Here is a 115,343-nt window from a genome sequence, read left to right as displayed (position 1 = left end):
TCTTTGCCCAACCCATTTCACGATCTGACGTTATAAGAAGTGAATTTTTCTTCATCCTAACCTGCAGTACATGAAAAAGCACATTGGACTTACCTTTATTTTTACCAGCCTGATATTAGTGACCCTAAGCCTCACGAGTGCCCAGGCCCAACGGTACCTGATCCTACAAAAGGGTGGGAACCAAAAAACCAGGATAAAGTACAATGAAGGAGACCTGATCACCTATAAAACCAATGACATGGACTACTTCATCAGTGATCAAATCAAGGAAATCCATCGGGATTTCTTGGTTCTCCGGGAAAATATCATAAGACCTGAGAATATTGCAGTAGTCGATGTACACAATATCAGGGAACAAAACCGAACCATAAAAAGCTTCAGTACCATTTTTGCGGCGGCAGGTGTGCTGCTCCTTACGGCCGAAACAATCAACAGCCTCTACACTGAAGGCGAACTCTCCTATTCCAAGGGAGGACTGATCATTTCGGGAGCCTTGCTGGCTGGAAGCTTTGTCATTTCCAGGTTCAAGAAAAAGTACTTTAAGAACGAAGGCAGAAACAAAATCCAAATCATCTACTTGGATATCGCTCCTTTGAAAGAAGAAACCGATAAAAAGGATCTATATCAATAAAGAAGCCTCACTCCTTCCAAATAGGAAGAATGGGTCAGTTAAGACCGTCTGCCATTTTTCCAAACACTATCCGGCAGCCCTCTTCCTATACACCCAATTCCTCCTGTAAAGGTCGCTTTTATTGGTGTACCTTCTGAGGGCAACCTTGGATGCTACGGCTTCAGAAAGATCAGGGCACAGATTTAGGTAAAGCCATAAAATTTCACGAAATTCGCCTCTCTTAAAAATCAATTAAACGAAAATAATTTTATGACATCAGAACAGTTGAAAGACTTGAAGGCGCGTATCACGGCCTTAAGGAGGTATCTTTGACTACGATCGTAAGAAAGCAGAAATAGAAGATTTAGAAGCGGTATCCGCACAGCCTGACTTCTGGAACAACCCTGAGGAAGCCGAAAAGACCATGAAGCAGATTCAGGCACGTAAAGGTTGGACTGGTGCTTACGAAAGCGCCGAGGCCAAAGTTCAGGACTTAGAGGTACTGTATGAATTCTACACCGCAGGAGACGTAGAAGAAGAGGAAATCAAAACCGATTACCAAAAAGCACTGAATGAAATCGAAGAGCTGGAGCTGAAAAAGATGCTCAGCAGCGAAGAGGACCAGCTAAGTGCCCTAATGGAAATCAACCCTGGAGCAGGTGGAACGGAAAGTAACGACTGGGCCTCCATCCTCATGAGAATGTACATCATGTGGGGTGAAAAGAATGGCTATAAAGTCAAAGAAGTAGACCTTCAGGAGGGAGACGTGGCCGGGATCAAGTCTGTCACGCTTGAATTTGACGGTCCCTTGGCTTATGGCTTCCTAAAGTCAGAAATTGGCGTACACCGTTTGGTGAGGATTTCACCATTTGACAGTGGTGGAAGACGGCATACGTCTTTTGCTTCTGTGTATGTTTACCCAGTAGTGGATGATTCCATTGAGATCGAGATCAACCCATCTGACATTGAGTTACAAACTTCCCGATCTGGGGGGGCCGGTGGCCAGAACGTCAACAAAGTGGAAACAAAAGTGCAACTGACGCACAAGCCCACTGGAATCGTCGTGGTCTGCCAAGTGGAAAGATCGCAGCTTGCCAACCGTGAAAAGGCCATGCAAATGCTAAAATCACGGCTCTATCAAATGGAGATGGAAAAGCGAAATGCTGAAAGGGATAAGATCGAAGCGGGCAAAATGAAGATTGACTTCGGCTCTCAAATCAGGAACTACGTATTGCATCCTTATAAATTGGTAAAAGATGCCAGAACCAGCCATGAAACATCGGACGTTCAAACCGTTTTGGACGGTGGGCTGAACGACTTTATCAAGGCATACTTGCTGGCACAGAGTGAAGAGGAGGCAGAAAACAACTAATGTCATGTCAAGTATGATAATTCGAGTGAGTTTCCCGGATTTTGCCTTTAATAACCACGAGGCTATCTTATAAGTCAACCCAATAAATTCTTTACCAAATAATCTTTCGTAATTGAATTAGATCGAATACAACCTACGTAATGACATATGAGTATTCGCCATGTTGCATATAAAGCAATATTCTATGGGTTTTGGATCCTTTCCTACTTTTTCCATTGATGTTGATGAAAAAGTAGGCAAAAAATCTAGGCCTGTGGGATGCCCTTTAAACCCGGATTATGTAATAGGATTCGTAGTGAGGACTGAAACTGCAAGAAAATCAGGCTGTTTGGAGACTGAGGCATAGCACCGCTATGGTGAAGTCGAAAACAGAAGCGAAGCAAATGATTTTAAAGTAGTTTCAGGCCGTAATAAATTTTCTATTGCATATTTCGGGTTAAATTGGGAAGAACATTTGTCCATGCGACAACCGATAATTTCCCAATTTAATTTTAACAGCATGGTTCCTGCCTAAAAGTGAGCGGATCTCGCTGTTCCACGACGCGAGCTAGCTCCCTTTCTTAACGGCCTACACCATACTATTAAAACCGGACATACCAAGGACCATCCTTTATCCTGATATGATGTTTGCCCATAATTGAGTACGTGTAAGATTCCGGATACACATATAATTATAAGAGCTCAGGCGATGCTTTTCTTGTTTACTAGTGAAGGAGGGGAGGCTGACGTCGCAACGGACCGGCGGCTGGCTCGTGGGCGGAAGCTTTGCTACGTCTTGTTTTTTTCATCCTTTTTTATCAAAAAAAAAAAGACGATTAGTTTCTAATAGCATACAAAAAAACACTTCTCAGCAAGGTTGGAAAAGCATAAAATAATAATCTTTCGCAATAAATAAGAATAAATGACTAATGAGACAGCCTCTTTAATTGGCCACCCATGAATTTGCAAAAATTTCTTCCCCCGTTTTTTACGTTGCGCTTTCTACAGCTCTGCCTTAGCTCCTTCCTATTCTTTGCCAGCTTTAACATGATCATCCCGGAGCTGCCTGCCTACCTGACCAGTTTAGGAGGAGAGGATTACAAGGGGCTGATCATATCGCTTTTTACTTTGACGGCGGGCCTTTCCCGTCCCTTTAGCGGCAAGTTAGCTGATCGCATAGGGAGGGTTCCGGTGATGATTTTCGGAGCAGGAGTTTGCTTGGTGGTAAGTTTGCTTTATCCCTTGATTTCGGGCGTTGCAGGTTTTTTGTGTTTAAGGTTTCTCCATGGATTCAGCACAGGTTTTACCCCAACGGGCATTTCCGCTTATGTCGCAGATATTGTGCCCTTTAACCGCCGTGGAGAGGCCATGGGACTTCAATCCTTATTCAGTTCATTGGGCATGGCCGCTGGACCTGCGCTAGGAGGATACATTGCCAGTATTCATGGCATCACCCCATTGTTTTACTGCTCTTCCGGAGTGGCGCTGGTTTCTATTTTGTTACTGATCCGGCTGAAGGAAACCGTTCCGGAAACAGAAGCTTTTCATGTGGGCCATTTTAAATTGAAAAAAGATGAATTATTTGAAAAAAGCGTCCTTTCCCCCTGCTTTGTCTTATTCTTCTCCTATTTATCCTTTGGCATTATCTTAACCATCATTCCTGATTTTTCGGCTTCACTCAACATCGCCAACAAAGGAATATTCTTTGCTGTTTTCACCCTTAGCTCCCTGGCCATACGGTTACTGGCAGGCAGGGCATCAGATCGCTACGGTAGAATTCCGGTATTGAAAGCCGCCACTTTTTGCCTCGCCATGGCCATGACAGCCACTGCTTTTAGCCACACAAAGGAAATGTTGGTCTTCTCGGGAATCTTATTTGGTTTTTCCCTGGGGATGACTTCTCCCACCATTGCGGCTTGGACCATCGACTTATCATTGTCCAAGTTCAGAGGGCGAGGTTTAGCCACCATGTACATTGCTTTGGAAGCAGGCATCGGCATCGGCGCCTTGGGATCGGGATGGGTTTATGGCAATCAGCAAGAACGATTTCCGCTGGTGTTCTTACTGGGAACGGCAGGTGCCATCATTGCTTTTATTTACCTCTTCATCACCAAAACCGCATCCAAATCTCCTCAAAATGACCCGGCTTCGCCCGTCACTTAGTGCTTCCCTGCCTGGTTTATGCACCGTTGATCTTCCAACAGCTTATCGATATCTTGCTTTTCCCAGTTGGCCTTTATCTCTTTTAAATTGGTCTCATAATTTTGTTTGAACTTTCGGCGATAGATGGCTTCTACAAACCTTCTCACGTCCGTGGCATCTTCCAAAATCAATTTTGGCACCCGGCAAGGCTTATCATCCTCTCCTTTGGCCACCATCGTAAAATAGCAGGTATTGGTATGCTTGACATTCCCCACTTTCACATTCTCGGAAATCACTTTTATGCCTACCACCATGGAGCTGTTTCCTACATAATTTACGGAAGCCATCAGGGAGACCAATTCGCCCACTTCCACAGGTTGTAAAAAATCCACCGTATCCACCGAAACGGTCACACAGTAAGCCCCGCTATGCTTGCTAGCGGTCACATAAGCCACTTTATCCATCAGGGAAAGTAAAATCCCACCGTGAATCTTTCCTCCAAAATTGGCATAGGAAGGAATCATCAATTCCGTAATGGTGGTCCTGGAAAAAGCTGATGTTCTCGCGATATCTTTTTCTGTACTCATGATTGTCCTCTTTATAAACTGCAAACAATTCGTTAAAGATAAAACAATCTCTCCAAACACCCCTTAGGAAAGGTAAATTCTATGCAACTTCACCATTAACCCCACACACGTTTGGAATCAGGCCACTTTCAACCGCTGATGCTTTTGTGAAAGCAATCGTAAGCTCAGCTGCTGAAACCGGACAAGGAGCAAACCGCCCGTTATGGTCAAACCAATCAACAGGCCATACCAAACACCTTTCTCCTCAGCACCCCAATGAAATGCCAGCATATACCCTAATGGAAGTGCAATCACCCAATAGGCCACCAAGGTAATGAGGGTGGGCATTTTTACGTCCGCCATGCCCCGCAGTGCTCCAAGGCCTACTACTTGAATGCCGTCTGAAAGCTGAAAAAGGCCTGCAATGACCAGTAGCCCAGCGGTCATTTCCACGACTTCCGGATCCCCGATATACAGCAGCGGAAGGTGGTCCTTAAAGGCAATAAAAACCCCAGCAAACAGCAACATAAATCCTGCAATCATACCAAAAGCCGTAAAGCCAGCCTCACGAAGTGTTTTGATATCATTTTTTCCTAGCTGATTTCCGACCCGCACCATGGCTGCAGCCGATAATCCAGAGGCCATCATATAGCTAATAGAGGCCAAGTTAATCGCTATTTGGTGAGCTGCCAGAGCATTGACCCCTATCCAGCCCATCATGATGGCGGCAGTACTAAAGGCTCCTACTTCAAAAATAAACTGAAAACCAGTGGGCACCCCTATTTTCAAGAGCTTACTGAACATCGGAAAGTACAGTTTTCTAAAATCCAGCTTCAACTGGTATTTCCTGAACAAAGGGCTCTTCCAAATAAAGTACCCCATGATGATCGCCATCAGGACCCGTGAAATCAATGTGGCCCAACCTGCTCCATTTAGCCCCATTGGGGCAAATCCAAGATGGCCGTAAATCAACACCCAATTGAGAAATACATTGACCAGATTACAGAAAATGGTGATCAGCATGGCTTCCTTGGTATGGCTCAGTCCTTCTGCAAACTGCCGAAAAGTCTGAAAAAACATCAAAGGGATCAACGAGAGGGTAATCACCCCCAAAAAGGGAATGGCTTGCTCGACTACACCTGCCGGCTGTTTCATATGCCCCAGTAAAGGCGAAGCCAAAACGATCACCAGAAACAGGATGACTCCCGTAAAACCATTTATGGCAAAACCATGGTTAAAAACCCGAGTGATCTTCCGGGGCTTTCCTTCGCCATCTGCCGCCGCTACTAGTGGGGTGATGGCCATCGAAACCCCTGTTCCAAACATCATCACTACAAAGAAAATACTATTGGCCAATGAAGCCGCCGCTAGCGGTTCGGCGCCCAGTCTTCCGACCATCATACTATCAGCCACCCCCACCAAAACCTGTCCCAGCTGGCTCAGCATTACGGGATAGGCCAAGTGGAAGGTTTTTGAAAAATGTTCCTTAAAGTTCAGTCGCTTTAAATCCATGCCCTAGTGGCTCCTAGCCGTGTTGAATCTCCTTATCTTTAAAATAAACAATGCTAAAACATCATATCCCAAGCATCCTGGCTGCTTTCAAGATAACGGCCACACTGATCACATCGGTAATTTCACCATCCATCACCATCTGCACAACCGCTTTCAGTGGCAGCTTTTTCACCTCAATCTTCTCGGTATCTTCAAATGCCGTCTCGCCTTCCGTCAGGCCCTCGGCCAAATAGGCAAAGCCTTCCTCATCGGTTACGGAATTGGAAGTATGGAAGCGCATGATGGGCGTCCACTTATCTGCGGCCAATCCCGTCTCTTCTTTCAACTCTCTTTTGGCTCCTTCAAGGATATCCTCTCCTATCGGGCTTCCTCCCTCGGGGATTTCCCAACTGTATTCGTCGATGGCATACCGAAACTGCCCCACCAGCCACGTATTGAGTTCCTCGTCTACAGGCAAGATCGCCATGGCCTTATTTTTAAACGACACTTTCCCATACACCCCATCCGTTCCTGCCGGAGTAACCACCTCATGTTCCTCTAGCGCTATCCATGGGTTAGAATACATCAGTTTCCTAGTCTTGGTCTTCCAAGGATTTTCTTCCATAATATTCGTGTTTTCAAAAAAAAAGGGCGACTGAACAGCCACCCTTACATGATAAAATTTGTTTTTGCTTAAGCAGGGATGGGCAGTACTTTGCTGTCTTTAAAGGTAGACAGGATGACCATTGACTGCATGGAATCCACCTCTTTAATCTCACTTACCTTCTCCAACATCAATTTCTGGTATGAAGTAATGTCTTTGGAAATGATTTTCAAAATAAAATCTCCTGTTCCAGTGATGTGGTGACATTCGATTACTTCCGGAATCGCTTCGATTTCTTTCATGAAAGCATCAATATTGGCTTTGTTATGGCCGATAAGGCTCACCAATACGAACGTACTCACCCCAAGACCGATTCTTTCCGGATCCAATTTTGCATGATAGCTCTTGATAATACCAGACTGCTCAAGCTTCTTTACTCGCTCCAACGTAGGGGCAGGAGAAAGACCAATATCTTTGGAAAGTTGTGCATTGGTAATTTTCGCGTTTGCCTGAAGAATCTCAAGGATTTTGCGATCAATTTTGTCGAATTTTACTCTTATGTGATTATCCATGATTTATAGTATTTGCAAAATTTTATGTCGTGCAAAGGTAATATATTCTTAAATTATTTTAAAGCTATTCAAGTCAAAAAACGACCACAAATACAAAATATTGTTAATTTTACCCCTGAATATTTAAAACTTTTCACACCATAAAACTTTATTATTTATAAAATTTCAAATTTTCTCCTGATTCATTTTAGTATACACGTGCTAAACTAGATTAAAGTTTATTCTTTTTTAAAAAATCTCTAGCTTCTTGATGGGCGGGATGTTTACGCTTGGCATATTTCTTTACCATCTTCAAATATGCTTTTGCCTCCTTATCCTTTCCTTCACTGGCTGCGATCTTGCCCAAATGCAGTAAGGCATAGAGGTAATAGCCACTTTCTTGGCTTTCTGATTCCTCTCCAAAAGACACGGTCTTCTGGTAATATTTTTTGGCATTTACCACATCGTTTATCCGATCATAATACTGGGCTGCAAAAAAAGAAGCATATCGGCCACTGTTTGCTTCATAGCCGAGCTGTTGGTCCTCGATGCGCTGAAGGATGTCAAGGGAAGTATCCTTCGCCTGCGCTCCTCTTCCCACTGCATACAACTGACGGGCATAAAAACGATGGAAATAGGGATTATTGGGGTATTTCTCATGCAGGTATTCAGTGATCTGCAGCGCATCATAGGGACGCTTTTCCTCTGAGGCATAGAGTCTAAAAAGAAAATATTGGGCTTCCACCCTTGCATAAAATGCATTTTTAGCCACTTCTTCCAGCTGCATTAACCCCAAGGCTTTGTCTCCTTTGGGAAAAAGTGCCATGACCGGTTTCATCAAAGGATAATTTTCAGGTATCCATACTGAGAAATAATTAAACAGCGCATCTCCCAACAAAAGTTCTGGGCTCAGCTCTTCCTCTCCCTTGCTTAACTCCATGTATTTCAAGGCATTCTTCCCTGCAATGGCCGTGGCCGTCCAGCTGTCCCGCTCACTGAGCAACCTTCCCTTAAACCCATAAGCTGCTGCCAAAAAGAACGCAGCTTCTTTATTCTCGGGATCTTCCTCCAGCATCACCTCTGCTTTGGCAATGGTTTCTTCCATGAACCTTAAAAAGATTTTGTCATTCTTCTTATTTTCCATGTCGGGAACAATCTTCCACCATTGGGCAAGCCCCATCAGGAAATAAGGCAATGGATGCTCCGGGTAAGAATACCGCATTACCGCAAAACCTCTTTCTGCAGTTTCAAAATCAAAATCATACATACTGTTGATGGCCTCGGTTATCCTGAACTGCAGGCTTTTATCCAAGAGCAGATATTCCGGCTTCTCTGAAGAAACTTCTGCAGAATCACCCGGAAGCTGTCGGCCATCTGCCTCTTGAAAAACAAGCAGCAAAATAATGAAAAGGTATGTTGCGATTTTCATTTCGTTATTTTTTGACAAAACTACGACCTTATTCATTTTCCTTCATGAAAATTCTGGAATTTATTATGAGATCGGCTGAACATAGACAACGAAGAGCCTCTTGCATAATTTCATCATTTTTGAAATTATTCTTGTTTTTATTGATTGGCTATGGAAACCATTCATGCCCAATATTAGTTTCCGCATCCATGAAAAAAAATGCAATTATCAATATGTAAAATCAAAAAAACCACTTTTAACAAAATTGAATACGGCACCAAATAAAGCATGACTTTCCTTAAAAACGAGCAAATAAGAGCCATTTTTGGTCGAAAAGGGCTATTAATAGGGCTTTTCCTTTCAAAAGTGCAATAAAACCTGTATTCTCGTGTTACAATAACGAAACCAACTAGAATTTCTAAACACTAATTTAAAATGAAAAGAAGTATTATCATAGCACTTTTCGTGTGTATCGCTGTATGCAATACCTCTTTAGCACAGGACACCCCTGAGCCAGAAAAACCACAGAATTCATTGAACGGCGGCACCATTGAAAGCCAGTTTGACTACCTTAATGATGCCTCCAACAATTACCAGGAGTACAAGGTGGTAAAGAAGACCAACTTGAGTAAGATCAAGTCAAATATCCTGGATTCACTGAAGGTATTCAAAGATCAAATTGTAGAAAAAAACAGTCAGATCAACGAACAAAATGCCAAGATCGACCAGCTGAACTCAGGCATTGAAAATGCCGAAAACGAGCTCAAAGAGACATTGGCTGCCAAAGACAGTTTTTCTTTCTTGGGAATCCAAGTTTATAAGACGACCTACAGTACCATGATGTGGAGCATCATCATTGGTTTAGGTATTGCGCTTGCCTACTTCATTTACAAATACTCTAACAGTCATAAGGTAATCTCCGAAACACGAAAAGATCTTATCGAGACCAAAGAGGAATTTGAGACACATCGCAAAAACACACTGGACAGGGAACGAAAACTGAAACGCCAGTTGGTAGATGAAATGAACAAAAAACAAGGAATCACATCCTGAAAATATCTCACAAAGGGGGAAAGCTAAACTTTCCCCCTTTTTTTATACCATTTTTCTGAAAACCTTTTAAAAATGGTTAAATCCCCCTGTTTTCGTGAATATTTTTTTATTTTCGCCTTTCACATTAGTGTAACACAAACATGATCAACTATAGAAAAGTCAACAACCTCACGGGCTGGATTTTATTTTTAATTGCCACCTTGGTTTACCTTCTGACCATAGAAGAAACCGCCAGCTTTTGGGATCCGGGAGAATTCATTGCGGTAGCTTATAAACTCCAAGTTCCCCACCCTCCAGGAGCACCATTCTTCCTGCTTATTTACAGGATGTTTTCTTTCTTTGCCCTTGGAGACCCGCTTGAAATTGCATATTGGATGAATGCAGGAAGTGCCCTGTTCAGTGGATTCACCATCCTCTTTTTGTTTTGGTCAATCACCCTTCTGGGCAGAAAGCTATTCCGACTCGAAAAAGGAAAGGAAAGCAAAGGCCACACCATCGCCATTATGGGTGCCGGTATCATTGGCGCGCTGGTCTACACGTTCTCAGACAGCTTTTGGTTTTCAGCCGTAGAATCGGAAGTGTATGCCATGTCTTCTTTCTTCACGGCTATCGTCATCTGGGCGTTCTTAAAATGGGATGTCATCGAAAACCCAAAAGACGAAAACCGGTATATGATCTTTATCGCCTATTTGGTGGGACTTTCCATTGGTGTCCATTTGCTCAACTTAGTGACGTTGCCTGCGCTGGCCTTGGTCGTTTATTTCAAGAAATACCAAAACCCCAACCTCAAAGGAGCCATTGTCGCATTCCTTTTGGGCGGGGTAGCCTTGGTTGCCATCAATAACATTATCATTCCGGGACTGCCAAGTCTGGCCGGATCCATGGAAATTTTCTTCGTTAACAGTATTGGACTTCCATTCGGTTCAGGGATTATTGTCTTTGTCGGATTATTTCTGGGTGGACTTATCGCTGCCATCATCTATTCCATCAAACAGGAAAAGGTCATCCTGAACACCGTACTGCTATCCTTGACCTTTATCTTGATCGGCTATGGTTCTTATGCACTCATTGTCGTCCGCTCTAATGCCAACCCTCCCATCAATGAAAATGCGCCAAAGGACATTATCAGTTTTGTGAGTTACCTCAAGAGGGAACAGTATGGCTATCGTCCGCTAATGCACGGCCAATATTTCACTGCGGAAGTAACTGAGCAAAAAGAAGGAGATCCTGTTTATGCCAAAGGAGATGACAAATATGAAATAGTCGATTACGAGATCGTGACGGAATATGATTCAGAAAAAACCACTATTCTGCCCAGGATCTATTCTACCCAACCTCAGCACAAACGCCTATATCGACAGAAATTAGGCCTTAGGGAAGGCGAAGAACCCACTTTTGGGGATAATATCGCATTTATGCTGGACCATCAGCTGGGCCATATGTACTGGCGTTATTTCTTATGGAACTTCTCCGGGCGGGAAAGTGACATTACCGATGCCCCCTGGATGGGCATTACGAATGCCTTTGAAGATTACCCGGACTACATAGAAAACAACAAAGCCCACAATAATTACTTAATGCTTCCCTTGATCCTGGGACTCATCGGCTTTTTATTCCAAGCGAAGTACGACACCAAGTCATTCTGGCTTACGACAATGCTCTTCCTTATGATGGGAGTCGTCTTGGTGCTTTACCTTAACTCCCCTCCTGTAGAGCCTCGTGAACGGGACTATATTTATGTCGGGTCTTTTTATGCATTTGCGATATGGATAGGCATGGGGGTTCTGGCCATTGCTCATGGATTGGCCAAGCTCAATAAAAACTTTGCTGTCGCGGCCATTTTGGCGACATTGATAGCCTTTCCTGTCCCCGTCATCATGGCTTCTCAAAACTATGATGACCATGACCGCTCGGATCGTTATTTCTCGGTAGATTCGGCCCGTAATTTCCTGGCTTCTTGTGAAGAAAATGCCATTTTGTTTACAGGAGGTGACAATGACACCTTCCCTCTTTGGTATGTGCAAGAAGTAGAAGGCTTCAGAACAGATGTCCGTGTCATTGTATTGAGTTATTTTGACACAGATTGGTATGTGGAACAAATGACCAGGCCGATCAATAAATCAGCTGCATTACCTTTCTCCTTGGAGAAAAAGAACTTCAAACGCGGCACCAATGACATTCTTTTTGTCAATGATCGTCAGGGACTGGAAATGATTTCGGCAAAAGAATACCTACGACTCCTGAAAAACGAGAGCGATCTCCTGAAGGTAAAATCCGGCTATACCAACACCATTTACCAAGTACCTTCCAGAAACCTCATTCTCGAAGTAGACTCTGCTGAAGTGATTAATAAAGGCGTGGTCCCTAAAGGAATGGAAGACTTGACCGTTAACCATATGAACCTTCGGGTAAAAGGCAACTACCTCACCAAAGGAAACCTGATGCTGATCGACCTGATCACTACCAACAATTGGGAAAGGCCAATTTACTTTAACAACACTTCTCTTTCTACCATTAGCCTGGACCTCAGCAATCACGTAGTCATGGAAGGACTTACTTACCGACTGCTGCCGGTTCAGAAGCCGGAAAATGTAGATGAGTTCGTAAACACTGATCTCGCTTACAAAAACGTCACGGAAAACTTCGCCTATCGTGGCATGAGCAATCCTGACAATTACTTCGATGAGGAATACAGGAGGTTTACATCCAACCACCGTAGCATGTTCAACAGCCTTACGAACGCGCTCATCATGGAAGATAAACTGGACAAAGCTGCCGACATCCAAAAGCTGAGTATGGAGAAATTCCCTAACGAAGCGATCCCATACGACTTGTCCAGCGGACAGTCCGTACCTTCTTTGTTCGAACTGGGAGAAGATGACATGGCTTTGGACATCATTGAGGTACTTTCAAACAGGGCCTTCGAAATGCTCCAATTCTACCAAGAAAAAGGCCGAGCGATGGACCGTGAAGCCATGTATTCATTGGAGATGATGCGGTTCTTTGTTCCGCTGCTTCAGGAACGAGGATATGACGAATTGGCCACTGAAATCCAGAACAACCTGGACAAGGTAATAGGGCCGGCTGCTTCCCCGAGAGGTGTTTTGCAGAACAGAAAGTAGAAAAACAACAAGGAGAAGGCCTCCTTAAATGTATACCGATATGGTCCTGATTACATCAGGGCCATATTTTTTTTACACCTGCTTTAAAAGCACATCACAACACCTTCTTTTCAGGATGTATATAGGAATTTCATCAAGAAACATTACACCCTTTCCGAATTCAAGAACCGTAGCGTAAGTGTAAAATGGGATAAGGATTACCTTGAGCGTCAAAAGATGATCTATCTTCTACCTTAAAGCCAATACGCCTATAAAATACTACGCTTGGTTATTGGCTTCATTTACATCCACTTTTTTTATCTTAAAATGCTTTATAGCATGGTTCATTAAGGTTCTCCCCACACCTTCCCCCATCATTGCAGGGTGGACAAACAGCATTTCTACCTTATCTTCCTTAACGCCAACGAATCCTATAATTTCGCCGGAGTCTTTACGTGCGCAGGCTAAACTAACAGCATCTAAATATTGGTTTAGGATCAATGGCTTAAATCGCTCCACATCTCCTGGTGCTAAAAAATCATGGGTAGCCCTAACGGATGCTTCCCAAACATCCACCAAGACTGGATACTCTTCCTTTACGACCTTATCGATTACAAAGCCCATTGCAAATCATTCCTTCTCCAGCACATAAAACAAGTCAAGCCCTTTGTCCGGATGGTCCACGACCAGGTAGTCATCATGCGTAATATCCGTCACGGCATCACCTCCTTGCTTGTGGAGTTTATTTCTGTTCATCCTGTTCAGTAGTTCATAGGGCATCCGCAAGATGGATGCAGGAAGACGGTGTTGCAGGTCAAAAATATCAAAACGCATGATTTTATTGACAGACTTTCTATTGGCTTCATGATAGTTCCAGACCTTATCGTTCCCGCCGATACCTTTTGCGACTACCTTGTCAAACACCTGCTCGCAAAGCCGGATCAATTCAGTACCGGTATATTCCCGAATGTGCCAAGGGTTCCTACTGAGTGTATGACGAATATTGGGTGTAGAAATTATGGCTTTGCCACCGGGCTTGAGTACACGGTATATTTCTTCCAAAAACAACTTGTCCTCTTGGATGTGTTCGATCACTTGAAAACTCACCACTGTATCATAATGATCACTCGGAACCGTTTCCAACGGCGGAATGGTCGCTTGTTCAAATGTTGCTTTTGGAAAGCGCTGCTGCAGAGTATTGATGACTTCGCCGATCTTGTCTAGCCCATGGTAAGTAGTTACGTGCTCACTAAGCACTTCTACTCCCCGGCCTTCTCCACAGCCAATTTCCAATAAATCACCACTTACCAGGGGCTTTGCCGCAATGTAAGCCTTCAACAATCGTTGATGTATAGGGTTATCACTAACCAACTTATCGGAAGCAATTTCCGTTGTATAGGTAGCCATTTAAAATTTTATTATTTTGAGCAAAAATAAGGTTAATTTTTAAAACCGTATGATGACGACGACAAAGACTACAAAATTAACGTTTATTAGCAGCATACTAATCTTTTGCCTTGCTGCCTGGGATGTCCATGGACAGAGCAATCTTAAAAACATCAATCAAAGCCTTCGCTATTCGCGGTACTCGCGAATATCTCCAAAAATCATCCCTCTTAAAACTGGAGAGCGGGAATTTTTATTGCAGATGCCGGTGGAAAAAATTGAGGAAGCCCCCAATTTTGACGATTATACTTTCAGCTATGTCGTGGTGGAAGACTTTGAAGAAGAAATCACTGAAAAAAACATCGTCCCCCTTACCGCATCTGATTTAGCCAAAGATACAGATCGGCATTTCTATTTTGAAAAATCCGTCACCATCCCAGCCGATCAAAATGAAGCCTACGCCGTAATCATTTGCAAGGACACCAGACAAGGAGACCAGTACGTCTATCACACCGACCTGATCAGTCCGTTTATTGCAGACATCCCCAATTTTGGTGCTTATTACGATAACGACATTCCCTTTGACCAAACATACATCAATAAAGGAGAAGCGTTGCTCTTCAAGAGCGACCAAAGCATGAACCTCTATCATTATTTTTATCCACGTGCATTTGAAATCCCGCTTCCTCCCATGGAGACGCGACCAGCTCCTGTGGCCAAGGACATTCAGGTCATCGATAAAGGAGAATTTTTGGTCAATGTCCCTCAGCCATTTGAAGATGAAGGGTATTACTTTGTCCAGACCGACACGGCCGAACAAACGGGATTCATGGTCAAAACTACCAACGCCGCCTATCCTCGGGTATCTACTTATGATGAGATGATCGACAAATTGGTATACATCTCTACCAGAAATGAGCATGAAGCGCTACGCGCTGCCGAAGACAAGAAAAAAGCCTTGGATCAATATTGGCTAGAACTGACGCATGACACCGAAAAAGCCCAAGGCATCATTCGTGAGTATTTCCGTCAAATTGAATTTGCCAATATTCTCTTTACCGATTTTAAAGAAGGCTGGAAAACAGATCGCGGGATGATCTACACGGTCATGGGACCACCGACCGGTGTGTTTTTTGATGCGGATAAAGAAATCTGGATTTATGACAAAATAGGTTCCAAGTCAAAAATAAGCTTTACCTTTGCTCGAATCAGGAATATATTCACACCAAATTACTATAAGTTGAACCGCTCGAGGTCATACCAGCCTGAATGGTTCCAAAGCATTACATTATGGAGAAGCGGAAAGATGGCTTTCTAATCGAAAAGGGAGCACACGAAAAGGATTTTATATTTGGCACCAGAGCTGTGATGGAAGCACTCCATGCACAAAAGGATATCGATAAAATCCTGGTGAACAAAGAGCTGAACAATGACCTGATCAAAGAACTTCTCAGCCAAGCCAAACAAGAACGTGTACCAGTGGTGAGGGTCCCAGAAGCAAAACTGAACCGCATCACCCGTAAAAACCACCAAGGTGTCGTGGCCCATATGTCCGCCATTCAATACGCCTCCATAGACAATGTCATCACCGAGTGTTTTTCCAAAGGGGTGGATCCCTTGGTATTGGTATTGGACAGAATTACCGATGTGCGAAACTTTGGGGCCATCGCCAGGACAGCTGAATGTGCAGGGGTGCATGCCATCGTTATTCCCGAAAAGGGGGCCGCACAAATCAATTCTGATGCAGTAAAAACCTCTGCGGGGGCACTTAATTTTTTACCAGTCTGTCGTGCCAAAAACCTGCACTTTATGGTAAAAGACCTCAAAAAAATGGGGTTAAACATCGTCAGTTGTACAGAAAAAACTGAGCGAAAAATGTATGACGCGGATTTCACCGTACCCACTGCCATCATCATGGGCTCTGAAGAAGACGGCATTTCCGAGGACTTGATGGCCTTGAGTGATGAATTTGTCAGCATTCCCATGGCCGGCAATATTGAAAGCCTAAACGTATCCGTGGCCAGCGGCGTATTAATTTATGAAATCATCCGACAACGCACCAAGTAAAACCGACTCTCAGGAATTGGATTTCGCCATAAGATTTTAATATGGCGCCACTTCATATCACGGATCAAACAATATTTCTGAGGGGCCACAGATGGACATGGATACACACAGATCGGGGTTTTAGCCAAAGCAATTATAAATTCCTTTCTATGTAGATTACAACATCCGATCGGTGCCTTTGTGGCATTTTTTTGATGCTTTAATGGATCAAGCAATATTTCTGGGGGAATGATTTTCGATATGGTCTTATAAAAGAAAATTTCACACCGCTAAAACGATGCTTTTCCTCCATCCGCTCGAATGGGTTTCAGCGGGAAGTGGTGGGGAATAGGGCGGTCAATACGGCTAAAGCGGAAAACGTTGAATGGGTTAATTTACCATGGGCTTCACCCATGGCTATGAATGTACCGCCCCTTTGGGGCTAGCTTTCTAGGTTACATCACACACAACACCACGGAATTGCAATGCCTTAATCTTCCTATCTGTGTTTATCAGCGTTCATCCGTGGCCAAATAGCAACCAAACGTGGTGAAGAACATATTTACCCATCGAAATAGGTTACCCCCATCTTTTCTTCTTGATCCGCTTTAATCCCAAAAAATTTGGCTATAAAATAAGAAAGCACCGATTCAAAGAATCAGTGCTTTAGTCATGAATAAAAAGAAACTACTACTCCTCTACTAGTATTTTTCCCTCGGCATCGTATTTTCTTTCGATGCTTTGGCTACCCACTCCGAACTTTACCTTATAAATGACATTTCCTTCTTTGTCAGTTACCTGATAGGCTTTCGAAATGGTTAAATCTTTTGTGTCAGACTTTTCGTCTATCGTATCTTTAATTGCTTGAGGCAAATCCTCAGGAGCAATTTCAATGCTGTCTTGTAAATGGACTATCGGCCCTTCTGGCGATAATGGTTCAGAGGCTTTCACTCCGAAGGACACCATAGCACCCATTGCAATGATGAAAGCTACTCTTTTCATGTATATTTTGGGTTGGTTTAGTTCGCTAACACTTCTCCGTCTGCACTTATCAACACCATCATCGTCTCCTTCTCATCCGTTTCGAAGGCAATGTCATAGAATGTTTCCCCATCCTCCAACACTTTATAAACCTTCTTAAGCTGAAGCGTGGAAAGCAATGAATCATCGTCTAGTAAATTAATCACTTCTTCTGGAAGTTCCGCCTTAGATATTTCATCCCTTTGAGGAGAATCGCCTGAAGGCGTTCTTAATTCACTCACCCCATCTATATCGGGCATTGCTTCTTCTGAATGAGCTTTATCGTCATTGGACTGCCCTTCCTCGCTATTTTTGGAACATGATGCAAGCAGCAACATTCCAAATAAACTCAAACACGTTAACAACTTCATGGGTCAATCTAAGTCTAGGGTTGATACATTATACTATTGTTAGACTTAACAGAAGCAAGCTTTTGATGCTGCTCCCCTATCGCTTTTTTCAATTGTACTCCGGTTACCCCAATTAAGGCCACCAAAATAAAACCACTCAAAACGGCTAACAACAGTACCTTTCTCCTCAGTTCATTCATTTACTGTTTCATTTGACAATTAGGTGTTCATAACCCGTGCCATTTCTGAAATCAGCCCTAGAAGGCACATTCTTCCAATAAAAGTGTGGAATGTGTGTAGAAAAACTCTACACTTTGTAGAATATCCACAATAGCAAATATAATAGTTTTAACTTGCCAAACTATTATTTATTAACAAAAAAATTCAAAAAAAGCATGAATCGTTAAATTCATGCTTAAATTTTTCGCTAAATAAACTTATTCAGTACTACAAATCCATAAGTCGGATTTCACTAGATACGATGGTTATAATTTCAGTTATTTTCAAAAATCATCAGGTCTTAGCCTTTTCATACCCTTTCGTTTCTCCTTTTGAATGATCGTACTTGATCACAATCACCTTGGGCTCAGCCAGTTCTTCATCCCCTAACTGGATAATATATTCGTCCTGAGAAATTTCCTCTGGATCATATATTTTTGTGGCATCATTGAGATCATAAATCTTTTGCAGCGAAATTTTTGAAGAGGTCTTGATGCGCAGCACACTATTGATCGGTTTGTTAAACACCACCATGTTCACCTCACCTGTCACGCGGTTTTGAGTATAATACCCCCAGTCCTGCTTTTCCCAGTCAATATGACCACAATTGTATATGGCACTCTTATTTTTGCTCATCCATTGACCAATTTCTGTTGCCAGCTTCTTTTCTTCCATCCGGATATCTCCCTTGGCATCTGGCCCAAAGTTCAAGACAAAATTCCCATCCAACGATACCGACTTCACCAACATTTCGATCAATTCATAACTGGTTTTTACATGCCCCCGCCAATCGGAATGATATCCCCATTGGTTTTCCGGAATGGTCATGACACAATCCCAATCATTGCCATTGGTGTCTTCGTAAGTTTCGGGAAGCTTTCGTTCCCAACCTTGTTCATAGTCTCCCATCAAGTCTCCATTGCTATCAAAATGACGATTGCCATAATCATCCGGACGAAAACGGCTGCCTATGATTAAGCCCGGGATCTTCTTACGCATTTCAGTCGCCAAATTATCGGCAAATTCTGCCTGTTCCTTCCAGGCCTCATCCCAGGTACCATCAAACCATAATCCTTTGGTGGTAGGGTACCGCTCCAATAATTCCAACAACTGGTTTCTTGTAAACTCCTTGAAGCTTTCGTAAGCAGACCGATCCTCCTCAGTAGCCAACACACTCCTATATCCGGGATGATTCCAGTCCATCACAGAAAAATACAAATACACATCAATGCCTTCCGCATCATACGCCTCCACCAGCGGACCAATGATATCCTTACCATATGGCGTGTTGGTTACGTCATAATCTGTATATTCACTCGGCCAAAGGCAAAAACCATCGTGATGTTTCGTCGTAATAATCATGTATTTGGCTCCCATTTCCTTCGCCTGCTTTGCTAAAGCACTGGGATCATAATTTTCCGGATCAAACTCTTTGTAAAGGTTATCATATGCTTCTTTTGGCATCCCTTTCCAAGAGCGGATCCACTCTGCAGCGCCTCCATAACTCGCTCCATTCCATTGTCCTCCCGGGATAGCATAGACACCCCAATGGATAAATTGCCCTAACCCATAATTCCGCCATCGCTCCATCATCGGGTCAGTTCTTTTCCCCAGTCGGTGAGCTCCATGTGCTAACGCCAGGGAAGTTCGAGGCGTATTATTGGGAATATCCTGAGCAGTAGAAGAGGCTATTCTTCCTAGAAACAAAGCCGATACTACTAGAATGCCTGATAAAATTTTTCTCATCATTATTAGTTAATTTATTGTGTTAATTCTCTGTTAATACCCACTCCATCTTGTCCTCAAGCTGAACACCTTCTTTACTGGTTCCAGTTACCTGAATAAAGTTTTTTCCCACTTTCAGTTGTACATCAAATACCCGATGGTGATCGTTTACCCCTTCCCGACCGGAAGCTACCACTTCTCCATTCACCATTAACTTTACGGCTGTAAGGTTCGTAAATAACTGGACTGTCGTTTTACTCACGGTTCTTCTATAATCTCTCCGATTCGCCAAGTAGACCATTGGTTCTGGGTTCCAATTGGCTTTATACCAGTAGAAGCTGTCTTTTTTCCGTTTTCTATCAAAGGTCACTAGTCCTTTTAAGTTTCGCGCATTCACTCCACCCCGGTTCCACATGGGTACGGCAAATTCAAACATATTCCACAGGTAAGAGGCGACGATATAAGGGTGGTCTTCTATGATTGCCCACTGCTGGATATGGGTTTCTGTTTGGTAATTTTCTGGAAAAAACTCCCCACTTACAGGGTTTCGTTTCGTCGGAAGGTGTTCTGCACTTTGATCCATATTCCCATCTGCGCCATATTCTGTCAACATTACCTTGTAATGAGGATAGTTTTCCTCCAAACCCTTCACCCATTGCTCCAGATCACCAATCTTCCCTTCATACCAGCCGTAATATCTATTCATTCCCTGGACGTCACCTGAAAGGTTGGCAGGACGCTCCATCTCTCCATAGCCGCTCACTGAACCGGTCAATCGCTCTGGGTCATTGGTCTTGGCGATATCATTTAATTGACGGGACAATACCGCCACGTGACCATCGGGAGTGTTCGAATAAACTTCATTATGAATACCCCATATGTATATTGACGGATGGTTGAAATTTTGACGAACAAGCTCAGTCATTTGCTGTTTTGCATTATCCCCTTCCTCTCCTGAGCTCCTGTTTACAAATGGAATTTCTGCCCATACCAAAAAACCTAAGCTATCGGCCAAATCATAAATATCCTCTGCTTGTTGATAATGAGCTAAACGGATAGTCGTAGCACCAATCTCTTTGATCAACATCATATCCTCTAAGTGCTGCTCATGGCTTAACGCATTACCATACCCCCATCGATCTTGATATCGTGTCACGCCATACATCGGATAGGCCTTATTGTTTAAAAACACTCCTTCTCCTGCCCTTACCTCTACTTTTCTCAGACCGAGGGGCTGTTTGACTTCATCAAGCGTTTTGCCATCTTTCAATAATTTAGTAGATAAGGTATAGAGGTATGGATCTTTCACCCCCTGCCATAGACGTGGATTTTTCATTACGACTTCCTGCTCTACTAGCGTTTCCCCTTGTGGACTAATGGAGACTTGCTTGGAAATCGTCTCGATTGGCACTCCCTCTGCATCTTTAACTTCCGCCACCATATCTACCGTAACGAGTTCCTTTCCTCTGTTTTCCAATTTGGCCTTTACTTTTACGGTAGCTTTCTGGGCTGACACATCTTCTTGGTGAATATAAATACCGGGTGAAGCATAATCTGTGACCTTGATATTTACCTTATTGGTAACAATTAGCGACACTGGCCGGTATATACCTCCGTAAAGTGGAAATAAAAAATGGTTGACAGGGATTATATCAGGTCGTGCCTCGTTGTTGGCTTTGACCATTATAATATTTTCTTCGCCATAGTTTACCGAATGAGTTAATTCGTATGCAAAGGCTGCAAAACTTCCTCTATGCTCCCCCAAAAAGCGCCCATTGACATACACTTCCGCTACTGAACCGACCCCCTCAAACCGGATAAAGAGGCGGTTATCCCGAAGGGAATCCGGTACAAAAAAATGCTTTTTATAAAATCCGTCTCCCGTATAAAAATCCTTTCCCAACTGCATATCTTCCTTATTAAAAGTATGGGGCACAGAAATATCCAGCCACTCCTCTCCCACAAAACCAACATCCTTTGCATAATTATTGGCTCCTTTTTTGAAATGCCATGCTTGGTTAAAATCAATCTCTTTTCTGCTTTGGGCAGTTGCCATCAATAGGGATGCCAAATAACAACCCAAAAAAATCAATCCCTTTAGGATCGATACTAAGCTATCGCGCCGTGTAAAATAGGCGAATTCTGTACTTTTAATCATTTGTGCTGGTAGTTAACAAAAGTTATTGGAGAGGCTAAGCTCCCCAATAACTTTCTTTTATTCTCAATTACTAATATGGAAGTTATTGCTTAGTGACCACTATCGATGACACTACATCGTTAAACCCAGATAGAAAGCTGATATTTCCTGGCCCCACTTCATAATCGTTACCGGTAAAATTATCTCCATCATATAAGGTGACGTTGTATCCTAAAGGCACCTTTATTGAACTAATATCATTATCTACACCGCCGAGAGCTACCAAGTCTGAAGCTGTATATGAACCCTCCGCAAGTGTCACTCCCCATCCATTGTAGCTGCTGTGTTGATAGATCCCGACCCCTTCCGGTAATGTGAATTCTCCATTTACAAAACTAAAACTGTATCCGTGGGTTTTAATCGTTCCATTCTCCATCAAAAGCTTGATTTTCAACTCATAGGACCAATCTCCGTGATCTTGAATTTCATCCATCTCCACATCTACATCAAAGCTGTTTCCATTCCTATTGGCAACCCAAGAAACTGAGTTATAATCCCTATTGGCACCGGATCCTTCTCCATTCACATTAGGGTCTAACCAGACAAGAACATCGCTTACTGCTTTATCACTACTAAATGTGCCCGACAATTCGATCACATCATTTACCTCGTCATAATCAATCACAGGATTCAATGTAGTAGAGGCAGCCCCATAGATATCTGCTACCGGAGTTGTTTGGAATATTTGATTTCTATTTAATATAGCTGCATCCGCTGCCGGAATGAAAGTCGCAGACCTTCCCCATGTATAGTTACCGGACCCCATCAGGGAAGTTCCCAACGTTTGTTGATCACTATCCATAGCCTTATTATGTGCGAGGTTTAATCCATGCCCAAGCTCATGTAGCATTCCAGCGATTAAGTTTGAAGAAGTACTTGGTATCTCTAAAACACTGATATTTGGATTATCTACAGCAAAACAATATTTACCATAACCATAAAAGGGCTGACTGCCATTATCTGTCCTCTGTGGCAAAATGACCAAGGTATGTTGACTTGTGAAATCGCTGGGATGAATCGCTTTGTAAGCATTAATCTCACTGATGATTGTACTTGCGCTTCCATAACCATAGTCAGCCTGGTTTCCAGTCCCAAAGATCGTGATCAATTTCACACGGCTATTAGCAGTATCTAATGGCAACCCCAATGTTTTTTGGCCGTATCCATTTCGGTTCATTTCATCTCCAATATACTCCTGAAAATTAATCAAGAGATCACTTAGCCGATCTTCATAACCTGACACCTCAGGATTATCCACAGGGACAAAATATACAATATTCAGATTCTCTTGGTGACTGACAAACCCAGCACCATTTAAATTTTGAATAACTGGGGTCTCAGGGACTTCGTTACAAGAAATAATTGATGCTGTTATAAAAATCCCTAACAGTCCTAATAAGGATATCTTTACTCGGTTTTTCATAAATAAAGTAGTTATTAGTGGTTAAAATTAATGTTCAAAAAAAGCCAATAAGAGATCAGGAAGAGGCCACACGGCCCCTTCTTAATCTATTTTCCAACACAAAACTATTTAATTCGATACTAGGCAGATGCTAGTTGGATTCCCATCCCGGGTTCTGTTCTAAATTGGTATTTAACACCAGGTCTTCAATGGGAATGGGGAAAAGATATTGCTTCTCTTCATCAAATGTCCTACCGTCAGGGAGGGTTTGGTAATAAGGCAAAATGTATCCATCCTCACTTAGAAAAACATCTTTATCTACTACCACTGTGGGGAATTGTTCCTGCACAAACTTGATCCCCTCCACAGGGATCTCGAGAAACTTGCCGGCCTTCCACCTCATTAGATCATCCCATCTAAAGCTCTCAAAAGCCAACTCCACCCTTCTTTCTCTCCTTATCTCCCTCAGCACAGGTTCTGGTACATAATCACAGTACATGGCATAATTACCATCCAAGGCAGGATCAGCAGGGATATTCCCCAGTGTTAAAGGCGGCATATCCACACGAGCCCTGATAAGGTTAATGGTATTATCCAGCACTCCTTGGTCAAGCTCTCCTAGCTCATACTTCGCTTCGGCATAATTGACCAGTACCTCTGCATACCGAAAGATCACGGCTGCCTGCATACCATTGGTCACCCTATCCCAATCGGCCGGGTCATTTAAGAACCATTTGGCTACACGATAGCCGGTAGGGCACTTGTTTCCGTTAAGACCAGGAATATTGGGTAGTGGCGCATTATTGGCACCCTGAACACCTGCTTGGAGATTATAGGTACCAAAATTGGCCACCGTCTGAGGAAGCCGGGGATCCCTGTTCATCATTTCAGATTGGATAGAATCCTTTCCCATAAACAGCGGACTTTGGGAAATCGGAAGGCCATCTTCACATAGATATTCATCCACCAGGTTTCGGGTAGCCCCATGTTTATGCCGGAGGTTTTGGGCATAATAACGGCTAAAAGCAACTCCATAGGTTAAATCCGCCGAATATTCACGCCACAAAATCACTTCCGGATTATCCTCATAGCTATAAGTAGCAAACAGGTCGTTATAGTCTGTTGTAGGATTACCTGTCGTATACAGGCTGTATCCACCTGCCATCAGCTGTTCGGAAGCTTCGGCGGAAGCCCTCAAAAATGCCGCACCATCAAGACCTAGCTCTGGATGGTACTTGCGATAAGTTCCTTCATATAATCCTATTCTCGATTTCAAGTGCAAGGCCACATCCTTATGCAGTCGGTCAGTTTTTTCTTCTCCTTTTGCAGGCAAAAATGCGATAGATTGGTCCAAGATATGCATAATGGAATCCATAACCACCTCACGAGGATCTCTGGGGGCATAAAGTTCCTGAGAATTGGTTTCCAGCGCATGGGTAATCCAAGGCACGTCCCCAAACGTTTTTACTTTTTTGAAATAATCCCATGCTTTAAAAAAAAGTACCTCTCCCAAATAAACATTCCTGACATCCTCTGCCACATTTCCCCGCTTGTAGTTGTCCAAGAAATAATTCAGCTGACGAATATTTCCCCAGCTCCAACCGCTGCTTCCACTGCCACCACCTACATAGGCATTATATTGGTTGGCAGCCACTTTGGAGTAGGATTCTGGTGCAGCATTGTCCGTGATGACATCTCCATAGGCTATGGCTTCATTATATCCATAAGGCGCTACTGTACTAGTTCCCCAGCCCGTACCAAAGCCAGTTATATAATCGGGATAGAAGCTATTGCAGTAAAGCTCTAGATCCTGGGCTGTTTTCCAGAAATTCTCGTCGGTAATCTGATCCAAGGGGTACCTGTCCATAAACTCGTCGTTACAGCTCCAAAACAGCCCCGCAAGACACGCAATTGTGATATATATTTTTTTCATGATAAATCAATTTTAATATTAGAAAGTGATTTGCAATCCAGCAGCAATGGATCTTAGCATGGGGTAATTGCCACTCAGCACTTCCGGATCGAAGGTATCAGGTACACTGGTCGCTTCCCAAATATTATAAGCCGACGTGTACACACGAACCTTATCCAACCGGATCCGCTCTGTCCACGGCGCCGGAAGGGTATAGCCCAACGTGATATTTTTCAGACGGAGGTAGGATGCATTTTGGAGATATCTTGTTTGGGTTTGACGATTGGCTGAACTGGATCGGTAGCCTGGAAAATAAGCATCGGTCCTCTCCGGAGTCCACGAATCCTCATATACCTCATAGGTTCCTGAACCGCCAGCGATACCGCCCCAAAACAGATTACTTCCAATCCATACATCCCTTTTGCCCACACCTTGGATGAAGACATTCAGATCAAAACCTTTCCAGAAAACATTCATATTCAATCCAAACTGGTATCGCGGAGTGCTGTTACCGATAATTTTGCGGTCACCTGAATTTTCAACTGTACTTTCTCCAGGCCCCACTTGCCCATCGCCGTCCAGGTCACGATATTGGACGTCACCCGGGAACCACAAGCCTGAATTAATCAGCTCCTGACTTGGGGCATTGTCGATCTGCTCTTGGCTTTGGAACAATCCGACCGTTTCATAGCCCCAGATCTCACCCATCACCTGACCTGTATACAAAGAACTCAGAAGCTTATTGGGGTTGCCATTAAATTCAGTAATTTCTGAACGGTAATCGGAAAGGTTAAACGACATATCATAGCGGATACCATTGTCCAATACATCTCTCCATTTGGCAGTAAGTTCCCAACCGGTCGTCTTCATCTCTCCGGAATTTTTAGTGGGAGATGAAGTCCCGAGTACTGCTGGATACTTATCTCCGGCCACTAAAATGTCACTAGTGGTCCGTTCATACCAGTCAAAACTCACATCCAACTTATCAAAAAGGGCCACGTCAAACCCAACATCCACCGTCGTCGCGGTTTCCCAGGTCAAGTCAGCATTTACCAAGCCCGGAGGGGTAATCCCAACAGGTCTAATCCCGTCAAAAAGATAACTTACTTGGGCGGTAGTGCCATATGATGGGATATAGATATAATTGCTTACATTTTGGTTGCCCAAACTACCATAAGAAGCCCTCAACTTCAATTCATTAACGAAAGGTCGCAATCCTGCTGCCCACTCTTCTTCACTAATTCTCCATGCCCCTGAAAGAGAAGGAAAAAACTTGAACCTCCTATCTGATGGAAACCGAGATGTACCATCATAACGACCATTGGATTCCAGTAGATAACGATTATCGTAGTTATATGTAAACCTATAAAAAGCACCTCTTAGGGCCCATTCGGATTCACTATCATAGGCGTATTCATTACCCAAGGTCTGCCCAATTACGGGTACATAAGGAGTCAAGATTTGCTCTCCCCTTCCACCTAAATAAGAATATTTATACGACTCTTGGTTGAATCCTCCCAACACATAAAATTCATGCTTGTCCACTGACAGGGAATAATCCGTAAAAAGGTTAATGGTAAATTGATCGGAATGTTGGCTCCACCGTTGTACCGAGCTGGGATTAGTGTGTACGGTGGTAGGAGAATCCCACCTGTTTTCTATTCGTTCAAGCTCTGGAATCACTTGCTTTCTTCGGAAATTATAGGATTTATAGGAAATATTGGCTTTGACATCCCATCCTTTTAACACATGGATAGTAGGGGCAATCCCCAAAAGGATATGTTCTTTGGTCTCATCATTACGCGAACCATAATCCATAAATGACAGAATATTGTCCGTATACATTTGCCCTACCGGTGAGGAAGCGGGGGTCATTATAGGCATGTTTATATTCCTACTAGGCTCTTGTGACATGGCTGTCCACCACCCACCTTTACCTGCTGGGCTGACGGGTTCAGTATAATTTGACTGACTATAGGAAGAGCGAAATTCCACTTCAAACCAATCCGTAACTTCATTATTGACGTTCAACATCAAATTGTAACGCTTGAACTTGTCCGTATTGATCTTGTAAAGCCCGTCTTGCCCCTGATAACCCAAAGAAGCATAATAGCTGCTCTTTTTCGTCCCACCACTTAGATTCAAGTTGTGTTTTTGCATGGGACTGTAATTTCGGAGGGCTTCTTCATAAGGCCGTGTATTTCCTACCCAAATGATATTGTCCCCAGCATCCATGTAATACGGTAATTCAGCATCTGGATTGCTCATATACCGCTGGATATTCTCAAGTTTTAGTTGCATATCCGAGCTAGGAGTCCTATTCTGCAATTCTTCAGCTTTGATGGCTGCCTCCTGAATGGTATAAGCATCCAATAAATCAGGTACTGCTGACGGCTTGTTCCATTGAAAAGAATTGGAATAGGAAATTTTAGTCCCCTCTTGCTTTGCTCCTTTCTTGGTGGTGACCAGCATGACACCATAGGCTGCCCTAGAGCCGTAAATGGCCGCAGAAGCAGCATCTTTCAAGACGGACACGCTTTCGATATCTTCAGGGTTTAGCTGGTTTATGTCCATCTCTACACCATCCACCAAGATCAAAGGACTCCCAGTCTGGAAATCACCTCCCGAAAATGAAGTACCGCCTCGGACATTAAATGATGGATTGGTATTGGGTGCTCCGTTGGAAATTCCCACATTGAGGTTAGCTATGGTTCCTTGCAGAGCTTGTCCTATATTCGCTACTGGCCTGTTTTCAAGCATGTCGGAGGAAACCTGACTCACCGCTCCGGTGAGATTGACTTTTTTCTGTGTACCATACCCTACGACCACTACCTCATCCAGCGCTTTGGTATCTTCATCCAACTGAACGTTGAGAACAGTTTGGTTACCTACTGCTAGTTCTTGAGTTTTATAGCCAATAGAGCTGATGACCAGTATCGCATCCTCGTCGGATACTTCTATGCTGAATTTTCCATCAATATCCGTTACCGTTCCGGTATTGCCACCTTTGACACGGATGGTCACTCCAGGGATACCCATGGGTTCATTCTCTGAGGTCACCTGTCCCGTCACCACACGTTTGATCCTTACCACTCCTTCCGTATCAGAAGATAAGCGGTTATTGACATTGATCACATGATTGATCTGTTGAAATTTCAGGTTTGCCGCAACTGACAGTTCTTCAAGAACCGATGTCAGCGACACATTCCTCTTGGTAAGCGTGAGTTTTCTTTCTACCGCAATAAGGTCTTCATCATAAAAGAACTGAAAAGCAGTTTTGGTTTCTATAGAAGAAAACACTTCTTTTAAGGTACTGTTTTGCTCGTCCAAGGAAATAAACACCTTGTCCATATCCAGGTCACCTTGGTCTCTTTCTGTTGCACTGGAAACCTTGAAGGTTAAGCAGAGCATTAGAGAAAAAAACAAGGCACCACCACATTTGATCAGACCAAAGGTCTTGGGTACATTTTTTTTCATAGTGTTCAGTGATTAAAGTGTAAAATGCTACTAATTAGGGTGCTGTATTGATTGTGATGTGATCTCCATTGATTTCATAGGAAATGTTTCTTGCGTACTTTATTCCTTCCAGTACATTCTGAAGGCTTTCCTGTTTGAAAACGCCGCTGACTTTCCACTGCGATGACGGACTATCCAAAACCGTTACGTCTACTCCGTACCATCGCTCAAGTGCTTTTATCACAGTGGGTATATTGGCACTTTTAAAAACCAACTTGCCGTCTTTCCATCCGAACTGCTGATCATGATCAAAAGTGGATTTAACGGAACGGTCAAAATCCTCATGTACTGTCAGCATCTCCCCGGGCTTTAAGTATAATGGTATGACTGGCTTTTCTTGCTCCGAAGGGTAAACCGAAACAAGCCCCCTTTCCAATGCCACACTGACTTCCTCTCCCTTGAAAGCTTGGACAGTAAAAGCTGTTCCATGCACCTGGGTTACTACTCCCTCAGCATGCACCCTAAAGGTCCTTGATTCGTCATGGGTCACATCAAAATAGGCCTCTCCCTCCAAAAACACCTCCCGTTTACTACCTTCAAATGTTTCTGGATAGCTGATTTTACTACCCGCATTAAGGATCACCCGGCTTTTGTCGGGAAGAAAAAATGCAGACTTTTGTCCATAAGGATTTTCTTTGGTCAAAAAAGCCACGGAAGCAGTAGCTTCATTATCGCTCACGGGGTAGGCTGAAAAAATATACGTTGCCGCCAGTATGACCAGTAGACATGCGGCTATGGCCCTAATGATAAAGGGGCTCAGCTGAAGTATCCTGATCGGAGTCTCCGCTGCATCCTCAAAATGAATGCTTGGCTCATCCCTCAATATTCTATCCAGAATGACATCCTTTTGCTGTGCAGCATGTGGATATTCCTCGAAATAGATTTTCTCTACCAGTCCCTTGGCCTGATAAAACGCTTCATGGCACTGTGGATGATTCTGGAGCCATTTTTGCCAGAATTCATCACTTTCCTCAGCGGGATTTCTTACCCAGCTTACAAAGTACCTGTTGGAAAGAAAATAGTCGATATCAAATTTGCGATCTTCCAATATTGCTTGCTCTTTTCCCTGTAGACAAGCAAACTTTCAAAATGACATCAAAAACAATTGAAAATTTTTAAAATTATTTATCCTTACGAAAAAAACAGCATGACTAGTTCTATTAAAAACACCTCCTTTAGCTTTCCAATAATCCGATACACCATATTACGTGCAGACTTGACATGATCGTAGCCCATTAATTGCTGAATGTCTTCATAGCTCATTCCCTTGTAAAAATAATAATAAACGACCTCTCGCTGCTTTTCGTTCAAACCAGCCAGGGCTTTGTTTAGCTTTTCAAGCTGCTCCTTTTGTTGCAGATTAAGCATCAACAGCGTTTCATGAGAAGGAACTATGTTAAACTGTTCAGTCACGGGATATCTTTCCAGCTTATAGGAATTCTTTTTCAAAGCATTAAAAATCCTCCGCTTAAGGGATTGATACAAAAACAACCTTATGGATGATGTAATAAGGGGCAGTTTCTCTCTTTTTCTCCTGAGATAAATAAACAGGTCCTGAACACAGTCTTCTACCAACGTCACTTCTGCAAACTGCAATCCAAATTGGCACAATTCTTCAAAGTAGCAGTTATATATATGTATAAAAGCACTTTCATTTCCTTCCTTGAATTGCTGCCAAATAGCGCCGTCGTCACTACTGGGAAATTGACGTTGCCCGAAAGATGAGCTCTTCTCTTTCCATTCATCACGAGAATAATTTATTTTTTTTTCTTCAGACATTGATTGGCTTTCGGTTAAGGGATCAGAGATAAATCTTGTTCTTTAATCCTAAACACTACTTTTTATACCTTTCAATATACAAATCGAAGAAATAAGTAAAACTATTTGAAAATATAAAATTAACGAAATGGTAACTTTTACATTAAATACGATAAAATATTACGCATTTCTATTAAAAACTTTCGATAACTATGCAAATGCCCTAAAAATCCATTTCTAACATGGATCACCAATGCAATAAAAATCACTCGACCCTACCCGTTTTATAGTGATGGGATAAGCGGTGGTTCACTACTAGCGCTGATATAGTTTATTCTTGCAAAGATTTACGCTTTTTTGGCAAGCAGTTCAGTATATAAAACCGCCTTAGGATTGGGCGTCACTAACTTAGGCTAAATTTTAAACTGTAATCGACATGAAACACTTCAAACACCTGATTTTAGCCACCTTATTATTTTCCCCCATCATCGTTCATGCCCAAATGACGGCAGACGAAGAAATTCAGCTTATCCAAGCAGAATTTGGCATGGAAAAGAAAACGTTGATCGAAAATTATATGGATTTATCCGAATCGGATCAGCCCGCTTTTTGGCATGTGTATCAAGCGTATGAAGAAGAGCGAAAAACCATTGCTAGAGAGCGAATCATGATCGCTAACGAATATCTGGACAACTACGCCACCCTGGACGATGAAGAGGCAGACAACCTGGCCAAAAGAACCTTAAGCAATTCCTTAAAGCTAACCAAGCTCCATGCTAAATTCTACAAAAAGTTTAAAAAGGCCACCAACGCTATGGATGCCGCCAAATTCATGCAAGTTGATGACTATATCCATTCCACCATCCGTAATGCACTGCAGGAAGAACTGCCATTTATTGGCGAAATGGATTAAAACCAAAAATTCCCCGGTCGATAAACTCTCCGGGGAATCTCACCTTTTCACTTTTTAAAAAGCCTATTTGGCACACATACGTCCATAAAAAGTCCTTGGCACCAAATAAGGATTTCCCTCATACTGCACCCAAATTCACCAAGGTCACAATATTTCCCTAAGTTTCCTTATGCCCAATTCCAACTGGTATAAAAACGTTTATCCCAACCTTCACATCACGCCTTGCCAACCGTTCTCTTACGGCTTCATCCACCATAGTTGCTCCCAAATTTCCTTGCCCTCATTGGCTTGGCGGGAACCTGGAGTGCTTCTACCATCAGTGACATATTGCGTCAGCAACTCCTTCAGCTCTTTTACTTTACCTGGGTAATCCGCTTGTAGGTTTTTCTTTTCTCCCGGATCATTTTCAAGATCAAAAAGCTGTACAGGAGGAAGGCTGTCTATTCTTTTGACATCTTCTGGCGTCGGATAGCTCCAGCCACCAGACCCCGCTGTCATGGCCAACTTCCACTTACCTTGGCGAATGGCAAATGCTCCCTTCTCAGAATGATGCACAGTGGCCTCACGGAAAGGCTGGTCAAATGTTCCTCCTGAAAACAACGGCATAAGGTTATAACTATCCACTCCCTCATGATCCTTTAACGAATACCCTACCAAGGCTGCACAGGTCGCCATCAGGTCAGTCGTACAGATGGTCTGTGCATTTACACTCCCCGGAGCAATCACATGGGGCCACTTGGCAATAAACGGCACGCGGTGGCCACCTTCGTAAATATCTGCTTTGTGGCCACGGTAAACCCCGCTCGAATAATGGCCTTTTGCGATCAGCTCATCTATTTTAGCAGCTGGTGCCACCCCATTGTCACTAACAAACACAATCAATGTATGCTCTTCTATCCCTGCCTCCTTTACCGTAGCCACCAACTTTCCTACATAATCATCCAGCATCATCACAAAATCGCCATATGGCCCCACATCACTCTTCCCCTGCCATTCTTTGGAAGGCAAAATCGGTGAATGAGGTGAAGGCAAAGCCAAATAAAGGAAAAATGGCGAAGCTGTTTTGCTGCGGGCCCTGACATATTCCATACTTCTTCTGAAAAAGTTTGGCGTGACCTCTTCATGCACAAAATCCGGTGCAGTCATCCCCTTTCTCCACCAACCGTACTTATCCTTACTCACGGTCGAATCAACAGGGATTTCGGTAACTTTCCCATTTTCCACATAGACATAAGGGGGAATATCCAAAGAAGCCACGTGGCCATACGCATAATCAAACCCCACATCATTGGGATTATGGGTCACGGGTTTGGAAAAATCAATATTGCCGTCTTCATCATGGCCCCAGTTCCACCCCAGATGCCACTTACCGATAAAGGCCGTGTGGTAACCATGCTGCCGTAACATCGACGGCACCGTACTTCTATCCTTTTCGATCAAAGGAGCCGAATCACTCCAGAGCACACCGTTCTTTAGCGATGACCGCCAGTTGTACCGCCCTGTCAAGATACTGTAGCGCGTAGGCGTACACACTGCAGATGAGGTATGTGCATCTGTAAAGCGCATGCCTTCGGCCGCCAACTGATCCAAATGCGGTGTCTTTATTTTCCCTTCCGGAAAGAAGGACTGAACATCACCAACCCCCATATCGTCTGCCAAAATATATATGATATTAGGAGGCTTTGGGGTAGTGCTTTCCTCGGCACGCTGGCAAGCCATTGCTGAAAGCAGCAAAAAAGAACTGAAAAAGGTTATTCTAATGGACACCATTTATCAAATTTAAAACTCAATATCGCTACACTGTATGTACTATTTTCTCTTCTTGAGACAGGAATATGAGCATGCACTTTGGCAAAATGCCTCTCCATTTTACCAAAGCACTCCATGCCTCCGACTATTTTTCCTTGATCGATTGTAAGGTAGATTTCATCTCTTTGACCAATTCAGGAAATTCCGCCGCCAGATCCTTGGTCTCCCCAGGATCATCTGTAATGTTGAAGAGTTGATCTACTGAAGAAAACCCCGTCTCAATGATCGGCCCCCAAGGCACCATATCGGGACCGTTATTGGCAGGAATAAGCTTATGCCCATCACGTCGGATGTAGGTCAAATTGCTAAACAAAGCTTCCTGTACCAAACCTTCTCTTCCCACGCTGTCCTCCCCAATCAGGGCAGACCAAGCATTTTGGGTGTCTACAGCTTGCTCGGCATTATACTCCTGCCCCAGAAATTCAGCGAACGAACCTACCAAATCCACTTGACTGACCATTGCATTTGAGATTTTCCCTCCTTTTATACTTGCTGGCCATTTCACAATGAACGGAACCCTTGTCCCTGCTTCAAAAGCACTGTATTTCCCACCTCTAAGCGCTCCCCATGGCTTATGGCTACCGATCAATTCACGGGCCTGATCTTCATACCCATCGTCCAACACCGGACCATTATCACTGGAAAAGATAATCATGGTGTTTTCTTCAAGTCCCTTTCCTTTAAGCAACTTCACCAGCTCTCCTACTGTCCAATCCAACTGGGCAATCACATCACCCCTTGGGCCAAAGCCAGTAGTACCTTGAAATTTTTCATTTGCAATTCGTGGCACATGGATGTCATGGGTAGCAAAATAAAGGAAGAATGGCTCATCTGATTCCTGGGTGATAAATTGGCTGGCCCTATCCACAAATGTCTGGGCAAAGTCCTCATCTCTCCATAAGGCCGATTCACCGCCAGCCATATATCCTATTCGGCTGACACCATTGACTATGGTGTGGTTATGACCATGGGACCACATCATCTTGAGCAACTCGGGATGCTCCTTACCTGTTGGTCGGTCTCCTACTTTTTTCCGGTAACTTACCTCGATAGGATCTGAAGGATCCAGCCCTACCACATGGTGATCCTCCACAAAGACGGTAGGCACCCTATCTCCAGTGGCAGGAATGATAAAGGAATAATCAAAGCCTATTTCCAATGGACCAGGTTTCAATTCGCCATTCCAATCAGGCCCTTCATCTCCGCCAAGTCCCAAATGCCACTTCCCGATGACACCTGTCCGGTAACCTGCTCGCTGCATGACTGCGGGCAATGTTTCACGACCCGGCCGAATCAGCGCGGATGCATCTCCAGGAGCCACTCCTCTGCCCTTTGCCCTCCAGGCATATTCACCGGTGAGCATGGCGTATCTTGAGGGGGTACACGTGGCGGCAGTAGCATAAGCATTGGTAAACAGCATTCCATCTTCAGCCAATTGATCAATATGAGGCGTCGGGATTTGGCCTCCATATTTGGCCACATCCCCATAGCCTAAGTCGTCCGTATAAATAACCAGGACATTGGGTTTCGGCTGGATTTCTTCTGCCTGCTGATTGGATGCTTCTTTTTTGCTGCAGGATACCCCTAATACCAACAAAAAAACAGTTAGGTAATATGTCTTGTTCATCGTTATCATTTAATCTTAATCTCAAATATAGTCCATTAGCACTAATTCAGGTGCTTCAAAGTCAAAAAGACCGGTTGTGGACCGGTCTTTTTTTCTTGGACGCTTACCTCATTAATACCCTGGATTTTGAACCCATTTAGGATTGTCAGCAATGATTCCCTGGTCAATGGGAAAATAAAATCGCTCTGGACCAAATTCCCTTGTGACGGGCTCAGCATTTTTTAACGTAATGATGTATTTATCTTCATCCAAGTCATATTTAAAGACTAAGCCTTTCATCCTTACATCATCGAGATATTGCGGCGCTATCCTCCACCGTACCAAATCCCAATAGCGTTGATTTTCAAAACACAACTCCACTTGCCTTTCCTTTCTTAGATTGTACTCCGTTATCTGATCATAAAAAGGCATGCCGGCTCTTTCTCTCAGCATGTTGATCGCATTTAGGGATTCATCCATATTGTTTAGGTAGAAAGCGGCTTCCGCAAGATTTAAATAGGTTTCACCCAACCGGAAAATGGCAAAATCCTGCCCTGACTCCCCGGTATTCGGCAGATCCAGGTTTTCATTTACATTTTTCCTCCTTAATAATGCCGTATTCCTTACATTCCTAGGGTGAGCCGCAGCTGGCCAAGATTCACCTTGACGGTCAAGGTTCCCTGAAGTGGCTTCCACTTTTTCTCCTGCCTCATTGGTATAGAGGGTACTGCTGTGGAAATAAATCAATCCCCCTTTAAACGTCGTCTCGGGATAAAATACTGAAGCCCGAAAACGGGGATCCCTATTTCCAAAAAAGGCATCCATGTCCCACATATTGTCAGCCACTAGCTGATCTCTCGTAATGGAAGTCCCCAAAGTACCATCCTGAAAATCGAATAATTCTACCAAGTCATACAGCACGGGGAAATTACAGCCCCAGCCACCGCGGAATTCTGCCGGAAAAGCCAACCGGTCAAAACCAGTTCCTTTTACGATAGGTTCAAAAACCTGTGCAAAAACCACTTCACTGTTACCATCATCCAAAAACAAATTGATGTAATTCTCTACCTTGTCTTCGTATTCATTGTAAAGGGTAAAATTTCCTGAATCGATAATCTCCTTGGAAGCATCATAGCTCATCTGGTAGTAGCTTTCCGCTTGGGCATTGGGGATCCCCACGACCCCATCCAGCTGTACCTCTCCGAAATTGGCAATACTTGCTGCATAAAGCGCTGCCCGGCTTTTTAGGGATAAGGCCGTCCACCTGTCTACACGACCTAGTCCACCTGTTGGTTCAGTGCTCAAAAAGGGAATGGCTGCATCCAGCTCCGAAAGGATAAAATCATAAATCTCCTTTTCGGTCTTTCTACTTGGGTACAGTTCTTCCTCCGGGTCATCTACTGCTTGCACGTTTGTAATCAAGGGTACACCGCCATAGCGCTTAACCATCTCAAAATACATGTGTGCTCGGAGATATTTTGCCTCAGCCGTCTTCGAATCAATATAATCCTGCTCAAAGGAAGTACTCTTTGCGATATTCTCAATCACATAGTTGGCGTCCCGGATATTACCCCAAGGATAGTAACCGATAGGACCATCACCTGCTGCTGCAGAATAGGTCCGCTGGTAGGTAGTATTGGGGCTTTGCCAATCCGCAAAGCAGATGTGCTCACCACCAACGGCAGGGATCATGGCAACATTATACCCATTATCGCCTCCAAAATTAATAAACCTTAAATCCTGATAGATCTTGGCTATGTAAGCTTCTGTCAATGGCTTTGATTCAAAAATATTATCCTCCGAAATGAAATTCGGAACCTTGGTCAACTGATCCTCACATGAAAACAGCAGGAACATGCAAAGTGGAATAAATATATTTCTTATGTTTTTCATTAGTATCTGCTTTAAATTACAACGTTACTTGAACACCAAAAGACATTGTTCTCAACAGCGGAAGGTTAAAAGCATTTGGCCTGGAAGCCTCTTCTGGATCGATATTACCCTTGAAAATTCCCAGTTTATTGAATGTCACCAAATTATCTCCTGACACATATACCGACAACCTGTCCAAGCCAATGCGGGACAATATCCGCTGATCGAAGGTATAGGAAAGTGTTGCTGTCTTTAACCTCATATAGGTACCGTCTTTCATCCAAAAATCCGACTGGGCATCATTCCACGTTCTTGCGCCATCCCTATTGAAAGCTGGCAGTTGGGCCTCAGGATTAGCTCCTACACCGGGATTGGCAGGATCCTGCGTCCAAGAGTATTGCTCATGCAGCTTTAGGGGAACCTGTTCATTACCAAATGGCGCCCTGAAGGTTCCTACGATGAAGACATTAAACTGGGAACCTCCTTGCCAAAGCATCGATAAGTTAAAATTCTTATAGGTCAAACTTGGCTGAAGGCTATAGGTCAATTGTGGATCATTTCCATAACCGATCTCATACCGGTCTTCCCTATTGATCACCCCGTCTCCCGTGATGTCCACATACCGGATATCACCCGGTTTTGGGCTGCCATTGAGGTCCTCAAACGTATAGGTATCCAAGTACTCATCCACTTCTGCCTGGCTATTGAATAGACCATCAGACTTATAGCCAAAAACAATGTTTACCCAACGTCCCGTCCTTTTATTAAACTTCACCTGAACCGGATCAGATTCGTCGATATCTTCTTGATATTTCTCGTATTTCTCTCTAGTGTAGCCTACACCCGCCACAATATTGTACCGGAAATCACCTGCCGTACCTCGAACCCCTAAAGACGCATCAAACCCGCGATTACTTCTCGCATCTAAATTTACCGCTGGAAGCGGGGCGCCAAATGTACCAGGTAAATCCTCCAATGGTGTCCTGAGCAGGCCATCTCGGTAGCGATAGAACCCATCCAAGCTACCAAATACGCGTCCATCGAAGAGCGTATAATCAAGGCCCGCATTGTACAAAGTCGTTTCTTCCCAAGTAACAAGTTCATTTGGTAGACCGCTGGATTGGATTTGGGCCACTTGATCCCCATTTAGGATATAGATATTTCCCACTCTTTCTTCGAATCCGGAGAGGTACTCAAACGAGGTGTTGCTGAGATTTTTATCCACGCCCGTTTGGCTATAGGAAAGCCTCAGTTTCAACTGATCAAGCACCGATGATTCTTTCAAAAATTCTTCCCGGGCAATGTTCCAGCCTGCCGATATTGATGGAAAATATCCCCATCTTACTTTTGGACCAAACTTAGAACTCGCATCCGCCCTCAGCGTCGCCTCAAACAAATACTTTTCATCATAGGAATAATTAAACCGTCCCGCTACACTGATCCTTGTGTATTCTATATCACGGCCTGTACCACCCGTAATTGTAAGCTCATTGGCTCCACTCACCTGTGGAATATCAGGAGACAGCAAATCCCTTCGGGTCACGTTAAGGCTGTTATAGACATTGTCCTCTCTTTCTATAAATGCCAAAGCCGAAAAATTATGCTTGGAAACATCTTTGTTATATCGCGCATAGCCTCTGTACAGAAACCTACTTCGAGGATCGCTGGGGCCATAAATGGATTTGTAATAAGCATTGATCCCTTGGGAACCTTCCAATTTATAGCCATCAAAATCATCCGTAACCTGATCTGGATTATAGGAATAAACTTCGTAAAACTTGGTCAGTCGCTCCCTCACGGCAGTTCTAAACCGGAAATTCATTCTTGCCCCTACGGTCAGGTCTTTAAAAAAAGGAAGGTTATAGCTCAGCTCTGCAGCACCGGCCGTGGTCTTCTTGTTTGTATTCTCATACCCAACCACATCTTTTTTGATCCGGGTCACTGGAGACCTCGCATTGAAACCAGAGTAAGGGTTCTTGGTGGGATCCGGTAAAGAAGTTGGATATATGGGCTGTGCGGTTCTTAAATCATTCCATACATCCCCAATACTCGACGAAGCATAATCCTGTTGCTCATTAATATGGCTAATGTTTAATTTAAGGTCCAATCCTTCGGAAAGGTTTATATCTGTATTACTGGTCACAGAGAGCTTTTGATAGTCGTAGTCCCCTTTAAAGATCCCGGACTGATCCTGCATGCCTACACTGAGATAATACCTGACATTTTCGCTACCACCCCTAAAGCTTAGGTTGTGATTTTGCAAAGGGGAGCCACCTTCTTTGACCGTGGCATTGGCCCAGTCATAGCTTGGTGCACCCGGCGCATTATATTTTTCCAGGTTTTCTTCGGTAAAAGTGGTCCCGTAAGGGATCTCCGCATCTGGATTCGCGGGATCATATTGGGTATTAAAAATACCGTCTCTCCCCAATTGGATAAAACTTCCAGCATCCACCTGTTCTGGGAAAGTCAACCTTTTTTGGGTAGCAAAATAGCCATGGTAGGACACCTTTGGTTTTCCTGCTTCACCCCTTTTGGTCGTAACCAAAATTACGCCGTTTCCGGCACGGGCACCGTAAATGGCTGCAGAAGCATCCTTTAGTACAGAAATGCTTTCAATATCATTCGGGTCCAGTCGGTCCAAGTGAGATTCTACCCCGTCCACAATAACTAACGGAGATCCAAACCCACGAATACTGATATCCACATTGTCAGCGCCCGGAAGGCCAGGGTTCTGATTGGTCACCAACCCGGGAACTTGTCCCACCAAAAGCCCTTTCACGTTGGTAGTTGGGTTCTTGGCCAATTTATCCGCTTTCAAGTCAGTCACTGACCCCGTCAGGGTACTTTTCTTTTGGGTACCGTAGCCGACCACTACCACTTCTTCCAAGTCTCCCAAATCTTCTTCCAATATCACATCCAACTGAGTACTGCTCCCCACCTGAACGGTTTGGGACTTATAACCCACGTAGGATATTACCAGCGCACTTCCTTCTTGCACATTAATGCTATAGTTACCATCCAAATCTGTCACAGTGCCGTTGGTCGTCCCCTTCTCCACAATGGCCACTCCCGGGAGAGGGTTTCCTGTTTCATCCGTAACAACACCCTTTAACTCAATTTCCGAAATAGCAATTTCCACTGCATCAGTCCTATTTTGAATATTTTTACCGACGTAGACAGAATTATTGACTTGTTTGAATTTCAAATTGGTTGCCTTGCCAATTTCAATCAATACCTCTTCTACTGACTTCTTTCCCCTTTCCAAGGTCACAGAAGGCGTATCTTGAAGCAAATCGTCCGGATAGACGAAAACATAAGCTGTCTTGGACTCCATTTCATCAAACAGCGACCGAACAGTCCTCGGCTGATGTGACATTTTCACAAAGGCCTTGTCCAAGGGCTTTATTTGTGCATTGCTTTCTTCAGCCATCAAAGAAGAAAGCAGCAGACACTGAATTATAATACCATATAACAGGTTCTTAGACACCATCTTAATTAGGCTCAGTAATTTTCTTTTCATAGTTTTGTTAAATGTTTTAAGGTTTATCTCTTGAAACTTTTCAGGGCAGTTGATTCATTTGGCGATGGAAGGCTGTCCTGATTTTTTTTTCATAGGCAATCTTATTTTTTAAGTACTACTTCTTTACCATTTATCTCATATTGGAAGCCAAGGGAAAAAGTTAATCCCTTCAGCACATTTTCAAGGCTTTCATTGTTAAAAGTTCCCGAAATCTTACGCGCTGTATTGACGCCCTTTTCTTGCTTGATTTCCACTCCATACCATTTCTGCAGTTCACTTAGGATATCCCCAAGCGCTTTGCCCTTAAAGTGTATTTTTCCTGCTTTCCAAGCAGTAACGCCGCTTACATCAAAAGCTGCCACCGCAAACGGCCCTAAACGCTGATCCACGGAAGTGGCCATTTGACCAGGATCCAAGAGGACACGGACCGCTTTCCCCTCCACTTCTTTTTCCACACTTACCTTTCCCTCCGTGAGCGCCACAGATACTTCTCCAGCACGGTTCTCTGCATTAAATGCAGTGCCCAATGCTGTCACCACCACCTCGTCGACCTTTACCTTGAATGGACGTTCCTTATCTGGAGTAATTTCAAAAAACGCCTCCCCCTCCAGCACTACCTCACGTACACTTTTTCCGTACTCGGAAGTAAAACGCAACGTAGCGTTTGAATTTAAAATCACGATTGTCTTATCCGGTAATCGCAACCTTAATTTCTCCCCAATCTCCGCATGCTTGCTATAGGTCTTAATTTCCTCACTTGGAACGGGCTTAAAGTTGAGTTGCTTATAAAGTAAAACGGTCAGTAATGAGACCAGCCCTAAAGAAGCCGCGATCCTTATGGATTTTCCCCAGTTGTACTTTTTCCTTTCAGGAAGTTTCTTGTGTGGTGTGGACACTTGGATTTGTTCATGGATTCCTTTCAGCATCCTATCCAATTCTCCCTTTTCGGCGTCTTCTGGCGCATGATCCCATTGCTCTTGCATTAAGGAGTCCAATTGCGCCTTCCCCTCATCTGTCTGGAGCCATTCGATTACTGCTGTTTGCTCTTCGAGGGAAGCAGTACCAGATAAATATTTCTTTAAAATCTCTTTTTCCAATTTTCCTTAGGATTTAATAGCATTACACACGAGAGAGAGAAACTACTTAATTTAATTTCAAAAAAATCTATGTTTTTCACTTAACCCCCTCATCTATTGAGCAATATCGAATCAAAAAATATTTTTAGAGGCGATAAATTTCTCTATTTAGGATCAAGCAGAATAGCTGGGGGCATTTTACACCCTGATGAAAATTGGTGTCCCCCAGGGCAAACACTTTTAAACTATTAGTAAAGAGATGTCAGCCTGAATGAAAGAACTTCAAGGGACTAAAAGCGATTTCCCTGATGGTTTTCAAGTGTGGCAAATGCATTTTAATTTTGTGTATAGGAGCTATCATCCGTGCCGCTGGCACTCCTTCGGGAGGTTGAGGAGCGCTTAAGTTCCTGCGGATGAATCCGCAGGTTACAAAATTTATCGTGCCGCAGGCACTTTGCCCCGATTTGTACATTGAAAACCACAGTAGCCTATCTTACCGAATGGCGGAGGGGCATATAGAAGTTGCAGGTGACAGCATGCACCAAAAATGATTACACACAAAAGGGTAAGTTCCATCGAAAGTCATCCTAAGCGCTTGCCTCAGTAGGAGGGCGTTCGGCCTGATATCTATTGCTTGATCCTTTATTTATCGGCACTATGATTCACCACCGACGCGTCAAACTACAAAGCAATAATGAACCCCTTTCTGTGCAGGTTACAGCATGCAATCAGTGCCTTTTGAACGTTGTGGCAGCTGAGATAAATAAATTAACGCTAAGTTTTTTGGGAAAGGGTTGATTAAAAAAAAAGAATGCTATTGCAGTAAATTCAAAAAACAAAAAATCAACGTGGCGACAGAAGCCTGTTTGAGCAGCTGCCCTTTTAAAAATTTGGTCGCTAGGTAACAATGGTGCTCAACAGTCCGCACGGAAAGCCCAAGCTTCTCCGCTATCTCTTTATGGCTCACACCTTCTAACCGACTCAACTTAAACACCTTCTGCTGGACATTTGGCAGACGCTCGATCAACCCCAAGGCTGACTCCTCAAATTCCTTGTATTCGAGGACTTCCAACCCCGAAACACCTTGATAAGTGTGATCCGTCACCATTTCTTCCAAATCCACCGTGTTTTTCACTTCCCTTAACCTATTGTACACTTGATGCTTCACGGCCGTAAACAAGTAACTCTTAAAATTCAGCTGTTCATTCAGCCCTTTCCTCTTTTCCCATAACTTCACAAACACTACTTGAACAGCTTCTTCTGCCACATCTTTATCATGGAAAACACGCTTTGCAAAACCATATACGCGCGGTGCATATCGATGATACAGTTCATCAAATGCATTTAAATCCCCTTCCCTCACTAGGGCTACTAACCGCTTTTCCGTATATTTGATTAGCTTTCTCATAAAAAGATATTTCTTAAACATAAAAAATATAAATTAAAAAAAACAATAAAATAAAACCTTTTATGTTTTGAAAACCATTAAAATACATAAAACAAAGCTTAATAAAGGTGAAAATTAGCCATACAATTATACACCTAAACCAAATGAAAGTTTATAAAACTACAAAACGATCATCATTTTTCACCAACTCAACCTTGTCACCCATAATAACCTTTCAAAAATATTTTTCACCGATTAAAGATCAATAAACACTCTTCCATCCGCCCATCCCTACCATAAAAACATTCAATTCCTTATTTTTATTAAAAATATTTTTCATTTCAAAAGTATTAATAATACTTTAAAAGTTCTGTTCCAACTTTAAACAACACTCCATGAAAAGATATTTCACGCTCCTACTCTTTATTTGGCTACCTCTCGCCTTAGTTGTTGCCCAAGAAAGACCGAATATCATCGTCATCGTCAGTGATGATGCAGGTTATGCAGATTTCAGCTTCCAATCTACCAAACTCACCACCACGCCAAATATCGACCGTATTGCCCAAGAAGGCGCAAAATTCACCAATGCTTATGTCACGGCAAGCGTGTGCTCTCCTTCGCGGGCAGGGCTTCTTTCCGGAACGAACCAACCTGAATTTGGTCATATTTACAACTACATCAAAGGGGTAGAATACTCCATCCAGCAACATGAATATGGCATCCCACATAACATCAAAACCATAGGGGAATACTTGCAACCTCTGGGGTACGCCACTGCAGCATTTGGCAAATGGCACGAAGGCTTTGCCGAAGAGTTTCAGCCTGAGCAAAAGGGCTTTGACCATTTCTGGGGATTTTTATGGGGCGCAAATCATTACCATACCGGAAAAGCCATCGATGTCATCGATGATGGAAAACCCGTCGATCCCACCACCATCCCTTACATGACCGATGCCATAACGGATGAGGCGTTAAGCTTCGCCTCGGCGCATGAAGAAGATCCCTTCTTCCTGTATATCGCTTACAATGCCGTCCATAGCCCATTGGAAGCAAAACCTGAACACATCGCCCTGTACGAAGGCAAATTCCCCGATGATCCAAAAAGGGAAATTTTGGCCGCCATGACCCATTCCCTGGATGAAAATGTCGGCAAAATCTTTAATCGGCTCGAAGCCATGGGCGAACTGGACAATACCATTATCTTTTTCATTAATGACAATGGCGGATCAAAACACATCAGCGCCGACAACAGCCCCCTAAAAGGCTATAAAGGCCAACTCTATGAAGGAGGAATTCGCGTACCCTTTGCGGTACGATGGCCAGGAAAAATCAAAGGCAAAACGGTTTGCCATTCCATTACTTCAAGCCTTGACATCCTGCCCAGCATCCTGGACGCAGTAGGCTATACCGCAAGAAACCTGGAAGGTCAATCAGTTCTAGAGCTGATTCATAATCCGCAAAATTTTGAACATCGCGAACTGTTTTGGCACACTAGCCAATATGGTGGAGCCATCAGGGCTGGGCAATGGAAGCTGATCATCGACCAAAACGGCCATGAACTCTACCATTTGGGAAATGATATTGGAGAAAGCAACAACTTAAAGGAAACCCAACCTGCGGAATACCAAAAATTAAAAGGGAAGTATGAGCAGTGGCTTGCCCAACTTCCCCATCCGTATTTTGTGCCAATCACCGGCAAAAATGCCTGGAAAGAGGACAACTAAGCCACTCTCCTTCACTCCATAAACCCACTGGCTAATATTTTCCAGCATCGGGTTTATGGAGTATGTACCTGAAATGTCCATTTATCCTTCAACAGCTCACCCAATTGGACAAAGACCAACCGGTAGACTTTTTCCTTTTCCCAAACACTTTGGAGCCGAGGATCTTCCATCGGCCATTCTTCCACTGTAAGGACCAACTTATCAGCGGGATAGTGCAGCAGTATCTCCTGACCACTTGGCAAGGCAATGACGACTTCTCCCGCTGCTGACTTTGTCGGCGGGTAAAGGCTCATTAAATGGCTTTCGGAAGGGACCTTCCATTGCCTCAGTGAAAACTGATCCTCCATTACAAATGTTCCTTCTTGCCGATCTAGCTCATAACTTCGCTTCCATGAATCCACATCGGCCGTCTCAGGATAAGCCTTGCTAATGTCCAAGCTAAAACGAGCATTTCGTTTTCCTTCCTCAAAAGCCACTGATAACGCCTTAAAGTCGTTACCATTTTTTTGGGACACGCCATTGATCTGGGGAAGGTTATGAAAGTCGGACTGCATCGTCCAAATGTCATAGCGATCCTTACTGAAAGTCTTTGCCGAATACGTCTCCACGCCCACATCAATCAACACAGGCTCTCCCCTATAAAAAAGCACAAACGAGCCGACATCGTTATGATTGTGGCTTTCATTATTATGACCGCCTTTGGCTGCAAAGAAAAGACCATTGGCTGTCCGAGCACCGGCTACTTCAGTCTCTGGATACCAAAAGAAGGGGGCTTTATCCTGGTAAATCTTTTGAGACTCAAGTTCCTTATACAAAAGGAGGTTGTGGATCTCCCGGTCCAGACTTCCCTTCACCAACCATTGGCTCAAAGGTTCTTTTTGCGCTAAGCCGGCCGCAAATCCTTTTAACTTTTCATCTGATATGTAGCGCCCATATCTAAAAATTATACCCGGATGAGCCTTGAGCCTAGCTGAGGCATCTGCAAAATTCACATAGTAATCGTCTGAAATATGTACCTTTCGTATATAGTTACCCATATGCTGGATTAGCGCATGCTGTCCGATGTCCACTTTTCCATTGGACAGTCTCTTTAACAACTCGAGGTATTCCAGCATTTTTCCCGCAGCATGGTCCCAATAGGCCGGTCCCTCTTCACAAGCACCATCAGCCTTATAATAGTTGATAAACTGGTCCACTGAACGGGCTGTTTTTAACACGACTTGCTGCAATTGCTCAGGGTCTTGTGCTACCAGTGAAGTGGTAAGCAGCACGTTGTAATTACACCAAGGGTTCCAATTGTTCACAAAGGAGGAACGAAACCCCATCCACCAAAAATCATCCCTGGCCAGGTAGGGGCTGATAATCCGCTCATCCAGTTCTTTTTCTATCCTTCGCGCCAACAGGGGAGAAATGGATTCAAAATCATTGCGAAAATAAAAATGAATCCACGACAGTAAATTGGCAACTTCGCCCGCTCCTAAATCGATCACGGGTTCCTCCACATCTGGCAAGCCGGATTTGTCTTTTTGGGCACTTAAGTGGGCGGAAAGCACCCAAGTGGACTGTTCGCACATGGCCCAAGCCCCATCCATAATGGCATCTACATATGTACCTTCCTGGGTTGCCAGTTCTGCCAATACCAAACGCTTTAAAGTACTCGTCCGCTGGTTTTGGTAAGATTGCATTCTTGTGCGGTCCCCATTGCGGACAAAATCCAAGTAAGCCGATGCCGGTATGACCGGCCATTCGTACGCCAAGGCTTTGTTTCCTTCTTCTATCAATTGCCCGCGGATTTCTTCCGGAAGCTGTATCAGCTGATCATGAACAGCCTCCTCGGATGGAAAAGCCTTGAGGGGGTCAATATCCCAATCGGATAGCGGTATGGTTTCGGAAATTCCCTGGGTCAACAGGTCCCGTTTCTCTTGGGCCATGCCACTTACTACCGCACAAAAGAACAAACAACAGCCTAGAATACCTTTTGTAGTAAAAATTACACAACATTTCATCATCAATTCGTTTATGCTGGGAGAAAGGAGTTATGAAATATCACAAGCCCTTTCTCCCATTAGTTTAATTTCTTTTAATTGCCTTTCGTACTTCGGTGTAGTCATCTCCGATAATGAGGACATAGTAAAGACCATTCTTCATCCCACTTAAATCCAACTCGTACGTGTGGCCGTCAACAGCATTATGCTCCATGAGCACCTCACCTGACCGCTTTCGGATCACCACCTGACGAATGATTCGCTCGGAGGTGATGGTCCCCATCCCTTCCAATGGATTGGGAAATAACAGCACGTTGTTTTTAGGAGCAGGCTTCCGCAAAACGGTATCGGGTTCAGGCTCCAATACATATTGGATACTGGGATACCGACTGGCATCACTTCCATCCCGGGAGGCAAATGACGTATATACTCCTGGAACAGATGAAGTCACCCTAAAGGCAATGGTATCCTGCTGAGTAACCACCTGCTGTAAATACCCCGTGATGTCAATCACCACTGGACCTCCCTGTGTCGTTCCTTGAAGGGAATGGAGCAATGTACCTCCAGTAGGTTTAGTATTCCAAGTTAACCCTTCTTCACTATTTCCCTGCCAATTTCCAATGCCTTCTTCCCAGGAAACATCTTCCAGGCTATACAATTCCCAAGAACTGCTCCCTGCAGCGCCCAAGCTATACAGGTGTAGCGTGGCTTCTTGTACAGGACTGGTAAGGTCGCTTACGGAAAATTTCAGGTAAACCTCCCGGTCATAGCCTCCATTTTGGGCTGCAAGAAAACCTGCCGCCCCAAAATTCTTGTTACCGGCATCCCCATTGGCGTCAATCTTTTGCACAAAAGTGTCTGCAATTGCTGGCAAACTCCCCGACTCCCCACCCGGAGCAATGGTTTTATATACCACTAAAACGGGCCGATGAGCGGGATTAGCATCCTCCCTGGAGGCAAACTGCGCATCGGTTTTGCTGCCTTGGAAAGTCCCCTTGACCGTCACCGAAAACACCCCATCGCCCGATAAGCTCTCCAAAACGGCCTCTGTCACATCCAAGGTTACATACTGCCCTGCCGGAACACCCGGAATATGTCCCAAAAGACTATCCTGAACGGGCTTGGTATTCCACGTAATAGCCGTCTCTTGCCAGCTGTCATCAGCTACATGGTAAATTTCCCAATTGGTATCGGTCACGGTGGTATTCGCATTGTTTACCCACAGCCTTAGCTTCACACTGTCCAGTTGATTGCTTAAGATTGCTGAATTAAATTTAAGAAAACTTTCCCGACTGTACCCGGGACCGTCTTTCTTTACCACCAAGTTACCTGTGGGATAATTGGTGTCGGCATAGCTTCCGTCCCGCACAAAAGCATCCGCCACGGCCTCCAGTGTTTGCGGCAATGTTAATTCCTCAAATGCAGGAGACTGCTGGTCGATCGTACCTCCCACACTACTTCCCGACAAATCACCTGCTGGCCATTCCAAATCCACCATCTTCATGTCACTAAAGCTTTCATTTTTTAACCCTACCCTTAGCTTTCCTGCATTTCCCTGCGAGGGATCTGCAGCAGTCACCTTCACCTCTGCCGTACCGGCATCCCTTAAGATCAAGACACAGGGTTGATTGACATTCAATTGTAGCCCGTTCAGGTCATATTCACCTGGCTCATAAAGCACGACCTGAACCATATCCAGTGCAGGATGCCCGACTGCCTGTACCGTATCAGCATTGGCCAAAATTGTAAAACGTTGGACATCAAAATCAGCCGTTTCCTGCGTGGTAGCCCCCGGAAGTAAGACATAGGCGTAGCCATCATCTACAGGGGTTTCCCCATGCTCAAACCATAGCTTAAACACCTCTTCGGATACTTCCGCAGTAGACTGGGTTTGGTTAATGCTGTTCCAGGTACCGGTTTGGCTTTGAGTGCTTAATTTCAGGTGGCCACCATCCGGAAACACATACCCCACATCACGATGCCACACCCACTTGAGGTCATCCTGGTACGCATGCTCACCAGCCCCAAGGGAAACACCCCCGGCACCCACATCCGCTACGACATTTCCTTTCAGCAATGTCTGGTTGACGGTGGTATTGATGGCTTCCGCTGAGGAAGAGTAGATCCCTGCCCCAAGGCAGACCACCTCATCGTCAAAGAAAAACCAAGCCTTTTTGGCTCTGGTGCTATAATCATTCATATCATAAACGGATGCCCCATATTCTCCATCCGACACGCCTCCCACGAAAGAAGATTTCCCGGGATTGGTACCCCAAGAGGACCGGGCCGGAAAAGAAGTCCAAGCGGGAGTGGTGGTACCGGGTACCTTGTTCCAATCCCACACGGGGTAGATACCAAAATACTCATCGCCGTCTACGGCAATATACGTCGCTCCATCAGTCAAAAAATGGCCTTTGATGTTTTCACCGTTGCCCATTTCGGATTTCACCGTCCTTACCGACACAGTCCGAAGTCCTACCATATAGCCCGGCCGGTGATGGATCGTGTAATCGGTCTGCCAATAATGTCGATGCTCCGGCGTGACACCATAATCGGGAGCTTCTTGGCCCCGCATTCTGGCAATGACCGTATCGTAACTCGCTTGATACGCGGGCAAGTCAAAATTCCGAACTTGCTCAATCAAATTGACATCCGCACGCCCTACCCCTGACCGGGTGATGCTCCTGCCAAAGGCATTGAAATCGGCAAAACCACCTCGGGAAGTCTTGATGAATCCTTTACGGACAAAATCAGAAAAAATAGCTATTTTTTCGGGAGGATACGCATAGGAAGTTCCGGTAATGTTTACTGCGATATTTCGGATGCCCGACACGTATTCCCTGCCATAGCCATAGATGTAAAGTTGCGCACCATGGGCCATATAGGAATGATCCCGCTTGATGCCTTCTCCTGAGCTGACCTTAATCGAATTCCCGGTTTCGGTCACGGCATGTTGCATCAATGCACTGTCCTCGGTAAGACATGCCCGCATGATATAATGCTGGCCAATATCCGTGAGGTTAGAACCGTCTTTTCCCGGTGAGACCGTCATGGACACCCCTTTGGTCATCCAGGTGATCATACTGTTTTCCAACGCTTGATCTATGCCCACCGGAGCATTTCTCAGTGCAATGAGGATATTGCCAATATCTTTGGGCACTTTAATGCTTAAAAACCACCAGTTGGTGCTATAGGGAACCGGGGTCAGCCCGAGCCAATAATTCATGGCATCGGTAATGTCTGCCAGCACCGAGGCATCCCCGTAATAAGAACTTCCTTGTCGCGAATAGGCCTTGGCCAATACACTGACCCGCTCGTAATGCTTCACAGGCTGCCAGTTGGTCTGGGACTGATCGGTGTAATCGATATCCGGCCAACTCCCATCCACATCCATGCTTGCACGTAGAGAAGCTACTTGGCTGTCCAAGCTGCTCGTCGAAGGTATTCGCTGGAAATCAGCAAATATCCTGTCCATTATAATATCAAAGTCATTTTGGGCCAATAGTGGCACTTGTATGCTCAAACCCAACCATACAAGCACCAAAAGTTTTTTCCATCTCATTGTCAACTGATTTAGTGTAAACCAAAAGAGGACTTGACTACCGTCAATGTCCTCTTTAAAACTTGTATTACCAATTTGGGTTTTGCTCTAATGCTGGATTTAACCCCAGCTCATTGATAGGCAAAGGCCACAAATAATCCCTATCAGGATCAAAGCTCCTATTTTCTGCTGCTTGCAAAAGGATGATATTATCCTCGGTAAGGTTTGGCGTCACATCTGTACCATACTCATCGTAATAATAGTTACCCAGGACGGACTGTGGCAGAATATCCTCAGCAGTTTTCCAACGCATAAGGTCCCAATACCGGAACCCTTCCAGTGCCAACTCAACCCGTCTTTCCCTTCTTATCTCTGCTAACATATCCAAGCCATTGGCACTGGCAAAGGCATTACTAAGCTGCGCAACTCCTGCCCGTTGCCGAAGCAAGTTTATACTGCCATCCAACTCATCATCTGTAATGCTTCCGTTCAGCTCATAAGTAGCCTCGGCAAAATTCAGCAACACCTCTGCATAACGGATTATCGTGTAATCAATATAAGACCGGGAATTCTGCCAATCGGTCAAATTAGCATAACGCCTATTGGCAAAACCCGTACGCTGAAACGAAAGGTTGGGCACATTAAATACCGGTTGTGTGCCGATATACTCATCGCCTTGTTTGAAGAAAGTATCCAGCATCCTCGGGTCTCTATTTTGAAATACCTCCATGATACTTTCTGGATTGGTGTATAGTGGCGATTTATCCATCGGTAATCCATCCACCATCAGGTAAGCGTCCGCCAAAGCCTTGGTGGGATTGGCCGCTCCTGTTTCCAGGGTCCTTTGGCTGGTATGGCTTACAATCGATTCGGAAACACTTACCCCATACTGCTTCACTAGAATATTTTCTTTGTTTCCGGGCCCTTCGCCCACATACTGAAAGAGGTCAAAATATTCACCATACAACGTGTGTTCTCCCGAATTTATACATGCCTCGGCCGCCTCTTTTGCAAGCCTGAGGTGCATTGCTGGATCGCCATAGCCATGGTATTTGGCCCTTGTCCCTTCAAAAAGTGCCACGCGGGATTTAAAAGCCAATGCAGCAGTATTGGTGACGCGGCCATAATCCCCTCCGGACAGCTCAGACGGAGCCGGGAGGTATTGGGCGCCTTCATCCAGGTCATTGTACACGACATCCAAAACATCCGCTCGAGGGGCTGCAGGTGCATATAGCTCCTCAGCATTTTCAGAAAGGGTCGTCAATATCAACGGCACATCTCCATAGCGCTTGACCAACCTAAAATATGCCCAAGCCCTGAAAAACTTGGCCTCTGCCGTATAACGGTCCACCACCTGCGGATCCACGCCATTTTCCAATGCCCTTGGGGACTTTTCTATGATATTGTTGGCGGCCCTGATTAAGGAATAGGCGCTATTGTAATCGTTGTCTGTTGCGGGCGCAATTCGGGTTCCATCACTGATACTGTTTGCTGAAGTACCAAAAGCATCGTCCGACCACACATCCGACGTCACGGGAATGGAAGGCAAATAGGTATAGAGGTAATTTGTCGCCAACTCCAGATCATTTTCATTTCTCCAAAATGCCGGATCACTCAACTGGGTCTCCGGAAGCCGGTTGACATCACAACTGGTCATGCCCATGATCATCACCAGTAAGGTTGCCGCTGTATTTTTTATATTATACTTCATTTTCTTAAGGTTTAATTTCAAGTTCAAGGTTAAAAGGAAAGGTTCAGACCAATGGCAAGCGTACCAAAGAATGGATAGTCTGCCCGGACATTATTAGAGTTTTCCGGATCAAACACGCCATTGAAGACGCCCATTTTCGTAAAGGTCAACACATCTTGGCCGGTAATGAATACCCTTGCCCTGTTCACTTTCACCCTGCTCACCAATGTAGCTGGCAGGGAATACCCTACTTGGAAATTCTTTAATCGGATATAACTTCCGTCCAACACCCATCGGTCAGAAGGCAGGTAATTATGATGTCCGTTCAAAAAAGGCCGTGGGAATTCAGCATCTGGATTTTCGGGTGTCCAATAGTCCTGATGGTGCTTCATCGGCATAAACCAACTTTGGCTGAGCGGCATGATCATATCTCGCGTAGGCATAAAACTCCTTTTTCCTACTCCTTGGAAGAAGACAGAAAAGTCAAAGTTTTTCCACTGGGCAGAAGCGGTCATCCCAAACAAGTATCGCTGCTGGTTCGCCCCCAAGAGTACCAAATCTCCTGAGTCATCGGTCGTTCCTCTTCCCACCGTAATTCGGTCATCCCCATCTTGGTTGACATACTGGATATCGCCAGGCCCTGTTCTGTTGTCCTGGAATGGCGCTCCATCTACCTGATCCGCTGAAGAAAAATATCCCGGCACGGTTTCGTATCCCCAAATCGTATTCAATGGAAATCCTTCAATGATATTGTTATTTCCCGCACCTACGACATTTCTTCCGGAATACTCAATCAGCTCATTCTGATTGTCACTGATATTAAATCCAATGTTATAATTGAAATTTTCATTCACGCGATCCCGGTAATTGACCGCCAGCTCCCATCCCCAGGACTTCAACACCCCGTTGTTGATTTTGGGAGTGCCTACACCAAACGTTCCAGGGAGTTGGAGCGGCGTAAGCATATTCCTATTGTGCTTCACATAATAGTCAAAGCTCATTTGAAGTTTATTCTCCAGCAATCCCAAGTCTACCCCACCGTTCCACGTTTCGATGGTCTCCCAGGAAAGTTCTGAAGAAGGCACCGAAGACTGGTAAAAATACGTCGAACGTGTCTCATCACTGCCCATCACTAATCCTGATCCTCGAGAAAGCACATTCAAATAGTCATAATAACCGATGATATCACCACCTAATGCACTACCTAACTGCCCCCAAGAACCTCTCAGCTTAAACTCACTGAAGAATGGCAATGCCTCCGCAAAAAAGTCTTCCCGGTGCATATTCCAACCCACTGAAGCAGCAGGAAACACCTTGGTCCGTAATCCTGGAGCCAAACGAGAGCTTTCGTCCATCCTGATAGTTCCTTCAAACAGGAAGCGATCATCGAAGCTGTAATTTATCCGCCCAAAAACAGACTGATTTGCGTAAGTATTAATGGATTGGTTGGTGACTTTGGTATTATCATCGCCGAGATTGAGCGTGGGAAGGTCGTTGTTGATCAGATTGTTAGCCCTGGAATACAGCCTTGTCCACCGGTAATCCTCCCATTGGTAGCCCGCCAACACATGGAAGGCATGTTTCTCCGCAATGGTCAGGTCATAATCCACCAACATCTGAAAGCTTGTGTTAATGGTATTGTCCTGGGTCAACTCATAGGCATTTGGGTTATTGAGAATATAAGCAGGCGAATCTCCTCCACGATCCCATAGCTCCACCGTCCTAGCAAAGCGCTCCCGGTCTGCCCTTCGGTATTGCCTTCCAAAGATCGAACGGATGGTCAAGCCCTTGACCACATCCTTCAACGTCCCTGTAAACACCCCATCAAAGTCGTTCCTTTGGGTGTTGTTATACCCGCCTTGGGAAAGGTAACCGTAGGTATTGTTTCCAGATGTACCGGCCCCTCCAAATAGGCGGCCGTCAGGCATAAAAATAGGGAACCGCTGACGTGCTTGGTACACCTGCTGGAGCAATCCGTATCCACTGGCGCCAATGGATGGAGCCTTTGTAAAATGATTGGCATATGAAATCCTGGAATCAAGGGAAAGATGCTTGGTCAGTTTTGCGCCCAAGTTAAACCGGGCATTGTACCTTTCGAAGCTATCTGGCCCGATTTTAAACACCCCTTTTTTATCATAATATCCCAAAGAGACGAGGTAATTGACACTTTCGGTACCACCTCGGGCACTAAGGTTATGGGTTTGCATGGGAGAAGTTTTACGCAATACCTGCTCCCTGATGCTCTGCTGATTGTAGGTTACCCATCGGTTTTCATTGGTTTCGCTAGGGACAAACTCCACGCCGTCACGGATGTACTGAAGTGCCTGTTCATTATATTCCGGTCCCAAGCCCGCATTGGCACGTGCCAAATTGGAGTAAAGTGCTTCATCCAGCAGGGATAGCCTTTCGGGAACATTTAAAGCCCATTCTGTACCAAACTGGTTTGAATATTCAAACGTGGTCTTCCCGGTTTTCCCGGCTTTTGTCTTCACCAATATCACCCCACCGGCAGCCTGTGCACCATAAATGGCGGCAGCGGCGGCATCTTTAAGCACCGTTACAGATTCAATATCATTGGGGTTTATGGTCTGCAGCGTAAACAATGGAGAAGGCACGCCATCCACCATCAATAGCGGGTCTACGGCACCGTTTGCGGAGGTCACTCCCCTTACTTGAATGCCTACATTCTCATTACCGGGCTGTCCTCCCGTCCTGGTGATATTCAGGCCTGGTGTAGTTCCTTGAAGAGCGTTGGCCACATTGGTAACCGGCCGGTTTTCCAAGGCCTTTGCCTCTACCGTAGAAACAGCACCTGTAAGATTGGCTTTTTTCTGGGTGCCATATCCTACCACCACCACTTCTTCGAGATCGCCAATATCCTCCAATAACGTCACCGATATCGTTTCTTTATTGGTCACGGATATTTCCTGTGATTCAAAACCGATAAACGTAAATACCAATACCGCATCTTCCGCAATATTGTCAAACGCAAAGACGCCATCCAGATCTGTCACAGTCACTTTTTTGGTTCCTTTCACAATCACATTTACTCCGGGAATGGGAATGCCCTCTTCGTCCAGCACTTTACCCGAAATGCTTCTTTCTTCCAATGATCCCACTGGTATCATTTCTTCCTTAGGCCTGGCATGGATCGTATTGTTCACCTGGGTAAAGTGCACATTATAATCACGTGAAAGTGTCTCCAGTAGGTGAAGCAGAGACTGCTGCTTTACATCCAAGGTAATGTTTTGCGCAGTGGACAAGTCTCCCTCCATAAAGGCCACATGAAAGCCTGTGACGGACTCAATTTTCTTCAGCACTTGAATCATGTTGGCATTTTTCATTTTCAAGGACACATTTACATCCTCAAGCCTTTGGTTCCGTTTCCAGGAGGAATTGGCCAAAGCGTATTGATGGGCAGAAATATCGCCAAGACCTATTAGCAGTGTCAAGACCAATATCCCCACAAATTTCATTTTTGAAAGTAGGTGTATTTTCATTTTTTTTGGGTTATGATGAACATTAAATCTGTTTTTGGGTTTTATGCTATGTTTTTTATCGATATATCGTTACTGCTTTCCCTTGGATCTCATATCTAAAATCCAAGACGGTTGACATTCCTCTCAGAACATTCTCAAGGGACTGGTTATCGTATTTTCCGGTGTAGGATTTTTCAAGTGCAATGTCACTGGACACCGAAATGGTCACCCCAAACCAATCCTCCAGACGCCTAAAGACCCTACCAAAATCCTCCCCCTCAAATGCCAGAATTCCATCTTTCCAGCCCAATTTGTAATCAGGGTCAAAATGCTCTTTGATCAACTGGCCACTTCTCATGTCCAAATGTGTCATTTCTGTTTTGCCAAGGATTTCTTGATTTCCGGAGTAGGTATTCACTTTCACTTTTCCAGAGGCTACTGCCACCTCAAATAGCTCATCTTTGATATTGCTGAGCACATCAAACGAGGTCCCGAGCACTTGGATCTCCATCCGCTCCGTTTCCACGATAAAAGGCACTTCCTCATTTCTGGTCACTTCGAAAAATGCCTGACCAGTCAACTTCACTTTCCTTAGGGTATCCGAAAAAACAGCAGGAAACTCCAGTGAGCTAGCGGAATTCAATTTCACAAGCGTACCGTCGGGTAAATAAAAGCTCGATTTGGTTCCCTTGTTGGTTTGTTTTAAGACCAATCGCTCCTCCATCAGCACGGGAACATCATCGAATCGGTGAAACAGTCCAAAATAATTGGCGGTCAGAATGGCTAGGATGATAAAACTAGCCGCCATCAAGCCTACATTGGTCATCTTCCGGCGCTTTTTGCTCCCACTACGACTTACAATTTTCCCCTGTCGCTTAGCTGCATATTGCTGAATATGCCCCAATAGCACATCCTTCTCTTCCTCTTCCAGCTGATAAGCCCGCTTGGGCTCGATGGCGTTGACCACCGCCTTAATGTCCTTTAGTACAGCCGCCTTATCCGGGTTGTTGCGCATCCATGCATGCCAATACCGATCAGATTCCTTATCCGGAGCCGTTAACCACTGGATAAAATATTCATCCTCCAGTAATTCCTTGAAAACAAAACTTTTGAAATCCATTTATAACAATTTCTTATGTGGTCTTTTATGAGTAGAGAAAAAAAGACACTAAACGACCACTTCTATTTTTGATTTATTTTGAAAAAAGTATTTTAAACAAAATTGTATCGCTCATTAGCTACCGGATAGGCTATATTTTTTCTCCTCATTAATCATGGACAGGAGCATCCGTGGCATCCCCTATAATTGGAAGAGATCAAAGGGGCAGATGAAGGTTAATAATCCAAAAAAGTCAACGATTCATCCAACCGGTTTTAGCGTATTGGATCAAGGGCATCCAACCATGCCTCTGGCCATAGCCCCATAAGTGCTCAATGTATGAGGTACTGCCAAAACAGGTCAAAACATTATGAATCAAGTGGAAAAGCTGGGGCTAACCTATTCCTATGGCTTATCATTTTCCTTTCCATCGTTGGTTTCCATTCGTGCACAGATGAACGCTGATAAAAACAGATAGGATGCTTGCACCATTGGAGATCTGTGTTCATCCATTTTATCTGGGGCTAATATAGTTTTAATGTTTGTCAAGGGGGTTGCTCTTAGCAGTGATGATAGGGTCCGGCCAAGGCTTTGAGTATGCTGCTTGGTGATCATGCTATCACCTTACACCTCATCTTCGAGAACCACTTATCACCATGTCCCTCGGCGTCACCTTCTCCGCATTTAACTAGTCCATAGTCGAAATGCCCTCCTTTTAAGTGAGCTTCCCGGAAATATTACTTTATCCAAAATCATTCAAGCATCTCCATCATGATCAGCAGCTGCAATAGCTGCGACTTATATGGGGTCAAAGAATCCGATAGTTTGTTGAGTCCTCGGTACATCATGGTCCTCACGGTTTTGGCATTGGCAAGCCCCATTACTTCGGCAATTTCCTCATACGGCATATTTTCAAAAAATCGCATCATGATAATCTCCCGCTGGCGTACAGGAAGCTCATTGCAATACTTCTCTAAAACCTTCTTTTGATCCAAGGACAGGTTGGAATCGATAAAATAGGAATTGGCATCCACGGCGATAAAAAACGCTTCATCATTCACCTCATAGTCCCGATTCCTCCGTTCATTTTTCAAAGCTTCCAGCAACCTCCTGCGCAAACAGGCCATCAGATACGCTCTTACCGAGCGTGCCTTTCCCAATTTTTTACGATCATCGATCAATTGGCAGAAGACATCCTGAATGGTATCTTTTACCAAAGACTTTTGGGGAGTAAACTGCCTTCCATAATTATAAAGCCTGTCTATATTTTCAGCATAGATATAGCCCAATGCTTCATCTTCACCGTCCAAAAATGCCGTCCAAACTTCTTCTAAACTACGGGGCTTTGCTATCATGATTTCATTTGCTTTACTTAATTCACTTGGTTTAGACCTCCACTCCTTTTTACCTTCGACACCGCCACCTGTCAAAACCTTTGGGCATGCACTCGTTACGAAAAAACAATATCATTTCACCCATTAACCTGATATTATATTTTCAATATCTTACTATTTACTAACAATAATGAAACAAATCAAAACTTTTAACCAATATTTTCATTTAAATTTTAATATATTGGCTTCCATAAGACAGCACTTACAGTAAGGGATTCCACAAAAAAACCAACTGTAAGCGTGGTCATTTACCAAAAAATCACTCTATATACTTATAGAAAATAAAATACAACCTTATTAAAATCATCATCCCCACATGAAACGAAATCACAAATTTATCTACGCTCTGTTGGCTGCAGGTCTATTGGTTACTGGCTGCGGCCAATCCACCCAAAAAACAGAGGAACCGGATGCTTCTTCACCTGATATTACGGAAGCTTTCATCCAAGAGAACATTGCCTTTTCCGTGAAACAATATGAGCACCTAAGCACCTTGGTTCCAGAAGACAAGCTTCCGAGGACATTTATTCAAGAAGAAGCTAAATCGGTTAGTTCGGGCACCAGCTGGTGGACCTCTGGCTTTTATCCCGGGACGTTGCTATACCTCTATGAAATGTCTGGTGATTCCTCCATGCTTCAGCTGGCCGAGCAAAAATTGGAAATCCTGGAAAAAGAAAAAGACAATAAAGGTACCCATGACCTTGGCTTCATGCTGTTTTGTAGCTTTGGGAATGCTTATCGGATTACCGGGAATGAACATTACAAAGAAGTCATGCTACAAGGTGCTGAATCCTTAGCCACCCGTTTTCATCCAGAGACTGGCCTGATCAAATCATGGGACCATGGTTCGTGGAAATACCCGGTGATCATTGACAATATGATGAACCTGGAGTTTCTCTTTTGGGCATCTGACGTTTCAGGAGACGACAAATACCGCAACATTAACATTTCCCATGCAGATAGTACCCTTAAAAATCACTTCCGTGATGATTTCAGCTCCTATCATGTCGTGGACTATGATCCTGCAACGGGCCAGGTGGTGGACAAGAAAACACACCAAGGAAAAGCGGATGACTCCGCATGGTCACGCGGACAATCTTGGGGGCTGTATGGATATACTGTCATGTACCGCGACACCAAAGACCCAGCGTATTTGGCCCAGGCTGAAAATATTGCGGCCTTTATCCTTGACCATCCTAACATGCCTGCAGACATGGTCCCTTATTGGGATTATGACGCCCCGGCCACGGACACCACTTACCGCGATGCATCCGCGGCGGCGCTGAATGCTTCGGCACTTCTGGAATTGAGCAAATACACTGCAGATAAAACGAAAGCAGAAAAATATGTATCTGCCGCAGAAAAGACCCTCATCAGTCTTTCATCGGATAAGTATCGTGCTAAGCTTGGCGAAAATGGTGGATTTATCTTAATGCACAGTGTGGGATCTTTACCGCATAACTCTGAAGTCGATGTACCGCTTACCTATGCTGATTATTACTACATTGAAGCGCTCAAAAGGTACCAAGAATGGTTTCTAGACTAATAAAAAATCTAAATGCTGGCTACTTCACCACTGGTGATGGCCGGCATTTATGTTAAAACAAGCTTAGCAAAGCGGATGATTAAAGTTTATATTTGATTTAATTCCCCCGGTATTATGGCTTGCCCCGAGCTATTCACTTCGGCATGTTATTGAGCCAAAAACCCACAATTTCCTCCAACATGAAAACGTACAGTTTTTTTCTACTATCCATTTTGATCTGCCTCCCTTCCTTTGGACAAAACCGTCCTGAAATCATTCCTTTGCCCACAAGCTATGATAAAGGAGAGGTACCTTTCCCCATCACGGCCACTACCAAGATCCAGTATTCCAATAAACTGCTGCAAGAGGAGGCATATTTTTTACAAAAAATGTTTCTTTCGCAAAAGGCATTTCCTCTGGGAATCGAAACCTCAGAAGGATCGGCCAGCGACATCCACCTGGTGCTTTCCGAGTCAGTATCTGATGATTATCAATTATCCATCCATCCATCCCGTGGAATCACCATCTCTTCTGCCACAGAGACGGGTATTTTCCATGGCATCATTTCTTTATTACAGCTGGCTGATCAAGCTCCCCTTTCAGAAGGCAGGATCAACATCCCTTCGTGGCAAATTTCAGACCGCCCTGCTTACCGCTGGCGAGGTTTTATGCTGGACGAATCAAGACATTTTTTCGGAATGGAGAAGGTCAAATCACTCTTGGACTGGATGGCATATTATAAACTAAACAAGTTTCATTGGCACCTGACGGATGCACAAGGCTGGAGAATAGCCATCAACGGCTATCCTAAATTGGCCCTGATAGGAGGCATTGGAGACAACAGCGACCCCAACGCTCCTGCCCGCTATTACACCCAAGCAGAGATCAAAGAAATTGTCCGCTATGCCGCGGAGCGAAAAATCGACATCATTCCGGAAATCGACATGCCCGGACATGCCACAGCTGCCAATAGGGCCTATCCGGAATTCAGCGGCGGAGGGTCGGAAAAATATCCGGCGTTTACCTTTCACCCTGCAAAGGAAGAAACCTATGCCTATCTGAGCACCATTCTACGTGAAGCCGATGCGCTTTTTCCTGAACAAATGATTCACTTAGGGGGAGATGAAGTAAGTTTTGGGAATCAGCAGTGGAAAACGGATCCCCACGTACAACAACTCATGGACTCCCAAGGGCTGGAAGACTTAAAAGCCGTAGAAGATTACTTCATGAAGCGCATGGCAGACTCGCTTTTTGCTCTTAACAATACTATTTTGGCCTGGGACGAAATGGCAGATGCTGGGCTTCCTACGGACAGAAGTGTTTTATTTTGGTGGCGACATGACCAGCCGCAGCAACTCCAAAAGCTATTGGAAAACAATATTCAGACGGTTATTTGTCCGAGGATTCCGTTGTACTTTGATTTTGTACAGCAGGATAACGACCGTTATGGAAGAAAATGGGGCGGCAACTTCAACCCACTCCAACGCGTCTACGAATTTAGTTTGTCCCAGCTGGAAGTCCCTGCTTCAAAAAGGTCTTTGATATTGGGTTTTCAAGCCAATCTATGGACTGAGACGGTCACTCATGAAGCACGACTGGACTATTTGACGTTCCCTCGCCTCGCCGCCCTAGCAGAAGTAGCCTGGACCCCAACGAGCCAAAAAGATTTCGGAGATTTTTCAAACAGGTTAAAAAAACATCTTCCACTTTACCAACAGGCAGGGATTTACTTTTTCGACCCATTTGACGCTGATAAGCACCCTGAACCGATCATAATGAAATAATGGTCAATTCCTAAAAGCCACCTTGAATGTTAGTGCAAATAGACTAATTTTAAAAATCCACAAAATCGAAATTCTATGAATAGACGATCTTTCGTAAAATACATTCCGGCTGTGGGAGCTGTCGGCATTTTGCCAAGCACCCTCTCCGCAAAAACTACTCCCCCGGCCCCTTCAAACCCAAATGAAAGAAGCTATTGGGCCAATACCCTGTATAAGATTGCCTCTCCAGTGCTCAGCCAAATGAGCCAAGGGAAACTCCGTGCTAGCATGCCGGTAGAAACCCCTCCGAAAGCTTACCAGGGTAGGGAAAATGTCACCCATCTGGAAGCCCTGGGAAGAACCCTTGCCGGGGTGGCTCCTTGGCTAGCCCTCCCAGACAGTGCAGACCATGAGGGACAGATGCGAAAGGATCTTCGGGAAAAAGCATTGAAAAGCATCGCGCACAGTGTCGACCCTAATTCCCCTGACTACCTCAACTGGACCAAAGGCTCCCAACCCCTTGTGGATGGGGCTTTTTTGGTTCATGGGATCATGCGTGCTCCGGAGGCCCTTTGGGAGCCACTGGATGAGAAAGTCAAAAAGCGTTTTGTGCAAGAGATCAAAAATCAAAAGGAAGCTATTCCTCCCTATTATAACAACTGGCTATTGTTTGGAGCCATGCTCGACGCCTTCTTGCTGTTTGTCGGGGAAGGTGGTGACTTCATGCGGATAGATTTTGCCGTCAAGAAACATGACGAATGGTACGTAGGAGATGGTTGGTATGGCGACGGCCAAAATTTCCACATGGACTATTACAATGGCTATGTCATCCAGCCAATGATGCTTCAAGTCCTAAAAGTAGCCGCATCCAAACGGAAAAGCTATCAAGACCTCTATGAACGTGTGGGCAAAAGAATGACGCGATTTGCCGAGCAGCAAGAACGCCTAATTTCGCCGGAGGGCACCTATCCACCTGTGGGGAGGTCCATCACTTACCGCGTCGGCGCCTTCCAGCCATTGGCAGAAACGGCCCTATTGGGGACATTACCGGAAGCCATTACCGGAGCTCAGGTTCGCAGTGCCCTAAGCGCCATTATCCAGCGACAATTTGAAGCACCCGGCACTTTCGATCAGGACGGATGGCTGACCATTGGCTTCTGTGGTCATCAGCCAGAGATGGGCGACGCTTATATTTCCACAGGAAGCCTATACCTATGTACATTAGGCTTTTTGCCGTTGGGTTTGCCGACTGACCATGATTTCTGGACGGCAGCAGATGCCGATTGGTCTGCCAAGAAAGCTTGGGCAGGACAAAGCATCCCTGCAGACCATGCTATTTCATTTTAACCTCTCCATCCGGTGAACTTGACATTCACCGGATACTTTCCTTTATAAAATACATTCAAGGAAACATCATCTGATTTCCATCAAATACCTCCCTTATCACTTAATCCCCAAGGCACAGAATAGTTATTTTTAATCTTCAATCACTTACATTTCCCCCATCTATTCCATAACTTTAAGCAAAACCAAACAACTATGGAGCAGATGATAAGAAAAACAAGCTTTAACGTGATTCTTTTGGCCGCATTGATTGCTATGACCTGTCAACATGCTCTTGGCCAAATCCCGACAGGTACACCCAGAACGGATGAGCCCGTCCGATTAAACACGACAGCAGATATCATCATTTATTTGGTTTTACCGCTTACGGTAATTGTGCTGGGGATATTTTGGTGGTTTTTCTACAAAAAGCCCAAAAATGAGCGCGAAAAAGAAAAGGCCGACAAAAATTAATTTGTCATGCCTTGAAACTACCCACCTGCTTTTCATCCGCCACATATCAGGTAGCAATCACTCATTTGATGTTTTGGCCTGCGGGGATGATGATTTCTTCTATCGGTTTCTCAATTTCTTCAAAACAGCTTTTAACGATTCAGGATCATCCATATAGGGTGCTAAATCAAACAATTCCACTTTTCGAAAATCGATGGGATGACTTTCACTTTGTAAGGAAATATAGCCTTCTGTCAGTAATTTACCATCCTGCTTTACCGCTGGATCTACTGGATCTACGTTCCCCCCTCCAATCTGGGGAGCATAATAGGTCATGACCGTATCACCCTCCACGATATGCTGGACGACTGAGTCCGCCAAAACCAAAAAATCAGCCGATACCCATTGTTCACCATGGTAGGTTTTAGAGCTGGAGCTCACACAATGAGGCGTAAAGAGCTCTCCATCCATAACCACATTAGTACCTGGTGTACAAAGGTTACTGGTGGTACGGTCATGCTCTCCGTCTCCGCCGAGTAGCTGGCCCTCAATGGAAATGGGGAAATCCTGGTCTTTCAGCATACTTTCGGGAGACTGTCCATGAAGCATTGCACCGCTATTTCGCAACGCCCAACCTTCCCCTCCCGGGGCTTGTTCTCCTACAAAACGATACTCGAGATGAAGTAAATAGGCAGAAAATGGTTCATCATAAAAAATATGGCCATACTGCTGATCAAAATCCTCATATCCATCATAACGTACCTTCATCATTCCATCCTCTACCCTGAAAGTATTGGCATAATTATCCTCCAGTTCGTGTTTAGATATTTTCACCTTCCAATGAGCCAAATCCTCCCCATTAAACAGTGATTTCCACCCCCCCTCAAGGTCATCCGTAGCAATGGAAACCTCCTTTACTTCCGAGTCTTGCTGCTTTTTAGTGGATGGGGAACATGCTGTAATACCACAAATAGCCAAAATGGGTAATAGTACTTTTTTCATATTTTCTAAACCAGCTTTAATTTCAAAACCCCTTAAATTAACTTATTTAAAGGACATTTTAAGGCTAATTTCAAAAAAACAGTAAATCAACCAATCGAATTAGGTTAAGGGAAAAGTAAGGAAAAAACATGTTCCCACTCCTTCTTCGGATTCAAAATGGACGGTTCCATTTTGGAGCTCAATAAACTTTTTGGTGATCATCAATCCCAGCCCAGAGCCTTTGTCATACTTGCTGGAATTCGATGCCCTGAAAAACGGCTTAAATAGATGCTCTTGTTCTTTTTCGGGTATTCCATCGCCAAAGTCTCTTACGGAAACCACCAATTCCCGATCCGTGTGATGGGCTTTGACGATTACTTTTTCATCCCTATTGCCATATTTCAGTGCATTCTCCACCAAATTGGTAATGACTTGGTTCATCAAGCTAACATCGATGGAGTGGATAAAGTCTTCCGGCAAAGTGGTTTCAAAGTGCACCGAATCCTGATCCACCCAATCCTCCAATACCGATCGAAGGTAACTGTTGATTTTTTTTCCTTTTGAACTCACTTGGATCACCCCTTGATTGATCTTCTCGAGGTTTAGAAGGTTTACTAGAAGAGAATTCATCCGATCCACTTCATTGTTTACTCGATTAAAGTGCTTTTTAAATTTTTGCTCAGAGGGATGTTCTTGAAGCTGGCGCTGCAACTCAATATTACAAATTTCGATGCTTGACTTGATGGTGGACAAGGGGGTCTTAAACTCATGGGAAGTAATGGAAATAAACTGAGATTTCATTTTATTTAAGGCAATTTCCTTTTCCAGCGCCTCGCTCATCTTTTGCTCACCAATTACCTCCTCAGAAATATTCCGCATGATGGCCATATGCCCTTGAATCTCTCCATCTTCATCATACAAGGTGTCAAAAATACTTTCCAACCATATCCTTTCCCCGGCTGAATTAAGATTGGTAAAACGGTACCTTTTCACACCATCTACCACCACCTTTTCCATATCTTTCACCTTACTTCTAAACCCTTCGAAAAAAGAAGGATCCATTAACTGGTTTCTAGTAAATCCAAACGCCTGCTCAAATGAAGGGGAAAGATATTTCGGCATCCAATTGACATCAAACACCCCTATCATATCGGATGAATGTTTCACCAGCATATCCAATAGTTCGTTTTTGCTTTTGCCATTCACCGTAGCCCCTGAACCCGCCATTCGCAATTCGAACAAATAAATAAGCGCAAAAGCTACGGTCAATTCCCGCAATGGCCCTTCGCATTTCTCAAGATGCACTTCCTCCACATTCACCAACGCCAAAAAGCCCAGGCTTTCGTTGTCCATGAGAGTAGGGATCATCAAATACTTCTTTGCCTCCGCTACGTCTTCAGTCATTTTTCCAAAAGTACTTTTCCCTGAAACCATCAAACCACTATTGAGTGCGTCCACGTTCTTGCATAAAAGTTTATTCGTGGCATTCTTCACGTCGTTCCAATACTCCAGATCTGACCTATCATTCGTACCCGAACAAAAATAAATGAACCTATCTACTTTATCTGCATGCAGCCTTCCAAATAGGATCGCCTCAAACGAAACTAAATCCGAAACAATCGAGTTCACCCGGTCAAACGCTTTATTGGCTGTAAGTTCGCCAGTGTGGTAAAGCCGCTGAATCTTGAAAAGCTCGGTAGAAACTTTTTCCATACTTCCTCCTTTTTCCTTACAACACAAATTTTGAAGTCCATCAGTAGCAGGAAAGACTACTTGGCTTGGTGTTTTTTGGTTATTATTGTCTATTGAATATGACGCTCTCAACATTTGCCTACCTCTTTTAAATAAAAGATTTTTTCTCTATCATCAATACCTAAAGCCAGCATTCTTTTTTTTCCAATCATCGCTAAAACCTTATAGTTTTTTTTATGATTGCATCTCAAAAATTCATTACCTTCTCTGTTACGAGTATCTAAAAATCACACACATGATATGTAAGGTTTAACTGGTATTAGATAAATCTGGAGAACAATTTTTCAACCTTTTTTTCTTATGAATTGAACTTACTGAATTAAACAGCTCGATTTCAACTTATTGGTTAAGATAACATAATTACACCTTTTATTAACTTATTATTGTCGTTTTTTTCATTTTTTATAAATTAACAACAAGAAAACAGGTGTTTTTACCTAGTTCTATACTGGTAATTTTAACCTTGTTTAGTTTTTAAGAAAAGCGATATCATTTTAGAAATTTTCTCCGTATTATTGACATCACTTGGAGGAAGTCAAGTTTGACTAAATATGAAAACACAGATACTAATTGTAGAGGACAATCCTGAACTGGCAGATAATACAAAAGACCTTTTAGAAGCTGAAGGGTACGAAGTGTGTGACATTCTGGATTCAGACGAAAAAATCGAAGATACCTTATTTGAAAAGTTCCCAGCAGCAGTTTTGTTGGATATTCATCTAAAAGGTAACAGTAACGGTATTGACATAGCCCACAATATCCGAGAGAAGTTCAATATCCCGGTCATTTTCTTCACCAGCTCCACGGATAAAGAAACACTAAACAAAGTGAAGGAAGTCTCTCCTGACGGATATATCGTCAAACCCTTTTCAAAAGACACCTTGATCACTACCCTTACCTTGGCCATTAGTAATTATGAAACAAAAAATGCGGACAAGGTATCTGAATTAATCGTGCATGATAAAATCATCAAAGGATCTATCTTTATTAGAGACAAAGGTTATTTAAAAAAAATAGCGATTAAAGACATCGATTGGATCAAAGCCGATGGCTCCTACACCCACATCAGCACAGGAGACAATACCGTCTACACCTTAAGAAATGTCTTGAAAGATGTCCTTCAAAAACTTCCGTCATTGCTTTTCTGTAAAGTCAACAAAGCATTTATCGTTAACCTCGATAAAATAGACGCCCTTAATTCCAAAGAAATCCTTATCAAGGATCAATCCATCCCTGTGGGCAGGAATTATTACCAGAACATTCTGTCCAGGTTAAATCAAGTGACCCGTTAAATGCTGCTTTATCCCTATTTACCAAATCACCTTTATCCGCTGGACATGTCCTTGGGTATAAAAGGTGTAGATGTACACACCGGGATGCAGCGGCTTGGCCTGGTCGAGCTTTACAGCCTCGCCTGAAAGCAATTGGTCAAGGCTAAAACGATCCACCAACCCACCGTGCTGATCGTATACCTGAACAGTTGTTTGGCCTAAATCTTTTGTGGTTTGATTTCGGAGTACAGGGATGCCGACAACTGGATTTGGGTATACGTCAAACACTTCATCAACTTGACGCTCCAAGTCCAGGCGAATGACCTTGCTATAGGCTTTGCTCCCATCCATTTTTTCGGCTTTGATCCTGTAATAATTGGCACCTAAATACGGGGACTCGTCCACAAAAGAAAACGCACCGCCATACATGACGTCAGGAGACAGCTCCATTTCTCCGATATCGTACCATTTCAAGCTTTCATTGGCTCGCTGGATGCTTAACCGCCATAACGGCTGAGGTGTAAAAAATTCCCACTCCAACCGGTTTTCCTTATTCTGGGCCATCCCATCAAACCTCTTCCAGCTGACCGGCAGAATCACATAAACTTGGTCCACGGCCTGAATGGCTTTGCATCCTGTGACTCCATTTTGCAAAGCCAAGTAAACCTCTTCAATCTCATCCTCAGGCATCAATCCTTCAATTTCCAAGGCTCCATCCGGCCGCAAACGATAGGTTACGGTATGATCGCCTTTATCCACTTCCACCTCATCGGCGATCACCGGGGCTCCAGTTGGTGACAATGACCAGCTAAACTGTGGATCTTCAATGCCTGTACCGGCTTCCAGTACAGGTTCGAGTATCACTGCTTCGCCAACGCCATATTCCGCCTGACTGGGAAGTCCTCCATAGTCCTCCACTTGGGGGACAGCCAGCGCCTCCACCCCTACGGCCACTCGTGCGGATTCTATTTCTTCGCCATTGCAATGGTCAATGCTGGACACATAATAGGTCTGATCCTCTGTCACTTCAGCAATATCCAAGCTTTCCGTGGCGCCAATAGAAGTTCCTCCTACTGGCGTGTCATACCACCGGAGCGCCGCTCCTCCATAGTGCTGAGGGGATACACTGAGTGACTGCCCTTCACATACGGAATACTGATTTCCCGTGGCCCCGCCAAATTCAGGCATTCCTACTGTTCGCGCCACTTCATGGACGTTTAAGGCTTCTCCTACATCCACACCCACCACAGCACCCACCGTGATTTCAAACCGATCGAATGACACGTCTGGTGAAACAGGAAAGGTGACAGGTGTCCCATCCCCCAGCAGTCCCAAAATATCCAGATCAATCAATCCCAAAAGTTCATCCGAAAGTGCGCCCAAATCCTGCTCAAACACCAAATCATCACCGTCATAGGCCTGAAAGGACACACTGTTAAGCACATCCACATTCAGCAAAGATGGATCACCGCTTAAGGTTACCATGACTTCATCGGTAGGAGAAGAGCCCTGAGTAAAGTGGAATTGGGAAGAATAGCTCCCTACCAAATTGATTAACCCCGGCCCAATGGATGCTGAAGTAGAAAGATCATCATCCATCGCATATTCAGGATGTTCGACAATCCCTCCCCCTAAATCGAGGACATCCAGGTTTATACCATCCCCGCTGTAGGATACAAATTCGGGAGAATAATTACATTGCTCTTCGAAATAAAAAGCATGGTAAACATCTAAATGAAAAGTGGTCAACACTGCAAGCAATCCATCTACAATATTTTTAACTTCTATGCTTTTATAGGCGTGATCTGGAATAATTCTTAAGTAATAATCACCATCCTTACCTTGGAGCAATCTCAAATTATTTGCATCAAAACCTCCTCTAGAATCGCCACTAAATACTGTCGTGCCAACTTCGTCATATGCCCGCACTTCAATGACCTGGTTTCCCAACACCCCGCCTAAAACAGCTATCAAAGCATCTCCCAGCGTTCCACCTAAAAGTGCTTCCAATAAATCTGGATCGCCACCGATCCGGATATATGAAGGAGTATTGGCAGGAACTGCTTCTGTATACCCCAATTCCAAATAGCTATTATATCCTCCTACTAGACCAAGGACTTCACCTCGTGCCTTAAGCCTGGCATAAAGACCATTATCAGCGGTAGCATTTGTAGGATCTAAAACCCTTATAATTGGAGGAATAACACCGAAATTAGGACTATATGAAATCACATCTGATGTGTACACTTTTTGCGCAGTTACCGCTTTGGGAATTAAAAAAAATAGGCATAAAAAGGCCAAAACCGTCCAATAGACGGTCTTGACACTTAAAAAATTAACGTGAAGGGTATTATTGACTACTACCGAACGCATCCCTCCTAGTTGAAAGTTGTATGTAGAAAAAACGTCTCTTCTTAATAATCCACGATCGTGAATTCGGTACGACGGTTTTGCTGATGTTGCTCATCAGTACATTCCACCCCATCGTCACATGCATTCAGCAACCTGGATTCACCATAGCCACGGGCTTCTATCCTTACCCTGGAAACCCCTCTGGAGATGATATAATCCACAGCCGATTGGGCACGTTTCTCAGAAAGGGTTTGATTATAGGAATCCGAACCGCGACTGTCCGTATGGGAATTCAACTCAATCTTCATCGTAGGATTATCCTCGAGTATTTTCACCAGCTTATCAAGCTCCAGTGCTGCATCGGGGCGGATTTCCCATTTGTCAAAATCGTAATAAATATTCTCCAGCTCAATGGTCTTACCGATCTCGATTTTGTCAAGAAAGAGGTCTCGGACAATGGTGCTATCCGCAAACAACCTGATACCCTTAGTGCTCAACCCTTTAATCTCTGCGGTAATATAATCGGTTTTTTTCCCCTCGATATCGTAAACAGTTTCCTCATTTAGCTGAAAGTCATACTCCCCTTTTTCATCCGTAACATAGGTAAATTCTGTCCCCGTACTTTTATCTGCCAACACCACCACGGCATTGGGAAGTGGTTCGAAAGTCTCTTTATCCTTGACCGTTCCTTTCAGAAAAATTTTGGAATTAATGTCCAGTACAAATGCATACACATCATCCCAACCTTCACCACCTTGGCGGTCAGAAGAGATCACCCCTCTGTCTGGAATATCAGGATTGATGAAATAAGCAAAATCATCCCGAGTGGAATTGATGGGAGCGCCTTGATTTTCTGGCTTTTGCCAGTTGTTCCCTTTGGGTTCACTCCTAAAAATATCCAACCCTCCAAGGCCTTGTCTACCATCCGATGAAAAATATAACCACCCTTTTTTGTCTACAAATGGCGTACGTTCATCTCCGAAAGTATTTATTTCATCACCAAGGTTAATCGGTTCGGACCATTTACCCTCTCCCATGTACTTGCTGTAGTATAGATCTGCTTTCCCATATCCCCCCGGCTTATCGGATGAAAAATATAGCCGCTCTTCCTTCTCGTCCCAAAAAGGATCACTGACGGCATATTCGTAAGGGTTGTTAAAAGGCACTCCGGTAAACGCTCCCCATGCCGTGTCTGTTTTGATGTTATAAAACACTTGCGGGTAGAGCGTATAGTTTTTCTTGCTTACATTCTCGCCCCTCTTCTTATCTCCAGGCTTCCCGGATTTCACCCAAAACTTCATATTTTCGGCTTCATAAATAGGGCCACTGTGGTGATCACTCTTATAATCCTCCAATTTCAGAACCGTATCTACTTCATACTGGTCCCAATCACCTGTCGCCTCGTATACTTTTAGGTAACCGTTTCCGGTCCAGCCATAAATATCACTTCTGAGGGCATTGTATTCATCCACTTTCATTTTACCGGGGTCTTTATCCATCCGGTCACTGGCAAAAACCAAGGTGCTATCCTTTACATAGGCTCCAAAATCAGCAAAAGGAGAATTGACCTCTCGAAGGTTCGTAATCCGTACATCCTTGGATGCATTGAGCAGGATTTTGGCTTCTTTCACGGTTTCGAGCAGGTTGTTAATCTCTTCTTGGCTCACTTCCGTAGCATCAGCGCGATTATACTTGATCAATTGCATTCTTGCTTCGTCAAACTTGGAATTGGCAATCAAGGTCTTTGCAAAATCAAGCCTGTCTTGGTTGGACAACTGATCTTCCCGATCCAGTCTGGCATACCAAGATTCTGCCAGGTCAAACTCCCGCATCTCAAAGTAGGACTTTGCCAATCCTCTGGCCACTTCCGGTAGTTCTGTCCTTTCCCAAGCTATCTTATAATGGTTTACGGCTACGGCATAATTAAGCATTTCATACTGCTGGTTGCCTTTGATCAAATCCCTGTTCTTCAAACTGGAACATGAAAAAGCCCCTGCCAATAGCACTATCGAAAGCATGTAGTAGGTAGTTCTTTTCATCATATATCTGCATTAAAAATATCTTGGGGAAACTAATTTCACGCGTTTTGGCGGAAACAAATAGCCTACGGAGAAGTCGTGTGTAGAAAATGCCTTGGTGCTGAATCCGGAAACATTATGGTCATAAGCATAACCTATCCGCAGCCGGTCGTTTACATAAAACTCGACCAAGCCCACCACGGACACAGGCCTTTTGGTCTCTCCTTGAAATTCCTCGCCCTGAAGGTTGACAGAAGTCCGGTAGGAAGCTCCCACCCATAGTTTTTCTCCCAACAATACAAAGGCGTTCAAATCCAATCGTGAAGGGCCGTTAAAATCTTCCACATAGAGGACAGAAGGCTTGATGGCCACGTTATAGGATACATCAATGATGGTTCCTGCGGTCAGGTACATGTTAGAGGAAGGCTGCACCAATACTGCTCCATTGTCAAAATTAAAACTGGAGGAAAACAAATTATCGGCTGAAAGGCCCGCATAGAATTTAGGGTTATAATAAAACAGCCCCGCCCTCAAGTCAGGGTAAAGCACCCGCTCATTACCACTGGAAACCGATGGATCTGAGGGATCCATCGGATTTAGCCTAGAACCATCCAAGCTGGTGTTTACCAGTCCGGCACCAAGCCCAAAACTCAAATAACCTTCGTTGGAGACCCGCAAGTGGTAGGCAGTATTGGCATATCCTCCGGTGGTTTTTTGTGCACCCAACCGGTCTACCATGATATGTCCACCCACCCCGATATTGGTGTCCGTAATCAGTCCATCACCCGAAATGGCAAACGTCTCTGGGCTGCCAGGAACACTGGTCCATTGCTTTCTGTAATAGCTTTGCAAGTAAATCTGTTGCTTGTACCCAGCATACGCCGGGTTCAAGAACAAAGGGTTAAACATATATTGACTGAAAACGGGAGCCTGCTGGGCCTTTGCGTCCATGCAAGTAAAAATGATCCCCGCTACGATCAAGATGTATTTCAAACTTTTCATCGATTCTCTATCTTAAAATGGTTACGTATCCTGTAAACTCGGTTTCTCTACCTGTATCTCCATCCCGAATGATCACCCTGTAGTAGTAGGTACCCTCATTCAGCGAACCTCCATCCCAATCGTTTTTATAATTGGAAGTCTTAAACACTTCACCTCCCCAACGATTGACGACTATGATTTCATTCTCAGGATAAAGTGCTGCCAATCCTTCGATTTCCCAAGTATCGTTGATGCCATCACCATTCGGGCTGAACACATTAGGGATGGTAATCTCTAATTGATCGTGCGAGATGGTAGCGGTATTATCCTCTTCCAGCATGTCCACTTGATCAGCCGTTTCTACAGCTGCCGAATTGGTCACCAATCCACGCGTTTGTGCTTGAACACGAAGGATGATCTCTACCACTGCATTTCCAGGAATTTCTGGAATCATGAAAGTCAATTCACCAGAAGATGCATCATACTCTTCTGTGATGGTAGGACTGGCATTGGAACCGAGATACCTCACTTGTGATGGCAGATAATCAGTTAAAGTGACATTTAACGCTGGTGTAGCCGTCTTATTGGTTACTATAAGGGTATAGGTAAATTCCTCCCCTAGCTCGATCACCGGTGCGGATACTGTTATGTCCATAGCCAAATCCACATCATCGCTAAGGATTGGCGTCGGATCAGATTCATCTTCATCCGGATCGGAATTGTCACTGTCTGCGGTCACGCTGTTAACCACCCCTGGGCTCTCCATCAAGGCCATCACACCAAGGGTTAACTCCAAGGTTTGTCCGGCCCCGATCTCAGCGATCTCCCATGTCACAGTGTTACCAGAAACGGCTCCACCATTAGAAGCTTCCAACACTTGAAGCGCATCAGGCACATTATCGATCACCACTACATTTTGGGCAGGCACGATTCCCGAATTGGTAATCGCAATGGTATAATTAAACATCTGCCCCACCACTGCAGTGGTCAATTCGGCTGTTTTAGTCACCTCCAAGTGGGCACAATCTGCTACCATAACCGCCAATCGATCCACGCTTTCACAGCCGGTGTTGGCATCTATTTGAGCGGCATAATACGTCATGCCTTCAATGATGGCTTCATTACCATCCAGCCTATTTCCACCTGTGGCCGCATCGTACCACACCACATTGGTTTCATTGACTTGAAGGTCTGCAATGGTACCACCACCGGTTCCACAGAAGGTTTGGGTAGGGGCATTGGTGGTCGGAGCAGGAACCGAATTGACGGTTACCGTCACAGCTAACGCATCACCGGGGTTGTTTTCACAAACACCATCTCCCTGTACCGTTACATAATAAGTTGTGGTAGCAGTAGGTGTTACTTCCATAGATGAAAGTGCAGTGGTAAGCCCCGCATCAGCATACCAAGTAAATACTGAATTGGCTACATCACTATTGGCCGTCAGGGTAAAGCTATCTCCCGGGCATATCGCACCGCCACTGGCATCAATATCATTGGCGGTGGCATTTCTATTCACCATGATCGTCACGGCCTTGGCTGTTCCAGGCTTATTCTCACAGACCCCATCTCCACTCACGGTCACGTAATAGGTGGTGGTCGTGGAAGGGCTCACCTGATCACTGGTGATTTCAGTAGTCAAGGTTTCATCGGTATACCACCTGAATGTGGCGTTTCCAATGCTACTTGTGGCTTCGAGCATATAGCTATCTCCTTCACAAATCGTAGCTCCCACAGCTTGTATATCAGAAGCCGTTCCGTTTCTATTAACGGTTACCGTCACCGCTTTGGCCTCCCCTGAAGCATTTTCACACACATCATCGCCCGTTACGGTCACATAATAGGTGGTGGTGCTGGCTGGCGAAACTTCCAGTTCAGTAATCGGATTGGTCAGGGCAGCGTCGGTATACCAGGTGAAAGAAGCGTTGCTGATAGCGCTAGAAGCGGATAGCATAAAGCGCTCTCCAGCACAGATCGTGGCCCCATCGGCTTCAATATCATCCGCAGAAGCACCTCTACTGACCATGACCGTTACGGCTTTCCCTTGTCCTGATTTATTGGCACATACGCCGTCCCCACTGACCGCTACATAATAGGTGGTCGTCACCTCGGGACTTACCGTGGCATCGGTCAGCTGATTGGTAAGGGCTGCATCGGTGTACCAAGTGAATACGGGGTTGTTGACCGTCGTACTGGAAGCATTCAAGGTGAAGGTGCCCCCTTCGCAGATCGTGCCGCCATCAGCTTGAACATCGGATGCTGTAGCATTTCTGTTTACGGTAACCGTTACTGCCACGGCATCTCCTGCTTTATTGGCGCATACCCCATCTCCACTAACGGTCACATAGTATGTTTTGGTAGCAGCTGGGGCTACTTCAGGATTAGCCACTTCAGTGGTCAAAGCAGCATCGGTATACCACGTAAAGACAGGGTTCGCTACCGTACTGCTGGTGGCCGTAAGGGTGAACGTGTCTCCTGCGCAAATGGTCCCTCCTGTAGCCGTTATATCCGCTTGAGTAGCATTTCGGTTTACGGTAATGGTGACAGCCTGAGCATCTCCAGAATTATTTTCACAAACCCCATTTCCCCTAACGGTCACATAATAGGTCGTCGTCGAGGCTGGTGTAACGGTTGTGGTACCAAGCGGTGTAGTCAAATCCTCATCACTGTACCAAGTAAAGATTGGATCATCCACTGTAGTACTGGAAGCACTTAAAGTGAAGCTATCTCCAGCACAAATAGTGGCTCCCCCCGCATCAATATCTTCGGCAGTAGCATTTCGGTTTACGGTTACGGTTAATGCTTTGGCAGTTCCAGGCTTATTTTCACATACACCATCACCTCTGACGGTTACATAGTAGGTTGTCGTCGTGGCTGGAGTGACTGTCGATGCATCAACTGGCATCGTCAACTCCTCATCACTGTACCAGGTAAACACTGGATTACCCACCGTGGTGGTAGCCTGAAGCGTAAACTGCTCTCCTTCACAAATGGTCCCGCCATCCGCTTCAATATCATCAGCTGTTGCATTTCGATTTACCGTCACGGTAAGTGTCGCAGCTTCACTTGGCTTACTTGCACAAACACCCTCTCCGGAAATCGCCACATAATAAGTCGTCGTCGCTGTCGGTGTTACGGTAGTACTGGATAACGGTATCGTCAGGGCAGCATCGGCATACCAAGAGAACACTGGATCGACCACTGTCAAACTACTGGCTGACAAGGCAAAGGAATCTCCAGCACAAATGGTCGCATTGTTCGTTTCGATATCTGCCCGAACCGCGTTTCTATTAACGGTAACCGTAACTGCCTTGGCATCTCCTGGAGGATTCTCACATACGCCATCTCCGCTCACGGTTACATAGTACATTCTAGTGCTGGACGGAGAAACGGTCAAGTCTGTCATTTCTTGGGTCAGGGCGGCATCAGTATACCATGTGAATACAGGGTTTGCCACGGTACTGGAACTTGCTGTCAAAGCATAGCTGTCTCCGGCACAAATGGTGGTTCCCGGAGCCGTTATGTCCGAAGCAGTCCCTACTTCATTCACGGTCACACTAATCCGGGTTCTTTCCGCCCCTTCACAGCCGGTGGTTCCACTTACCCCTACCCAGTAGGTGACATCCGCTGACACATTTTCCAAGGTGATGATATTATTGTCGATGGTAATGTTATCCGTCATTACATTCCCCCCGGTCTCTGCATCATATAGCGTATAAGTCATCCCTCCGGAGAAATTAATGACTTCAAAAACCACATCGCTACCGGCCCCACATAGAACCATATCCATCTGGTTCAGCTCAGGCTTATCCAAGGTATTCGTGGTTTTTACGCTCACGCCTTTCGGTTCGACATTTTCGCAGACATTCCTTCCACTTACGGTCACATAAAACATTTCGCTGCTGTTTTCAGCCATCCCGTCGATGACCAAAGCTCCCGCATTATTGATGGAATAGGTGATGCTGCCGTTGGTATCCCCATCATTGATCGGCATGGTCATGGCTTCATCCAGATACCAGGTGAACACAGGGGCTTCAATCCCGGTAGATGGAGCCAAGGTTACGGCCGTGCCCACACATTGGGTGATCTCATCTGCCAACCCAATATCCGCATCAGTAGCATTTCTATTAATCCTCACAGGCACTTCTCGCAAACTGCCTGGCATGTTTTCACAACCATTATCGCCCAAAACACTTACATAAAATGCATAAGGGCTGTTGGTGGCGTTGAGTCCGGTAATGGTGAGGACACCATTGGCGTCTATGGCATAACTGACATCACCATTTACATCACCATCGTTAATTGGCATGGAACGGTCAGCATCCAAGTACCAACTGAATGTCCCTGAAGTGGTCACCAAGGTGCTGCCTGTCGCCACCGTAGGTGTTAACACCACGGGTGCATTCGCACAAATGGGGTTTTCGTTTCCTGACACTGAAATATCAGCGGCGGTAGGCCCAGGGTTTACCATGACATCGACCGGAATCCGATTAGGATCTTCACAGGTTCCTTTTACAATGGCCAAATAATAGGTTCTGGTACCAGGTGTGGTCAAGACATCTGTCGTATACGTATTTCCCTCGGCGAGTAATGTGCCGCCAGTGGCAGCATCATACCATCTCAAGGCAGTCCCTTCGCCTGGTGTAGCGGACAAGGTGGCTGCATCTCCTGCACAAACTTCCACATCCTCGCTAATTCCGGTAGGTGCAGCATAATTGATCTGTGCCTGATAAACTCTCCAGCCGCTATTAAGCACGCCGGCAAGCGGCATATAACTGATGCGCACACGGTCAAAATTACCACCTGCGACAAAAATGATCTCCGCTTTATCGTCTTGGCCTTCCAGTAGACGTAAATCAATGGTACTGCCATCCACTACTCCGCCATCACTATTGGATGTGGCCCCGTTATATGTTTCAAATTGTAACCCACTTAGCAAATCCAGGTCAATCAAGGATCCGCCACTGCCAATGGTCACGGTAATCGTATCACCGGCCGCTCCATTGGATGGGAATATAAGTTCTTGCCAAACACCACCGGAGACGGAGGCAGGCGCGATGAATCTGGCGTAGGTGTTGAGATTTCCATCCACCGCATTATTGGGGTCTTCCACCGAACAAAGGACACAAATCGGATCGGTTCCATTGGTCTGTGCATTGGCGATGGTACAATCTTCAATTGGACTCGGTGGGCCAACCGACACGGTCACCTCAGCCCTTCCAACGGAAGTACAGCCAGAAACCGTATTTCTTGCCCCGGCATAATACGTGTAAACTCCTTGGCTCAATGGGCCGGTGTTATAAGTAGCGCCGGTGGCCAATTCATTTCCTCCTCCATCATACCAAACAATCTCCACATCAGCTGGCGTGGCATCCCCTACGGATGCACTGAGCACCGTACCAAAGCCTTCCGAAATCCGCACATCTCCCGATACACCTGGCACTGCTGGTACTTCGTTCACGGTCAATGTCGCCGCTTCCGCTGTTCCAGGGATATTTTCACAGATACCGTCTCCCTGAACAGTCACATAATATGTGGTCGTGGAAGAAGGTGAAACTTCATATTCAAATCCTTCAAATAGCAAGTTGGTTAAATCAGCATCGCTGTACCATCTAAAAATAGGGTTGGTCACCGATGAACTGGATGCCGACAAGGTAGCCGTCTCTCCCTCACAAATCGTACTTCCGATAATCTCCAAGTCCGCTTCATCCGCTACTGGAAGTACGGTTGCGCTAATCTCGCTCCTTACTGATCCAACACATCCTCCAGTACCGCTAACACCTACCCAATAGGATGCATCAGCCGTCACGTTGCTTAGGGTGATGATATTGTCGGTAATTGTGACACCTGAAGTTACTTCCGACCCTCCAGTCTCGGCATCATACACGGTATAGGTAAATCCGCCGGCAGCATTGGTCACCTCGAACACCGCATCTTGACCGGTGCCGCAAAGACTCACATCTGCAGCGGCAAAAGTAGGTGCTGGCAGGTCATTGGAGACGGTCACGGTCACTTCTTTTCCTTCCACATTTTCACACACCTCATCACCGGACACGGTCACATAAACGACTTCATTGGTTCCATCTGCCATACCGGTAATGGTCAGCTCTCCATCCGCATTAATGGCGTAGGTGATACTTCCATCCGTATCACCATCAGCAATAGGAGATGTCTTGGCAGCATCATAATACCAGGTAAACACTGGGTTGGCTATACCACTGGACGGAGACAGCATTGCTGGCACTCCCACACATTGGGTGAGGTCATCTAGATTGATATCATCATCTGTGGCGTTCCTGTTGAGGGTAAAGTTCACGGGGAGTGGTGCCGCGGTGCAGAAATTGTCTGCCATCAACTCCACATAGTAAGTATGGTCCCCTGCAGCCAATCCTGAAAGTTCTACCAAAGCATTGGTCTCTCCAGAAATAAGTTCTGGGGTGCCTGCATTGTCACGATACCACTGGAAGGTAACCCCAGAGGGTGCCCCTGAAACTAAGCTAGCCTCCAATGTTACCGGGCCTGAAGGAGGACAGAAAGCTCCTGCATCAATCCCATTCACCAAAATATTTTCAAGCAAGTCTCCAGAGGATGCTTTCACCCGGATTTCTATTGGCCTCCTGTCTATTCCTTCTTCACAGCCAAATCGCACTACTTTCAGGTAAACGGTCTGTACAGTTCCTGGAGCCCAGTTTGCAATTTCATCAGTGGTGATTTCGGTATCACCACTCTCATCTGTGTAGAATTTCACTTGGTCGCAAGTCGCCTCCGGCAATTCGATGATATCTCCCGGACAGATCTCAATATAATCGACTCCAGAATCCTCATCAGTCTGCTCCCGGTCTATCTCACTCAATGGAATGAGTTTAATCTCAAAAACACGGAGGTTATCAATGGCTTCTACCACTCCTCCCGTCAATATTTCTATCCTGTCAAAAGGGAGGTCATTGATAAATGTCAAAGCCTGTTCGGTTCCTCCTTCCAACAAACGAAGCTCAAGCAGACTTGAACCTACATCTAAAGGCTCACCTACTTCCTGATCTCCAAGGTACCGCTGAATGGTATACCCTTCCAGCAAGGTCAAATCCAATAATCCTGTAGATCCTCCTACTTTTATAAAAACAGAGTCCCCTGCAATCGCCGGAGCAGCAAAAGTCACATCCAGCTTGGTACTGACATTGGCTCCGACGGCATTGTTCATGACAGCATAGGTGCTTTCATCATCGTCAAATGCCAACGCTGGATCAGTCACGGAAGTCAATCCACTGGCCACGTCCAACCCACCTATAATGGACTCAAATCCAGTCAAGTAGTCCAAGGCACCGAAGGTGCAATTCTCTAAAGTAGTGCTGGTTTCGTGGTAATAAGCACCGTACACCCGTACTTGCTGCACGGCATTCACCAAGGATGCCAACGATATTTTCACTGCATTATACGGAACCGGTACGCCATTGGCATCCACCGGAATAAAGGTGTAGACAAATTCATTAATGCCGTTTACGGCCGACACGAGATTGGCATCTGCTACTTGGCGAACTCCCAACAGCTCATCCCCATTTACAGGATCTCCATCGATGGCCTGAACATATATTCCACTGGATACTCCTGCCGCACCATATTCCCTTCCCAGCTTGATCGAAACGGGTGTACCTGCCGGGATCATCGTGTTCCAACGAACCGTTTGGGAAGTTTCTCCCGTAAGCCCTAGCAGACTGGTACCTACTGTCTCCAATAGCTCGGAATAATCTTGCATATTGCTTCCTGCTGCCAATCCGGGATCGCTTACCGAACCAAGCTGTAGGCCGAGCAGGCTACTGGTGGTAAAGTCTTCGGCACTGGTGGCATATCTTCTATTGTAGACAGGAGGACACCCTTCTGGGTCGAATACGTTCACCACCACATCCACAAAATTGGTACATTCAGCTCCTGTGGCAGACACCCGATAGACGTATCTGCCGCCTTGGGTAAACTGACCCGCGACGTTTGGTGCAGTAAAAGGGGCACCATCCAAGGCTGTCCAAGTAACCGGCACATCAGAACCATCCTCGTTTACCGCTGTGGCCGGGGGAAGGAAAAATGACTCTCCAATAGCCATCGTATAAACAGCGGAGCCGTTCAATGAAATCAATGGGTTTTTATTGATATCCACGGTAGCAGGTACCCGAATGGATTCTTCTGCACAACCTGGACGTACGGTAGCGGCATAATAGGTAGACTTGCCCCCTACCTGACCGATGTTAAAAGTGGCTCCGGTATGCAGCAAATTTCCGCCAATGGGCGCATCATACCATCTTACCTGATCTCCACTGGATACGGTAGCATTTAACGTCACCTCTTCTCCTGCACACACCAACATGTTTTGCTCATCATCCACACCATCAATTACTGGACGGCCTGGTGTACGGCTCACCTCATGCACCCTCAGGCTCTCGGAAGTCCCCAGATCCAACAAGGTGCTTACTTCAATTTCAAATCGGTCAAAAGCAGCGCCCGGAGTCATGGTGAATGTCACCGTTTCTCCATCTGCCAGTAAACCTAAAAGGTCCAGTTGGGCGATGCCGAGAAGATCACTGCCCAAGTTCTCCAAATCCTGACGCCCCACCTCAGTAGTACCATTATAGGCGACCAGCTCAATATTCCCCAACAAATTGACGTCTAACACGTCAGGATCGGCACTCAATGTCACCATGACCTCATCCGTGTCTTTTCCGAGGCCATCGAAGTAAAAATGCTGTTCCAAAACACCCGCTAAACTCAACACTCCCGGGCTAAGCGAAGCATAAGTGCTTTCGTCACCATCAATGGCAAAATGCAAATTCTCTGCTGCCGAACCTCCTAAATTCAACAGGTCGAGGTTAACGCCACTCACATCAAAGGAAGTCCCTACTGGATTACCGCAGATGCTTGCAGACTCGTAATTAAAAGCATTAAAAACATCCAAGTTCACTTCATCACCCAATCCAAGCAAAGACAATGAACCATTCTCTATATATACCCTATCATACGCTCCATCAGGGGTGATTGCGATGTAAAAGTTTCCGTCCGCCCCAGTGATGACCCGGGCCCTGTCAATGTCAAACCCTTGGGTCGTACTTCTGGAATACACATCGGTGCTTCCATTCCGTGCGATAATGGTAAATTCCTGCTCTCCCAAGGCCACCAGGCTCAGCACATCACCCAACAGCTCTCCAAGGCTTCCCCCTAGCAGTAATTCAAACAGTCCGTCACTACCATCTACCCGAATATAGGTAGTGGTATTGGCCGGTAAAACAGTCGGATACTTCAGCTCCAATTCCCCATGATAGGAACCTAAGCCTGCAAGGATCCCGGGACTAGCCAATAATCGTGCAAAATTCTCATCGTCTACGGTAGCATTTTCTGGGCTTTCCACAGTTTCCTTATCATACGGAGGAAAATCAAAAAGCCCAGCCGGTACATTTGGGCTGGAATAGGTCAATTCATCGGCCAATTCCTTGGTGCCTTGTCCATATGATGGTTTGAAGGCCAGTAAAAGCAGTAGAAATAAAACCAAGACGTCCCTAAACGTTATTGGTTTGGTAAAAGTCGATGCCATAAATTAAAATCATTTAATAATTGTAAAGGTCCTATGTTTCTTTTCTCATGACTGAACGTATATTCTTCTCCTCCACCCGCACCTATAAAATGAGAAAATATAACTTTTCTCATTTTATATTTTACCATAAAGCAATACCCTTCAGTAATTAATTGGATGCTATTCACGTTATAACATTAGGCTTTAACCGCCTTTTCAAATTAAAAAACACCCAAAAGGCTGTATTTATAGCAGATTCCCTTTATTACAAGGCAGTCTACCACCACTTACTCTTACCAAAATTAGCTACAAAAAAATCAATTATTATTAAAAATATTTATATGATACATCAAGGCAATAATCTGCCATAATTCACCTATTTCTTGTCATTTTAACTTAAAATCCCAACCCTCCTATTCCTATACAAAAGCCCTAAAAACCCCTCCAAATGCACATAATCGAGTAGGAAGCAAAGATAGGGAGCTACCCTAACTTTGCTGTCCTCTCACACCACCCAGCGTACGTGGGTCGTACTGGGCGGTTTCTTTAAATGTTTAACGTAGTTTTCCTTGAGGCTGTATAGGCCTATTGTACCGAACCATTTCAGGTTCATTGCCTCATGGGCGGCAGGGGTCACTGATAACCTGTACCATCCCTTCGAACTTCCCGCAGTCGCCCAACTCCTGTTCCATGGTACGCCAAGGCGGTGTAGGAGCTTTGCCATCGTAAATGCCCGCTTACATTGCTTAAGACGAAAACACCTTATCCTGCGGTTAAGCCAACCTTCTATTGCCTTTAATCTTCCGATCATTTGGGCATTTTTGAAGTAGTTGAGCCACCCCCTCAGGATGGGATTGAGCTCCTTCACCAACTGTTCAAGGCTTATCCCCCGATTTCGTTGGGTAAGTTGCTTGAGCTTTGCTTTCAGCCGTTGCTCGCTGGTCTTGCTAAGCCCCAACCTGCCTTCGATCAGGATGCTGTGGCCAAGAAAATTCAGCTCGTATGGCCTGCTTATCTTGCTCTTTGACTTGTTCACTTTCAGCAGCATACGCTGCTCTATGAACGCTGTGAGACTCGATAACACTCGCTTTGCAGAGGGTTCACTTTTGACCATAACGATCAGGTCGTCTGCGTAGCGTACAAAGCGGTGGCCACGTACTTCCAGTTCTTTGTCCAGTTCATCCAGTATGATATTGGAAAGAAGTGGGGATAGTGGACTGCCCTGGGGCATGCCTTTTACCCCTTGGCTCACCAGTCCGTCTTTGAGCATACCTGCCCGAAGGAACTTGCCAATGAGCTTCAGCAGGGTTTTGTCTCCAATCCGTGTCCCCAACAACCACATAAGCCTGTCGTGGTTCACTGTATCGAAGAACTTCTCCAAGTCTATATCTACTATCCAGTCCCGGCCTTCTGACACTTCTTGACCGGCCTGTCTGAGGGCATCATGTGCCCCTCGGTCTGGCCTAAAGCCGTAGCTCCTGTCCGAGAACGTGGGATCGTAGTGTAAACTTAGTACCTGACTGATGGCCTGCTGTACCAGCCTGTCTTTTACCGTGGGAATCCCAAGGATTCGTACTCCCCCATTGGGTTTGGGTATCTGTACCTCACGTACGGATTCTACCCGATACTTACCCGTGATGATTTGCGATTGGAATTCATGGTAATGACTTGAAAACCACTGCCGTAACTCCTCCACACTCATCCCGTCAATTCCTGCACTGCCCTTGTTGGACACTACTTGCCGCAGGGCGGCAACAAGGTTTGAGGGGGACACTATCTTCCCCATCAATTCCTTGGTCAAGGCTCGTTCTTCCGTGCACCTTGACAACCACTCTCGCCTAACCTTGCCGCCTTGATTGCAGAATACGTCTGCTCCCTTGACTGCACGGACGCTCGACCATTCGTCCAGTCCTGCTAGACTCATCTGACCCATTATACGTTTTCCTGCTTTCATTGTGGTTGTTGCAATTTGTCCGGTAACTGCTCCTTGTTTAAAGATTTGGCCCTTCGCTCCACTCCCATTACAGGAGCTTCCTCACTACTATGGCCGCTGCTGACTTCTGATAGCCTCTCGGATATACAGACCTCCCGTGTTAAGCTAAACATCACCTACTTTATACTACTGGATTTACCTCCTTGAATTACGTTTGGACTTCGGACTTCGGTGTCTATTGCCACCTCATCCTCCAAGTAGGCCTTATATCCAGTTCTTATTCATTAGGACAAAGCTTTGTTTTAGGCTTCTTTCAGATTTTGGGTCACCCCAAACACCCTTGCCCTCAACTAATGGTTCGTGCCAACCCGCCCATAAGGGACTTAAACCCTCCTGATGTTTAGCATGCACGGCAAACAAAAAAAGCCATCCGCTTTGGCGGATGGCTTTAAGTCTTGTTAACAAGTGGCTGCTACATCATGGATTCTGGGTTAGCCCATCATGAATCAATAATTGCCCTTCTGGCAAATATTCTACCACCGCATTATCATTGGCAGGGACAGTATAGATAGGATTGTTTCCGGACAAGTGAGTACCTGGATACTCACGGTTCATGGTCCTGTCGTTTCTAAATACATCTATTTTCCTATGGCCTTCATAAGCCAGCTCCAGTTGACGCTCTTCCAGCACCACATCCAGCACCGATTTCTCGCCAAGGTTTGCAGTCGTATACAACCCGACATCTGGAATACCTGCCCTGGACCTGATCATGTTTACATCATCCAGCGCCGCGGCATCATTGCCCATTTTGGCATTGGCTTCAGCCCTATTCAGGTACATCTCGGCTAGCCTCGAAATCACGGGAGACCATAAGTGTACTTGATCCTCCTGGCCGGAACACTTCAAGACATAATACTTAGGAAAGCCATTTCGCACATCCAATTTATGATCAATCAAAACCCTTTTGGATCCTTGTGGCGTCTGAATGAAATAATGGTAACCACCATGTCCATCACTTTCCTTCTCCAGCATCTTCTGCTGACCATCCTCGGTATACACATAATCATCCCCTGAGGCAGTTACTTCTTTCCATTTGTATGCAAAGCTGTCGTCCACATACAAGGCCCAAGTAATCGACTCGTCCACTACTACCGGCTCGATAAAATTGTAGCGCTGATCTTCGGGATATTCCCTAACCATTTCAAGGTACCTTCTGGAAGCATACATCTCGCCCCAGCCAGTGCCTTGGATATTGGCATATAATGAGCCCACGGTATACCAGCCATTACTGGAATAATCGGCATCTGGGATAAACTTGATCGCAAAAATCGTTTCCGAATTAGATTCTGGTGCCAGCTTGGTATAATCCGCCAATTTCTCGGTAGCCACCAAATTAAACTTGCCTGAATTGATCACCATATCGGCATATTCAATGGCCTTGGCATTGTTTTCCATGTACAAGTATAGCCTTGACAGCAAAGCCCAAGCTGCTTCCTGTGTGGCATAAACATTGGACTTCTCTGCTGTGAAAAGGGAAGCGGCTCTCAACAAGTCAGATTCTACTTGATCGTACACCTCCCCGACAGTAGACCTTACCGGAATACTTTCGGGATCACCATCCAGTTTTAACGGCACTCCTTCATTTTCCCTACCTTGGACATAAGGCCTGCCAAAGATATTTATCAGCTGATAATGCATCAAAGCACGGATATAGTAGTTTTCTGCCAACAACTGGTCATCGGCATCAGACTTTCCTTCCTCTACGGCTTCGATCACCTTATTGGTCCCGACAATGATCTGGTAGGAACTCCTCCAAAATCCAGCTACTCGGGATCCATTGGGAATGCGCTGATAATTATACGTGAAAAACAAAGGGTCTGTCGTGGTACCACTCAGGGCCACATTATCCGAAGGATATTCAAAAAGACGATGCCAATTATCACTCCAGCCCTTCATCCTACTGTAGTTCCCCAAGGTAACCGACTGGGCACTAGTTTCGGAATTGGCCAAGTCATCTGAGGTAATGGAATCGTATGGACTTCTATCTATATTACAAGCGGAAAGGGTAAGCACAGCCAGCCCAATCCAATATTTTTTATTTAAGTATTTCATAATGTGGTAACGTTTTAGATCAGAAAGAAAGGTTTACACCGAAAGTAAGTCGCTTAGGAAGTGGGTAAGGAGAAGAAGTATCTCCATTAACGGCCGCTTCAGGATCCAAGCCAGAGTAGTCGGTGATCGTGATCAAGTTATCCGCTGAGAAATAAGCACTCAAGCTTCCAATCTTCCAAGCCTCCGTAATATGAGCAGGGATGGTATACCCCAAGGTCACATTACGCATTCTCAAATAACTGGCATCCTCCAGGTAACGGGAAGAGGTTTTGTGTGCATTATTGTTTCCTCCATAAACAGGCTGTGGATGGGTTGCATTTGTATTGTCCGGTGACCATCTGGACCAACCGTCCTGCAGCCTCATAAAATTATAGGTAGGGTATGCTCCGTCACTGTCAAAAAGCTCCCGGGCACTTTGGTACACCATCGCTCCATCAGAATAGGCGAATGTAGCGTTCAGATACACCCCTTTGAACTCCATGCTAGAGCTAAGTCCTCCGAAGAAATCCGGGGTGGATGTTCCCACTTTCTGAAGGGTCGCTGCAGAATATGATCCGGTAACGGAGGCCTCTCCAGTGGAAGGGTCCACTTGCTCCCATTGAGGAGTTCCGTCCTCAGGATTTACACCGGCCCATTTTCTCATGTACCATGTGTCGATGTTTTCACCTTCTTCGATGATGGTGTTGCCGGATATTTGGCTTTTGCCTCCATAAAGCTCGGTGATTTCATTGTCATTTTTACCAATATTAAAGTCCAATCGCCAGTTAAAGCCGGAAGCGGTATTCAGCACATCTGCCCCCAAGGTAAACTCAATCCCCCTGTTTCGAACACCACCGATATTGTCAAAATACCCGGTATATCCTGAAACATCAGGAAGTGGCACAAAGTGCAGCAGGCCACTGGTACTTTTGTTATAGACTTCCAACACACCGGTCAGTCGATTCCAAAGGCCAAATTCCACACCAAGGTTGGTGTCATAGGTCTTTTCCCATGTCAAATCATCATTGCCCAGCGTGGAGGCAACCGCCGCAGGATCACCATTATACTGTGCATTCAAAGAATACAGTTCATACTGCGGATAAAGTGAAGCCGGGGTATTCCCTACGCCACCGTAAGAAGCCTTTAAACGCAAATAATCAAATGCCTGACTGTTGAAGAATGCTTCCCTGTGGATGTTCCATGAACCACTGATCGCAAAGAAATTTCCGTATTTCTTATTGGCTCCAAATCGAGAGGCGCCATCCCGTCTGAAGGACACCTGCGCATTGTACTTTCCTTTGTAGCCATAATTCGCATTGAAAAGGTAAGATTGGAATGCGTAGTCGTTTTTGGTTCCACCGATGGTCGTCGGCTCAGAGGTGCTTCCGATAATAGAAGCCCCTGGCACAATGCCCTTTCCGGTGGCACTTAAACTGTTGTATACGTAATCATTATACTCGTAAGCAAGCAATGCGCTGATCGTATGGTCATTGATGGCCTTATTATAGGACAGCATCTGATTGGTAAAACGCGTGGTTCTTTTCCCTATTCCGTTGTAAAGGCGTCCATTATCTGCCAAGCCACTATTGGACCGTGGATCGGTATAGGAAAAGGTCTCCGCCTCATAATAAGTAATGTTGTTGGTGGAAATGAAAGACAAGTTTTCCGTGATGTCATACTGAAAATCTACATTGGCCATGACATTGACCGTATCACCAGTAGAATAATTCCATTGAAGGTCATAAAGATAATTGCTATTATCCCTTCCATACCATGTCACATCACCATCTTGTGGGTTTACGGGCTTCCCATCCTCTCCGTATGGATTATCCCACGGAAGGTTTCGGTACATGTCATAAATGCTATGCTGCCTGTTTTCTGTGTTGATATAAGTAGCGGCCAACTTTGGCTTAATGGTGAATCTCGGAGAAATATCATATTCAAAGTTCACCCTTCCTGTCATTCGCTCATAGTTATATCCTTTTACAGACCCTTCTTCCTTGTAATAGTTTCCTGTGGCAAAGATCCTGGTCTTATCGGCTGTCCCTGTATAGCTAAGGTTATAATCTTGGACGGTTCCCGCCTGGGTACCGATATCCAACCAATCCGTATCTGTATTCAGGAGCGCTTCATTATAGTAATCAGGAATCGCATTTTGATTGGGAAACTGCCCCCAAAGGTCATACATTTCCTGACTGTTGCTGATTTCAAAGCCGCCGGTATTGAACAGCGACACCCCTGTCTTGGCGCTGACGTTAATATTGCTTGTGTTGGCTCCTTGGGCGGTTTTGGTGGTAACGACCACGACACCATTTGCGCCCCTGGATCCGTACAATGCTGCCGATGCGGCATCCTTCAAAACAGAGATGCTTTGGATATCAGCAGGGTTGATATTTGGCGTACCATGCCAAATCACACCATCCACGACCCAAATAGGGTTTACGGAAGACCGAATGGAGTTTTTACCCCGGATCCTGATCTTTGGAAGGGCTCCCGGTGCTCCCGATGAAGCACTCACATCCACCCCAGCCAATTTTCCTTGAAGCATATTACCGACATTTGGGGAAGTAATATCCTGCAGCTTATCACCATCTACAATGGCCACGGAGCCCGTAAGATTTTCACGCTTCTGGGTGGTATAACCGGTAACCACCACTTCCTCTAGCCCTTGCGTATCCTCTTCTAACACGATTTCCAATTGACTTTTTCCACCAATCGCCACCTCTTGACTCTTAAAACCAATAAATGATACCTGAAGTACGGCATCTTCTGAAATGTCGTTCAGGGTGAAATGACCGTCCATATCAGTAATGGTACCTTTAGTGGTCCCTTTCACCAAGATGCTTACGCCCAAAAGGGCTTGTCCTGATGCATCCTTAACGGTTCCTTGAATATCAATTTCTGCTTGTTCAGCAACATTGCTGCCCTCATAGCTGTCGATTTTCAGCACCTCTCCCTTCAAGGGATTGGCACTTACCGGGAAAGCGGTCAGCGCCAGGGAAAAGCTCCCTAGGGCTACCCACCCTATGCTGGTAAGTAGTTTTTTCATCATAGTTTTTGATTTGTGTTGGTAAACAGTTTGAGGATCCCCAGACTCCAAGCCCTCTGGAGCATCCGTTCATTTATCTCAGTTATTACTTGGGTTTATGATCAGAACCTTGGAGTACTTTCCTTGCCGATGAACACTCCTTAAGCTTTCGAATGATTGTTTTAGCAAATCTTTTGGTCCATGATAAGCCAAACAAACATTACCTAAAACACTAAACATGCTTCAATTCCTTTCAATTATATTTCATTATCACCCTAAATGTAATCAAATAAATTTTCGAATCAATATTTTTCAAGACTAATAAGCAATGAAAATCAAAAAACAAAAGAAAATAACTTACGGAACCATTTTCAAAAAATTAAATTTACCTAACATTAAAGGCCGACAACGCAAAAAAACTCTTTTTAACATTTCACATCAACTCGACTTTCCCTACTGATCATTTGCAGCTTGGCTAAACCCAAAACCAAACGCTCTGAAAGGAAAGGCTGTACCACCTGCCCAAATACTTCAGCATCAATCGAAAACTCAAAAACAGCCACCACCCATATCCTGCCTCGAATGGACTCGGTCTTACCAGGACAGACGAAAAAAGCGCCTGCACATCTTAACTGTGCAGGCGCTGTCAAACCTCATTCTTTTACTCCCTAAGGTAAAGCATCCACATCAACCGCTGGTTCCTGATTGGTTGCGGACCGCTGATGCATACTGTTCAGCTCCTCGAAGTCGTTGAAAAAACCTCCGTTTTGTAAAAAGAACTGACCATTCTCCACTCCACCGGCATAATCCATCCGGTATCCTCGCCGCGCAATATCGTCCCCGGTAAATTTTGCCGTTGTGAGCGCTGTCCAATGGCCTTCGGTATCCATGGCCCACTGATCATGATAAAATGCCTTTCTACCCAAGTAACCGTTTTTATCATTAAAGTTCTCCAAAAAGGAGTGGGGCCGCTTATACCATGTATCGCTTTGTGGCCTCAAAAAACTTGCGATCAACTTCCACTCTCCGAGCTCTGGAGCATAGAAATAAGCTGTATAAATGGTATTGCCCTGGCCATCTGGCTCTACTGAATTCAGAAAACGATAGGTATTACCCGTGATCCATTGATATTTCCAATAACTCTGACCTCCAGAACCTTCATTTCCAAACTCTCCTGTATAGACTCCCTCTCCCTTTTTCAGCAGTTTGATTTGCTGATCTTCGGGGATTTCCTCGGGATTATCCGTGTGGAAAGGGCTCCATACGGAAAACAACACCCTACGCTCATCATCAGCATTGGCCTGAATGCCAAAATACCCTTCCCCAAAGCCATTTGCCATGTAATAGGACCCGTTCGGATCTTCCCCTTCAGGGACCGTGATTTCACTGTAAAACCACTTAAAGTTCTTATTTTCGGGCACCTCATAGCTTAAATGAACCGAAGGACCACGTCTCCCCCAATAATACCGATTACTTTCATTGTCTTTCACATAGACGATAGGCGCATTATCCTTCGTTTTCACCAAGAGGGACTTGATCGCTGAAAAAGCCTCCCCTTCCTTGGACACTCCCTGAATATCCACTTTCACATAACCTTCATCCAGGTCAAACTTTCCTACATGAACGGTATCGCTCCCTTGGGCTGTTACGGAAACCTCTTTTCGTTGTCCTCCGGCGGTCACCATAAAGTCGCAAGGAGCATTACGTGCTCCCAACACCAACTGCAGAAAAACCTGCTGTGGCTTTTGAGTTTTAAAATAAGTACTCAAAACAGCTTCCGATGAAATCCAGTGTTGAACACCTTGTCGGGTTACTTCCACCCCTGTTCCGGTGGTCACATACGCATTCCCTCCCAAGGGAATCTCTGTGGTCTCCTGGAATGCATTCGCTTCCTCTTGAACCCCAGAGGACTCACATGCCAATAGGACCACCATGGCTGCCATGGGCAATAATCTTTTAATACTCATCATATTGGGTTTTATTTGGTTGTTCTGCATTATAAATAAGGTTAAAACGGAGCAATAACATAGCTGAAAGCATAATCTTTAAAGCTCACCCTATAGGCTTCAAGGGCTATCGATCCCCAGCTATTGATCCCCGCTACTCCAGTCTGCTCAAGATCCACATGGAGATTGGTATATCCATTCGGTTCCAGTTCTCCGCTGTGGATATTTTGTTTTTCTTTGCCCGGGTAAAGCTGATCAATTCCATATGGAAGCGCACTTACATTCAACAAGTCCTCCAAGGCGTAGATCATCAGCCCTTCGTTTTGGGATTTACTGACAGAAGCCCATCGAACATCCGTCTTATTCCCGGACTCCTGTGGCCGGACATACGGGTGGTATTGCTCCATGACACTACCTTCATAAAGCCCCACCTGAGCACTGTATTTCCGGTCAGCGTAGCTTTCCCAAGGCCCTCTTCCGTACCACTTGAATTGATCCAACGCTCCGGGCAACTTTAAGTCAGTGCCTATTTTCAGTAAATAATCATGATCACCTTTAATGGCTTTAAAGGTGTTGTCCACCCTGATTTTACCACCATCATCAAAACGATACACTTGTTCAAAAGACGCGTCCCCGCCTAACACCTCATAAATGGCCTTCACCTGGTAAGTTCCGTCGGCAGCTGCTTGGTGCTCTAGTTTTTGTAGTGATGTCACCTTTCCATGCTGATAATCCAGCTTACTTCCGCGCCCCCCGCCAAAATCATTATCGACAAGCGGCCTAAAAAGCGACAAGGAAGGCCCATCCACGATCAACGTATTTTTCCCCACTTTATAATCATGGAATTGACCTGTGGCCACATTAAAGAAAACGCTGAACTTCTTATTGCTGATCCATAGCTTCCCTGCTTCCTCACGGACTTCCACGTCGGCCGCCTGCGGATCAAACTTCTTCAAGACAGGGTCTGTCAAGGCAAATTCCGCCTCTGCCAGCAAGGTCTTCGGTGCCATCCTCCCTTCTTCCTGAACGATCCTTCCCTCCACTTGCAGGCGGTATTCGGCACTTTCGTCCCGCACCAACCCAAAAGGCAAATCCACAACCGTATGCTGCCTTGGCGCCAATGCAAACGTCCCGATGCTCGCCCGCTTTATCACTTCCCCATTCTTTAGCAAAATGGCCTCGAAGGTGTAATTGGAAAGATCCCTGAAAAAATACTCGTTAAAGATCTCCAACCGATCATCCTCGGTCAGTTCAAAAGACACTTCTTGATGCACCCTTCGCACTTCATAGGCATGCGGATTCCATCTTCTGTCCGCCATGATGACCCCATTGATAAGGAAATTATCGTCACTTGGCGTGCCTTCAGGCCCCCAGTCTCCACCATAGCCAAAAACCCTCTTTCCATCTATTTCCTTATAAATCCCTTGGTCTACCCAATCCCAGATATAACCTCCTTGAAGCATTGGGTAAGCCTTGATCACCTCCCAATACTCCCTGAAATTCCCCATGCTATTCCCCATGGCGTGGGCATATTCGCTCATGATATAGGGTCTTTTGGGGTTGCTCTCGGCATATCGGATCATGGAATTTGGATGCGGATACTGTGGCACTATGATGTCCGTATTCCACTCGTATGTGGAACGTTCATACTGAACCGGACGCGAGGGATCGTACGCTTTGATCCATTCGTAGGCTTTATAAAAGTTATACCCGTTTCCGGCTTCATTCCCCATGCTCCAAGCCACTACGGACGGGTGATTCTTATCCCGGAAAACCATCCTCTTGATTCTCAACATATGGGCATGCAGCCATTCTGGGGCATTGCCCAGCGTCCTTTCTGGACTGTAGTACATCCCATGGGATTCGATATTCGCTTCATCGATTACATAAAATCCGTACTTATCGCATAACTCATACCAGTAGGGATCATTGGGATAGTGCGAAAGCCTGACGGCATTCATATTCAATTCCTTCATGATCCGAACATCCGTCTCCATCTGCTCCTTTGTGATCACATGATGGGTCTCTGGATGGGATTCGTGACGGTTTACCCCCTTAAAGAGCACCGCTTTGCCATTCACCAGAAACTGATTGCCGACCACCTCATAAGTTCTAAAACCAACATTTTGGCGAACCACCTCAAGGGGCTCTCCTGCCGCATTGGCCAAGACCAGTTCCAGCTGATATAGCGTCGGGGTCTCTGCAGACCAAGCCTTGACGCTCGGGATTTCAGTGGCAAAATTCAATACCGTCTTCCCTTGCTTTCTCTTCAAGCCAATGGTTGCTTGCGTTTGTTCAAACACCACATTCCCGTTCGGGTCCAGCAATTTGGCCATGACTGTATTTTCACCTTGCTGCTCATCGGTACGGTTCCACAAATCCACCGTCACATCCAGCTTACCATCCCGGTAGCTATTTGTCAAAGGGCTTTTCACAAATAGATCGTAGAAATGCACTTTTGGTCTGCTGTAAAGGTACACGTCTCGTTCAATGCCCGAAATTCGCCAAAAATCCTGCGCCTCCAAATACGAACCGTCATGCCATCTCCTCACCTCTATGGTGATTAGGTTTTCGCCAGGCTGCACATAATCCGTTAATTCAAACTCAGACTCCAGCTTGCTGTCTTCTCCCAAGCCCACATACACTCCATTCACATATAACCTGAAGGCCGATTTTACCGCTCCCAGATGGATAAAGACCTGCTGATCTTCCCAACCATCTGGCAAGGAAATCTTGCGACGGTAAACACCTGCTGGATTTTTTTCATTTTCTATAAAGGGGGGATTCGGGTTATCCACCGCAAATTCAAAGGGATGATTGACATAAATCGGTGTCCCATAGCCATTGAATTCCCAGTTGGCAGGAACCTGAAAGTCATCCCAAGCAGCATCATCAAATCCCGTTGCATAAAAATCCTTTGGCAGCTTCGTGTAATGGTCTGTCCAGAAAAACTTCCAAGTCCCATTCAAGTCAAAAAAGCGATCAGACGCAGCTTTTTCACCCTTTTCCGCTAAGGCTTCATTTTCGTAAGGAAAATAGGATGCCCGCATGGGAAGCCTGTTTTCCTCTTGCACATGTGGATTTTCAAATATCGGATCAGCTTTTCTATCTTGGCCAGACACCTTTATCACACAGATAAACGCACAAAATAGCGAGGTAATAATTGATTTCATGAAATTAATTTTAGTTTAAAAGCTCAGTACCTTACAAAAAAAAGAAATAAAACGAATAATATACAATTCAATATGAAATAATTTGAAAATAAAACTATCATAATAATCATTATTCGAAACAGAAAACCAGCAATCCTATTAATCCCCTATTCAACCAGATTCATTCATTTGGAATCTTCTTGAGCACTGAAGGCCCCCGGGAATCAGGTAGTTTTAGGGGCGGGGCGAGCATTACCTGAATGGTCACACTAAAACTATAGCGAGTGACTGATTTTTTATCCCGCAGATCTCATAATCATTTTCGACCATGAGGCAAACTGCGCTAATATATCGTTTAGGTGAAATTTGTTTATTTCTCTCAGACCAGGGAAAGAAATATAAATCCCCGAAACACATCTTATAATTAAGAAGTGATCGGGGACTAACTCACTGTTTACCAAACAGATTTTCTATTCCCAACCAGGATTCTGCTCTAGGTTAGGGTTAAGTGCAATCTCTTGCGATGGCACTGGATACAGGTATTGGTAGTCTTCCCAAGCGGGGGGTGTACCCGGAAAAAACTGAATATACCCTTCTTCTGCACCTCCTTGGATCGGAATACGATTATTCACTTCCGCTCCAACGATCCACCTACCCAATTTGGGTTCATCAGTATAATCCATTTTCTTCCACCTTCGCAGGTCATTGAAGCGAAAACCTTCCGCCATTAGCTCTACCCCTCTTTCTCTTCTGATTTCCCAAAGGACGGGATCGATTTCCGGATCCCGTGTGGGATCAAAATCCGACCCTACATTCAACACGGTCATCGCAGCGACTTCCCCACGCTCTCTAAGCTTGTTTATAGTCATATCCGCGACAGATTGATCAAATTCTCCCAGCTCCCATTTGGCTTCAGCAAAGTTCACCAAAACTTCCCCCATCCTGAATACTGGAGCATCATTGAAATCATTATTTTGGATATCATGAAGGCGATTGTAATATTTAAAGAGCTTATAGCCGGTCCTTGAAACATTATAGGGATCACCTTCATTAAAATCCCTAAAGTGAGGACTTACCCGTAGAATATATCCTGCGTGATTCCTACTCGGAAGCTGTTTTTGGCTGGGATCCATTCTCTCCTCCATAAAGTCGATATACTCCTTATCTTTTGGATCATCGGAATATTCCCAAGACAATCGGTCTCCGGAAACTGGTTTTACTCGGAAGGGAGGTGTAATGGTAAATAACATTCTCAAATCCCTATTTCTAAACTCCGCATATGGGTCTCGATCTGTTTCGAACAATTCACTGTTCCAACGTGTCTCACCATCTTTCATCAAATAGCTGTCTGCACCTCTCTTGGTGATATCCCAGTTCCCAGCAGAATTCCTATGCCGGGAGGTAAGCACATGGGTAAACACACCATTTTCATAGCTTTTGTACAGCAATATCCCCGGAACTCCTCCAAGATCTGCACTGTTAAATAGCTCATTGTAATTTGAATGAAGGGATGGATTATTTTCAATCAACGTTTCGCCAGCTGTTGCACTCGCCCTTAAGAAGGGCTCGCCACCTTCTAGACCATGATACTTCCTCCAAGTCCCTTCAAACAAACCAAATCTTGATATTAAAGCCCTTACTACATCACTACTAATGGTATTTGCAGGAATTCCATTCGTTCCTGGCTCCATAATGTTTGCCTCTGCAAACAAAAGGTCATCCAAGATATTCTGTGCCACCTCTGCCCTGGGGGTTCGCCCTGCTTGCAACAGTTCATCATCGTCGGTGAGCACTCGATCTATCCAAGGAACGTCACCGTAGGCAGCTATTTTTTCATAATAATCATATGCTCTAAAGAAATAACCAATCGCCCTCCAGTGATTTTTCTCTGCTTCAGTCATATTAGATGCATCAAGATTTTGCAACATGATATTTACCCTTCTTACAAAAGAGAAATCCCATATCCCTGATGTGGTCGGAATAGTCTGTCTTCCCCATATCCAAGCAGAACCTTGATTAGTATTATTATGCATCATCAAGTCACCATCCCAGTCACTGTTCGGAACGCTCAAATTATAACCTGGAAATATGGAGTAAAACCCAAAGGCATACGTCTGGGTAACTTGGAAATTGGCAAAGGCATTTTCCTCAGAAAAAGCCAACTCTGGAGTTTTGTCCAAGGTGCTTTCTACACAGCTGGTCCCTAAAACCATAAGGCAAACACCTAATATTATATTGTTCATTTTTTTCATCTTCTAGTTGGTTTTTAGAGTGTAACATTTAGGCCAATGGACACCTTCTTAATAAATGGATAGTTACCTCCTTGACTTACATTGGTCAAGTCAGCATTTAACCCATCAGGAAGATCATCAAAGTTGAACAGGTTCTCCCCTGACATGTATACTCGCAGACGATTGATTTTCAATTTATCCAGCAGTGACTCATTGAAGGAGTACCCAAGAGTAATGTTCTGTACCCTCAAATAGGCACCGCTGTAAAGGTACTTCGTCTGAGTCCTTAAACTCCCTCCGTAATTCCCTCCTCCATTGGGATAATTTCTAGGATAAAAAGCATCAGTATTTTCCGGTGTCCAGTAATCCAGTTGGTGCTTATAAATGGTCGTAAATTCAAAAGTGTAAGGAAAGACCACTGGGTTACTGATCCAGACATCCCGCTTACCAATTCCCCGTAAAAACAGTGAAAAGTCAAAGTTCTTATAGGAAGCTGAACCATTGAGTCCAAACTCAAAGCGTCGTGTAGAATTACCTATTATCGATCGATCACCCGGGTCTGAAAGGGTACCGTTTCCTGTAAAGATCTCTCCATCACCATTCAAATCTGCGTATTTTACATCACCGGGATTTTGATTCACTCCCCGGTAAGAAGGCACCCCCTCGATAAGCTGGCCATTCATAAGGTTATCATCCAATGATCCGTCCACAAAATCATCGACTGTATAATACCCAGCAGTGGTAAAGCCCCATATTTCATTCATTTTCTGCCCTACATAAAATTGATTGATAAGGCCTGCTTCATTTTGAAAAGAAGTGATTTCGGTGGAGTTATCATATAAATTAAACCCTAAGCTATAGTCAAAATCCCCAAGGTCTTCTCTCCACTTCACATCCAGCTCCCATCCTACTGTTTTCAGGTCAGCAACATTTTGCAATGGCGCAGAAGCCCCTAAAACACTTGGCAACTGAGAGCCTGGAGCGAGCATATCCAGTGTCTGTCTATTGTACCAGTCAAAAGCGGTATAAAGCTTGTTGTCAAATAATCCAAAATCAACGCCCAAGTTTAGGGTCCTAACCCGCTCCCAAGTATAACTAGCACTCACGAGGTCTGGAGAAGAAAGACTGACAGCCCTAACACCCGAACTCACATCAATCCATGGTGCATTGTAGGTAGACATGGTAGGCAAATATGGGTAATTCCCCCAAGCCCTTTCAATGGCCTGATTGCCGATCTCTCCCCAGGAAGCTCTTAATTTCAAGTTTGTTATCGCTTGAGCAATACCTGCCATAAACGGCTCACTGCTCACTTTCCATGCTGCTGCCACGGAAGGGAAAAAGCCAAATCTATCGCCTTTCGGAAAGCGAGAAGAACCATCATATCGTCCATTCAACTCCAACAGGTACCGATCCTTAAGCGAGTAATCAACTCTGCCAAAGAATCCAATTATCCCATAATCTGTGTAACCATCGTTTACGTTGATCACTCCAGTGGCAGTGGAAAGGCCTGGAGTATCTGGAGAAATGAGCATCTGGCGAGAAGCACTAAAGCTCTCCGCTACCGAAACCTGCTGGTTCATTCCAGCCATAAAATGAAGGTCGTGTGAACCTATTTCCTTATCATATTTTCCATAAAGGTTTACCGCATGGTAATTCCGCTTCCAAGTATTCGTAAAGTACGAAGACTGGCTTGGCTGGTAAGGAGCAATGGCCAACGTAGCAGGATTGATCAAAGTAGGGGTATAGGATGGATCCTGCACCTCTTCACGCTTCTTTTCGAAGGTATATTCACCGTTGATTTCCAATCCTTCTATCGGTTTAAAAGAAGCCCTACCAAAAAATCTGATCAGTTCATCATAGTTCTCCCTCATCGGAGAGTATTTTATTAAGTTCGCTGGGGTTTCAAAAGGCAATCTTTCGCCATCTATCTCTCCCATACCGATAGGAGTAGCAGAATGATAATTTATCGCACTGTAATACATACTACTCCAACTGCCGCTTACGGGACCAGTACGCAGTCCATTTTTATAAAATGAATTAAACGTAGTGGTCAGCTTAGGAGATATCTCTGTAGTAAGGTTTAAGTTGACATTATAGCGCGTATAACTGTCTTTATCTGTCACCATGATACCATCCTCGTCATTATAGCCTAATGATACCCGGTAGCTGGTCTTATCTCCACCGCCTGTCACGGACAGGTTATGGATCTGTTCAAAGCCACTTGCTCCCAAAAACTCCCCATAGAGGTCATTTTCCCGGACATAATACCTTAGGCCACTATCATCTGTTATGTAACCATCGGGGTATGCGCTGGGATTGGCATTATACTCATTAATGTAACCTATCCAAGAGTCCACATCTTGCCCTGTCCAATAGGTCTGCTGCCCCCAACTTTTCAGTGCTGACGTAAATTCCAAAGGAGAGGCTTTCTCAGGCAAGGTACTGGGGCGGGTGAAACCAAAATTATTAGAGTACTCCAATTTCATTGGTTGATTTTTCCCTCCTGATTTAGTGGTAATGAGGATTACGCCAAAAGCTGCTTCAGCACCATAGATGGAAGCCGCAGAAGCATCCTTCAAAACATTTACGCTTTCTATGTCGCGAGGATTGACATCGTCTAGGCTCATCGGTACGTTATCTACCAACACCAGCGGAGATCCTCCATTAATAGATTCAAAACCTCTGATCTGTAATGAGGTACCTGAGCCCGGCTGACCGCTACCATAGGTAATCTGAAGTCCAGGTACAGAACCCTGAAGTGCCTTCGCCGCATCAGTCACCGGACGATCTCCTAACACCTTATCCATTTTCACCGTAGTCACAGCTCCTGTTATATCCTCTCGCTCTTTGGAGCCAAATCCCACCACAACCACTTCGTTTAGTGCTGACACCTCCTCTTCCATGGATACATTTAACACTAATCGTGTGCCCACAGAGACTTCTTGTGAGACATAACCTATCGAAGAAAACACCAATACGGCTCCTTCATCAGGAACGGACAGTGTAAATTTACCATCTATATCAGTCACTGTACCTCTGGTAGTTCCCTTCAACACCACATTGATCCCAGGAATCCCTGCTGGTTCATTTTCAGAAGTAACTCTTCCTGTAACGGTTTTATCAATCACCTCTTCCCGTCCATCTTTTCTTTTGGAGTACGCTGCACGATTTACACTAATGGTCTCATTGACTTGTTTAAACTTAAGCTGTGATTTTTCTGCAATATCACGCAAAATTTCGGCTACTGTACCTTCTGATACGGCCAACTTAACCTGCTCCTCCGTATCCACACTTTTATCTGTAAAAAAGAAATGGAAAGCGGATTTAGCTTCTATTTCAGAAAGCACCTTGCTCAGGGAGCCTTCACTCATTTCAAGCTTGACCATTACTTTCTCTATATCTTTTGCCTGCGCATTAACGGAAGTAGCAGCCAAAGTACACATGAAAAGCACCATGATCAAGCAGCTATATAAAGCATACTTTGTTGCCATGATTATAATTCGTAAGTAATTCTTCATATTTTAACAGTTAGATTAAACATTGGATGATTGACATGAAAAACAGCGACTTCCAATCTTAAATGTTTTCCATGCATAATTTGATGTTTGGGGAGGCATTCGCAGTGCCTCCTGTTTTTTTTCTAGTCAGTTTGTCTACATAGGCTTTTTATTTAAATATCACGGTCACTTTATCCTTATTGATCTTATAATCAAACAATTCCGAATAACTGAGTACTTCAAGGACGTTATCAAGCGATTCTCCATCCCTAAACTTCCCCGAGCCCTTTGCATTGGTCATTTGACCCTTGACTTGAATATCCACACCATACCACCGCTCCAATTGCCTGAATATGCTTTTAAAATCTGTCTTTCGAAATTCTAAAACTCCTTCCATCCACTGAGTCACAAAAGCTACATCAGACTTATATTTCAAGAGTTCCTTGCCTCCTTTACGGAGGCTAGCAGCCTCTCCCGGGAATAAACGGATCGATTGAGACGCTTCCGAGGTACTTACTTCCACCTTTCCAGAGACCAAAGTCACCTCCACTGCCTCTTCATCAAATGCTTTGACATTAAAGGCTGTACCCAAAGCTACAGTGGTGAACTGACGGCTTTTTACCGAAAAAGGGTGAAGGCTGTCTTCCTTTACTTTAAAATAACCCTCACCCTTTAAAGTGATCGTCCTATCCGATTTAAAGTCCTTAGGATAGCGTACTTCACTTTCCGAATTCAAATAAACTACCGACCCATCCGGCAAGGAAAGCTTTGTTTTTATTCCCGCCGCGTTGCTACGACTAACGATTTGAGGAGCGGCATTTACATCAAAAGACTTTTCCTCCTCTGTATTAACCATCAACAGATAACCAAGTCCAAGAATAAGCACCAAGCCTATGGCTACCCTTAACATTCTAGAACCCAAAACTCCCACACCATGATTAACAGATCCACTAAGAGGAATTTTGCGCTTTGAGGATGTCCTTACAACTTTAAAAACCTCTCCTTTTCTAGCTTTTTTGGTTTGCTCTAAAAGCCTTTCCGTATCCCATTCTGGATAAACGTCTTCCTTTGTCTTCTTTAACCATTGCTCATCGATAGCCGCAGAGAGTTCTTCTTTTCCTTCTTCAGAGGAAAGCCATCTAACAAAATCTTTCGCCTCCTCCACAGATAAGCTGCCTTCAAAAAATTCGTCTATATTTCTGTTTTTATTCATTTATATATTGTTTCAATATTATATATACATAGAGACTCCAAAAGACCCACGGCCTGCGAAGTTTTTTTATTGACGATATGAAAATTCAGTATGGTTACTAGCCCGGTTATGGGCAAAGAGAGATTAAAAAGAATCTTTTCACATGTAAGACTTATAAAAAAATATCCCCTAGCACAACGGCCACCCCTCCTACCAAGGATATGATATTTTGCTCGAGCAGGGACAAGCGCATGGCTTTATTAGCTCTAAAAACCTGATTTTTAACCGTTTTCTTTGAAACCTGTAACTTCTCCGCTATCTCATCCAAAGACATATCTTCTAAATTCCTCATTAAAAATACCCGCTTTTGACCTGGCGGGAGTGTATCCATAACCTTGGAAGAAACATTCATCATTTCTGAAAAAATTACTTGATCTTCAGTCTGGTTATCCCAATCCTCCATCCTTTGCAAGGAATATTTTTTATAGGCAGTAAGATTGGCCTTGCGCTGTAATTGCCGAATGACAATGGAACGAACAATCGCAATCAGATAAGCATTGAATGAAAGCGTACTATCAAGCTGCTGTCGGTTTTTCCAAATTTTTATAAAAACTTCTTGGACGATTCCTTCCGCATCTTCATGTCCCAAACTCATTTTGCGGGAAATATGATAAATTTTTTTGGAATACTTACGAAACAAAACATTGAAAGCTTCCTCAGAACCACCTCTTAGAGCATTTACAGCAACTTTATCGCTATTTTTACCTAGATCTAGCATTTCAGGAAGCACTTAAAATCTTTGAATTCTTTCTTTTATAAAGTATTTTAATTAATCAAGAAATTAAATGTAACAAAATAAAAATCGAAACAAAATATATATCAGTAAAAAAACAACAATACATAAAATAATAGAAGGCATTATATACTTTAAAAAATCAGAATACACCAAAGTCCCTCCCTTCCATCTGCCTTAATCAGGTGTTTCAGTTTAGCAATCCATATCACAATAAGTTTTATTATATTTGGCTCTATTCGAAAAAAAATCCCAAACATAAAGCACCTTATCTAAAATAAAACTGAAACAACTGGAACTTCCATTCTTTATATAGATTCAAAAATCATATTTCATGCGCACATCGATTGATCGTATCGTTCAATAGCCATCATTATTATGAAATACAACAACTTACTTTCATTTGCCCTTTGCTTATTTATTTTGACCTCTTGTCAGAAAGAACCCCGAGATCAAAATACTGAAAATAATGCTACGCAAATCCGCACTGCCAAAAACAAACCCAACATCCTTGTCATCTTCGCTGACGACCAAGGAACTTTCGACACGAATGCCTATGGCTCAAAAGACCTTGAAACCCCAAACCTGGACCGGATTGCCCACGAAGGGACACGCTTCACCCAATTTTATGCAGCAGCTCCGGTTTGTTCCCCTTCCAGGGCAAGCTTGATGACAGGAAAATTCAACCACCATGCCCGATTGTTTGGAAATGTAGCCCCGCCACATGCTGATCCTGAATTCAAATCGGGATTGCCTACTGATGAAATCACCATGGCCGAGATCTTTAAAGCTGATGGTTATAAAACCGGATTGATCGGCAAATGGCACTTGGGACACAGTCCCGAAAAGCTCCCTAACGGGCAAGGTTTTGACTACTTCTTTGGCCACCAAAGAGGATGTATCGACAATTTCTCCCACTTCTTCTTTTGGGCAGGCCCAAACATGCATGACCTTTATAGAAATGAAGAAGAGGTTTATTACCCCGGTCAATTCTTTGGAGACTTGATGGTGGACGAAGTGAAAAAATTCACGGCTCCTGAGACGGAAGATCCTTTCTTTGTCTACTGGGCCATTAACATGCCCCACTACCCTTACCAAGGCCGTCCAAAATGGCTGGAGCACTACAAAGACCTTCCATCCCCCCGCCGGGAATACGCCGCCTTTGTCAGCACCTATGACGAAATGATCGGAGAGGTTTTGGATCACTTGAAAGCTACTGGACAGCTTGACAACACCATCATCGTGTACCAATCGGACCACGGCCACAGCACGGAAGAGCGGGCCTTCTTTGGTGGCGGCAATAATGGCGTCTACCATGGCGCCAAGTTCTGCATGCTGGAAGGAGGCATCAGGGTGCCGGCCATGATTCGGTATCCAAAAGCAGTTCCTGCCAACCAAGTCCGCAATCAAATGGCCAACAGCATCGATTGGCTACCCACCTTGGCCGAGATCACCGAAACCGCTATCCCAAACAAGGAAGATATCGATGGAAAGAGCCTGATCCCAATCATTAAGGACAAAAATGCCCCCAGCCAACATGAAGTGCTCCATTGGGCCACGGGTGATCCGGAAAGCACCACCAACTCATGGGCAGTCAGAAAAGGGAACTGGAAGCTTTTGGGCAATCCTTGGGATTCTGAAAAAGAACTGGAATTTGACGAAGACGACCAGCTTTACTTGGTCGATATGGCCGTGGACTCAACCGAAACCACCAATGTCGCCAAAGAGCATCCCGAAGTCCTACAAGAACTCCTCAAGCTCCATACAGACTGGAACGAGGAAATGATCGAATTAAAACACCGGGGAGAATAAACGGCCCTATATTTATATTTGAAGCCTTTCGTATCCTCCGGAAGGCTTCCGTTATTTTCACAAGACGTTCAAAAAATCGATGAAAAAAATCTTTTACCTCTTGCTGCTTACCTTTGGCAGCCTCCATGTCTTTGCCTACTCACAGGACACGGTTCATGTCATCAGCCATGACGAAACCACTGTGGTAACCAACCCGAAAAAAGGAGAAAACAGCTATACCAACTGGGCTGTCTTTCCGGATAAGGACGAAGCCATTCGTCAGATCATCCTGAACATTACGTTTGCCTGCCCTGACGGCATGCGCTGTGCCGACTGGGACTATGTGGATCACATTACCCTCAAACGGGCCGGTGGCAAAAACGGTGAATCCTTGGATTATGAAATTGCACGAATGCTTACCCCTTATGGCGGCGCCTTCGGCAAAGATTGGGCATTCGAATGGGAAGTGGATGTCACTGACTTTAGCCTTTTACTGAGAGACAGTGTAGAAATCGAATACAAGCACACCGGCTACGAACCCAATGAGGACAGAGGCTGGAAAGTGACGGTAGATTTTGAAGTGATCAAGGGGCCACCGGTCATGGAGCCCGTCAGCATTACGAAAGTATACCAAGGCGCTTATCGCTATGGAGACCCTGAAAATCCAATCGGGGAAGCACTAAAAGCCACCACCATCTCTACGGATAAAGGAGCCGTCATGGGCCGCTTCCGGGTCATCCAAACAGGTCACGGGATGGACAGCCCGGATGGCTGTGGGGAGTTTTGTAACAAATACAGGGACTTTTACCTGGATGGAAAACTCGTGTCCAGCCGACAAATGTGGAAGCAATGCGGCAACAATCCCCTTTATCCCCAAGCCGGCACTTGGATTTTTGACCGTGCCAATTGGTGCCCGGGTGATTTGATCCAACCGGACATTTATGACTTTCCACTGGCTGCCCCGACGCACACAGTCCAGCTGCAAATGGAGGATTACGTTTCTCCCAAGCCCAGTGCCAATGAGCTGATCGCCGCCTATGTCATTCAATACAAACCGTATCAGGAAAAACGAGACGTAAGCCTTCAGGACATCATTATCCCTTCAAAAAAAGCTGTTTACAGCAGGGTAAACCCAGCAGCTTTTGGTCCTACCATCGTGATCAAAAACAATGGAAGTGCCCCTTTGGAAAGCCTCGATATCGAACATGGCTCCAAGGGAAATAAACCACAAACATTCACTTGGTCAGGAAAATTGCTTCCCGGTGAAACGGATACGGTCACCATGGATGGCACAATCCCCCAAGCAGGGCCTTTAACGTATCAGATCAACCTCACGAAGCCCAACGGAAAAAAAGATGGCTATCAAGCGGACAACCTGCTCAGTTCCTCCTACGAGGCAGTACCTGTCCACAACCAGCAACTAGTGCTGTACACCAAAACCAATCATGCCGCGGAAGAAAACGGGTACACGATCACCAATGCGGCAGGAGAAGTAGTGTTCGAAAGGGTGGCAGGGGCATTCGCAGCAGACTCCATTTACAAAGATAGTCTCCACCTGCCCAATGGCGCTTATCGCCTCCACTTTACCGATCGCGGGAACGATGGACTGGAGTTTTGGTTTAAGACAAAGGCAGGAAGAGGAAAAGTCATTTTATTAAACGATAAAGCCCAAATCGTCAAAAGCTTTGAAGCTGATTTTGGCAGTGAAATCTCTTATGATTTTCGAGTAGGGGAATCCCCCTCTCCGATTGATGACAGTGAAATTTCGCTGGGTGTTTTCCCTACCCGGGCCGAAAACTTCACCACTTTTGACTATTTATCCAACTCCCCCGAAAAGGTAACCATCAAACTGGTAAAGGACCCCAGCGGTGAGGTGGTGGAAGAACACACTTACCGGGATCTTAAGGAAGGAACATTTACCTTAGACCTCACCCGATACCCCAAGAGTCGTTACTTTTTCCAAGTGTTTGTCCAAGGCGAGATGATTTACAACAAACGATTGAGGGTGAAGGAATAAAAATAAAGCCCCTAAAACTTTCAATAGCTTTAGGGGCTTCTTTCTTTTCAGGGAAAAGATGAATTACTGCATGGTCACATATTGCATGAACTCCTTTCGAGTGCTGTCATCCTTGTCAAATTTCCCACTGTAAAAAGACGTTACGGTCTTACTATTGACATCTTTTACACCTCTGGAAGACACACACATGTGGTGGGCATCAATGACCACTGCCACATCATCCGTTCCCAGGATTTCCTTCAGTTCATTGCCTATCTGCATGGTAAGCCTCTCCTGAACTTGGGGCCGTTTAGCGAAATACTGAACGATTCGATTGATCTTGGAAAGACCAATGACATTGCCATTGGAAATATAAGCTACATGGGCCTTACCATAAATGGGCACAAAATGATGCTCACAATGGGAGAAGAATGTAATATCCTTCTCGACAAGCATCTCACTGTATTTATATTTATTTTCAAAAAGTTTTATCTCTGGCTTGTTCTTTGGATCCAAGCCGCTAAAAACTTCTTGTACAAACATTTTCGCCACACGACGCGGAGTGCCTTTAAGGCTATCATCTGTCAGGTCCAGCCCCAGTACATGCATGATGTCCTTAAAATGTTTCTCGATCAACTCCATCTTGAGCTCATCGTCCATTTCAAAAGCATCTTCTCGCAAAGGAGTTTCATGGGAAGTGCCGATATGCTCGTCCCCGATTTCATCTATTGACCTGTCTATATCAATGCCCGTCGTATTCAACATAATTCCTTTCTGTTTCATATAATCGAACCGTTAGATCGTATTTTTCTTCAATTTCTTTCCTTAAAATATTCCAAATAACCACAGCAATGTTTTCTGCAGTTGGGTTGAGTTGTTTGAATTCATCTGTATCCAAATTTAAATTTTTGTGGTCAAACTTATTTATTACCTTTTCCCTGATCATATCACTCAGGACTTTCATATCGTAAACATATCCGGTAGCAGGATCTATTGGCCCTACCAATTTCACATGAAGGTCATAATTATGACCATGATAGCTCGGGTTATTGCATTTACCAAATACTTGGCTGTTCTTTTCATCCGACCATTCCGGATTAAATAATCGATGTGCCGCATTAAAATGCTCCTTGCGATAAACCGCTACTCTCATGCTATTCCTTTCATTTACGATGACTTCTTATGGGTGGATGACTTGCGCACACACACGCCATTAAGAACAATTATTTCCATCAATTTGTTTTTCGAAAGCATTCCAAAAAACAAGACAGCCCCACAACTACCTCCTAACCAAAAGGTTGAAAGCAATCGGGTCGGCAAAATTAACCAAATATTATTTCAAATACATCCCGATTTATGATTAAGATCATGAATCTATCAACTTTTAGGTACTTTAACGGGTTTATTTCCAGCTTTCTCAACAAAATAAAACAACCTTTGAGTTCATAATTACAATGAATACTTTATTTTTGCGTTATTAAAGGAAACAGTAATCTACTAGTGATCAAATAATTAACACGCTTATCACCAGATTTATATTAATACCAATCATATGCTAAGAAAAACAGGACTTATGCTGGCATTGCTGCTAAGCACAGCCCTCTTTGCGTACACACCCCAACGCAATCTCCGCCTAAAGGCAATGCCCACTGCATCCAGCAATACCGCAGCAATGCTCATTCAAAAAATCACCGATCACCTCAATAGCCAAAATAGCGAGTACTCCCTATCGGCCAAAGCCTTGGAAATGGGCATTGATGGTTTTTTGAAGTTGGCCGCTACTGGCGAAGTCTCTGCTGACAAACCGCTCACCATTATTGACTTCAGCCTCCCATCTTCCAAAAAAAGGCTATGGACCATTGACCCTACATCTGGTAAAATCCTCCATCACACTTGGGTCGCACACGGGAGAAACAGCGGTGGATTGATGGCCGAGAAATTTTCAAACACTTCCTCAAGCTATATGAGCAGCCTTGGCTTCTACCGCACCGCAGAAACCTATTCCGGCAAACACGGCTATTCGCTGCGATTGGACGGCATCGAAAAAGGCGTCAATGACCGTGCCCGGGAAAGGGCCATCGTCATTCATGGTGCCGAATATGCTAATCCTGAATTTATCAAGAAATATGGTCGCTTGGGAAGAAGCCTTGGCTGTCCAGCCTTGCCCATGAGCCAATACGAAGCGATCATTGACAGCATCAAGGAAGATGGTTGCCTCTTTATTTATGCGCCAAACACGGATTACCTTCAGGCCAGCATATTGCATAACAATGACAGGACCACTTAAGTATCTCGTGCTAAACGTTAAAAGTAAGCCTTACTGACCTTTTCTTCCATCTTTTGGGCCAACTGCAGGTCACTGCCATATACATCTTCTCTTAGCTGTAGTCCTTCTGCAGATTTCCAAGCGGTAAGGTACAGGATCCAGACGGATGGCTTAACCGCTAAGTTCACCTGCTTTTCCTCCTCCAGCTTCATGGCATTGGCAATCGAGTCCTTACCCCATTCCTGATCATCCTTAAGCAACACCGCAGCAAACCCATCCGGATCAGCGATTCGGATACAACCGTGGCTAAAAGCACGCTCATCCCTATCAAACAGTGCTTTTGCAGGAGAATCATGAATGTAGATGTTATAGGTATTGGGAAACATGAACTTCACCCTGCCCAGTGCATTTTCATCTCCTGGCCGCTGCCGGATCAAGTAAGGGAACCCTTCTTCTTTTTTAAGTTTTTTCCAAGAAATATTGCTTGGATCAATGCGTTGGCCTTCCTTGTCCACCACCTCCATGTGATGTGCCGAAAGGTAGTTTTTATCCTTGAGGATTGCCGGTATGGTTTCGGCCCATAATATCCCCTCGGGAAGGTTCCAATAGGGACTGAAAACCAGATAATTCATCTTCGCGGCAAACACTGGCGTTTGATAATACTCCTTTCCCACCACTGCTCTGGTCGAAAACACAGTATCCTGATCCACCACATAATCCATGTAATAGTTGGGAATGTTTACCAGCACTTTTGGTCCTTCTTGGCTCAAAAAATCGGGAAGCCACCTCAACCGCTCCAAATTCACCTTCAACTTCACCATCAAATCTTCTTTACTATAATTGATGGCTCGCCAAAAATCCTCCCCCAACACACCGTCTTCCTTGAGCCCGTGTCGTTTTTGAAATCGCTTTACGGCATTCGCCAAATCCTCATCATATACCTGCGGCTGCTCGGCCTGGCTTAGCCCCTGCTCTCCCATAGCTTCTAGCACCCTACGAACCTGCAGGATCACTTCAGCACGGTCGCTGACCTCTAACGCACCATCGTAATGAATCGGAGTGTCACCAAAATCGGACTTCTCATTTAGAAGGCTTTCAAGCGCTGAGCGAAGTCCATCGTATAAAGTGTTTTGAGGCCGCAAATCCTCCAGCAACTCCCTTATCGAAGAAGCCTTTCCTTTTCCCACAGAGGCCAGAGCCTCCTCCTCATTCACATCGGAAGATTTAGGCTCCATTTTCCATTTTGAAGACCGGTCACTCGGATCCACCCGGCCATAATGTAGGTCATGTGCCAAACGGACAAATGCTTCTGACATGATCAATTCCAATTCCACCAAAGCACTTGCACCTCCGTCTTGCTCCAGCTTATCCAACTGTTGTTGGAGTGGGGCATAGTGATAATTATCCTTGTCCAAACCATCAGCGGCAATATCCCGCTGCAGGATTTCCATAAATTCTTCTCCATCGGCGCTTAACCCGCTCCCATTAATCCAGATGGGTTGGTATTCGAACGCTTCGTACACCTCTTCCAGCGCTTTTCCTTGAAGTTCTTCTTTGAGGGTTTGTAGGGTATTCTCATCTACCTCTGGGCTACAGGCGGCAAAAAACAAAAAGCCCAATACGATCCACTTCTGGCATCTATTCATAAAATTCTAATTGGTTTAGTAGCATTTATGAAATATCAATGACTGTGCCAGCATGTATTTCTGACCAAAACCACACGAATATTACCAGCCTCAATCAAGCATCAGAGCCCTGATTAACGCTTCATCACGTTCATAGATATCTTTTCTCAGGTATGCCTTACCGGCTGGATCTGCCCAAAAAGTCAAATATATCAATACTACAGGCACTTTCTTTTTAAGCATTACGGTCTTTTCTTGCCCGCTATTCATTCCCTCTCGGATACGTTCCATATCCCATTTGGGATCATCCTCCAATAGCACTGCTGCAAATTCAGCAGGTTTTTGGATCCGAATACATCCGTGGCTAAAAGCCCTTACGTCCCTACTGAACAGCGATTTGGTAGGGGTGTCATGGATATACACATTGTGTTTGTTTGGAAAAATAAATTTGGCCTGCCCCAAGGAATTAAAGGCGCCTGAACTTTGCCTGATCATATAAGGGAAATTCCCCCCGGAAGCCTTTGACCAATCGATGGAGGAAGGACTCACTTCTTTTCCTGCATAAGTGAGAATTTTCAGGTGATTCCTACTGAGGTAACTCACATCCTTCTTGATTTTGGGAATCATCTCCCTTCGGATAATCGAACTGGGTACTGTCCAAGTCGGGCTTAAGACGATGTACGCCATCTCTCCATTAAAAACAGGCGTGGTATGGTACTCCCTACCGACAATAACCCTGGAGGTAAACACGGTATCAAGCCCATTATCCTGTAAATAGTCCAACTGAAAATTAGCAATATTGACCATGACAAACCGTCCTTCAAGGACCGTGTCCGGTAGCCAGCGCAACCGCTCCATATTGACGGCCACCTTTTGGATCAGCGATGCAGGGTCCTCGTTGAGGGCGGTGTAAGTATCTTTCCCGATGACTCCATCAGCATCCAGTCCATTTCGTTTTTGAAAACGCTTCACGCCTTCAAAAAGCGCGGAATCATAATGGTTTCCTTCACTTCCCTCCTCACGATCCAAGTCTCCCCAATACTGAAGGCGCTCCCTTACCTCCGGAATCAATTTATTTTCCTCATTTACCTTGATCGTTTTCCCCCGCATTTTGTCCCACGGTTCTTCCATGGTTTCTGCCATACTGAAATACTGCTTCATGTTCTTTCGCATGCTCCTGTACACCTGGTACCGCGGCCACAGCGAAACCAACCTTTCCTTGAGCTTTCCACTGGAGATTGCCTCCTCCAATAGGGTGCTAAAGCTTCTTTTCATGCGTTTCGGCACAATTTCCCAAGAATTTTGAAGACCTTCTTGGGATACTTTGCCCAAATACAAATCATGCGCCAAGCTAAGAAAGGCATCTGAAAGCACGAGATCAATATAGGCGCGGTGGACGGGGTTTTGGATATCCTTCCCCGCATCAAATGACGTGATGATTTCCTTTACTATGTACAAATGGTAGGAAGAAGGGGTCAATCCATCGTACTTGGAATCTTCTATTTGCTCCAACAAATCCTTAACGGCTCTATGGCCGTGTCGACCATCTGGCCAAACGGGTGCAAAGGCACGATTGGTATAAAATTCAATCAATTCATGGTATTGCTGCAATTTTTCTTCCCCCACACTCACACTACTTTCGGGCGTAGAAGACTCCAAAATGTTTCGAATTTCCAAGGACACTGGATCAATTGAACCTATCGATTGGGAAAAAACGCTTCCTCCAAACCACAAAAACCAACCAAGAAATACACATATCTTCATAAAAAGTAATTTAAGAGCAAAATGGATGAATCAACCTCGCGGAATCTTTTTTGAGTATAAAATTAATATCTTATTTAAGAGGCTGTTCCCGCAAAACAGCCTCTTGAAAGTTATCCTATTGCAAAGCCAGCATGCTTCCTGCCCAATTCCCAAGATTCCTTCAGCATTTCCAGGAAACCAGCCATTCGGTCCAAAGGAACCATATTCGGCCCATCACTTAGGGCTTTGGCAGGCTCAGGGTGGGTCTCGATGAAGAAGCCATCTACACCAGTGGCCGCTGCTGCCCGTGCCAAAAACGGTGCAAACTGCCGCTGGCCACCACTGCTGCCTCCTTGTCCTCCAGGCTGCTGCACCGAATGGGTAATGTCAAAAACCACCGGAGCAAACTGTCGCATCGTCGGCAAGGACCGCATATCCACCACTAGGTTATGATACCCCAAAGAAAAGCCCCGCTCGGTCAGGCAAACATTCTGATTGCCCGTGGACCTTACTTTATTTACCGCGTATTGCATATCCTCGGGCGCCATAAACTGGCCTCTTTTGATTTTTATTGCCTTTCCTGTATTACCAGCGGCCAATAACAGGTCCGTCTGCCTGCATAAAAAAGCGGGGATCTGCAGCACATCCGCCACTTCTGCGACCTCCGCAGCCTGATAGCTCTCATGGATATCGGTGACCAAGGGCACGCCGAGCTCTTTCCCTACGCGCTGAAGGACTTCCAGTGACTTGTCCATCCCAATTCCCCTAAAGGAGCCGGAAGAAGTCCTGTTCGCCTTATCAAAGGACGCTTTAAAGACGTATGAAAATCCATTTTTCGCGGCTTGTTCCTTTACCGTGCTTCCGATCTCCATACATATATCAAAACTCTCCACTGCACATGGACCGGAAAACAAAACAGGTTTCTCTTTCCCTAGCACCACCTGATCCGTGACATGCATGGGCTGTGTAAATACAGGCATCATTTATTTATCCTTCAATTGGTTAATAATCATTTTCAACTTTCCCTGAGCATTCAAAATCAGGTCAGCCACTTCTCTAAAAACCCCTCTACCGCCATTGAGAGAGGACACCATGTCCACCTCTTCCTTCACGTAGGGAAGTGCATCCTTAGGAGCCACAGACAGCCCTACCATGACCAGCAAGGGCAAATCTATCAAGTCGTCACCGATATAGGCACACTCATCCAAGTCAATGTTCATCCCCTCGAGGACTCCTTCCAGCTTTTCGCGCTTGTCTTTTATTCCATGGTAATGAAAATCGAAACCTAACTCTTCACACCTGCTTCTCACCACTGGCGAATTTCTCCCCGTGATGGCTCCCACCTTAATGCCATGCTTTTGCAGGACTTTTACGATAAGTCCATCCTTTACATTAAACTTTTTGTACTCTAAGTAATTGTCATCATAAATGACCCCTCCATCCGTCAACACTCCGTCTACATCGGTAATGAGAAGCTTTATTTTGGCGGCCTTTTTGACCACTTTTTCATCTATCCCTTTAAGGTAGTTTTCCATTATATGCTATTTGGATCTCTAATAATTGTATCAATCAGGTAAATCATGGCGCACTCAAATTCAAGATACCAGTATTAACCTCTCCACTGACCATTGCTCACTTCCGCTTCCACTGGATGGAATACACATCCAATCTCCTTTGGGCAAGGTTTCGTACACTTCCCATCTTTCGCAGTTTGGTCAGTAAATCCAAGTCCACATCGGCGACAATCGTCGTTTCAGTATTTAAGGAAGCTTCTGCGATCACGGCATCATGGGGAAAGGAAAAGTCAGAGGGAGAATAAATGGCCGCTTGGGAATGCTGGATATCCATGTTTTCTACCCGAGGAAGATTTCCTACCGAGCCGGTAATGGCCACATAACATTCGTTTTCCACCGCCCTGGCCTTGGCACAAGTGCTGACACGAAGGTAGGCATTTTTGGTATCCGTCCAGAAGGGGACGAATAAAATATCCATCTCCTGCTCCGCCAATATTCGGCCCAGCTCGGGAAACTCCACATCATAGCAGATCAAGATGCCTATTCTTCCCGCATCCGTATCGAAAACGCTGATGCCATTCCCGCCTTGCAATCCCCAGTAAGCTTGCTCATCGGGCGTAATATGCAGCTTGTACTGCTTATCGGTGGTACCATCCCTCCTGCAGAGGTAGCTCACATTTCGCAGCTTTTTACCATCGTACTCAGGCATACTGCCCGCGATGATATTCACGTTATAAGAAAGAGCCAAATCCCTCATTCTGGACAACACTTCTTCGGTGTAATCGGCCAAATTACGAATGGCCTCGGAAGCATCCATATCGTTAAAATCAGCCAAAAGAGGCGCATTGAAAAACTCCGGCAACAGGCAAAAATCTGACTTATAACCTGAAACGGTATCTACAAAGAACTCCACCTGCTGCATCAAATCGTCCACATCCTTGAACCGTCGCATTTTCCACTGCACCAGCCCTAAACGGACGATGGACTTACTATTCCCGATGAGCTTTTCATCTTTTTCGTAGTAGATATTGTTCCACTCCAGAAGGGTGGCAAAGGCCTTGGAGTCCTTGTCCTCCGGCAAATATTTGGTAATGACCTTTCGAACGTGAAACTCGTTTGCTAACTGGAAGGAAAGCACCGGGTCATAAATTTCTTTGTTTTTCACCAGCTCGATGTACTTTCGAGGAGTCATCTGATCAGCATACTTGCTATAGCCGGGAATCCGTCCTCCAGCTATAATAGAGCGCAGGTTAAGGTTTTCGCAAAGCTCCTTTCTGGCATCATACAACCTTCTTCCTAATCGCAGCCCCCTGTACTCAGGATGGACAAATACATCAGTACCGTATAAGGTATCGCCATTTTCAAGGTCATGCGTGTCAAATTTGCCAAAACCGGTAATTTCATCATAGGTATGGCTGTCCCCAAACTTGGAATACTCCACCACCACACTCAAGGCCACGGCCACGACCTTCCCATTATCCTCAATGCAGATTTGTCCTTCCGGAAAAGCCTTGATTTGATTCTTAAGCTCCTGCCGAGTATAGGCCATCCCCTTCTGCTCGTATATCAAAGTCATCAACTCACGGATGTCATTGTAATCGGACAATTGAATATTCCTGAGCTTGAGCCTATGCTCCAGCTCTTCTTTATGCTTACTCATATAGCTTCATGTTTACCGGTACAAATATCTTAAACAATCTGTAACTTCTCCATGCCAATAATAATTAAATCAGGCAGTTTTCAACTGGTTTCACAATATAAATATTATTAATTTGTATGTGATTTATAGTTTGACTTTTACTTTATGACAACGATATGGAAGATCTTCTACAGGACGTTAAAGAAGACGGGATTGGCGCTTTTTTAGAGCGGCTGAATAACTTCTTGGAATATACGCTGGTCACCCTAGGAAGCTCAAAGCTGACCGTAGGGCTTTTGATTGCCTTGGTTTTTTCGGTTTTTATCCTGGTGATCGTCACCGAATGGATCAAAAAGATAATTGTTCACAAAGTCCTGACGCGGTACCAAATGGACATCGGCACTCGCCAATCCGTGGGGACCATCATCCGCTATGTGCTACTAATCGGTGGATTCGTGATTATCATCCAAAATTCCGGGATTGACCTCAGTGCATTGGGCATTCTTGCCGGGGCCTTGGGCGTCGGCATCGGTTTTGGCCTCCAAAACATCACCAATAACTTTATCAGTGGCCTGATCATCCTTTTTGAGCGTCCCATCAAAGTAGGAGACCGTATCGAAGTAGGTGATGTAAACGGCGACGTGATCAAAATATCCTCGCGGTCCACCATGATTGTCACCAATGACAATATCTCCATCATTGTCCCGAACAGCCAATTTATCGATAGCCCGGTCATCAACTGGTCGCACAACGACCGCAATATAAGGTTTAATTTTCCTGTAGGGGTCTCTTACAAAGAAGATCCCCAAAAGATCAAATCGGTACTCATGGAAGTGGCCACCAATAACGATGGGGTACTCAAAACCCCTCCGCCTGATGTTCTTTTTGTGGAATACGGCGATAACAGCATTAATTTTATCCTTCGCGTATGGACCTCCCAATACATCAACAAACCTAAGGTGCTCAAGAGCCAACTTTACTACGAAATCTTTAGAAGATTCAATGAAGAAGGCATTGAAATCCCATTCCCACAAAGAGATTTGCATTTGAAATCAGGATTTGAAAAGATTGGAAAATAATCGTTTATTTACAGCAAATACACGTTTAAAACCAACATCAAGTTATTCAAATCTGTCTCACCAACAGGTGGATTTCACGCAATCATTACATGAAATACATACTCTGTATAGTATTATTGGTAATCACTGTGTTTGAAGCGAAGGCCCAAAGCTTTAACCGCTTCAAATTTGAAGAGCCATGGTCCTTTGGGGTTAGTGGAGGGGTTACCCAGTATTTCGGAGAGCTATATTCGCTCTGGAAATACTATGAAGGGGTGCAGCCTGACTACAATATCTCGATCAATGCCCGCAGGACCATTGGGACCAACATACGCCTTCGTCTGGATGCCTCCTACATACAGATGTCAGGACAAGA

At 44.7% G+C, this 115,343-nt stretch carries 69 protein-coding genes (1 of these 69 only partly in view); 19 read left to right on the top strand and 50 right to left on the bottom strand.

All coding sequences use genetic code 11. The features are described 5' to 3' along the window. Positions 1–70 precede the first annotated feature (70 nt). The 3 genes from ECHVI_RS10750 to ECHVI_RS10740 all read left to right on the top strand — a co-directional run bounded on the left by ECHVI_RS10750 (position 71) and on the right by ECHVI_RS10740 (position 4,124). Entirely contained in the window at positions 71–631 is a 561-nt protein-coding gene (locus ECHVI_RS10750) for a hypothetical protein (protein WP_015266009.1), read from the top strand. 249 nt (positions 632–880) lie between these two features. Beyond that, a protein-coding gene (gene prfB, locus ECHVI_RS10745; protein ID WP_015266008.1) for a peptide chain release factor 2 occupies positions 881–1,982 on the top strand; the annotation gives its coding sequence in 2 pieces (ribosomal slippage) (positions 881–940 and positions 942–1,982; 1,101 coding nt in all). Between the two features lie 936 nt (positions 1,983–2,918). Next, complete coding sequence (locus ECHVI_RS10740) at positions 2,919–4,124, top strand: MFS transporter (protein ID WP_015266005.1); 1,206 nt, start codon at positions 2,919–2,921, stop codon at positions 4,122–4,124. On the opposite strand, the gene ECHVI_RS10735 is transcribed toward ECHVI_RS10740, so the two are convergent. The 5 genes from ECHVI_RS10735 to ECHVI_RS10715 form a co-directional block, all read right to left on the bottom strand. Further along, a complete protein-coding gene (locus ECHVI_RS10735) occupies positions 4,121–4,690 on the bottom strand; it encodes an acyl-CoA thioesterase (RefSeq protein ID WP_015266004.1) in 570 nt (189 codons plus the stop codon). The two genes, ECHVI_RS10740 and ECHVI_RS10735, sit on opposite strands and share 4 nt — an antisense overlap. Before the next feature lie 117 nt (positions 4,691–4,807). Next, entirely contained in the window at positions 4,808–6,181 is a 1,374-nt protein-coding gene (locus tag ECHVI_RS10730; protein ID WP_015266003.1) for an MATE family efflux transporter, read from the bottom strand. A 61-nt stretch (positions 6,182–6,242) separates the two neighbouring features. Continuing rightward, positions 6,243–6,785 carry an NUDIX domain-containing protein gene (locus tag ECHVI_RS10725; protein WP_015266002.1) on the bottom strand — a complete coding sequence of 181 codons (543 nt, stop codon included), beginning with the start codon at positions 6,783–6,785 and terminating at the stop codon, positions 6,243–6,245. A gap of 68 nt (positions 6,786–6,853) precedes the next feature. After that, positions 6,854–7,336 (bottom strand): Lrp/AsnC family transcriptional regulator, encoded by a 483-nt coding sequence (locus tag ECHVI_RS10720; protein WP_015266001.1) that lies wholly within the window; start codon positions 7,334–7,336, stop codon positions 6,854–6,856. 211 nt (positions 7,337–7,547) lie between these two features. Further along, on the bottom strand, positions 7,548–8,744 hold the full coding sequence (locus ECHVI_RS10715; protein ID WP_015266000.1) for a tetratricopeptide repeat protein: 1,197 nt from the start codon (positions 8,742–8,744) through the stop codon (positions 7,548–7,550). A 414-nt stretch (positions 8,745–9,158) separates the two neighbouring features. On the opposite strand from ECHVI_RS10715, the gene ECHVI_RS10710 reads away from it, so the two are divergent. Together ECHVI_RS10710 and ECHVI_RS10705 are read left to right on the top strand one after the other, a co-directional pair. Continuing rightward, on the top strand, positions 9,159–9,776 hold the full coding sequence (locus ECHVI_RS10710; protein WP_015265999.1) for a hypothetical protein: 618 nt from the start codon (positions 9,159–9,161) through the stop codon (positions 9,774–9,776). A 140-nt stretch (positions 9,777–9,916) separates the two neighbouring features. Further along, positions 9,917–12,898, top strand: a complete 2,982-nt coding sequence (locus tag ECHVI_RS10705; protein ID WP_015265998.1) for a glycosyltransferase family 117 protein — start codon at positions 9,917–9,919, stop codon at positions 12,896–12,898. Between the two features lie 258 nt (positions 12,899–13,156). Here ECHVI_RS10705 and ECHVI_RS10700 read toward each other — a convergent pair whose 3' ends face one another. Next, positions 13,157–13,501: a GNAT family N-acetyltransferase gene (locus ECHVI_RS10700; RefSeq protein ID WP_245553478.1), complete on the bottom strand. Its 345-nt coding sequence runs from the start codon at positions 13,499–13,501 to the stop codon at positions 13,157–13,159. 6 nt (positions 13,502–13,507) lie between these two features. Then, the gene (locus ECHVI_RS10695) at positions 13,508–14,284 is read right to left on the bottom strand and encodes a class I SAM-dependent methyltransferase (RefSeq protein ID WP_015265997.1); all 777 of its coding nucleotides are present in this window, start codon (positions 14,282–14,284) and stop codon (positions 13,508–13,510) included. Positions 14,285–14,333: 49 nt separating this feature from the next. Here ECHVI_RS10695 and ECHVI_RS10690 point away from each other — a divergent pair, with 49 nt between their 5' ends. Together ECHVI_RS10690 and rlmB are read left to right on the top strand one after the other, a co-directional pair. Then, positions 14,334–15,581 (top strand): GWxTD domain-containing protein, encoded by a 1,248-nt coding sequence (locus ECHVI_RS10690; RefSeq protein ID WP_015265996.1) that lies wholly within the window; start codon positions 14,334–14,336, stop codon positions 15,579–15,581. Beyond that, the gene (rlmB, locus tag ECHVI_RS10685) at positions 15,554–16,330 is read left to right on the top strand and encodes a 23S rRNA (guanosine(2251)-2'-O)-methyltransferase RlmB (protein ID WP_015265995.1); all 777 of its coding nucleotides are present in this window, start codon (positions 15,554–15,556) and stop codon (positions 16,328–16,330) included. The genes ECHVI_RS10690 and rlmB overlap by 28 nt, the downstream gene beginning before the upstream one ends. Positions 16,331–16,999: 669 nt before the next feature. On the opposite strand, the gene ECHVI_RS10680 is transcribed toward rlmB, so the two are convergent. The 9 genes from ECHVI_RS10680 to ECHVI_RS10640 all read right to left on the bottom strand — a co-directional run bounded on the left by ECHVI_RS10680 (position 17,000) and on the right by ECHVI_RS10640 (position 30,429). Next, a complete protein-coding gene (locus ECHVI_RS10680; RefSeq protein WP_015265994.1) occupies positions 17,000–17,311 on the bottom strand; it encodes a hypothetical protein in 312 nt (103 codons plus the stop codon). Positions 17,312–17,328: 17 nt separating this feature from the next. After that, positions 17,329–17,667 (bottom strand): hypothetical protein, encoded by a 339-nt coding sequence (locus ECHVI_RS10675; RefSeq protein WP_041738550.1) that lies wholly within the window; start codon positions 17,665–17,667, stop codon positions 17,329–17,331. 525 nt (positions 17,668–18,192) lie between these two features. Next, positions 18,193–19,647: an alpha-L-fucosidase gene (locus ECHVI_RS10670; RefSeq protein ID WP_015265991.1), complete on the bottom strand. Its 1,455-nt coding sequence runs from the start codon at positions 19,645–19,647 to the stop codon at positions 18,193–18,195. 19 nt (positions 19,648–19,666) lie between these two features. After that, complete coding sequence (locus ECHVI_RS10665) at positions 19,667–21,781, bottom strand: glycoside hydrolase family 2 protein (RefSeq protein ID WP_015265990.1); 2,115 nt, start codon at positions 21,779–21,781, stop codon at positions 19,667–19,669. A gap of 82 nt (positions 21,782–21,863) precedes the next feature. Then, positions 21,864–23,243: a beta/gamma crystallin family protein gene (locus ECHVI_RS10660; RefSeq protein ID WP_015265989.1), complete on the bottom strand. Its 1,380-nt coding sequence runs from the start codon at positions 23,241–23,243 to the stop codon at positions 21,864–21,866. A 130-nt stretch (positions 23,244–23,373) separates the two neighbouring features. After that, entirely contained in the window at positions 23,374–25,155 is a 1,782-nt protein-coding gene (locus ECHVI_RS10655) for a RagB/SusD family nutrient uptake outer membrane protein (protein WP_015265988.1), read from the bottom strand. An 18-nt stretch (positions 25,156–25,173) separates the two neighbouring features. Further along, on the bottom strand, positions 25,174–28,611 hold the full coding sequence (locus tag ECHVI_RS10650) for a TonB-dependent receptor (RefSeq protein ID WP_015265987.1): 3,438 nt from the start codon (positions 28,609–28,611) through the stop codon (positions 25,174–25,176). A 34-nt stretch (positions 28,612–28,645) separates the two neighbouring features. Then, the gene (locus ECHVI_RS10645; RefSeq protein WP_015265986.1) at positions 28,646–29,698 is read right to left on the bottom strand and encodes a FecR family protein; all 1,053 of its coding nucleotides are present in this window, start codon (positions 29,696–29,698) and stop codon (positions 28,646–28,648) included. Between the two features lie 83 nt (positions 29,699–29,781). Continuing rightward, a complete protein-coding gene (locus ECHVI_RS10640; protein WP_015265985.1) occupies positions 29,782–30,429 on the bottom strand; it encodes an RNA polymerase sigma factor in 648 nt (215 codons plus the stop codon). A 415-nt stretch (positions 30,430–30,844) separates the two neighbouring features. On the opposite strand from ECHVI_RS10640, the gene ECHVI_RS10635 reads away from it, so the two are divergent. Next, a complete protein-coding gene (locus tag ECHVI_RS10635; RefSeq protein ID WP_015265983.1) occupies positions 30,845–31,321 on the top strand; it encodes a hypothetical protein in 477 nt (158 codons plus the stop codon). Between the two features lie 237 nt (positions 31,322–31,558). On the opposite strand, the gene ECHVI_RS10630 is transcribed toward ECHVI_RS10635, so the two are convergent. From ECHVI_RS10630 to ECHVI_RS10605, 6 genes are all read right to left on the bottom strand, one after another. Then, positions 31,559–33,091: a sulfatase family protein gene (locus ECHVI_RS10630; RefSeq protein WP_015265982.1), complete on the bottom strand. Its 1,533-nt coding sequence runs from the start codon at positions 33,089–33,091 to the stop codon at positions 31,559–31,561. A gap of 124 nt (positions 33,092–33,215) precedes the next feature. Further along, positions 33,216–34,757, bottom strand: a complete 1,542-nt coding sequence (locus ECHVI_RS10625) for a sulfatase family protein (protein ID WP_015265981.1) — start codon at positions 34,755–34,757, stop codon at positions 33,216–33,218. Between the two features lie 111 nt (positions 34,758–34,868). Further along, complete coding sequence (locus ECHVI_RS10620) at positions 34,869–36,629, bottom strand: RagB/SusD family nutrient uptake outer membrane protein (RefSeq protein WP_015265980.1); 1,761 nt, start codon at positions 36,627–36,629, stop codon at positions 34,869–34,871. Between the two features lie 16 nt (positions 36,630–36,645). After that, entirely contained in the window at positions 36,646–40,128 is a 3,483-nt protein-coding gene (locus ECHVI_RS10615) for a TonB-dependent receptor (RefSeq protein WP_015265979.1), read from the bottom strand. Positions 40,129–40,229: 101 nt separating this feature from the next. Then, positions 40,230–41,225 carry a FecR family protein gene (locus ECHVI_RS10610; RefSeq protein ID WP_015265978.1) on the bottom strand — a complete coding sequence of 332 codons (996 nt, stop codon included), beginning with the start codon at positions 41,223–41,225 and terminating at the stop codon, positions 40,230–40,232. A gap of 793 nt (positions 41,226–42,018) precedes the next feature. Beyond that, positions 42,019–42,612, bottom strand: a complete 594-nt coding sequence (locus tag ECHVI_RS10605) for an RNA polymerase sigma-70 factor (protein ID WP_157501339.1) — start codon at positions 42,610–42,612, stop codon at positions 42,019–42,021. 374 nt (positions 42,613–42,986) lie between these two features. Between ECHVI_RS10605 and ECHVI_RS10600 the strand changes: the two genes are divergently transcribed. Further along, positions 42,987–44,315, top strand: coding sequence for a sulfatase-like hydrolase/transferase (locus ECHVI_RS10600; RefSeq protein ID WP_015265976.1), 1,329 nt, complete (start codon positions 42,987–42,989; stop codon positions 44,313–44,315). Between the two features lie 53 nt (positions 44,316–44,368). Here the strand turns inward: ECHVI_RS10600 and ECHVI_RS10595 are convergent, their stop codons facing one another. From ECHVI_RS10595 to ECHVI_RS10570, 6 genes are all read right to left on the bottom strand, one after another. Continuing rightward, the gene (locus ECHVI_RS10595) at positions 44,369–46,324 is read right to left on the bottom strand and encodes a heparinase II/III domain-containing protein (RefSeq protein WP_157501336.1); all 1,956 of its coding nucleotides are present in this window, start codon (positions 46,322–46,324) and stop codon (positions 44,369–44,371) included. 61 nt (positions 46,325–46,385) lie between these two features. Continuing rightward, positions 46,386–49,862 (bottom strand): polysaccharide lyase family 8 super-sandwich domain-containing protein, encoded by a 3,477-nt coding sequence (locus ECHVI_RS10590; RefSeq protein ID WP_015265974.1) that lies wholly within the window; start codon positions 49,860–49,862, stop codon positions 46,386–46,388. Positions 49,863–49,929: 67 nt separating this feature from the next. After that, positions 49,930–51,552 (bottom strand): RagB/SusD family nutrient uptake outer membrane protein, encoded by a 1,623-nt coding sequence (locus tag ECHVI_RS10585; protein WP_015265973.1) that lies wholly within the window; start codon positions 51,550–51,552, stop codon positions 49,930–49,932. Positions 51,553–51,581: 29 nt separating this feature from the next. After that, positions 51,582–55,031 (bottom strand): SusC/RagA family TonB-linked outer membrane protein, encoded by a 3,450-nt coding sequence (locus ECHVI_RS10580; RefSeq protein ID WP_015265972.1) that lies wholly within the window; start codon positions 55,029–55,031, stop codon positions 51,582–51,584. A 55-nt stretch (positions 55,032–55,086) separates the two neighbouring features. Next, on the bottom strand, positions 55,087–56,130 hold the full coding sequence (locus ECHVI_RS22970) for a FecR family protein (RefSeq protein WP_015265971.1): 1,044 nt from the start codon (positions 56,128–56,130) through the stop codon (positions 55,087–55,089). 731 nt (positions 56,131–56,861) lie between these two features. Next, a complete protein-coding gene (locus ECHVI_RS10570; RefSeq protein ID WP_015265970.1) occupies positions 56,862–57,464 on the bottom strand; it encodes an RNA polymerase sigma factor in 603 nt (200 codons plus the stop codon). A 355-nt stretch (positions 57,465–57,819) separates the two neighbouring features. On the opposite strand from ECHVI_RS10570, the gene ECHVI_RS10565 reads away from it, so the two are divergent. The 4 genes from ECHVI_RS10565 to ECHVI_RS10550 all read left to right on the top strand — a co-directional run bounded on the left by ECHVI_RS10565 (position 57,820) and on the right by ECHVI_RS10550 (position 62,588). Continuing rightward, a complete protein-coding gene (locus ECHVI_RS10565) occupies positions 57,820–59,049 on the top strand; it encodes a glycoside hydrolase family 88 protein (protein WP_015265969.1) in 1,230 nt (409 codons plus the stop codon). Positions 59,050–59,228: 179 nt separating this feature from the next. After that, positions 59,229–60,812 (top strand): beta-N-acetylhexosaminidase, encoded by a 1,584-nt coding sequence (locus ECHVI_RS10560; RefSeq protein ID WP_015265968.1) that lies wholly within the window; start codon positions 59,229–59,231, stop codon positions 60,810–60,812. 75 nt (positions 60,813–60,887) lie between these two features. Next, the gene (locus ECHVI_RS10555) at positions 60,888–62,138 is read left to right on the top strand and encodes a DUF2264 domain-containing protein (RefSeq protein ID WP_015265967.1); all 1,251 of its coding nucleotides are present in this window, start codon (positions 60,888–60,890) and stop codon (positions 62,136–62,138) included. Between the two features lie 192 nt (positions 62,139–62,330). After that, positions 62,331–62,588, top strand: a complete 258-nt coding sequence (locus tag ECHVI_RS10550; protein WP_157501333.1) for a hypothetical protein — start codon at positions 62,331–62,333, stop codon at positions 62,586–62,588. Positions 62,589–62,687: 99 nt separating this feature from the next. Here ECHVI_RS10550 and ECHVI_RS10545 read toward each other — a convergent pair whose 3' ends face one another. Beyond that, complete coding sequence (locus tag ECHVI_RS10545) at positions 62,688–63,569, bottom strand: 3-keto-disaccharide hydrolase (RefSeq protein ID WP_015265965.1); 882 nt, start codon at positions 63,567–63,569, stop codon at positions 62,688–62,690. 99 nt (positions 63,570–63,668) lie between these two features. Further along, positions 63,669–65,375 carry a PAS domain-containing sensor histidine kinase gene (locus tag ECHVI_RS10540; RefSeq protein ID WP_015265964.1) on the bottom strand — a complete coding sequence of 569 codons (1,707 nt, stop codon included), beginning with the start codon at positions 65,373–65,375 and terminating at the stop codon, positions 63,669–63,671. Between the two features lie 476 nt (positions 65,376–65,851). Here ECHVI_RS10540 and ECHVI_RS10535 point away from each other — a divergent pair, with 476 nt between their 5' ends. Beyond that, positions 65,852–66,592 (top strand): LytR/AlgR family response regulator transcription factor, encoded by a 741-nt coding sequence (locus ECHVI_RS10535; RefSeq protein WP_015265963.1) that lies wholly within the window; start codon positions 65,852–65,854, stop codon positions 66,590–66,592. 18 nt (positions 66,593–66,610) lie between these two features. Here the strand turns inward: ECHVI_RS10535 and ECHVI_RS10530 are convergent, their stop codons facing one another. The 13 genes from ECHVI_RS10530 to ECHVI_RS10465 all read right to left on the bottom strand — a co-directional run bounded on the left by ECHVI_RS10530 (position 66,611) and on the right by ECHVI_RS10465 (position 101,320). Continuing rightward, positions 66,611–68,944 (bottom strand): Ig-like domain-containing protein, encoded by a 2,334-nt coding sequence (locus tag ECHVI_RS10530; protein ID WP_015265962.1) that lies wholly within the window; start codon positions 68,942–68,944, stop codon positions 66,611–66,613. A gap of 41 nt (positions 68,945–68,985) precedes the next feature. Then, positions 68,986–70,965: an OmpA family protein gene (locus ECHVI_RS24240; protein ID WP_052331422.1), complete on the bottom strand. Its 1,980-nt coding sequence runs from the start codon at positions 70,963–70,965 to the stop codon at positions 68,986–68,988. Between the two features lie 9 nt (positions 70,966–70,974). Continuing rightward, the gene (locus ECHVI_RS10520; protein ID WP_015265960.1) at positions 70,975–71,943 is read right to left on the bottom strand and encodes a PorP/SprF family type IX secretion system membrane protein; all 969 of its coding nucleotides are present in this window, start codon (positions 71,941–71,943) and stop codon (positions 70,975–70,977) included. Positions 71,944–71,950: 7 nt separating this feature from the next. Beyond that, complete coding sequence (locus ECHVI_RS10515; RefSeq protein ID WP_015265959.1) at positions 71,951–81,493, bottom strand: T9SS C-terminal target domain-containing protein; 9,543 nt, start codon at positions 81,491–81,493, stop codon at positions 71,951–71,953. A 484-nt stretch (positions 81,494–81,977) separates the two neighbouring features. Further along, positions 81,978–83,396, bottom strand: coding sequence for a group II intron reverse transcriptase/maturase (ltrA, locus tag ECHVI_RS10510; RefSeq protein WP_245553375.1), 1,419 nt, complete (start codon positions 83,394–83,396; stop codon positions 81,978–81,980). A 486-nt stretch (positions 83,397–83,882) separates the two neighbouring features. Further along, positions 83,883–85,517 (bottom strand): RagB/SusD family nutrient uptake outer membrane protein, encoded by a 1,635-nt coding sequence (locus tag ECHVI_RS10505; RefSeq protein WP_015265957.1) that lies wholly within the window; start codon positions 85,515–85,517, stop codon positions 83,883–83,885. A 19-nt stretch (positions 85,518–85,536) separates the two neighbouring features. Continuing rightward, entirely contained in the window at positions 85,537–88,548 is a 3,012-nt protein-coding gene (locus ECHVI_RS10500) for a SusC/RagA family TonB-linked outer membrane protein (RefSeq protein WP_245553476.1), read from the bottom strand. A 644-nt stretch (positions 88,549–89,192) separates the two neighbouring features. After that, entirely contained in the window at positions 89,193–90,521 is a 1,329-nt protein-coding gene (locus tag ECHVI_RS10490) for a DUF3472 domain-containing protein (RefSeq protein WP_245553474.1), read from the bottom strand. An 11-nt stretch (positions 90,522–90,532) separates the two neighbouring features. Continuing rightward, positions 90,533–93,643: a glycoside hydrolase family 2 TIM barrel-domain containing protein gene (locus ECHVI_RS10485; protein ID WP_015265953.1), complete on the bottom strand. Its 3,111-nt coding sequence runs from the start codon at positions 93,641–93,643 to the stop codon at positions 90,533–90,535. 449 nt (positions 93,644–94,092) lie between these two features. Continuing rightward, complete coding sequence (locus ECHVI_RS10480) at positions 94,093–95,874, bottom strand: RagB/SusD family nutrient uptake outer membrane protein (protein WP_015265952.1); 1,782 nt, start codon at positions 95,872–95,874, stop codon at positions 94,093–94,095. A 14-nt stretch (positions 95,875–95,888) separates the two neighbouring features. Further along, positions 95,889–99,344 carry a SusC/RagA family TonB-linked outer membrane protein gene (locus ECHVI_RS10475; protein WP_041738546.1) on the bottom strand — a complete coding sequence of 1,152 codons (3,456 nt, stop codon included), beginning with the start codon at positions 99,342–99,344 and terminating at the stop codon, positions 95,889–95,891. 175 nt (positions 99,345–99,519) lie between these two features. Further along, entirely contained in the window at positions 99,520–100,563 is a 1,044-nt protein-coding gene (locus ECHVI_RS10470; RefSeq protein ID WP_015265950.1) for a FecR family protein, read from the bottom strand. Positions 100,564–100,714: 151 nt separating this feature from the next. Continuing rightward, complete coding sequence (locus ECHVI_RS10465) at positions 100,715–101,320, bottom strand: RNA polymerase sigma factor (protein ID WP_015265949.1); 606 nt, start codon at positions 101,318–101,320, stop codon at positions 100,715–100,717. A gap of 393 nt (positions 101,321–101,713) precedes the next feature. On the opposite strand from ECHVI_RS10465, the gene ECHVI_RS10460 reads away from it, so the two are divergent. Together ECHVI_RS10460 and ECHVI_RS10455 are read left to right on the top strand one after the other, a co-directional pair. Then, positions 101,714–103,147 (top strand): sulfatase family protein, encoded by a 1,434-nt coding sequence (locus ECHVI_RS10460; protein ID WP_015265948.1) that lies wholly within the window; start codon positions 101,714–101,716, stop codon positions 103,145–103,147. Positions 103,148–103,226: 79 nt separating this feature from the next. Then, the gene (locus tag ECHVI_RS10455; RefSeq protein ID WP_015265947.1) at positions 103,227–105,143 is read left to right on the top strand and encodes a peptide-N-glycosidase F-related protein; all 1,917 of its coding nucleotides are present in this window, start codon (positions 103,227–103,229) and stop codon (positions 105,141–105,143) included. 63 nt (positions 105,144–105,206) lie between these two features. On the opposite strand, the gene folE is transcribed toward ECHVI_RS10455, so the two are convergent. Beyond that, positions 105,207–105,905, bottom strand: coding sequence for a GTP cyclohydrolase I FolE (gene folE, locus ECHVI_RS10450; protein ID WP_015265946.1), 699 nt, complete (start codon positions 105,903–105,905; stop codon positions 105,207–105,209). Further along, on the bottom strand, positions 105,865–106,275 hold the full coding sequence (locus ECHVI_RS10445) for a 6-pyruvoyl trahydropterin synthase family protein (RefSeq protein WP_015265945.1): 411 nt from the start codon (positions 106,273–106,275) through the stop codon (positions 105,865–105,867). Before ECHVI_RS10445 ends, folE begins: the two co-directional genes overlap by 41 nt. Before the next feature lie 399 nt (positions 106,276–106,674). Between ECHVI_RS10445 and ECHVI_RS10440 the strand changes: the two genes are divergently transcribed. Beyond that, the gene (locus tag ECHVI_RS10440) at positions 106,675–107,409 is read left to right on the top strand and encodes a murein L,D-transpeptidase catalytic domain family protein (protein WP_052331421.1); all 735 of its coding nucleotides are present in this window, start codon (positions 106,675–106,677) and stop codon (positions 107,407–107,409) included. A gap of 17 nt (positions 107,410–107,426) precedes the next feature. On the opposite strand, the gene ECHVI_RS10435 is transcribed toward ECHVI_RS10440, so the two are convergent. From ECHVI_RS10435 to ECHVI_RS10415, 5 genes are all read right to left on the bottom strand, one after another. Next, positions 107,427–109,034, bottom strand: coding sequence for a L,D-transpeptidase family protein (locus ECHVI_RS10435; protein ID WP_015265943.1), 1,608 nt, complete (start codon positions 109,032–109,034; stop codon positions 107,427–107,429). Positions 109,035–109,124: 90 nt separating this feature from the next. Further along, entirely contained in the window at positions 109,125–110,777 is a 1,653-nt protein-coding gene (locus ECHVI_RS10430) for a L,D-transpeptidase family protein (RefSeq protein WP_015265942.1), read from the bottom strand. 110 nt (positions 110,778–110,887) lie between these two features. After that, positions 110,888–111,736: a 3-deoxy-8-phosphooctulonate synthase gene (gene kdsA / locus ECHVI_RS10425; protein ID WP_015265941.1), complete on the bottom strand. Its 849-nt coding sequence runs from the start codon at positions 111,734–111,736 to the stop codon at positions 110,888–110,890. Between the two features lie 3 nt (positions 111,737–111,739). Then, complete coding sequence (locus ECHVI_RS10420) at positions 111,740–112,291, bottom strand: KdsC family phosphatase (RefSeq protein WP_015265940.1); 552 nt, start codon at positions 112,289–112,291, stop codon at positions 111,740–111,742. A 97-nt stretch (positions 112,292–112,388) separates the two neighbouring features. After that, a complete protein-coding gene (locus ECHVI_RS10415; RefSeq protein ID WP_015265939.1) occupies positions 112,389–113,930 on the bottom strand; it encodes a carbon-nitrogen hydrolase family protein in 1,542 nt (513 codons plus the stop codon). A gap of 155 nt (positions 113,931–114,085) precedes the next feature. On the opposite strand from ECHVI_RS10415, the gene ECHVI_RS10410 reads away from it, so the two are divergent. Together ECHVI_RS10410 and ECHVI_RS10405 are read left to right on the top strand one after the other, a co-directional pair. Continuing rightward, entirely contained in the window at positions 114,086–114,988 is a 903-nt protein-coding gene (locus ECHVI_RS10410) for a mechanosensitive ion channel family protein (protein ID WP_015265938.1), read from the top strand. 89 nt (positions 114,989–115,077) lie between these two features. Further along, positions 115,078–115,343, top strand: partial view of a hypothetical protein gene (locus tag ECHVI_RS10405; RefSeq protein ID WP_015265937.1) — the beginning only. It continues 700 nt past the right edge of the window; the window shows 266 of its 966 coding nt (coding positions 1–266); it begins with the start codon at positions 115,078–115,080; its stop codon lies off the right edge, out of view.

It is taken from the genome of Echinicola vietnamensis DSM 17526 (genome assembly GCF_000325705.1).
Classification (GTDB): domain Bacteria; phylum Bacteroidota; class Bacteroidia; order Cytophagales; family Cyclobacteriaceae; genus Echinicola; species Echinicola vietnamensis.
Note: the sequence above shows the minus strand (reverse complement) of the source record. Positions and strands in the feature narration are given on the sequence as shown.

Excerpts from the sequence above, each read along its gene's own strand:
- ECHVI_RS10750 (WP_015266009.1), top strand. The coding sequence starts at position 71 with ATGAAAAAGCACATTGGACTTACCTTTATTTTTACCAGCCTGATATTA.
- ECHVI_RS10740 (WP_015266005.1), top strand. The coding sequence starts at position 2,919 with ATGAATTTGCAAAAATTTCTTCCCCCGTTTTTTACGTTGCGCTTTCTA.
- ECHVI_RS10735 (WP_015266004.1), bottom strand. The coding sequence starts at position 4,690 with ATGAGTACAGAAAAAGATATCGCGAGAACATCAGCTTTTTCCAGGACC.
- ECHVI_RS10730 (WP_015266003.1), bottom strand. The coding sequence starts at position 6,181 with ATGGATTTAAAGCGACTGAACTTTAAGGAACATTTTTCAAAAACCTTC.
- ECHVI_RS10725 (WP_015266002.1), bottom strand. The coding sequence starts at position 6,785 with ATGGAAGAAAATCCTTGGAAGACCAAGACTAGGAAACTGATGTATTCT.
- ECHVI_RS10720 (WP_015266001.1), bottom strand. The coding sequence starts at position 7,336 with ATGGATAATCACATAAGAGTAAAATTCGACAAAATTGATCGCAAAATC.
- ECHVI_RS10715 (WP_015266000.1), bottom strand. The coding sequence starts at position 8,744 with ATGAAAATCGCAACATACCTTTTCATTATTTTGCTGCTTGTTTTTCAA.
- ECHVI_RS10710 (WP_015265999.1), top strand. The coding sequence starts at position 9,159 with ATGAAAAGAAGTATTATCATAGCACTTTTCGTGTGTATCGCTGTATGC.
- ECHVI_RS10705 (WP_015265998.1), top strand. The coding sequence starts at position 9,917 with ATGATCAACTATAGAAAAGTCAACAACCTCACGGGCTGGATTTTATTT.
- ECHVI_RS10700 (WP_245553478.1), bottom strand. The coding sequence starts at position 13,501 with ATGGGCTTTGTAATCGATAAGGTCGTAAAGGAAGAGTATCCAGTCTTG.
- ECHVI_RS10695 (WP_015265997.1), bottom strand. The coding sequence starts at position 14,284 with ATGGCTACCTATACAACGGAAATTGCTTCCGATAAGTTGGTTAGTGAT.
- ECHVI_RS10690 (WP_015265996.1), top strand. The coding sequence starts at position 14,334 with ATGATGACGACGACAAAGACTACAAAATTAACGTTTATTAGCAGCATA.
- rlmB (WP_015265995.1), top strand. The coding sequence starts at position 15,554 with ATGGAGAAGCGGAAAGATGGCTTTCTAATCGAAAAGGGAGCACACGAA.
- ECHVI_RS10680 (WP_015265994.1), bottom strand. The coding sequence starts at position 17,311 with ATGAAAAGAGTAGCTTTCATCATTGCAATGGGTGCTATGGTGTCCTTC.
- ECHVI_RS10675 (WP_041738550.1), bottom strand. The coding sequence starts at position 17,667 with ATGTTGCTGCTTGCATCATGTTCCAAAAATAGCGAGGAAGGGCAGTCC.
- ECHVI_RS10670 (WP_015265991.1), bottom strand. The coding sequence starts at position 19,647 with ATGATGAGAAAAATTTTATCAGGCATTCTAGTAGTATCGGCTTTGTTT.
- ECHVI_RS10665 (WP_015265990.1), bottom strand. The coding sequence starts at position 21,781 with ATGATTAAAAGTACAGAATTCGCCTATTTTACACGGCGCGATAGCTTA.
- ECHVI_RS10660 (WP_015265989.1), bottom strand. The coding sequence starts at position 23,243 with ATGAAAAACCGAGTAAAGATATCCTTATTAGGACTGTTAGGGATTTTT.
- ECHVI_RS10655 (WP_015265988.1), bottom strand. The coding sequence starts at position 25,155 with ATGAAAAAAATATATATCACAATTGCGTGTCTTGCGGGGCTGTTTTGG.
- ECHVI_RS10650 (WP_015265987.1), bottom strand. The coding sequence starts at position 28,611 with ATGAAAAAAAATGTACCCAAGACCTTTGGTCTGATCAAATGTGGTGGT.
- ECHVI_RS10640 (WP_015265985.1), bottom strand. The coding sequence starts at position 30,429 with ATGTCTGAAGAAAAAAAAATAAATTATTCTCGTGATGAATGGAAAGAG.
- ECHVI_RS10635 (WP_015265983.1), top strand. The coding sequence starts at position 30,845 with ATGAAACACTTCAAACACCTGATTTTAGCCACCTTATTATTTTCCCCC.
- ECHVI_RS10630 (WP_015265982.1), bottom strand. The coding sequence starts at position 33,091 with ATGGTGTCCATTAGAATAACCTTTTTCAGTTCTTTTTTGCTGCTTTCA.
- ECHVI_RS10625 (WP_015265981.1), bottom strand. The coding sequence starts at position 34,757 with ATGAACAAGACATATTACCTAACTGTTTTTTTGTTGGTATTAGGGGTA.
- ECHVI_RS10620 (WP_015265980.1), bottom strand. The coding sequence starts at position 36,629 with ATGAAAAACATAAGAAATATATTTATTCCACTTTGCATGTTCCTGCTG.
- ECHVI_RS10615 (WP_015265979.1), bottom strand. The coding sequence starts at position 40,128 with ATGAAAAGAAAATTACTGAGCCTAATTAAGATGGTGTCTAAGAACCTG.
- ECHVI_RS10605 (WP_157501339.1), bottom strand. The coding sequence starts at position 42,612 with ATGAGAAAGCTAATCAAATATACGGAAAAGCGGTTAGTAGCCCTAGTG.
- ECHVI_RS10600 (WP_015265976.1), top strand. The coding sequence starts at position 42,987 with ATGAAAAGATATTTCACGCTCCTACTCTTTATTTGGCTACCTCTCGCC.
- ECHVI_RS10595 (WP_157501336.1), bottom strand. The coding sequence starts at position 46,324 with ATGATGAAATGTTGTGTAATTTTTACTACAAAAGGTATTCTAGGCTGT.
- ECHVI_RS10590 (WP_015265974.1), bottom strand. The coding sequence starts at position 49,862 with ATGAGATGGAAAAAACTTTTGGTGCTTGTATGGTTGGGTTTGAGCATA.
- ECHVI_RS10585 (WP_015265973.1), bottom strand. The coding sequence starts at position 51,552 with ATGAAGTATAATATAAAAAATACAGCGGCAACCTTACTGGTGATGATC.
- ECHVI_RS10580 (WP_015265972.1), bottom strand. The coding sequence starts at position 55,031 with ATGAAAATACACCTACTTTCAAAAATGAAATTTGTGGGGATATTGGTC.
- ECHVI_RS22970 (WP_015265971.1), bottom strand. The coding sequence starts at position 56,130 with ATGGATTTCAAAAGTTTTGTTTTCAAGGAATTACTGGAGGATGAATAT.
- ECHVI_RS10570 (WP_015265970.1), bottom strand. The coding sequence starts at position 57,464 with ATGATAGCAAAGCCCCGTAGTTTAGAAGAAGTTTGGACGGCATTTTTG.
- ECHVI_RS10565 (WP_015265969.1), top strand. The coding sequence starts at position 57,820 with ATGAAACGAAATCACAAATTTATCTACGCTCTGTTGGCTGCAGGTCTA.
- ECHVI_RS10560 (WP_015265968.1), top strand. The coding sequence starts at position 59,229 with ATGAAAACGTACAGTTTTTTTCTACTATCCATTTTGATCTGCCTCCCT.
- ECHVI_RS10555 (WP_015265967.1), top strand. The coding sequence starts at position 60,888 with ATGAATAGACGATCTTTCGTAAAATACATTCCGGCTGTGGGAGCTGTC.
- ECHVI_RS10550 (WP_157501333.1), top strand. The coding sequence starts at position 62,331 with ATGGAGCAGATGATAAGAAAAACAAGCTTTAACGTGATTCTTTTGGCC.
- ECHVI_RS10545 (WP_015265965.1), bottom strand. The coding sequence starts at position 63,569 with ATGAAAAAAGTACTATTACCCATTTTGGCTATTTGTGGTATTACAGCA.
- ECHVI_RS10540 (WP_015265964.1), bottom strand. The coding sequence starts at position 65,375 with ATGTTGAGAGCGTCATATTCAATAGACAATAATAACCAAAAAACACCA.
- ECHVI_RS10535 (WP_015265963.1), top strand. The coding sequence starts at position 65,852 with ATGAAAACACAGATACTAATTGTAGAGGACAATCCTGAACTGGCAGAT.
- ECHVI_RS10530 (WP_015265962.1), bottom strand. The coding sequence starts at position 68,944 with ATGCGTTCGGTAGTAGTCAATAATACCCTTCACGTTAATTTTTTAAGT.
- ECHVI_RS24240 (WP_052331422.1), bottom strand. The coding sequence starts at position 70,965 with ATGATGAAAAGAACTACCTACTACATGCTTTCGATAGTGCTATTGGCA.
- ECHVI_RS10520 (WP_015265960.1), bottom strand. The coding sequence starts at position 71,943 with ATGAAAAGTTTGAAATACATCTTGATCGTAGCGGGGATCATTTTTACT.
- ECHVI_RS10515 (WP_015265959.1), bottom strand. The coding sequence starts at position 81,493 with ATGGCATCGACTTTTACCAAACCAATAACGTTTAGGGACGTCTTGGTT.
- ltrA (WP_245553375.1), bottom strand. The coding sequence starts at position 83,396 with ATGAGTCTAGCAGGACTGGACGAATGGTCGAGCGTCCGTGCAGTCAAG.
- ECHVI_RS10505 (WP_015265957.1), bottom strand. The coding sequence starts at position 85,517 with ATGAAATACTTAAATAAAAAATATTGGATTGGGCTGGCTGTGCTTACC.
- ECHVI_RS10500 (WP_245553476.1), bottom strand. The coding sequence starts at position 88,548 with ATGATGAAAAAACTACTTACCAGCATAGGGTGGGTAGCCCTAGGGAGC.
- ECHVI_RS10490 (WP_245553474.1), bottom strand. The coding sequence starts at position 90,521 with ATGCAGAACAACCAAATAAAACCCAATATGATGAGTATTAAAAGATTA.
- ECHVI_RS10485 (WP_015265953.1), bottom strand. The coding sequence starts at position 93,643 with ATGAAATCAATTATTACCTCGCTATTTTGTGCGTTTATCTGTGTGATA.
- ECHVI_RS10480 (WP_015265952.1), bottom strand. The coding sequence starts at position 95,874 with ATGAAAAAAATGAACAATATAATATTAGGTGTTTGCCTTATGGTTTTA.
- ECHVI_RS10475 (WP_041738546.1), bottom strand. The coding sequence starts at position 99,344 with ATGGCAACAAAGTATGCTTTATATAGCTGCTTGATCATGGTGCTTTTC.
- ECHVI_RS10470 (WP_015265950.1), bottom strand. The coding sequence starts at position 100,563 with ATGAATAAAAACAGAAATATAGACGAATTTTTTGAAGGCAGCTTATCT.
- ECHVI_RS10465 (WP_015265949.1), bottom strand. The coding sequence starts at position 101,320 with ATGCTAGATCTAGGTAAAAATAGCGATAAAGTTGCTGTAAATGCTCTA.
- ECHVI_RS10460 (WP_015265948.1), top strand. The coding sequence starts at position 101,714 with ATGAAATACAACAACTTACTTTCATTTGCCCTTTGCTTATTTATTTTG.
- ECHVI_RS10455 (WP_015265947.1), top strand. The coding sequence starts at position 103,227 with ATGAAAAAAATCTTTTACCTCTTGCTGCTTACCTTTGGCAGCCTCCAT.
- folE (WP_015265946.1), bottom strand. The coding sequence starts at position 105,905 with ATGAAACAGAAAGGAATTATGTTGAATACGACGGGCATTGATATAGAC.
- ECHVI_RS10445 (WP_015265945.1), bottom strand. The coding sequence starts at position 106,275 with ATGAGAGTAGCGGTTTATCGCAAGGAGCATTTTAATGCGGCACATCGA.
- ECHVI_RS10440 (WP_052331421.1), top strand. The coding sequence starts at position 106,675 with ATGCTAAGAAAAACAGGACTTATGCTGGCATTGCTGCTAAGCACAGCC.
- ECHVI_RS10435 (WP_015265943.1), bottom strand. The coding sequence starts at position 109,034 with ATGAATAGATGCCAGAAGTGGATCGTATTGGGCTTTTTGTTTTTTGCC.
- ECHVI_RS10430 (WP_015265942.1), bottom strand. The coding sequence starts at position 110,777 with ATGAAGATATGTGTATTTCTTGGTTGGTTTTTGTGGTTTGGAGGAAGC.
- kdsA (WP_015265941.1), bottom strand. The coding sequence starts at position 111,736 with ATGCCTGTATTTACACAGCCCATGCATGTCACGGATCAGGTGGTGCTA.
- ECHVI_RS10420 (WP_015265940.1), bottom strand. The coding sequence starts at position 112,291 with ATGGAAAACTACCTTAAAGGGATAGATGAAAAAGTGGTCAAAAAGGCC.
- ECHVI_RS10415 (WP_015265939.1), bottom strand. The coding sequence starts at position 113,930 with ATGAGTAAGCATAAAGAAGAGCTGGAGCATAGGCTCAAGCTCAGGAAT.
- ECHVI_RS10410 (WP_015265938.1), top strand. The coding sequence starts at position 114,086 with ATGGAAGATCTTCTACAGGACGTTAAAGAAGACGGGATTGGCGCTTTT.